We start from the raw sequence: 81046 nt of genomic DNA, 5'->3' as shown, positions 1-81046 counted from the left end.
GTCCTCCGAGCGGTCGGCGGTGGGAAGCGGGCACGTGAGGTGAGGGCTCGGCGGCGGGGAGTGGGCGCGGAAAAGGAGATGACGGGGGCCGTACGCTTGGGGCGGGTACGGGGTGAAGCGGAGGGAATCGAGCGTGGTCAAACCAGTGATCGTGACCGTCGACGACGATCCGGGCGTGTCCCGGGCCGTGGCGCGGGACCTGCGGCGCCGGTACGCCGAGTCGTACCGGGTGCTGCGCGCGGAGTCGGGGCCGCAGGCGCTGTCGGCGTTGCGGGAGCTGAAGCTGCGCGGCGACGACACGGCGGTGCTCGTCGCCGACCACCGGATGCCGGAGATGACGGGGGTGGAGTTCCTCGAACAGGCGATGGACCTGTACCCGTTCGCGCGGCGGGTGCTGCTCACCGCCTACGCCGACACCGACGCGGCGATCCGCGCGATCAACGTCGTGGACCTCGACCACTACCTGCTCAAGCCGTGGGACCCGCCGGAGGAGAAGTTCTACCCGGTGATCGACGCGCAGCTGGAGGCGTGGCGGCGGACGGACCGGCGGCGCCCGGGCGAGCTGCGCGTCGTGGGACACCGCTGGTCGGCGCGGTCCTACGAGGTGCGCGACTTCCTGGCCCGCAACCAGGTGCCCTACACGTGGCTGCTGGACACCGCGCCCGAGGCCACCGAGCTGCTCAAGGCCGCGGGCGATCCCGAGCTGCCGCTGGTGGTGACGGCCGAGGGCACGCAGCTCAGCGCGCCCACCGATGCCGAGCTGGCCGCCGTGGTGGGCCTTTCCACCTCGCCGGGCGCGGAGTTCTACGACCTGGTCGTGGTCGGCGGCGGACCGGCCGGGCTGGGCGCCGCGGTCTACGGGGCGTCCGAGGGGCTGAACACCGTGCTCATCGAGCGGCACGCGTCCGGCGGGCAGGCGGGGCAGAGCTCCCGGATCGAGAACTACCTCGGCTTCCCGGACGGGGTGTCGGGCGCGCAGCTGGCCGACCGCGCGCGGCGGCAGGCCGAGCGGTTCGGCGCCGAGCTGATCACCACCGGCGAGGTCACCGGGATCCAGGCGCACGGCCGCGCCCGGGTCGTCACCCAGGCGGACGGCTCGACCATCGCCGCGCACGCCGTCATCCTCGCCACCGGCGTCGCCTACCGCAGGCTGGACGCGCCCGGCCTGGACGACCTGGTCGGACGCGGCGTCTACTACGGCGCCGCGATGGCCGAGACGCCCGGCTGCCAGGGCGACGAGGTGTACATCGTCGGCGGCGCGAACTCCGCCGGGCAGGCGGCGGTGAACCTGTCCAAGGTCGCCAAGAGGGTGCACATCCTGATCCGGGGCGAGAACCTGGAGCGGTCGATGTCGCACTACCTGATCGAGCAGATCGCCGAGATCGGCAACATCGAGGTGCACGCGGGCACCGCCGTCACCGAGGGCCGCGGCGAGGACCGGCTCGAACGGCTGGTGCTGAGCGGCCCGGACGGCGAGCGGACCGTCCACGCGCACTGGCTGTTCGTGTTCATCGGCGCCGAGCCCGGCACCGGCTGGCTGGACGGCGTGGTCGAGCGCGACGAGCACGGCTTCGTCCTCACCGGCCCGGACCTGGTCGTCGACGGGCGGCACCCGGCCGACTGGGAGCCGAACCGGCAGCCGTACCATCTGGAGACCAGCATGCCGGGCGTGTTCGCGGCCGGCGACGTCCGGTCCGGCTCGATCAAGCGCGTCGCGTCGGCCGTCGGGGACGGCGCGATGGCCGTCGCCCTCGTCCACCGCTACCTGGAGCAGGCATGAGCACCGCCGTCGAGCCGGCCGAGCTGCGCCGGCTGTTCCTGTTCGAGGACCTGGACGACGAGAAGCTGGAGTGGCTCGCGGCCTACGGCTGCGAGCGCACCTACGCCGAGGGCGAGGTGATCTGCGCGCAGGGCGACCCGGCCGAGTTCTTCTACGTCCTGCTGGACGGGCAGGTCGCGATGAGCCACCAGGTCCGCGACCACGCCGTGGAGACGACCCGGTCCGACACGCCGGGCGTGTACGGCGGCGCGGTGCAGGCCTATATCGGCGAGCGGATCGAGCAGAAGTACGCGCACACGCTGCGCGCGCTGCGGCCGTCGCGGATGTTCGAGCTGCCCGCGCGCAAGTTCGGCAAGGCCGTCCGGTCCTGGTTCCCGATGGCCACGCACCTGCTGGAGGGCGTGTTCTTCGGCATGAACAACGTCCGGCGGCTGGTGGACCAGCGGGAGCGGCTGACCGCGCTCGGCACCATCACCGCCGGGCTGACGCACGAGCTGAACAACCCGGCCGCCGCGGCGGCGCGCGCCGCGTCCGAGCTGGGCGACCGGCTGATCGGCGCGCAGAAGCGGCTGGTCGAGCTGGCGTCGGACGGCGTGGACTGCGAGCACATCGCCCGGCTGGTGGCGCTGCACGACCGGCTGCTCGGCGGCGACCGGCAGCCCGCGCTGGACCCGATCGCGGTCAGCGACGCCGAGGACGAGCTGGGCGACTGGCTGGAGGAGCACGGCGTCGGCGACGCCTGGGACCTGGCGCCGTCGCTGGTCGCCGCCGGGATCGGGGTGGACGTCGCGGACCGCGTCGCCGAGATCGCGGGCGACCGGCTCGGCGTCGCGATGCACTGGCTGACCGAGACCATCGAGGTCGCGCAGCTCCAGTCGGAGATCTCCGAGGCGACCACGAGGATCACCGGCCTGCTCGACTCGGCCCGGCAGTACTCCCAGCTGGACCGCGCGCCCTACCAGAGCGTGGACCTGCGCACGCTGCTCGACAGCACGCTCACCATGCTCAAGCGCAAGATCCCGGTGGACGTGCGGGTGCGCACCGACTACGCCTCCGACCTGCCGGACGTCCCGGTCTACGCGGCCGAGCTGAACCAGGTGTGGACGAACCTGATCGTCAACGCGCTGGACGCGATGGACGGCTCGGGCACCCTCAGCATCCGGACGTTCCGCGAGGACGACCAGGCCGTGGTCGAGATCGGCGACACCGGTTCGGGCATCCCGGAGGAGAACCTCGACCGGATCTTCACGCCGTTCTTCACCACCAAGGCGGTCGGCCGAGGCACCGGCCTCGGCCTGGACATCTCGTGGCGGATCGTGGTTTCCCGGCACGGCGGCGACATCCAGGTCACCTCGCGTCCGGGCGACACGCGCTTCCAGGTGCGCCTGCCGCTCGTCGCGCCGACCCCGCCCGAAGGCTCCGACGTCGGCAACGACGAGGAGTAACGGACACCGGAACGCGCCCCTGCTCGCGGGGGCGCGTTCTCGCGTTTCAGCCGCCGTGCCCGAAGGCCAGGGCGTAGCCGGGACCGGAGTCGCGGTAGACGTCGCCGTGGCCCCAGCTCAGCACCTCGAACCGGACGTGGACGGCGTGCACGCGGCGTCCGGTCAGCTCGGCCATCATCTCCTCGGACAGGTCGATGATGGCCGGGATGTCGTGCTGCGCGATCGCCCAGGCGGCCGGACCGAAATCCTCCACCAGGCCCGTCACGGTGTGCCCGTGGTAGGCGATCCGGACGCGGGTGCCGAGCGGCCAGTACGGGCTGGCGACCGTCCGGTAGGACATGCGGGCGCCGCGCGCGGTCGCCTGGTCCCAGAAGGACGTCGCGGTCGCCGTCCCCGCCGGTAACCGGACCCGCTGGCGCGAGGGCGACGGCGCGGGCCGCGGCACCGGAACCGTCGGCCGGGCGGCGTCCGCGACCTGGTCCACGGTGGCTGCACGGTCGGCGCCGCCACGCGGTGGATGCGCGCCGGTCCGATCGAGTGGCCGGCGCCCCGCGCCCCGATCGGCCGCCTGGCGCTCAGTGGCCCGGTCGCGCGATGACCTGGCGGCGGCCCGGTCGCGGGGCGATCGTGCAGAGGCCGTCCGCAGGGACTGCGGGTCGGGGGATTGCAGCGCGAACGCGGCGGCGGCCCCGCCGATCAGCACGGTTCCGGTGACCGGGACGAGCAGGAGCGCCGCGATCCGGCCGCGTCCCGGCGGCGGCGCGGGAGCGGTCGGGCGGGGCGGGGTCTCGGGGAGCTCGAACTCGGCGAGGAGCGCCGCGAGGTGCTGCTCCATCGCGCGTTCGGGCAGGTCGAGCAGCTCGGCCAGCAGCGCGTTGCAGCGGCCCGCCACGATCCGCCCGAAGACCTGCGTCTCGCGTGCGGTGAGCGTGGCGCGGTTGTGCCGCAGCGTGCGGGTCCCGGCGTCCGGTTCGTCCGGCGGGACGAGGGCGGGCGGGCCCCCGGACCGCAGCACGAGCCGGGTGAGCCTGACCAGCTGGTCCGCCGCCTCCCGGGCCGGTTCGTTCACGCGTCCTCATCCTCCCGGAAGCCCGCGCAATCGCATACGGAGCGTCATCACATGCCGACAATGCGGAGTGTAGGGTCTGGATGGGGTCAACGGAAGGTATTCCGGAGGTAAGGCGGCGCAAGAGTGACCGCAGGGACCGGCCGTCCTGCCGCCGCGTCCCGCCGGTGGCAGAATCGAACCGTGAGCGACCCGGAGCAGACGCGGCAGGAGTCCGGTACGGCGGCCTGGCACGGCCGGATAGCGGACGGGCCGGACGCGCCGTCCGGGCCCGGCGCGCGGTCGGGGACCGGTGCGCCGTCCGGGTCTGGCGCGCGGTCGGGGTCCGGTGCGTGGTCGGGGTCCGGGCGGATCGAGCACGTGCGCGGTGACGCGCTGACCGGCGACACCGCGCAGACCTCGGGCATGCGGCGGCTGGAGGCGATCTCCGGCCGGACGGTCGGCTCCGAGCGGTTGTGGATGGGCCGCACGCACGTCGGCCCGGCGACCAGCTCGGGCGACCACCACCACGGCGAGGCCGAGACCGCGATCTACATCGTGTCCGGGCATCCCGTGTTCGTCTTCGCCGAGGGCGACCGCGAGGTGCGGGTCGAGACCGCGCCGGGCGACTACATCTTCGTCCCGCCGTACGTCCCGCACCGCGAGGAGAACCCGTCCGCGGACGAGGAGGCGGTCGTGGTGATCGCCCGCAGCACCCAGGAGGGCATCGTCGTCAACCTGCCCAGCCTGTGGGCCGGCATCGACCGCCCGGACGCGCCGCAGGGCTGACGGGCCCGGCCGGTCAGTAGGACTGGAGTTCCAGCAGGTTGCCGTCGGGGTCGCGCAGGTGCGCCGAGCGCAGCCCCGGACCCCACTCGGGACGGTCCGCCGGAGCCGCGACGACCGGCGCGCCGAGGGCCTCCAGCGCGGCGGTGGCGGCGTCCACGTCGTCCACCTTGAACACCAGCATCGAGCGGTCCTGGCCGGAGGTGGCGGGTTGGCCGGAGGTTCCGGCGACGGCGGCGATGGCCGCGCGCCCGAACAGCGACAGGACGGCCTCGCCGTTGAGGTCCCAGTTGGCGTAGCGGGCCTCGGGGATCACCTTCACCGGCTCGACGCCGAGCAGCTCGCGCAGGGCGGCGGTGTAGAAGCGGGCGCAGGCGTCGAAGTCGTCCACCAGCAGGCGGGGGTAGAGCAGGTCCATGGCGGTCCTCGGTTCCTAATCGTTGGTCATAGCCAATGATTGACTGGCCCCTACTATAGGGACATGGACCGACCCGCGCGCCGTACCCCGCCCCGGATGCTGGACGTCACCACCTACGTCCTGGCCCGCGCTGGACGACTCGGCCGAGCCCGGATGGCCCGCATGATGGACGGCCACGGCCTCGGCCTCTGGCACTTCGCCGTGTTGTCCGCGCTGGACGACTCGGCGGGCCCGCCCTCGCAGCGCGACCTCGGCGCGCGCCTCGGCATCGACCCCAGCGACCTGGTGGACGTCGTCGGCGTCCTGGAGGAGCGCGGCCTGCTGCGCCGCGACCGCGACCCGTCCGACCGCCGCCGCTACATCATCGCCCTCACCCCCGAGGGCCTCGCGGAACTGGACGCCGTGGCCGCCCGCGCCGCCGACCTGGACGCCGACCTGCTCGCGCCGCTCGACCCGTCCGAGCGCGCGGCCTTCACCGGCATGCTCCGCCGCGTCCTGGACCACCAGGAGGACGTGGCCGCCCCCAGCGAGCCGCAATGACAACAGGGCCCGGTTCCGGTGGCGCGCCCACCGGAACCGGGCCCCAGACGGACCGGAACGCCCGTCAGTCGAACAGGTCGGGCTGCTCGCGGGTGATCTGGTCGTACAGCGGCTGGTAGTTGATCCAGGCGACCAGGTCGTTGCCGAGCTGCTGGTGCGTGAGCTCGGCGTTCTCCTTGCTGATGTGGACGACCTGCCCGGCGGCCTTGGCGAGCAGCTGCACCTGGCAGGAGCGCTCCATGGTGATGAACCACCAGGCGGCTGCGTCCACCGAGTCGCCGACCGTCAGCAGGCCGTGGTTGCGCAGGATCACGGCCTTGTGGTCGCCGAGGGCCGCGGCGATCCGCTTGCCCTCCTCGACGTCGGTGACGACGCCGGTGTAGTCGTCGAACAGCCCGTGGTCCTCGTAGAACGCGCACACGTCCTGGGTGATCGGCTCCAGCTTCTGGCCGAGCGCCGAGATCGCGCGGCCGTAGGTGGAGTGGCTGTGCGCGGCGGCCACGACACCCGGGCGGGCCTGGTGGACCTGCGAGTGGATCGCGAACGCGGCCTCGTTCACCGGGTAGCGGCCCTCGACGACCTGGCCGGTGTGGTTCACCAGGATCAGGTCGCTGACCTTGATGTGCTTGAACGACATCCCGAACGGGTTGACCCAGAAGTGGTCGGTCAGCTCCGGGTCGCGGGCGGTGATGTGCCCGGCCACGCCCTCCTCGAAGCCGAACTTGCCGAAGATCCGCAGCGCCGCGGTGAGCCGCTCCTTGCGGTGCCGCCGCTCCTCCTCGACCGTCGCGAACGTCTCCGGCAGGCGGAAGATCAGGTCCTTCGCCGGCAGCATCTTGTCCAGGAACTCTTCCTCGGCCGACATCGGCGACTCCTCGGGGTTGGCTACACCCCCACCAAAGCGCACCCTTACCCCGCTCGCCTAGCCCGGCCGGGCCCAATGCGGGCGGACCCCGTTGTCCGTAGCGGACAATGAAGGGGTGGAGGAACCCGACCGCTACCTGCGGCTGCTGCTGGACGGCGCGTCCGACCCGTCCCTGCTGGACGCGACCGTCGCCGCCGCCCGCGCCCGCTCCGCCCAGGTCGGCGAGCTGCCCGAGGCGGAGGTCCGGCGGCACGTCCGGGCGCTGATCGAGGGCGTGCTGGCCAGCCTGGCCACCGGCACCGGCGAGGCCGACCCGGCCGCGCTGGACGCCGCCGGACGGCTCGGCTCCGACCGCGCCCGGCAGGGCGTCCCGGTCGCCGCGCTGCTGGACGGCTTCCAGGCCGGCCGCGAATACCTCGTGCGCCGCCTGACCGGGGAGGGCCGCCGCCAAGGCGTCCCGGACGGCGTCCTGCTGGACGGCCTGACCGCGATCGACGGCGTGACGACCGCCCTGGTCCACCGGATGGTGCATGCGCACCGCACCGCCGAGCTGGAGATGGCCCGGACCACCCGCGAGGGCCACGCCCAGCTGCTGCGCCGCGTCCTGCACGGCGAGCACACGCCGCGTCCGGCACCGCTCGACCCGTCGACCGCCTACCACTGCGTCGTCTCCGATGTGAGCGACCCGTCCGTGGCTTCCCGGCTGGAGCGCGCGCTTACCGAGGCGGGGCCCGGCCTGTCCGCGCTGGTGGACGGCCGGATGGTAGCCCTCGTCGCCCGCCTCCCCGCCCCCTCAGCCCTCGCTTCTCGCCCGCCCGAACCGTCCACCCTCGGTGCGCGCCGATCCGAGCCGTCTGCCCTCGGTGCGCGCCCGCGCGAATCGCCCGCCCCGGCCTCCCACCCGGGTGCGGAGGTGCCGCTGATGGTGGCCGCGCCGGCGCGGCGTCCCGCGGAGGTGGCGCCGATGTACGCGCTGGCGCGGCGCGCCCTCGCGGCAGGGACGCGCGCCGGGCTCACCGGTCTCCGGCGCCTGGACGACCTGGCCCTGCTGACCGCCACCGACGGCGAGCCCGACCTCGGCCGCCTGCTCGCCGATGGCCTGCTACAAGCCCTCGACCCCCGCGACCCGTTCCACCGCGAACTCGCCGAGACCGCCCTCGCCTACCTGGACCACGGCTCCCGCATCGAACCGACCGCCGCCGCCCTGCACGTCCACGGCAACACCGTGAAGTACCGGCTGCGCCGCCTGCGCGAACTCACCGGCCGTCCGCTGACCGCCGAGTCGGTCGCGCACACCGCGCACTGGTGGTGGGCCCTGCGCACCTGGCTGCGCCGCTGACCGCCCGCCGCTGACCGCCCGCCGCTGACCGGCCGGTGCCCGGAGTGTCGGTGGCGGATGATGGGATGGGGCGGCACGCCGGGACGCACCGGCGGCGATCGTGACAAGGGGGGAGCGACGTGGCGAACGCACCGCGGCTCGGCACCGTGATGTGGCCGATCCAGTCCTGGCCGGAGACCGGCGAGCTGTTCCGGCGCGCGGAGGAGCTCGGCTTCGACACCGCCTGGGTCTACGACCACACGGCCTGGCGGGGCCACACGCCCTGGTACGACGGCTACACCACGCTCGCCGCGGCCGCCGCGGTCACCTCGCGCGTCTGGCTCGGCACGCTGGTGACCTCGCCGAACTTCCGGCACCCCGTCCCGACCGCGCACGCGATCCGCACCATCGACGACATCAGCGGCGGCCGCTACACCGCCGGGATCGGCGCGGGCGGCACGTCCCGTACCTCCGACGGCGGCCTTCTGGGCGGCCCCGACTGGACGCCGGGCGAGCGCGCCGGCCGCCTCGCCGAGTGGGTGGAGCTGCTCGACCTCGCGCTGCGCGGCCCCGAGACCAGCTACGACGGCGAGTACTACAGCGCGCAGGAGTTCCGCGTCGGCGACGGCTGCGTCCAGCGCCCGCGCGTCCCGTTCTTCATCGCGGGCGGCGGCCCGCGCGGCATGCGCCTGGCCGCCCGCTACGGCGAGGGCTGGGTCACCACCGCCAACGGCCCGCAGTCGGACGACCCGTACGAGCTGGTCCGCATCCAGCTCGGCCAGCTGGACGAAGCGTGCGAGTCCGAGGGCCGCGACCCGGCCGCGCAGCGCCGCCTGCTGCTGACCGGCTTCACCGACGAGCCGTGGCTCGACTCGTCCGAGTCCTACGCCGACCTGTCCGGCCGCTACGCCGAACTCGGCATCACCGACATCGTCCTGCACTGGCCGCGCCCCGACTCCGACTGGGACGCCGACATGAAGACCTTCGAGACCATCGCCACCGACCACACGTCCTGAACGCGCGTGCCCCGGCCCGGACGCGCCGGGCCGGGCCGGGGGCCGTTCTCACCTGGAGGGCGGGGCCTCGTCGGTGTACCCGCACGTGAGGATCAGGTCGTAGTCCTCGGAGTCCTTGCCGGTGCTGCTGCTTTCCAGCGGGGCTCCGGTCCTCGGGTCGATCACGAGCCGGTTGGTGCCCGGGCCGACTCCCTCGCTCTCCCTTCCGATGCGGGTGAGGGCCTCGCCGCGCCGTCCCCTCCGGTCGGTGACGGTGCCGAGCGAGCGGACGTCCGGCAGATCGGCGAGCACGCGGTAGGTCGCGGCCCGCAGCCCGGCCGGCACCGGCCCGATCGACGAGGCGATGATGTACATGGCCGCCGCCCAGAGCTGGGCGGAGTCGCCCTCCACCGGACCCATGAGCCCGTCCGCGCGGGTCCAGGCCAGCAGTTGCCCGCGCAGAGTCGCCGGGTCGTGGGACAGCCTCGGAATGTCCAGCCCCCGCGGAGCCTGCCGCCACGCGCCGGGTTCGCTGACCATCGGCCAGCCGCGACCGGGCACCGGCCGCATGCTGATCAGTTCGCACACGTCGGGCTTCTTGGGCCCGTCGGCCTCCGGGCCCCCGATGCGGCCCGGGCGGGGCCCCCGACTGGGAGTGGAGCAGACCGGCACCTGTGCCGGGCTGCCCGCGGCACGCCATGCCGCGTCGTCCGCCGGGGTCAGGGGACGGGCGCCGACGTCCTGCCAGGTCGACCAGCCGGTGCCGCCGGGCGCCAGGGCGTACCAGTCCTGCGAGACGCTCCGCCGCATGACCTTGAAGCGGTGGTCCGGCCGCCCGATCGTCTCCGTCCGGCCGCGCTCGGTCGCGAACGTGTAGTAGCGCCCCTTCGCCGAGGCCGCCGCGGACTTGGTGGCCGCGGCGAGCAGGACGCGCCGGGCCTGGAACTCGGGCGGGACCGGCGCGCGTCCCGAGCCGTCGCCTGTCACCATGGCCAGCGCGCCTGCCGTGAGCGCCACTGCGGTACCCGCTGCCGCGACGGGCAGTAGCCCGGCCCCCCGCATCCGAAGTGCGCGCGTCCCCGGCCGGCGCAGTGCGCGCGTCCCCGGCCGGCGCAGTGCGCGCGTCCCCGGCCGGCGGAGCGGGGGCGGCTCGGCGGCTCCGGCCGCCTCCAGGAGGCGCGCGCGGCCGGCTGCGGCGACCTCGGCGTCGGGCTTCGGCTCGGCGAAGACCTGCTCGATCAGCGTCATCTCGTCCATCAGGCCTCCTCGGAGCGCAGGGTCTGGTCGCCCAGCGCGCGGCGGAGTCGGGCGCGGGCGCGGTTGAGGCGGGATCCGACGGTGCCGGTCGGGATCCCGAGCGCTTGGGCGATGTCCTCGTAGCCGAGGCCGCCCAGTGCGGAAAGGAATACGACGTCCCGCTCGCCCGGTGAGAGCGCGCGCATGGCCTTCACCAGGTCCGGGCGCAGCGTCTCGGCGGCGACGCGCGCGGTCACCCGCTCTTCGTGGCCGTCGATGGCGTACTCCGCGTCCATCCGGCTCATCGCCTTCAGCCGCCGCTGCTCGGTGCGGCGGTGGTGCGACACCAGGTTGGTGGCGATCCCGTACAGCCACGGCCGGACGGACGAGCCGCGCGACGGGTCGAAGTCGGCGCGGCGGCGGAAGGCGATGAGGAACGTCTCGGCCGCGAGGTCGTCGGCGGTCTCGCGGCCGAGCCGCGCCGCCAGGTAGCGGTGGATGTCGTCGAAGTAGCGGTCGTACACCAGCGCGAAGCCCTCGGGCTCGTGCACGGACGAGGCGACGAGTCCGGCGTCTCCGACCACTTCGCCCGCCTCGGGAGGTGCTGTCATCGGCGTCCCTTCAGGTCACGGTCACCCTGTTGTTGGCCGATCTCCCGGGTTTCTTCGCATCCGGGCGCGCGGGCAGGCCACCGGACGCCGGGCGCCGGTGTTCTGCCTGGTGGCGAGGGTTATTGGTACATCTGGCCGCAGACCGCGATGCGGGCGAGGTCCGCCCAGGACATGGCGGTGATGTCGCGGACGTAGGAGCGCGCCGGGGCGTCGGCGGACGCGCCGGCCAGCGGGACGCGCGCGCCGTCGGCGGCGTCCCAGCCGCCGACGCTGCCCGCGACCGCGCACTCCAGGTAGGTGGCCGGGTCGAAGTTGTACCAGCGGGCCGGGGTGGCGCGGCGGCCGGAGCCGGGCGGGCGCGGCGCGTCCACGCCGAAGCGGGCGCCCTGGCCGGGCGGCTGGTCGGCGAAGTCCTCAAGGTCGGCGAGCTGGGACAGCAGGACGCGCTCCCAGTCGGCGTGGTCGGCCGGCTCGTCGCCGGACAGGGCCAGGTCCTTGCTGCGCCAGGCGGGGTCGAACGGCGGCGGCGCGGTGAGCGCGGCGGCGGTGAACATCGCGGCGACGTCGTCCGGCTCCAGGTCGGAACGGTCCCGCAGGGGGGTGCTCACCTTCCACAGCGCGCGCAGGAACGCCGACAGCGACCACGACGCCGACCGCGCCTCCTGCCCGAGTTGCAGGAAGTGCAGGTACAGCTCGCGGTTGGTGCGCAGCATCGGCTCGTCCGGGCCGCCGACCCAGTAGTGCTGCTTGTGCGGGACGCCGCTCTCCAGCACCAGGACGCGGGCGAGCGCCGAGATGCGCGAGTCGAAGCCCGCCACCCGGAACTCGTTGCCGATGTCGTCCTGGCGCATCACGTCCCACGTGCTCATCCGGGCCCTCCACAGTCGGGTCTGGCGTGCTCCCGCCGCCTCGCCGCACATGATCCCATCTCGGCCGCACGCCGCCAGTAGCGGCCGCGTCACTTTCCGGACTCGGTTCCCGCCCCGTGCGGGACGGGGCGGGAACCGCGCCCGGCGGGTCACCCCTTGGCGCGGCGGGTCAGCCCTTGGCGCGGTGGACGACCTGCAGCTCGGTGAAGCCGTGCAGCCCCCACGGGCCGTTCTCGACGCCGACGCCGCTCCACTTGAACCCGCCGAACGGCTGGTGCGGGGCGAGCGCGAGGTGGGTGTTGACCCAGGACGTGCCGCATTCGAGCCGTCCGGCGATCTCGGCCGCGCGGTCGGCGTCGCCGCCCCAGACCGATCCGGACAGGCCGAAGTGCGTACCGTTGGCGCGCGCGATCGCCTCGTCCAGGTCGCGGTAGGCGACGACCGGCAGCGCGGGGCCGAACTGCTCCTCGTCGACGATCCGGGTGCCGTCCTGGGCGCCCGCGAGGATCGTCGGCTCGAAGAAGTAGCCGGGACGGTCCAGCGGACGCCCGCCCGCCGCCGCCTTCGCGCCGCCCGCGAGCGCGTCGGCGACCAGCTCCGACACCCGCTCGAACTGCGGCCGGTTGTTGATCGGACCGAACTGCACGCCCTCGTCGGTGCCCGCGCCGACCTTCGCCTCGCGCGCCCGCGCGGCCAGCGCCTCCACCACGTCGTCGTAGATCGCCTCGGGCGCGTAGACGCGCTTGACCGCCGAGCAGACCTGGCCGTTGTTCATGAACGCGGCGCCGAACAGCTTGTCGGCGACGGCCGCCGGGTCCACGTCGTCCAGCAGGATCGCCGGGTCGTTGCCGCCCAGCTCCAGCGTCACGCGCTTGAGGTCGGGCGCGGCGGCCGCGGCGACGCGCTTGCCGGTCGCGACCGACCCGGTGAAGCTGATCTTCCGCGGGACGGGGTGGGACGTCATCCACGCGCCCAGGTCGTCGCCGCCGCTCACCACGTTCAGCACGCCGGGCGGCAGCACGTCCCGCAGCGCCTCGCCGAGCAGCAGGCTCGACAGCGGCGTGTACGGGGACGGCTTGAGCACGACGGTGTTGCCCGCCAGCAGCGCCGGGCCGAGCTTCCACGCGGCCAGCAGCAGCGGGAAGTTCCACGGCGTGATCGCCGCGACGACGCCCAGCGGGCGGCGCACGACCTCGACGAACGCCGCGTCGTCGTCCTGGATGACCTCGCGCGGCAGCTCCAGGTCGGCGAAGTACTTCAGCCAGACCCCGGCGCCGACCGCCTCCATCGTCGCGTCCTGCAGCGGCTTGCCCTGCTCCAGCGTGATCACCGCGCCGATCTCGGCGGACCGCGCGAACAGCACGTCGGCCGCCGCGCGCAGCGCCTCGCGGCGCGCCTTCTCGTCCGCGCGCCAGGGCCCGTAGGCCGCGGCGGCAGCGGCGAAGGCCGCGTCGAGCTGGTCCCGGCTCGCGTCGGGCGCCCGCTCGGCCACCTCCCCGGTGGACGGATCGACCACCCCGAACGTCGCGGACGTCTGGGCCGCCTCGCCGCCGACCGTCATCGTGTACCCGGCCATGGAACCTCCCACCTCGGCGCCTACCGAACGACGTTCAGTATTCACCCGCGGGCGCCGCGCCACCACCCCGGCTCAGTGCCGCCTGATGAACTCTGTGCCGCCGGGTGAAGTCGTTACCGCCCGGCGAACTCAGTGCCGCCTGGCGAACCGGTGCGGGACGACCTGGGCGCGCATCCGGGCGGACGGCCCGTCGTAGCGGGCGCCGTCCACGGTGAAGCGGGTGGCGGCGGCGTAGCGCTCGGTGCCGAAGGCCGGGTGGCGCGGGACGGTGAGGTCGAACCGGACGGATTCCTCCTGGCCGGGCGCGAGCGGGCCGAGCGTGCAGTGCAGGCGTCCGGCCGCAGGGCTCGTGCAGCCGGCGTCGTCGCGCACCTTCCAACCGGCCGGGACGCGCGCGTCGAGCTCGATCCCGCTCACCGGGCGGCTGCCGTAGTTGCGGACCGTCCAGCGGAGGTGTTGCACCTCGCCGGGGATCGGACGGCGGTGGTCGGCGTGCCCGGCGAGCCCGAGATCCGCCGGGTAGACACTGCGCGGCGCGCCCGCGATGTGGGCACTTTGCAGCAGGGCCGGGCGTGGCGCGGCCGCCGGTTCGGCGTTGGCGGCGGCCGGGGCCAGGGCTCCGAACGTGAGGGCGGTGAGCGCGAGCGCGGCGAAACGGTGTGTGTTCATTTGGTGACCCTTCGTGCGTGAATTCGCACGGCACGCTAGTCCTCCCGGACCGTCCGGGCACCGACCGGGCCGCCACCGGCGCGTCGTGTCGCGCGGCTACCCGAAGCGACGCCGGGCCTGCGGGACGTGCCCGGACCAGTCGGAACGTGGCCGGAGTCGGCAGGAGACTGGCCGGTTCCGGCAGCGCGGGTGGGCTGGGCCGGACGCGCGGGACATCATCGCGCTCATGCGATCACGACTCTCCGCGGCGCTCGTCGCGGGTCTCACGATGACCCTGGCGGGCGGGACGGCGACGGCGGCGTCCGCGCGGTCCCCGATGGCGCCGGCGCCCCGGCCCGGCCTGGCGAACCCGCACCCCTGCGACGGCCAGCCGGGCTTCACGTGCGCGACGCTCCGGGTCCCGCTCGACCACCGGGACCCGGCCAAGGGCACCCTCGACCTCCAGGTCGGGATGTCCGACAACACCAACGCCCCCAAGGGCACGCTGCTGTTCCTGACCGGCGGACCCGGGCAGCCCGGCGTGCCGTTCCTCACCCGGCTCACCACGCAGCGGCTGCCGGAACTGGCGAAGAACTACCGGTTCGTGATGATCGACCAGCGCGGCACCGGGCAGTTCGGCGCGATCGACTGCCCGAAGATGCAGGCGCAGGTCGGCAGCTCCGACATCGCACCGCCCACCCGCGACGCCGTCGCCGAGTGCGCGGGCGTCGTCGGCGACAAGCGCAGCTACTACACGACCGAGGAGACCGTCGGCGACCTGGACATGTTCCGGCGCGCGCTCGGCACCCCGAAGTGGGTGGTGGACGGCGTGTCCTACGGCTCGTTCACCGCGGCGAACTACGCGGCGTTCTTCCCGGGCCACGTCAGCAAGGTCGTCCTGGACTCGGTGCTCCCGCACAAGGACCCGAACCACGAGCAGATGCTCTACACGACCGGGCAGAAGGCCGTCGGACGCGTCCTGCGCGACGCGTGCACGACCGCGCCCGCCTGCGGCTACGACCCGGCGAAGGACGTCGCCTACCTCGCCCGGCACCGCAAGGACGCCGTGCTGCTGTGGGACATGCTCGTCTCGTACGAGTTCTTCGACCCGTCCTACCGCGACCCGAACCCGCCCGCGCTGCCCGCCGGGACCGGCGACGTGATCGGCGCGATGCACGCGGCCCGGCAGGGCGACCCGGCACGGCTGGACAACCTGATGAAGCTGATGGCGCCGGGCGGTGACCCGGTCGCCTCGTTCAGCGCCGGCCTGCACGAGGCCACCATCTGCGGCGACGGCCTGTTCCCCTGGGGGACGTCCGAGACCCCGGTCGCGCAGCGGCCCGCGGCGCTGGAGTACGCGCGGCGGCACCTGCCGGTCAGCGCGACCTGGCCGTTCACCCGCGACACCGCCGCGGGCGGCGGGTTCATCCAGGAATGCCTGACCTGGCCGGTCGCCCGGCACACCGCCGAGGCGAAGACCAAGCTGCCGCCCGTCCCGATCCTGCTGGTGAATGGCGACCGCGACCTGTCCACCCCGATGGAGTGGGCCAAGGAGGAGCTGGCGAACGCGCCGCGCGGCAAGCTCGTCATCGTCAAGGGCGCGAGCCACTCCATCCAGAACCGCGAGCGCGGCACGCAGGGCCGCGAGGCCGTCTACGCCTTCCTCAACGGCTGATCCGGCGTACCGCCACGCGCCGCCGCCCGGTCACGGGGCCGCCCGACCGGACGGCGGCGCGCGTTCCCTTCAGACCTCGCCGGTTGGCGGGCTCGTCAGGTGGTGAGCATGCGATCGACGAGGGTGCGGTAAGCGCGGAGCGCCTGGCGCAGCCGCTCGGTGTCGGACGGACCGTCCTTCTCGGTGCGCCACCGCTCGTCCAGCTCGTGCTTGCGGGCGGTGAGCGCCTGCCCGATCGCGTTGACGACCTCGGCGGCCAGCTCGTCCGCCTGGCGGACGGCCTCGGACGGATCGTCCACGAACCCCGTCTGGACCTCGCGCCACCGCTCCCGGAACCGCCCGGCCTCGGCCTCCGCCAGCAACGCCCCGCCGGACACCCCGGACGCATCGGACGTGCCGGTTGCGCCGGTCGTGCCGGGCGCAGTGGGGCGATGCTCGGGGAACCGCTTCGGGACCTGCTTCGGGAACCGCGTCGCCACCTCGTCCGACCCCTTCTCCGGGGTTTCGTCCGGGCCGGTCGGCCCATCCGGGCCGCGGTGTCCGGCGACGATGGGGGCGGTGTCCTCCGGGTCGGTCTCGGGCGGCCGCCCGGCCACCCGCACGTCAGGCGCGTCGCTCGGCGCCTCGGGCTTCGGCGCGGAGGGCTTCGGTGCCGCGGAACCAGGTGGTGCGGAACCAGGTGGTGCGGAACCTGGTGCGGCGGAATCTGGTGCCGTGGGCTTCGGCGTTGCCGGGTTCGGCGGGCCGGGCTTCGGGTCCGGGGGAGTGGTGGGCACTGCGATCAGCTCCTCTGCTCGGGACCGTCGTCGCGACGCCCGGCGACCGGCTCGTCCGCGCGCCCGTCGACGCGCGTCTCAGCGGCAGCCTCGGCCGGACTCTTGGCTGGTTCCGCCGCGGAGTCCGCGGAGTCCGCGGAGTCCGCGGACTGCGCGGGGTTCGCGGCGGCCTCGGCGGAGCGCTCGCCCTCCGGGACGGCCAGCAGGTCCTCGAACAGGGCGCGGTAGTGGACCATGGCCTGGCGCAGGTCCTCGGTCGAGACCCCGTCCCGTTCGGCGCGGACGCCGATGTCGTGGCCGCGCCGGTAGTGGTCGAGGGTCCGGCCGTGCTCCACCGACAGGTGGGCGGCGCGGTCCTCGAAGTCGCGGGTGGGGTAGCCGCGCTCGGCCATCACGGCGGTGACCAGCCGGTCCGCCTGGGAGACGGCGGCGCCGGGGGCGTCCACGAACTGCTCCTGGACGTGCGTCCACTGCTCGCGGTACAGCTCGCGCTGCCGCGGGTCCAGATCGTGCAGCGGCAGCTCCTCGTGCCGCTTCTCGCGGGACATCAGCTCGCGCTCGGCGGCGGCCCGCCCGCCCTCCCGCTCGACGGCGCGGTCGTACTCGGGGCCGAAGCGGCGCCGCAGCCGCCGGGTGCGGCCCTGCCGGAGGGCCGGCAGCAGCGCGGCGGCCAGGGCGACGACGATCACGACGGCGACGACGACCATCACGGCGGTCGACATTGCGTCCTCCTGGTGCGTCTACTCCGATGGACTCCTCGGAACGGACGCGCGGCGAGGCGCGCCCGGGACGAACCGTCCGCCGATGCCCCGGCGCCGCCCGTCGAAACGGGCACCGCAACACGGACCGACCGTGAGGGGTGAATCGGTCAGACCCGGATTGGTGCCGCAAAGTCGGATCGTCCCCGCGATCCGGGGTGTTCATGGTCTGATGGGGCGGTGGCCGCGTCCCCACGGCGCGGCCGGCGAGGGGAGGTGACGCGCGGTGCGGCACGCTGCCGGACTCCTGCTCGGCGTTCTGCTCACCCCCGCGCTGCTGGCCGGGGCGGCCTGGGGCTATGCGCAGGCGGCCGAGTCCTTCGACGGCGGTGACCGGGTCATCACCGACCACACCCGCGGCTACGGCGCGTTCGCCCTGCTCGCCGCGGTCGGGCTGGCCGCCGGGGTGGTCATCGTGGCGCGCTGGGCGTCGCCGCTGGTCTCGCTCGTCCCGGCGCTGGCGCTACTCGGCCTGTCGGCGGCGTTCCTGGCCGACCCGGGCGCGGTGCTCGGCCTTCCCGCACGCGCGCACGCGCCGGGCGACCTCGACTTCGGGCTGCGGATGCTGCTCGGCTCCGGCGTGGACGCGATGCTGGGCTTCGCGCTGCTCGTCCCCACCTGGGCCCCGCGCCGCTGGGGCGGACGCGACGCCGATGAGGCTCCCGTCGAGTCCTACTCCCCGGCGGGCCGCTGACGACCGCGCCCGGGAAGCGGACGGCAAAAGGCCGTCCGGCACCGGGCGGGGAGTCCGGTGCCGGACGGCAGGGACGGGGACGCGTGTGGGGACCGCGTCACCGGGGCCGATGGAGGGTTACTTGCCGGCCTTGCCGACGAACTCGGTGGTGTAGGTCTTGGACAGGTCGATGGTGTCCTTCTTGCCCTTGACGTTCGGCGAGAACTGGGACAGCACCTCCAGGACGTTCTTCGCGCCGTCGGCCGGCATCACGCCGTCGGCGGTGAACATGCCGATGGAGTCGCCGATGGCCTTCTTGTAGAGGGCCGGGTCGCCGCCCGCGTAGTCGGCGGGCATCTTCGCGGCGATCTCGTCCGGCTTGTGGGCCTTGATCCAGCCGAGCGTCTTGACGAAGGCGTTCGCGAGCTTCTGCACGGTCTGCGGGTTCTTCTTGACGTAGGCGCAGTCCATGTACAGCGAGGCCGCCGGGTAGAGGCCGCCGAGGGCCTTCTGCGTGCCCTCCTTGGTGCGCATGTCCAGCAGCACCTTGCCCTTGCCGGACTGGGTGAGCTTCGCGATCGTCGGGTCGGTGGTCATGCCCGCGTCGATGCCGCCGTTGCCGAGGGTGGCGATGAACGTCGCGCCCGCGCCCGCCTTGACGGTGGTGTAGTCCGACGGCTGGACGCCGGCCCTGACGGCCAGCGCCCGGGTCAGGAAGTCGGTGGACGAGCCGGGGCTGGTGACGCCGAGCTTCTTGCCCTTGAACGCGGCGGGCGAGGTCAGCTGCCCGGCCTTGTCGGCGGCGACCATCTCGGCCTCGCCCGGGACGTCGGCGAACTGCACGACGCTCTCGATGCACTTGCCCTTGGTCTGCAGGTCGATGGTGTGGTCGTAGAAGCCGACCACGCCCTGCACGTCGCCGGAGATCAGCACGTTCTCGGCGATCGCGCCGGCCGGCTCGGTGAGCAGCTGGACGTTGAGGCCCTGCTCCTTGAAGTAGCCGAGCTGGTCGGTGAGCTTGGCGGGCAGGTAGATGACCTTGTCGATGCCGCCGACCATGATCTTCACCGAGCCGCCGGAGTCACCGGCCGACGAGGACGACTTGGAGCTGCGGCAGGAGGTCAGCGACAGGGCGGTCACGGCGGCCAGGGCGGCCGCGCCGACGCGGTAGGAAGTGCGCATGGGGTGGGGACTCCAGGGACGAGGAGGGAGAGAGAGGGGGACCGCTCGCCGTCGGCGAGGGCCGGTCCAGTACGTCTTCGGCGGGGAGGTCAGACCGGGTTGTGGTCGGCGGCCGACGGCGGGCGCCAGCGCAGCAGCCGTCCCTCGACCATGGTCAGCAGCCACTCGGCGAGCAGCGCCAGCACCGTGATGATGATCATTCCGGCGTAGATGCCGGCCGCGTCGAAGGTGCCCTGCGCGTGGTTGATCAGCAGGCCGAGGCCCTTGTCGGCGCCGCTGTACTCGCCGACCACCGCGCCGATGATCGCGAAGCCGAACGCCGAGTGCAGCGAGGCCAGGATCCAGGACGTCGCGGACGGCACGACCACCGTGCGCAGCACGGCCCAGCGGCCCGCGCCGAGGATCCGCGCGTTGTTGACCAGGTTGCGGTCCACCTCGCGGGCGCCCTGGAAGGCGTTGAAGAACACCGCGAAGAACACCAGCACGAACGCGGTGGCGACCTTGGACTGCATGCCGAGCCCGAACCAGATCACGAACAGCGAGGCCAGGATGATGCGCGGGATGGCGTTGGCGGCCTTGATGAACGGCGCGCACACGTCCGACAGGAAGCGGCTGCGGCCGAGCACCACGCCCAGCACGACGCCGCCGAGCGAGCCGAGGACGAAGCCGAGCACGGCCTCGCGCAGGGTGTAGGAGATCTGCTCCCAGATCGAGCCCTGCGAGGTGCCGTTGGAGAACCAGTCGACCAGGCGGTCCCAGATCGCCGAGGGCCGCGAGTAGTAGAACGGGTCGATCCAGTTGCGCGCGGCCAGCTCCCAGGAGCCGAGCCACAGCGCGACCAGCACCAGCCGGACGCCGTAGATCATGACCCGGCGGCGCAGCGCGGCGGCCTTGGCCTGGGCGACGGCCCGCGCCTCCTCCTCCGGCGTGGGCGCCGAGGCGGCGGCAGCGGCGGCAGCGGCAGCGGCAGGCTCGGTCGCGGGGGGCTTGACGTCATGCGGCACGGCCGGCTCCCCTCTCGCGGGTGATCTGGACCTCTTCGCGCAGCGACTCCCACACCTCGCGGTAGATGTCGAGGAACTCCGGGGTCAGCCGGATCTCCTCGGCGTCGCGCGGGCGCTCCAGCGGGACGTCGAAGACGGCCTTGACGGTGGCGGGCCCGGCGGTCATGACGACCACCCGGTCGGCCAGCACCAGGGCCTCCTCCAGGTCGTGGGTGACGAACACGACGGCGGCGCCGGACCCGGACCACAGCCGCAGCAGCTCGTCCTGCATCAGGCCGCGGGTCTGCACGTCCAGGGCGGAGAACGGCTCGTCCATCAGCAGGACGGACGGCTCGTTGACCAGCGTCTGCGCGAGCGCGACGCGCTTGCGCATGCCGCCGGACAGCTGGTGCGGGTAGTACTTCTCGAACCCGGCCAGGCCGACGCGGGCGACCCACTCGCGGGCCTTCTCGCGCGCCTCGCGCTTGGCGGCGCCGCGGTAGCGGGGGCCGGTGGCGACGTTGTCGAGGACCGAGCGCCAGGGGAGCACGGCGTCGTTCTGGAACATGTAGCCGACGCCGTCGGGGATGCCGGTGACGGGCTCGCCGTGCACCCGGACGGTCCCGGCGGACGCCGGCTCCAGGCCGGACACCAGGGACAGGGTGGTGGACTTGCCGCATCCGGTCGGGCCGACGACCGCGACGAACTCGCCGGGCGCGACGGTCAGGTTCAGGTCGCGCACGGCGGTGTGCAGGCCGGCGCCGGACCGGAAGCGTTTGGTGGCCCCGTGGAGTTCGATCACCGGGGGTTGCTGCTGGGACATGACCGGCAGACTAGGAAGTGACCGGGGTCACGGGAACCCTTGCCCGCGATGCCCGCGCAATTCGCATAACCGCACGTTAAGCCCGTTGCGCGGGTTCTGCACATTTTGCTCGCGAAGGGGTGGGCCGGGGGTAAGTCATCGAGTACTTTGGCGCTGCCATGTCCGATTCCCGCCCCGCTCCTTCCGGCCCCGCTCCTTCCCGTCCCGCTTCCCGCCAGGGCCGCCTGCGCCTGCGCCTCCCGTTCGCCCGCCAAGTGCTGATCCTGCAGATCGCCGTGGTGCTGGTCGTGGGCTGCGCGGGCTACGCCCTGGTGGCCTGGCGCCTGGACGGGGAGCTGCGCGACCAGTTCGGCCAGCGGGCCCTCACCCTGGCCCGCAGCGTGGCCGCCGACCCCGACGTCGGCCGGGCGGTGGTCGCGGGCGATCCCGGCCACGTGGTGCAGGACCGCGCCGAGCGGGTCCGGCGGCGGGCCGGGGCCCTGTTCGTGGTGGTCACCGACCGGCGCGGCATCCGCTACTCGCACCCGACCGAGGCGCTGCTCGGGCAGAAGGTCAGCACCGACCCGTCCGCGCCGCTGGCCGGGCGCGAGGTGGTCCGGTTCGAGCGCGGCACGCTCGGGCTGTCGGTGCGCGGCAAGGTGCCGCTGTACGATCCGGCCGGTCCCGAGCGGGCCGGACGCGTCGTCGGCGAGGTCAGCGTCGGCTTCGACGCCGGGGCGATCGACCGCGAGCTGGACGACGCGCTGAGCGGGCTGAGCGCGTTCGTCGCCGGGGCGCTGCTACTCGGCGTGCTGGCGTCGGCGGCGATCGGGGTCCGGCTGCGCCGCCAGACCCTCGGCCTGGAGCCCTACGAGCTGGTCGAGCTGGTGCACGAGCGGGAGGCGGTGCTGCACGGCGTCGGTGAGGGCGTGGTCGCGGTGGACGCCGCGGGCCGCGTCGCGGTCTGCAACGCCGAGGCGGCCCGGCTGCTGGGTACCCGTCCCGAGCACGGCGTCCCGGCCGACGAGCTGGACGTCCCGGGCCCGCTGCGGGCGGTGCTGGCCGGGCGCAGCCCCGCCACCGACCTGTTCGTCACGGCGGGGGAGCGGGTGCTGGTGGTGAACCGGCGCGAGGTGCGGCGCCGGAACCGGGACCTCGGCGCGGTGGTCACCCTGCGCGACCGCACCGACGTGGAGACCCTGGCCCGCGAGCTGGACTCGGTCCGGACGCTGTTCGACGCCCTGCGGGCCCAGCGGCACGAGTACGCCAACCGGCTGCACACCCTGTCGGGGCTGCTGCACCTAGGCCACCACGAGGAGGCCGCCGGGTACCTGGCGACGCTGGTGACCGACGCGTCCGGCGCCCCGGCCGCCGCCGAGCCGCTGCCCGCCGATCCGGTGTTCGACCCCTACCTTCAGGCGTTCCTGTCGGCGAAGACGGCGGTCGCGGCCGAGCGCGGCGTCCGCCTGGACGTGGGTCCCGGCAGCTTCGTCCCCGGCAAGATCACCGACCCGCTGGACGTCACGACCGTCGTCGGCAACCTGGTCGACAACGCCGTCGAGGCCGCGCGGCAGGGCGAGCGGCGGCCCGCGTGGGTGGAGGTCGAGCTGCTCGGCGACGGCCCGGACCTGCACGTCACCGTCGCCGACTCCGGCGCGGGCGTCCCGCCGGAGCTGCGCGGGGAGATCTTCCGCGACGGGGTGACCACCCGCGAGCCCGAAGGCGGCCGGGCCCGCGGCCTGGGCCTCGGGCTTGCCCGCCGCACTGCCCGCGCCCGCGGCGGCGACGTCACCTTCGCCGACCAGCCCGCCGGGACGGGCGACGCACCGGAGCGGACGGGGGCGGTCGTGGTCGCGCGGCTGCCCGGCGTCCTGGGGAAGGAAGCCGATCATGAGTGACCAGGACCTCCGCGTGCTCGTGGTGGACGACGACTTCCGGGTGGCGCAGGTGCACGCCGGGTTCGTCGCCTCGGTGGACGGCTTCCAGGTGTGCGGGACCGCGCACAGCGCCGCCCGCGCCCGCGAGCTGGCCGTCGAGCTCGACCCGGACCTGGTCCTGCTCGACGTCTACCTGCCCGACGCGTCCGGGCTGACCCTGCTCCCGGAGCTGGACGCCGACGTGATCATGGCGACGGCCGCCGCCGACCCGGCCTCGGTGCGCGCGGCGCTCGGCCGGGGCGCGCTGCACTACCTGGTCAAACCGTTCACCGCCGAGGCCCTGGTCGCGCGGCTGGTCGGTTATGCCCGCTACCGGCGCGCGCTCGCCGGACCGGACGAGCTGACCCAGGACGCGGTGGACGCGGCGCTGCGCGAGCTGCACGCGCCGCTCGCCGCAGCCGGTGCCGCCCGTCCGTCCGGCCGCACGCCGGTCACCGCGCAGCTGGTCGCCGAGGCGCTGCGCCGCGCGGGCGTGCCGCGCTCGGCGGCCGAGGTCGCCGAGGACGTCGGCATCTCCCGCGCCACCGCGCAGCGCTACCTGGCGAGCCTGGCCCAGCGCGGCCGCGTCCACGTGGCCCTGCGCTACGGCGCCACCGGCCGCCCTGAACACGAGTACTCCTGGTCACCCCGCTGATCAGCCCCCGTCCGCGGGGCGGGGTGGCGGCTCAACACATGGCAAAGGGTTCGGGGCGGGGCTCGTGGCTGCGCTGCCGGGCGCAGCGCGCGCGGCATGCTGGGGTGGTCGTCCCAGAGTGACGTGATGCGCCGGTCAGGCGCCGAACGCTCGTCCTGACAGGAGATCCGCGTGACGGCTCCCGCCGCCTCCGAAGCCATGCCCGCCGCGTTCCTCGGACACGGCAGCCCCATGAACGCCATCGAGGCCAACCGGTACACCGCCGCGTGGCGGGCGTTCGGCCGGGCCGTCCCGCGTCCGCGCGCGATCCTGGTGGTGTCGGCGCACTGGTTCGTGAACGCGACCGCGGTGACCGTGATGCCCCGGCCGCGCACCATCCACGACTTCTACGGCTTCCCGCAGGAGCTCTTCGACGTCCGCTACCCCGCGCCGGGCCTGCCGGAGCTGGTCGAGGAGGTCAGCGAGGCCGTCGAGCCGACCTGGGTGGGGGCCGACGCCGACAGCTGGGGCCTGGACCACGGCACCTGGTCGGTGCTCGTGCACGCCTTCCCGCACGCCGACATCCCCGTGGTGCAGCTCAGCATCGACGCCGGCAAGCCGCTGGCCTACCACTTCGAGCTCGGCGCCAAGCTCGCCGCGCTCCGCGAGACGGGCGTGCTGATCCTGGGCAGCGGCAACGTCGTGCACAACCTCGGCGGCCTGGACTGGGACCGGCCCGACAGCGGTTTCTCCTGGGCGGAGCGGTTCGACGACAGCGCTCAGCAGGTGATGCGCGACGATCCCGCCGACTGCCTGCGCCTGCAAAGCCACCAGGACTTCACTCTCGCGGTCCCGACGCCGGACCACTTCATCCCGCTGCTCTACCTGTCCGGGCTGGCGGCGGCGTCCGGTCAGGGCACCGACGTCCTCATCGACGGCTACACCTACGGCGCGATCTCCATGACCGCCTACACGCTCGGCGTGAAGTGTCCTGATGTGGCAGGCGGCGCAGGAGCCGCCGCGGAACTGCCCGACGGCGTCCCGGCCGATGCGACCAACACCTGACGCGCCGAGCCCTTCCGCGGCCGGTCAGGAGGTGGCGGGGGCGGAGATCTCCTGGTCGCCGCGGTAGAGGCGGGCGACGATCTCCTCGATGCCGGTCTCGCGCAGGGCGATGTCGCGGACCTCGTGCCGGGCGGCGAGCGCGGCGACGACGGACGCGGCATTCGCGCCGTCCGGCAGGCGCAGCGTCTGGCGCGGGCCCTCCACGGTGATGACCGGTACGCCGTCCAGGTCGATCGGCGGCGCCGGCGCGGCCAGCTCGACCACCAGCTGGCGATCGGCGCCCGCCGCGCGGCGCAGCGCGCCCAGGTCCCCGTCGAACGCGGCCCGCCCGTGGTCGATGATCATCACGCGCCGGCAGAGCCGCTCGATGTCGCCGAGGTCGTGCGTGGTGAGCAGGATCGTGGTGCCGCGCTCGGCGTTGAGCCGGGCCAGGAACCCGCGCACGGTCGCCTTGCTCACCACGTCCAGGCCGATCGTCGGCTCGTCGAGCACCAGCAGCTCGGGGTCGTGCAGCAGCGCGGCGGCCAGGTCGCCGCGCATCCGCTGGCCGAGGCTGAGCTGCCGGACCGGGGTGGCGAGGAACGGCTCCAGCTCCAGCAGCGCGGTCAGCTCGTCCAGCCGCGTCCGGTAGGCGCGCTCCTCCACCCGGTAGAGCCGCCGCACGAGGGTCAGGCTGTCGCGCAGCGGCAGGTCCCACCAGAGCGTGGTGCGCTGCCCGAACACCACGCCGATCCGGCGGGCGAGCGCGGTCCGGGCGCGGGACGGGTCGAGCCCGGCGACCCGGACCCGTCCCGAGGTGGGGGTGAGGATGCCGGTGAGCATCTTGATCGTGGTGCTCTTGCCCGCGCCGTTCGGGCCGAGGTAGCCGAGGAACTCGCCGCGCTCGACGGAGAAGGACACCCCGTCCACCGCGCGGACCACCGTGCGCTCGCGGCGCAGCCGCCGCCCGGTCCGCCGCCGCAGGGTGAAGGTCTTGGTCACGTCCGTCATCTCGATCATGCGGTTCCCTCTCAGTTCCCCGTCGAGCGGTAGTGGCGCAGGCCCCCGCGCCACGCCACCGCCGCCACCGCGCACACCACCGCGCCGACGACCGGCGAGGCGAACCTCGTCCAGCCCGGCAGGTTCAGCGGGTCGGGCCGTCCGAGCACGTAGAGCGCGGGTTCCCAGTTCACGAACGCCAGCGGGACGACGAAGGTCACCCCGCGCACGAAGTCGCGCGCGAACACCGTCATCGGGTACTGGGTCAGCGTCGCGCCGCCGTAGGTGAGCGCCTTGGTCGCGCCGTGGCTGTTCAGCAGGACGAACTGGACCGCCGCGCACAGCACCCAGACCCCGCCGAAGATCACCGTCCCGGAGGCCAGCATCAGCGGGACCATCGCGACCCGGCCGGGCGTCCAGGCCACGCCCAGGCGGGGTATGGCGAGGGCCAGGACCAGCACGGGCGGGACGATCCGTCCGAACCGGCGCGGGGTGAAGTCCTCGGTCGCGATCTGGATCAGCGGGCTCACCGGGCGGACGAGCAGCGCGTCCAGCGTCCCTTCGCGCACGTGCTCGCCGAGCCGCTCGGTCGTGCCGAGCAGGATGTCCGACACCGAGAACGCCAGCGCGGAGGTGCCATAGAGGAAGAGCACCTCGGCGGCGCTGAACCCGGCGATCCGCGGCGTCCGGCTGAACAGCACCATGATCCCCGCGACGTCCAGCCCGGCGGTGAGGGCGGTGCCGAGCGCGAGCAACGTGATCGACACCGGGTACTGCGCGGCCGCGCGGATCCACGTCCAGGCCAGCAGGCAGTAGGTCGACACGGCCCGCGTCCCGCGCGCGGCAATACCCGGTGCGGTGTCGGCGCTAGCCACCTTGGGCCTCCAGCCTGCGCTCGGCCGCGCGGGTCAGCACCCGTCCCGCGGCGAGCAGCCCCGCCGCCCACGCGGCCTGGAACCCCAGCGCCGCCGCGAGCCCGCCGCCGGTCCGGTGCCCGAGGTACACGTCGGCGGGCACCTGCACCAGCCCCGACCAGGGCAGCGCCCGCGCCACGTCGCCGATCCCGCCGGGGAACGCCACCAGCGGCACGATCATCCCGGAGAGGAACAGCGACAGCACCAGCGCCACCGCCTGGATGCCGCGCTCGTCGTGCAGCCAGAACATCGCCAGCGTGACCAGGTAGCGCAGCGCGAAGCTCAGCAGGACGGCCAGCACGACCGACACCGCGAACGCCGCCGCCGCGCCCGGCCCGGGCCAGTGCAGCGTGAACAGCAGCCCGCCGACCAGCATCGGCGGCACCCCGCGCAGCAGCAGCGTGGAGGTCGCGCGGCCGATGTCGTCGGCGAGCCACCACGCCTGCAGGTCGACCGGGCGGTGCAGGTCGATCGCCACGTCGCCGGTGCGGATGCGCTGTCCCAGCTCCATGCCGCCGAAGATCTGGACGGGCCCGATCAGCGCCTGGGTGAGGAACGAGAAGGTCACCGCGTCCGCCGCGTCGTAGCCGCCCAGCCCGGGACGGGCGTGCCAGAGCGCGAGCAGGACCGAGGCGCGCATGACCCCGAAGAAGGTGTTGGTGACGGCCTCTGCCATCGAGCCGAGGGGATAGGCGGAGTAGCGGCGCAGTGCGTACCAGGAGACCCACGGAATGACGCCCACTCGCCAAGAGCCTAGAACGGCCGCCCCGGACCTTCCATGGGTTTTCACCCCGCGCGCGACCGCGACCCGCGCGCGACCGCGACCGCGCGCGCGGCCGCGACCGCGCGCGCGACCGCGACCCGGTAGTCCACCACCATCACGGTGCGGAGGCAATCGTTTAGGTGGAGAGCCTAATCGATTGCGCCTTTCTTGATCGCAGAACACGATGGCGAGGCATCTGTGATGCGCGACTGTACGTGCGCGGCTTCGCCCGGCTACTTCCCGAGCCCGGCCGGACGGCAGCGCGACAGGTCGGCAACCGTCGCACTAACCAAGGAGTGGCCATGCGAAAGAGCATCAAAGCGTTGATCATGATCGCCTCGATCGGTGCCGCCGGCGCTGTCACGGTGCCGGCCCACGCCGACACCGTGCTTTCCCAGGTCACCACACCTTCAGGCTGCGCAGCCGTGCTCGTCCAGCAGAGCGCCCACCAGGCCTACGCGGAGTTCCGCAACTCCCGCACGTCCGAATGCGACGGCTATTTCAACCAGCACAACATCCAGAACGACGGTTGGCTGACTTGGGATTTCCCCTTGCAGCCGCATTACACGGACATATGGGTGTGGTCCAAGCCGCTCTACTTCAATGACGGCATCCACGAGGTCTCCGCCTGCGTGTATGACGTGAAGGCCAGCATCTACTCCTGCGCCAGGCCCTGACCTCGATGTCGCGTGATGTTGGCCGGGTCGCTTGGCGACCCGGCCAACGCTGCTTTCCGGTGGGCTGGTCGGGGGCCGGTCAGGCCGTTACGGGAGCGGGGGCTTGCCGGTGGAGTAGATCCAGGTCTGGAAGAAGGACGTCAGGTCCTGGCCGGAGACCTGGTTCGCCAGGGCGACGAACTGCTCGGTGTTGCCGTTGCCGTACTTGTGCTGGGTGGCCCAGGTGCGCAGCAGCGTGAAGAACTTCTCGTCGCCGATCTTCTCGCGCAGCAGCTGCAGCACGGTCGCGCCGCCGCTGTAGACGCGGTCGTTGAACATCGTGTCGCGCTGCGGGTCCGCGATCTTCACCGACCAGTACGGGTTGCCCGCCGGGTCCGGGAAGGCGTGGCTGTTGTAGACGGTGCGCACCCGGTCGTGGACGGTCGCGCCGCCGTGCTTCTCGCCCCAGTAGAAGTGCGACCAGGTCGCGAAGCTCTCGTTCAGCCAGATGTCCTTCCAGCGCGCCACCGAGACGCTGTCGCCGAACCACTGGTGCGACAGCTCGTGCGCGATGGTCGAGGTGCTCCGGACGGCCGAGTAGACCGGCTTGCTCTGCGTCTCCAGCGAGAAGCCGAGAGGCTGCCCCTGGTAGACCGCGTTGTCGGCGATCGCGCCGGTGGTCTCGAACGGGTACGGCCCGTAGAGCGAGGACCAGAGGTCGGTGGCCTCGGCGGTGGTGTCGGTGAAGAACTGCACCGCGTTCGGCTGGCTGGTCTCCAGGACGGGGTCGACCGCGACGTAGTTGGGCAGCCCGCCGGGCGTGGTCGACTGCTTGACGTCCCACTTGCCGATGTCGATGGTCGCGAGGTAGCTGGCCATCGGCTTGTGCTCGCGCCACTTGAACGTGGTGGCCTTGGTCGCGGCCAGGCGGCGGCTGAACGAGGCCGTCACGTCGCGCCTGCCCTCGGGCAGGCCGTTGGCGACGACGTCCAGGCCCTTCGGCACGGTCACCGTGTAGTCGTAGGTGGCCTTGTCGCTGGGGTGGTCGTTGACCGGGAACCAGGTGGACGCGGCGTTCGGCTCGTCGCCGATGAACGCGCCGTCCGGGGTCTGCAGGAAGCCGTAGGGCGAGCCGAACACGATCGGCGAGCCGACGATCGTCTGCGGAACTCCGCCGTAGGTCACCGAGACGCGGAACGTGGAGCCCTTCCACAACCCGCGGTGCGGGGTGATCTTCAGCTCCTGGCCGCGCCGCTTCCAGGTGGCGTGGTGTCCGTTCACCACGACCTTCGACACATCCATGCCGGACAGGTCGAGGTCGAAGGACGACAGGTTCTGGGTCGCGCGCGCGGTCATCGTGACCGTGCCGTCCAGTTGGCCGTACTGCGGATCGTAGGAGACGTTCAGTGAGTAGTGCTGGGCGTCGTAGCCGCCGTTCCCCTCCAAGGGGAAGTAGGAGTCGCCCACGCCCTCGGCGCCGGGGGTGAACCGGGCGTGGGAGGAGGCGGAGGCGGCGGGCGCGAACGCCACCGCGGTGACGGCGGCCAGCGCCAGCGGAAGCAGGCGGCCGGGAGTGCGGACGGAGCGGACGAGGCGGGAGGAGCGCCTGGCCATCGGGGGTGATCCTCTCCCTGGGGGACGGGGTGAAGATCACTTTGCCCCCGGAAGGGACGAAAGTCGATAGATGCGCCCGGATTGGGACATGGCGGAAGTCGGCCGCCACAGCGGACGCGGTGTTCAGGGGGACGCGGCGGGCGCGGGAGGCGGATCCCGGCGGAGGGGAAGGGGCGCGGGAACGGCAGAAAGCCCCTCCGGGTGTAGGACGGAGGGGCCTTCGCCGCGGGACGGCCGTGGGGGCGACCACGGCCGGTGGGCCGTCAGGTGAAGCCTGGGCCGGCGCCCCGGCGAGGGCCCGGACGGGCCGGGCCGGGGCGCGGCGTGCGGCTTAGTGGAACTGCGCCTCTTCGGTGGAGCCCTTCAGCGCGGTGGTGGAGGAGTCCGGCGAGATGGCGGTGCTGACCAGGTCGAAGTAGCCGGTGCCCGACTCGCGCTGGTGCTTGACGGCGGAGAAGCCGCGCTCGACCGAGGCGAACTCGCGCTCCTGCAGCTCGACGTAGGCGGTCATGCCCTCGCGGGCGTAGCCGTAGGCCAGGTCGAACATGCCGTGGTTGAGGGCGTGGAAGCCGGCCAGCGTGATGAACTGGAACTTGAAGCCCATGTGGCCGAGCTCGCGCTGGAACTTGGCGATGGTCGCGTCGTCCAGGTGCGCCTTCCAGTTGAAGGACGGCGAGCAGTTGTAGGCGAGCATCTGGTCGGGGTACTCGGCCTTGACCGCCTCGGCGAACTTGCGGGCCTGCTCCAGGTCCGGGGTGCCGGTCTCCATCCAGATGAGGTCGGAGTAGGGCGCGTAGGCCTTGGCGCGGGCGATGCACGGCTCGATGCCGTTGCGCACGTGGTAGAAGCCCTCGGCGGTGCGCTCACCGGTGATGAACTCGCGGTCGCGCTCGTCCACGTCCGTCGTGATCAGGGTCGCGGCCTCGGCGTCGGTCCGCGCGATGATCAGGGACGGCACGCCGGCGATGTCGGCGGCGAGGCGGGCGGTGTTGAGCGTCTTGACGTGCTGCGAGGTCGGGATGAGGACCTTGCCGCCCAGGTGGCCGCACTTCTTCTCGGAGGCCAGCTGGTCCTCCCAGTGCACGCCCGCGGCACCGGCCGCGATCATGCCCTTCATCAGCTCGAAGGCGTTCAGCACGCCGCCGAAGCCGGCCTCGGCGTCGGCGACGATCGGGGCGAGGTAGTGCACGTCGCCCGAGCCCTCGCTCCACTGCACCTGGTCGGCGCGCAGCAGCGCGTTGTTGATCCGGCGGACCACGGCCGGGACCGAGTTGGCCGGGTAGATGCTCTGGTCGGGGTAGGTCTGGCCGGCCAGGTTGGCGTCGGCGGCGACCTGCCAGCCCGACAGGTAGATGGCCTTGAGGCCGGCCTTCACCTGCTGGACGGCCTGCATGCCGGTGAGCGCGCCGAGGGAGTGGACGTAGTCCTCCTCGTGCAGCAGCTTCCACAGGCGCTCGGCGCCGAGGCGGGCGAGAGTGTGCTCCTCCTGCACCGACCCGCGCAGCTTGATGACATCCTCGGCCGTGTAGGTCCGCTCGATGCCCTTCCACCGCTCGTCGGTGCTCCACTGCCGCCGCAGCTCGTCCGCTGCGCCCTTGAGGCGACCTTCGGTCATCGTCTTGCCCTTCGATCGGCCCGGAACGGAACGGACCTGAACGAGAAGTGCCGTCCGGACCGTCCCGGGGATGTCGTCCCCTGGGTGCTTGCCATGACTATGCCCCGGGTTCGGGCGCTAAATGAACTGGTGAGTAATGAAACTTCTGCGTATTTTTCGCTAGCATGAAGCCGTGACGACCTTGCGGCCAGAAGAACCCCTTAACTTGACGAGTGACGTAGATCTCGTCACGTTCGGCCAGCGGCTCCGCCATCTGCGGCGCAGCCGCGGGATGACGCTCGCCGACCTCGGCGACCGGGTCGGCCGCGCGCCGTCCCAGCTGTCGCTGCTGGAGAACGGCCGGCGCGAGCCGAAGCTGTCGCTGCTCCAGGCGCTGGCGAACGCGCTGCAGGTGCCGGTGGAGGAGCTGCTGCGCCGGCAGCCGCCGTCCCGCCGCGCCCAGCTGGAGATCCAGCTGGAGGAGGCGCAGCGCGACCCGGTCTACCGCTCGCTCGGGCTGCCGCACCTGAAGGTCGGCAAGCGGATGCCGAACGAGATCATCGAGCACATCCTCGCGCTGTACGGGGAGCTGCGGCGCTCGCACACCAAGCCGACCGCCAGCCCGGAGGAGGCCCGCAAGGCCAACGCCGGGCTGCGCCGCCAGATGCACGAGCGCGGCAACTACTTCGGCGAGATCGAGCGGGTCGCCGCCCAGACGCTGGACGCGGTCGGCTACCGCAGCGGCGCGGTCTCCCAGGGCATGCTGATGGGCCTGGTCGGGCACTTCGGGTTCAGCCTCCAGTACGTCCGCGACCTGCCGAGATCGGTCCGGTCGATCACCGACCTGCGGAACCGGCGGATCTACTTGGAGCGCGAGCAGCTGGGCATGCACACCCCGCGCACGATCCTGCTGCAGACCCTCGGCCACATCGCGCTCGACCACGACCAGCCGCGCGACTTCGCCGACTTCCTGCGGCAGCGGGTGGAGGCCAACTACTTCGGCGCGGCGATCCTGATGCCCGAGCGGGCGGTGGTGCCGTACCTGACCGAGGCCAAGCAGGCGCGCGAGCTGTCGGTGGAGGACCTGGCGGACGTGTTCTCGGTGTCCTACGAGATGGCCGCGCACCGGTTCACCAACATGGCCACCCACCACCTGGACCTGCAGCTGCACTTCACCAAGAACGACGAGAACGGCACGATCTACAAGGCCTACGCCAACGACGGCCTGCTGTTCCCCCAGGACGAGGACGGCGCGATCGAGGGCCAGCGGATGTGCCGCGAGTGGGCCGGGCGGCACGTGTTCGGCGCGGCGGACCGGTTCTCGGTCTACTACCAGTACACCGACACCCCCAAGGGGACGTACTGGTGCCTGTCGCACATCGACCCCTCGCACGAGCGCGACTTCGCCATCACCCTCGGGGTGAGGTTCGAGGACTCGCGCTGGTTCCGCGGCCGGGAGACCACCAACCGGGTGAAGTCGTCCTGCCCGGACGGCGACTGCTGCCAGCGTCCGCCGCGCGAGCTGGCCGAACGCTGGGAGGGGATGGCCTGGCCGTCCGCCCGCGCGCACTCCCACGTGCTGTCGGTGCTGCCGCCCGGCGCGTTCCCCGGCGTGGACGAGGCGGACGTGTACGCGTTCCTTGACAAGCACGCCGCCGAATAAGCGTTCCGGAAGCGCAGAAACGCCCGTCAGAGGCCTGGTACAAGGGTCTCGACGGGCGTTTCGGCTGTGACCCCGGACACGTGTTACCCGCGGTAACTCCGCGAGGTGCTACCGTGGGTAACAGGTGATATTGGAGGAAGGGTCAATAACGATGTCCGACACCGAGGCGACGCCGTTCTCGCTGGATCTGAGCGAGGACGTCTCCGAGGTCAAGAGCTGGGTGCACGAGTTCGCCCGCGACGTCATCCGCCCCGCCGCCGAGGAGTGGGACGAGCGCGAGGAGACCCCCTGGCCGATCATCCAGGAGGCGGCCAAGGTCGGCCTGTACTCCCTGGACTTCTTCGCCACCCAGTGGCTGGAGCCGACCGGGCTCGGCATCCCGGTCGCGTTCGAGGAGCTGTTCTGGGGCGACGCGGGCATCGCGCTGTCCATCGTCGGCACCGGCCTGGCCGCCGCGTCCGTCGCGGCGACCGGCACGCCCGAGCAGATCGCCGAGTGGGTCCCGCAGATGTTCGGCACCGCCGACGACGTCAAGCTCGGCGCGTTCTGCGCCTCCGAGCCCGACGCCGGCTCCGACGTCGGCTCGATCCGGGCCCGCGCCGTCTTCGACGAGGCCAAGAACGAGTGGGTGCTGAACGGCACCAAGACCTGGGCCACCAACGGCGGCATCGCCGACGTGCACGTGGTCGTGGCCTCGGTCTACCCCGACCTCGGCAGCCGCGGCCAGGCCAGCTTCATCGTCCCGCCGAACACCCCCGGCCTGAAGCAGGGCCAGAAGTTCAAGAAGCACGGCATCCGCGCCTCGCACACCGCCGAGGTCATCCTCGACAACGTGCGCGTGCCCGCCGAGCTCATCGTGGGCGGCAAGGAGAAGTTCGACGCCCGCATCGCGCGCGTGCGCGAGGGCAAGAGCGCCAAGGGCCAGGCCGCGATGAAGACCTTCGAGACCACGCGTCCCACCGTGGGCGCGATGGCCATCGGCGTCGCCCGCGCGGGCTACGACTACGCCCTGCAGTACGCCACCGAGCGCGAGCAGTTCGGCCGCAAGATCGGCGACTTCCAGGCCATCGCGTTCAAGCTGGCCGACATGAAGTGCCAGGTCGACGCCGCCCGCCTGATGGTCTGGCGGGCCGCCTGGATGGCCCGCAACGGCAAGGAGTTCACCAGCGCCGAGGGCTCGATGGCCAAGCTCATGGCCTCCGAGGCCGCCGTCCGCGTCACCGAGGAGGCCATCCAGATCCTCGGCGGCAACGGCTACACCCGCGAGTACCCGGTCGAGCGCATGCACCGCGACAGCAAGATCTTCACGATCTTCGAGGGGACCAGCGAGATCCAGCGCCTGGTCATCGGCCGCACCGTAACCGGCCTCCCCGTCCGCTAGCGGACGATCCGGGCGGTCCACCGCCCTTCGCATGTCCCCCGGCCTGCCGCAGCGGTCCAGGGCCCCTGGAACGGGGGTCCTGGACCCGCGAGCCTGCGGAGGCGCGCTTGGCCGCCGGTCAGAACGAGCGGGTGTGGTGGCGGGAGCGGAACTCGGCGAGGAGTTCGTCGGTGATTTCGGCTCCCGCTGCTACCGCGGCGTGCACCTCGCGGAAGTAGCCCTCGTAGCCGGCGGGTGTGTACAGGCACAGGGCGCGGACGGGGGCGTCGCCCGCGTTGCGGAAGCCGTGGGCGGTGCCGCGCAGCGCGGCCAGCAGGGCCCCGGGTCCGGCCTCCACCTCGCCGTCGCCGGTGTGCAGGGTGAGCGTGCCGTCCAGGACGTAGAAGTACTCGTCGTGCCGCTCGTGGACGTGCGGGCGCGCGCCGACGGTGCCCGGTTCGAGGCGGAACTCCTCGAAGGCGAACCGCCCGCCCGTCTGCTCCCCGGTCAGCCGGAACAGGTGCGCGACCCCGGCCACGTCGATCAGTTCACCTTCGCCGGGCATGCTCAGCAGCGCCCGCTCGTTCGTGTCAGCCATGGAAGGGATCATGATCGTTCGTGATGCCGCCCGTCCACCCGGGAGCGGCGGGGGCGGCCGGCCGGCGTGCCGCGGGACGGTGCGGTCAGCCGTAGCCGATGCCCCACTCGTCACCGACCGGGCGCGCCATCGGCAGCGTGCTGGGGTCCTTGGTGGCCGGGGCCGGACGGCGGCCCGGGCGCAGGAAGTCGCCCTCCTGGCTGCCCGAGCGGAGCAGCAGGTCGCGCTCCTCGCTCTCCCAGACGAGCGGCTCGCCGGTGAGCGGCGCGACCTTGACCACCGTCAGCGAGCCCTCGACGCTGGGGGTCTCGGCGCCGCTGCGCACCTCGAACTCGTAGCTGAGCGAGGTGCGGCCGAGCTTGGCCACCCGCAGCCGCGTCTCGACCACCTCGTGCCGCCACAGCCGGCTGCGGTAGCTGGCGTTGTAGTTGACCCGCGGCATGACGGGCAGGTGGTCCAGGCCGATCCGGTGCAGGAGCGTCTGCTCGGCCGACTCGACCCACCGGATCACGGTCGAGTGGTGGTAGTGCCCGGTGACGTCGGTATCGCACAGTTCGACGCGCTGCAGCACGCTGACGCTGGACGGTTCCCCCGGCATGGTTGGTTCACCTCGTGATTCGGCAGGCGCAGTGGTTGGGCGGACACGGTGACGCGGTGGTTCGGCAGACGCTCGGGACGCGGCGAGCGGAGGGGTCACCACGAAAACTACGGCCCGCCGGGCACGCAGAGCAAGGAGTCGATCACCCAATGTTTCGTGTGTCGCGGACGCGGGTACCGGTCACCGGCCCGCCGCGCGGTTCCGGCCGGGCCGGGTGCCGTAGGGTGAGCGCACGATGACCAGCGTGAACGGGACGGCCGCCGGTGCCGCGGGACGGGGCGCGGGGCGCGACCCGGACCGCCGCCGCGCGCTGCTGGAGGCCGCCGACCGGGTGATCCAGCGGGAGGGGCCCGAGGCGTCGATGGCCGCCATCGCCGCCGAGGCCGGGATCAGCAAGCCGATCCTGTACCGCCATTTCGGCGACAAGAGCGGCCTGTACCAGGCGCTGGCCGAGCGGCACGCGCGCAAACTGATCGAGGGCGTGCGGGTGGAGTTCTCCCGCGCCGCGCCGATCCGCGACCGCACCCGCCGCACCATCGACACCTACCTGGCGATGGTGTCGGCGAACCTGAACCTGTACCGGTTCCTGATGCACCGGGCCAGCGCCGAGGACGCCGCGACGCACAGCGCGATGAGCACGATGATCCGCGAGCTGGGGCGGGCGCTGGCCGAGGTGATGGTCGCCGAGGCCGAGGTGGACGACCCGGTCCGCGCGCACGTGTGGGCGCACGCGGTCATCGGCATGGTGCAGACGGCGGGCGACTGGTGGCTCGACCACACCGCCGAGGTGTCCCGCGAGGCGGTGGTGGACAACCTGGTCGACCTCGTCCTCGGCGGGCTGCCCGCCGCGTCCGGAATGCCCGAGCTGTTCCGGGACTGACCCCGTTCCGGGACCGACTCTGTTCCGGGGCTGACCCTGTTCCCGGGCTGGCTGCTGTGGCTCAGGTCACCTTGAAGGGCCGGGGTGTCCTGCTCAGGATGGCGGCATGGAGCTTGAGCGGCTGGCCGGGCCCCTGGGCGAGGTTCTGGCGGAGCGGTTCGGGCCCGGCACGCGGGTGCGGGGGCTGCGCCGGGGAGGCGGCGGGGCGTCCCGCGTGACGTGCGGGTTCGAGGCGGTCGCGGCGGACGGCGCGGTGGTGCCGCTGATCCTGCGGCTGGGCACGCCCGGTGCGTCCGCGAGCGGGCCGCTGACGCGGGAGGCGGCGCTGATCCGGGCCGCGTCGCGCGCCGGGGTGCCCGGGCCGGAGGTGATCGCGGCGGGCGGCGAGGACGGACCGCTCGGCGTGGAGTTCGTTGTCATGGAACGGGTCGAGGGCGAGACGATCCCGCGCCGGATCCTGCGCGACCCGGCGCTCGCGGGCGTCCGGCCGGAGCTGGCCGCGCGGTGCGGGGAGATCCTGGCGGCGGTGCACCGCGTCCCGGTCGGCGAGGTGCCCGGCCTGGACGGCGGGGACCAGCTGGACGCCTGGCGCGAGGTGCTGGCCGCGTCGCCGCAGCCCTACCCGGCGCTGGAGTTCGCGCTGCGGTGGCTCGACCGGAACCGCCCGCCCGCGCGGCGGCCGGTGGTGGTGCACGGCGACTTCCGCAACGGCAACCTGATCATCGGCCCGGACGGGGTGCGGGCCGTCCTGGACTGGGAGCTGGCGCACCTCGGCGACCCGCTGGAGGACCTGGGCTGGCTGTGCGTGAAGGCGTGGCGGTTCGGGTCGGACGAGCCGGTCGGCGGGTTCGGCGGCTATGACGATCTTGTGGCGGCCTACGAGCGCGCGGGCGGCGGGCCGGTGGACCGGGACGCGCTGCGCTGGTGGGAGATGTTCGGCACGGCCCGCTGGGGGATCATCTGCGTCATGCAGGCCGGACGGCATCTGGCGGGGGCGGAGCGCTCGGTGGAGCTGGCCGCGCTCGGCCGCCGCGTCGCCGAGAACGAGTGGGACCTGCTGCAGATGCTCCCAGGAGGCTCAGCGTGATCCGGTCAGGTGGGCGTAGACGATGAGGTTGTCGCGGTAGGAGTGCTGCTCGCGGTTGTAGGAGCCGCCGCAGGTGATCAGGCGGAGGCCCGCGTACCGGACGTCCCCGTAGACCCGGCTGCGCGGGAAGTCCCACTTCGGGACCTGCTCCACGGCGTCCACGGTGAACAGCGCCGTCCGGCCGTCGGAGCGCGCGACCTTCACCGTCGCGCCCGCCTTCACCTTGTGCAGCTTGTAGAAGACGGCCGGACCGTCCTGGTCGTCGTAGTGGCCCAGCAGCACGGACGAGCCGCGCATGCCGGGCGCGGGTCCGCCCCGGTACCAGCCGACGCGTTCGGCGACCTTGAACGGCGGCACCTCGACCGTGCCGTCCTCGTTCTGCCCGACGGGCATCACCGACGCGCGGACGCCCGCGTCCGGGATCTCGATCCGCTCGGGCGTCGCGGCGCCCAGTTCCGAGCCGTCCGGGATGCTCCACAGCGCGCGCGGGCCGCCGAGGTCGCGGTAGTGCGCGGTCTCGGCGGGCAGGTGCAGGCCGTGGCCGATCGCCACCGCGCCGAGGACGGCCAGCCCCCCGGCGAACAGGTACCCGCGGTTGGCCATGAGCTGGTCGGCGGGCGGGTCAGGCGTGGGTCCGGGTGGCGCGCGCCCGCATCAGGGCGGCCCCGCCGATCCCGGCGGCTCCGGCGAGCATCCCGAGGCCGAGGCCGGTCCAGGGCACGTCCGGACCCTGCGTCCCGCCGCCGCCGGTCATCGCGCCGCCGTGCGGGCGGGTCTCGCCGTCGCGGCCCTTGCCCTGCCCGATGGTGAACGAGCCGCTCTGGGAGTAGTTGGACGTGATGCACTTGGCGGTGATCGTGTACCGGCCGTCCCTGGTCCGGATCGGCTTGGCCGACACGCTGAACCAGCCGTCGTTCACCACCCCCTTGCCGCGCACCGCGCCGGAGAGCGTGACGTACCGGTCGGTGGTCTGGCAGCCGCCGGACACGGTGACCGTCTGGCCGGGCCGCACGACGTTCGGCGACACGTCCAGGTCGTCGGCCAGGGCCGGGCCGCCGCAGCAGACGGCGCCGGCGGCGCAGCCGGCGAGGACGGCCGAACAGGCGACGGCGTTGCGCGCGGACACGATACGCACGGTTCCCCCCGAAACATGTGATGACACGGAGTGATGACACGTTCACGACGGGTCTTCCCGGGTCTGGGGGAGATCAAGGGGGGATCGACGATTTCTTTACCGAGTGCCCCGGCCGGCATGACCGGCCGGGGCACCCGCCCTTGCCCGGGCTGAGGGGCGGCTACTGGATCAGCCGCCACGCGGTGGGGGAGAGGTCCGGGGCCAGGCCGCTGCTCGGCCGCAGCGCCCGGAACAGCTCACCCTGGTAGTTGACCAGCGCGCCCTGCTGGTAGGAGCCGGCGGGCTGCCAGTTCGGCACGCCGACCGGGGAGATCCGGCTGGTGCGCCCGTCCACCGCGCGGGTGCGGGTGAGCGCGGACGCGCCGACCGCCACCGGCCCGCTGTAGGGCCGCCAGTGGACGCCGTCGGTGGAGTACTCGATCGCCAGTCCCGGGTCGCGGACGTTGGCGCTGAGCGTCCCGCCGTCGATCTTCCCGCCGGGCAGCGGGATGCGGTAGTTCACCCCGGTGCCGGGCAGCCCGACCGGACGGTAGGCCGACAGCAGCGGGAAGGTGACCTGCCCGAGGGTGTTACTGAAGACGTTCCAGGCGGCGGGCATCTGCGCGGTGGTGGGCGTGTCGCGGTTCCAGGCCCGCTCGGCCGCGCCCAGCAGCTTGGGGAACGCCTGGTACTCGCGCAGCTGCGGGGTCATACCGTTCTCGCCGAACAGCTGCGCCTCCATGCCGAGGATGTTCTTGCGGCCCTCGGGCGTCAGCTTCTGCCAGGACGGGCTGGGCGTGATCGGGTTGCCCCAGCGGTCCTCGGTCGCGTTGGCGTACACATCGAACGGCTGGTAGGTGAACGTCGACTTCTCGTCCACGAACTCGGCCCAGTAGTAGCCCGGCTCGTTCGGGTCCTTGTTGTAGGCCAGGTCCATGTACAGGTTCGTGGCGTGCGCCAGGATGACCGGCGTGCCCTGGTTGGCGAACCGGTAGGCCCAGTCCTCGCGTCCCCAGCCCCAGACGTTCTGCCAGGGCAGCGGGGTGAAGCCGGTGAGCTTGAAGTCCTTGGTCGGGTCGGTGATGTCCTCCCAGCCGGAGGTCTGCGGCGCGGCGGTGTGCGCGATGGCGTTCCACTTGGTGAAGAACAGGTTCTTCAGCGCGTCGCCGTCCTTGCCCGCGGTCTCGGGGTTGGACTTGCAGGCGGGCGAGCCGGACCACCAGGCGTCGGGCGCGCCGGGCGGCTCGTCCCCGCCGAGGCTGATGCGGTTGAGCGGGGTGCCCGCCGCCGCGTACATCTTCTTGACCTCGCCGACGACCTTGGTGAGGAACCGGTAGGTGCCGGGCAGGCACGGGTTGGCCATGTTGTCGGTGTAGCCCTGCACGCTGACGTGCTTGGACGTGTCGTTCGGGTCGAGCATCCGGTACGTCGCGTCGCCGGAGTCCTTGTAGCGGCGCTCCATCGACTGGACGGCCGCGCGCGCGTGCGCCGGGAAGTCGAACTCGGGGATGACGTCGATGTGCCGGGCGTTGGCGTAGCGCAGGATGCCCTCGAACTCGGCGGTGGAGAAGGAGCCGCTGCCCTTGCCGACGAAGTTCAGCACGTCCGGCTCGAACCCCTGGTAGGCGGGCGGGCGGCCGAGGTTGGCCTGCGTCTGGTTGCGGGCCTTGCCGGCGATGCCGTCGCCGCCGCCCAGGTCGTTCACCGAGCCCATGCCCTCGTGCAGGGCCTTGGTCTCGCCGGGGTCGAAGGCGCGGTGCGCGCCGAACCCGGTCAGCTCGGGCAGCCCCGGGATCTGCAGCCGCCAGCCCTCGTCGTCGGTGAGGTGCAGGTGCAGCTTGTTCAGCTTGGTGAACGACATCAGGTCCAGGAACTTCTGGATGGTCTGCGGGCTCTCGAAGTGGCGGCCCACGTCGATGTCCAGCCCGCGGTAGGAGAACAGCGGCGCGTCGGCGATGGCCGCGCGCGGCACCCGAACCGCGCCGCCGCCGTGCCCGGCCGCCGCGTCCTGGTAGGACTTGGCGGGGACGAGCTGGCGCAGCGTCTGGACGCCGTGCAGCACCCCGGCGGGGTCGGTCCCGACGATCTGCACGCCGGACGCCCCGGTGGTCAGCGTGTAGCCCTCGGCGTCCGGCTTGCCGTCGTGGTCGACGTCCAGCTTGGGGTCGGTGCGCAGGGTGATCGGCGCGCCCTTGGCGCGGGTCAGGTCGCCCAGCGCCGACCGCAGGTACCCGGCCTCGCCGCGCAGGTTCCCCGGCGCGCGCACGTCCGAGCCGCCGCCGATGGGGACCGTCCCGCCGGACGCGGTGGCCGACAGCGGCTGCGGCAGGATGCTCTGCTTCAGGCTCAGCGAGATCTTCGTCTGGGTGTTGTCGGCGTAGCGGCGCGCGGCGTCCTGCACCGGCCGGTTGTCGCCGCTGAACGCCTTGGTCTGCTTGGGGTCGGTGGGGTCCTGGAGCGCCCTGGCGGGCAGCCAGTGCGGCGTGCCGCCGTCGTAGGAGATGCTCCATCCGGCCGGGGCGTCGGTCTTCTGCAGCGCCCACAGCTCCATGTTGAAGTCGATCTGGCGGCGCTCGCCGGGCTTGACCGGGGTGAACGCCGAGGTCGGGCGCAGCACGTAGAAGTCGCCGCTCTGCGCCCTGTCGGCGCGCGCGACGGTGAGGCCCTGGTCGGCGAGCTGCTTGCGGCCGATGTCGCCGGTCGTTCCGGACAGCACGGCCGCGGGCTGCCGGACGGAGGTGAAGTACATCGCCCAGCCGGACGATCCGAGCCCGCATCTGCGGTCGCGGTCGTCCAGGGTGAGGCGGGCGCGGAAGTAGACGGCGTCGGTGACGGTGTGGTCCACCGGCTGGAACGTCATCCGGAGGGCGCGCGGGTCCGGGCGGCAGGCGGCGGACGCGGGCGCGGACGCGAGCACCGCCGCCCCGGCGGCCGTCATCGCGGCGACCGGGACGAGCACCGCCATCCGGGGCGGTCTTCTCAATGCAGGCTGCGGCATGGACAGGAAAGTAACCTGTTTATTTGCCGGGGCTTCGCGATCTCCGCGCGCCTGATCCGGCCACCGGGAAACCCGCAGGCCCCGCACCCCGTCCGCATCCGGCCACGCGCGGCCGGACGCCGCGGGCCCGGCGGTCCGGGTAACGGGAACCGCCGGGCCCGTGTGGGTTCGGGGGAGGGGCCGGTCAGCCGAGGGGGCGCGGGGCGCCCTTGGCGCCGGCGCCGCTGCCCCAGCTCAGGACCTGGTACTTCACGCCCTCCAGGTGGCCGGCGGAGCTGCCGGTGTCGTACTTGGAGGCGGGCTTGGAGCCGTCCAGCAGGTGCCGGAAGGTGTAGGTGTCGAGGTCGAGCATGACGCCGCGGTGCGAGGGCTCGCCCGGCCCGCGGTCGCCGACGAAGCCGGTGACGCTGCGGCCCTTGTAGCTGACCTTGACCTTGGTGTTCAGCGGCCAGCTGGGGCTCGCGAACAGGCCCGGCTGCATGGGCTTGCCGCTGGCGGGCTGGCCGGTGTCGCCGTTCTCGCCCGAGCCGTCGTCCCAGAAGTAGGACGCGGTGGTCGTCCCGGTCAGGACCGGCTTGACCGCGGGCCCGCTCTTGACCTTCGCCGCGGGCCGGTCCGCCGCCTGGGACGAGGTCTGGTTCGCGACCGCCTTCTCCTCGGAGCCGGGCCCGTGGGTGCCCCCGAGCGCGACGCCGGCGACGAGGAGGCCCGCCAGGGCGGTGCCGATGGTGGCGTTCAGGGCGTTGTCGATGGTTCGCTGCTGCATGGACGTCCTTCGCTCGTTGGTCCGGTCGCCGCGACGGAGGGCGCGGTCGACCAGGCGCGCGGCAAACGGAGGGTGCGGCGCGTGGGGAACGGGATGGGGAGGGGAGGAGGCCGGGGCGCGGCCCCGGATCAGCGGTACTCGGGGTAGCCGTAGCCCGCGATGAGGGAGGTGTCGCGGACCTTGTTCTTGACCGCGTTGCCGGTGTTGCCCTCGATGGTGTCGACGGTGCCGTCGTGGTTGTCCTTGACGACGATCCCGACGTGGTCGATGCCCTCGATGCCGCCGCCGCCCCAGGCGAAGAACGCCACGGCGCCGGGCTTCGGGGTGTGGCCGAAGCGGCCCGCCTTGGCGAACCACTTGGCGTGGTCGACGGTGTAGGCGTCGGCGCCCATGCCCTTGGCGCCGGTGGACTGGCCCAGCCAGGTCACGAACATGTCGCACCAGGACTTGCCCTTATAGATCGCGGGGTTGGAGCCCCCGGCGCGCTGGACGTTGGCCTTGCCCAGCTCGGAGCCGGCGTACCAGTCGTTGAACTTGGTGTTGCCGGAGGCGTCCTCGCGCGTCCCGATCTGGGTGCGCGCCAGGTCGATCACGGCCCTCGCGGTTCCGGCGCTCCGGCCGGCGGCCGCGGCGTCCTTGCCGCCGGAGTCCTTGGCCTTGGCGGCGGTGTGCTGGAGGGTGGCGGCCTGGGCCGGACGCTGGGTCCGGGCCTGGACGGTGTCGGCGTGGGCCGGGGCGGTCAGGGCGGCGAGGCCGAGGGCGCCGGCCAGGGTGAGCGCGCCACCGGTGGTGACGTTGGCGGCCAAGCGCTTGGTGGTGCCGAGACGGCGAGCGGTAGCGGTCATGCGAGGTGATCTCCTGATCTCTTCCAGTCCGCCTACCGGGTTAGCTGTCGGGTTCGGGCGTGGAAGCAGGCCCTACCGCCTACCGCGCATGCGGATCTGGCGGATTCACCCCGTGTTTCGGTGGGTTCCCGGCTCCGCGCGGCTCTGGAACAGCGGCGCGGACTCGGCGGCGGACGGCCCGGATCGGGCGTCCTGCTGACGGAGACGCGATGGCGCCCCCGCCTTCGTCATCCGGGGCTCACCGTCGGTCACAGGGTCACAACACGTTCAAGGCGCCCCATATTTCCCCCTGGTTCCGTAAAATCCCAGGTTGATCTGCAAAGACGTTCAAAACGCCTGCCCCGCAAGGGATGACGGGCATCCGTCCTCACGGGGCAGGCGAACCTCGGATCAGGCGAGCCTCGGGTCAGGCGAGCCTCGGGTCAGGCGAGCCTCGGGTCAGGCGAAGTTCCAGGGGCGCCCTTCGGCGTACTCGCGCAGCAGGCGGCGGGCGGTGGTGGTGACGTGCACCTCGTCCGGGCCGTCGAAGATGCGGCCCGCGCGGGCGTGCCGGTACATCTCGTCCAGCGGGGTGTCGGGGGTGAGGCCCTGCGCGCCGTGCACCTGGATCGCCCGGTCGATCACCGCGTTCAGCATCCGCGCCGCGACCACCTTGATCACGCCGATCTCGACCCGCGCCTGGTCGCCCTGGTCGATGCGGTGCGCGGCGTGCAGGGTCAGCAGCCGCGCCGACTGGATCTCGGCGTAGGAGTCGAATACGTGCTGCTGCATCAGCTGCTTGCCCGCCAGCGGCCCGCCGAACGCGGTTCGGGCGTTCAGCCGCTCGCACATCAGGTCGAAGGCGCGCTGGGCCTGGCCGAGGAAGCGCATGCAGTGGAAGATCCGGCCGGGGCCGAGCCGCTCCTGGGCGATGACGAAGCCGTGGCCGCGCTCGCCGAGCAGGTTCTCGCGCGGCACCCGGACCTCGTCGTACAGCACCTCGCAGTGCCCGCCGTCCAGGCCGAGGACGGGGGTGTCCCGGACGATCGTGTACCCCGGCGTGTCGGTCGGGACGAGGATCATGCTGAACGCGCGGTGCGGCGGCGCGTCCGGCTCGGTGCGGCACATCACCGTCGTGTAGGCGGCGCGGTCGGCGAAGGTGGTGAACCACTTGCGGCCGCGGATCACCCACTCGTCGCCTTCGAGCGTCGCGGCGGTGGTGATCTGCGTCGGGTCCGAGCTGGACACGCCCGGCTCGGTCATCGCGAAGCTGGGGTAGATCTCGGCCTGCACCAGCGGCTTGAGGAACCGCTCGCGCTGCGCCTCGTTGGCGTGCTTGTAGAGCATCAGCGAGTCCTGGAGCGTGAACGTGCCGAGCGCGGCCTGCCCGTACTCGCTGCGTCCCTGCACCTCGTTGACGTAGACGTAGTCCAGGAACGGCAGCCCGCCGCCGCCCAGCTCCTTCGGATGCCCGAGCGCCCACAGACCCTCGGCCTTGGCCTCGCGCTGCAACCGCGCCAGCACTTCGCGGGCCTCCTCGCCGCCGCGCCGCAGCACCGGCTCGGCGGGCTCCACCCGCTCGGTCATGAAGGCGTACACGGCGTCGCGGACCGGACGCACGGACGCGGGAACCTCGAAGCTCATCCGACCACCTCCTAGAATCGCATTCTGCCCCGGTGGAGGAGGACGCGCGATGCCCGCACCGCACGATGTTCCCGGACCCGGCGAGCTGGTGGCCGCCGTCCGCGAGTTCCTGGAGCGCGACGTCCTCGCCGGCCTGGACGGGCGCACCCGCTTCCACGCGCTCGTGGCGATCAACACGCTCGGCATCGTCGAACGCGAGCTGGACCACGGGCGCGAGCACGCCGACCGGCACCGCGCCCGGCTCCGCGAGCTCGGCTTCCCCGACGACGCGTCGCTCGCCGCCGCGATCCGCGAGGGCGCGTGCGATGACCGCTACGTCCAGCTCAAGGACGCCCTGACCGAGATGGTCCGCGACAAGCTGGCCGTCGCCAACCCCGGCTACACCGAAGGCTGAGGAGCCCGGGAAGCGGAACGGCCCGGCCCCCGGGAGCGAGGGCCGGGCCGGGTTCAGGGGCTCACGTGCTGGAGGTCAGCTCCAGCTCGTGGACCTTCGGGTCGCCCTCGTCGGCGGTGTAGTCCTCCGGGGTGGTGACGTCCGCGCCGTCCTTGGCGCCGGCGGCCTTGAGGACCAGCGAGGCCGCGACGGCCACGGCCAGGTTCACCGCGAGCGCCAGGATGCCGACGTACACCGTCATCTTGGTGTCGAGGCCCAGGTCGCTCAGCTTGTAGGCCGAGCCGCCGAAGTGCGCCTTGTGCTTGGCGGGGTTCGGGATCTGGGACAGCATCCACAGCCCGGACGCCATGCCCGCGACCCAGCCGGCGATCAGCCCGCCCCGGTGGAACCAGTTGGTCACCAGGCCGAGCCCCACCGCCGGGAGCGTCTGCAGGATGATGACGCCGCCGATCAGCTGCAGGTCGATGGAGAACTCGGGGTCCAGGGCGAGGATGCAGACCACCGCGCCGACCTTGACGATCAGCGAGACCAGCTTGGAGACGACCGCCTCCTCCTTGTCGGTCGCGTCCTTGCGCCAGAACTCCTTGTAGATGTTGCGGGTGAACAGGTTCGCCGCCGCGATCGACATGATCGCCGCCGGGACGAGCGCGCCGATGCCGATCGCCGCGTACGCGACGCCGGCGAACCAGTCGGGGAACATCTTGTCGAACAGCACCGGCACGACGGTGTTGGTGTCGGGCTTGCCGCCGGTCGACAGCGGCTTCACACCGGCCGCGATGGCCATGTAGCCGAGCAGCGCGATCAGGCCGAGCACGAAGCTGTAGGCGGGCAGCGCCGACATGTTCCGCTTGATCACGTTGCGGTTCTTGCTGGCCAGCACGCCGGTGACGCTGTGCGGGTAGAGGAACAGCGCCAGCGCCGAGCCGAGCGCGAGCATGGCGTAGTTCAGCTGGTTGGTGCCGTCCAGCAGGACGCCGTCGCTGGGCGCGGGGGTCTTGGCGAACTTGGCCTGCGCCGAGTCGAAGATGTGCCCCCAGCCGCCCACCTTGGACGGGATGTAGAGCACGGCCACGATGATCACGATGTAGATCAGCGCGTCCTTGACGAACGCGATCAGCGCGGGCGCGCGCAGCCCCGACTGGTAGGTGTAGGCCGCCAGGATCGCGAAGGCGATGAGGATCGGCCAGTGCCCGTTGATGCCCATCGCCTTCAGCACCGACTCGATGCCGACCAGCTGCAGCGCGATGTAGGGCATGGTCGCGACGATGCCGGTGATCGCGATGACGGCCGCCAGGCTCGGCGAGCCGAACCGGGCGCGGACGAAGTCGGCCGGGGTGACGAAGCCGTGCCGGTGCGACACCGACCAGAGCCGGATCAGCACCAGGAACACCAGCGGGTACACCACGATCGTGTACGGGACGGCGTAGAAGCCGGCCGCGCCCGCGCCGAACACCAGCGCCGGGACGGCGACGAAGGTGTAGGCGGTGTAGAGGTCGCCGCCGATCAGGAACCAGGTGATCCAGCTGCCGAAGGAGCGGCCGCCGAGGCCCCACTCGTCCAGGCTGTCCATGGTCTGCGGGCGCCGCCACCGCGCCGCCACGAAGCCCATGCCGCTGACCAGGACGAACAGTGCGGCGAAGACGACGAACTCGGTCATGTGGTCCTTCACCGGTCACCTCCCTTGCCGCGCTTGGTGGCCTGGTACACGATCGCCGTGCAGAGCACGCCGAGCGGGATGAAGGCGAACTGCATCCAGTAGAAGGCGGGGAACCCGGCGATCCGGGGCCCGTCGTGGTTGAACAGCATCGTCAGCAGGGGGACGACGACGGGGACGACGAGCAGCCAGTTGACCGGGTGCCTGTCCGAGCGACGCCGGGCGTTCCCCTCCGCGGTGGCGGACGGGGCCCCCTCCGACGGTTCGGGGGGTGGATCCTGCGGAGCCAAAGGGGTCCTCCTCGTGCACGTGTCGCTTCAGCGGCCGACGGGGCCGTCCGGATGATGAGACGGCCCCTGACCTGGGGTGGGTGCGGGCAGCCTAGTGCTGTCGCGATCACGGTCGGGTCTCGGACGCGGCACGACTCCGTGGAGCGTTCCAACATGTGAAACGCCAGGTCAGGAGGCAGGCGGCGGAGGCGGGGCTCAGCCGCCCGTGATCTCGTCGGCGATGTCCCGGGTGCCGTAGCCCTCGGGCGCCGGGACCTCGACGACCGGGTCGTCCCGGTCGTCGAACTCCACCCGCAGCGCCCGCGCCATCGTCGCGTGCATCTCGTACAGGCAGGTGACGTAGGTCAGTTCGAGGATCTGCTCGTCCGGCAGGTGCTTCTTCAGCGTCGCGAACACCTCGTCGTGCACCCGCCCGCCGTTCAGGACGAGCGCGTCGGCGTAGGCGAGGACGGCCCGCTCCAGCTCGTCGAACCGGTCCGACACCTCCCAGTAGGCGACCGCGCGCACCTTCTCGTCCGGCACGCCCAGCGCCCGCATCTGCTTGCAGTGCTGGGAGAACACGAACTGGCTGCCGCGCGCCCAGCCGGCCCGCGTCTGGCCCAGCTCGCGCAGCACCGGGTCGAGGCTGACGTCCCGGTAGACCTGGAAGCCCTTGACGCAGTGCTTGAAGATCGCCTGGTCGAGCGCGAAGGTCGTCCACCAGTCCCCGGGCGAGCCGGTCGCCGTCCCCTGCCCGTCGGTCGGGTCGGCGTCGGCGCCGAACAGCCGGTCGTAGAAGAACAGGGCGAGCTGGTCGCCGCGCTCCTGGAGCTCGGCGCGGGGGACCTGGCGGAGTCGGGGCATCGCGGTCTCCTTCGGGGTGCGAGGCAGGTCGCGGGGTGGGAGGCGGGTCGGCGGAGTCGGGAGGCGGGTCAGGCGGTGCGGTCGGCGGCGGTGCGCGGCTCGTGCCGGACGTCCTCGGGACGGTCCAGCTCGCGCAGCCAGCAGGCGAACTCGATCAGCACGCCGTCGGGGTCCCGGAAGTAGATCGACCGGACGAACACCCCGTCGTGCACCTCCCTGGCGACCCCGAACTCGCTGTCGTCGTGGTTGAGCAGCACGCCGACCTCGACGCCCTTGGCGACCAGCCGGTCCCGGTACTCCTCGATCTTCTCCGGCGGGACGTCGAAGGCGATGTGGTTCATCGAGCCGATCGCAGACAGCAGCTCCCCGCTGTCGGGCAGGCCCTTGGGCGCCGACACGCCCGGGACGGCCTCGGGCGCGTCCGGGAACCAGAAGAAGGCCAGCGCGTTGCCGCCGCCGCAGTCGAAGAAGAAGTGCTGGCCCCAGCCCATCGGCAGCTCGATCGTCTTGATCAGCGGCATGCCGAGAACGCCCTGGTAGAACTCGACGGTCCGGCGCATGTCCCGGCAGACCAGCGCCAGGTGGTTGACGCCGCGCAGCTCGAACTCGGGGTTGGTGCGCCCGCCGCCGGCGCCGCCGGTCGCGGACGAGGCCTCGGTGGAGGTCATGGCATCCTCCCGCCACGGTCGGTAAGTGATCCCTTGCGTCCATCTTGTCAGGAATGTTCGCTGCGCAGAACCCTGCTCGGTCCTTGATCCGCGAGCGGGCCGTCCGGCGCGTCCGGCGCGGGGCGTGGCGCGGGCGGTCGGTGAGCGGGTACGCTCTGCGCATGCGAACCGGATCCCGCCGCCAGTGGTGGTGGCGCCGCTGAGGCGGCGCCGGTATTCGCACGTTCGACGACCAGGCGATCGCCCTCACCGGCGGTCGCCTTTCGCGTTCCGTCGGCAGGGCTCGACAGACGAGGGGCCACCGCGGTGGAGACCGTCCAGCAGAAGCCGCTGACCAGCGAGTTCGTGACCGCCGGGGGAGTGCGGGTGCGCCGCGTCGCCACCCCGGTCGACCCCGAGCGCAAGTCCGCCGTGCTCAACGCGCTCGTCGCCGCCGTGGGGGAGCGGCGCGGCGGCGTGCTCAGCTCCGGCATGGAGTATCCGGGCCGCTACAGCCGGTGGCATATGGCCTACGTCGACCCCTGCCTGGAGCTGGTCGCGCGCGGCCGGACCGTCACCGCGCGGGCGCTGAACGACCGCGGCCGGGTGCTGCTGCCCGCCATCGCGTCCGCGCTCGCCCCGGCCGGCGAGACCCGCGCCCGCACCGGTGATCTCGTCGAGGTGTTCGTCCCGCCGACCGACGAGTTCTTCACCGAGGAGCAGCGCAGCCGCCAGCCGACCGTCTTCACCGCCCTGCGCGCCCTGGTCGACCTGTTCCGCTGCGACGACCCGCACCTCGGCCTGTACGGCGCGTTCGGCTACGACCTGTCGCTCCAGTTCGAGCCGCTGCGCACCCGCCTGGAGCGCCCGGACCACCAGCGCGACCTGGTGCTGCACCTCGCGGACGAGATGGTCGTCGTGGACCGCAAGCGCGAGACCTCCCACCGGCTGTCGTACGAGTTCACCGTGGATGGCGCGTCCACCGACGGCCTCGCCCGCGCCACCGAGCCGACGCCGGTGCGCGAGGCGGCCGAGCTGCCGCCCGAGCCCGTCCCCGGCGTGTACGCGCAGATGGTGCGGAACGCCAAGGAGAAGTTCATCCGCGGCGACCTGTTCGAGGTCACGCCCGGGCACGCGATGCACGGCCGCTGCACCAACCCGGCGGTGTTCTTCGAGCGGCTGCGCGAGACCAACCCCGCGCCGTACGAGTTCATGTTCAACCTGGGGGACGGGGAGTTCCTGGTCGGCGCGTCCCCGGAGATGTTCGTCCGGGTGAGCGGCGACCGGGTGGAGACCTGCCCGATCGCCGGGACAATCCGGCGCGGCGAGGACCCGCTGGAGGACGCCGAGCAGATCCGCACGATCCTGGCCTCGGCCAAGGACGAGTCGGAGCTGACCATGTGCACCGACGTGGACCGCAACGACAAGTCGCGGATCTGCGTGCCGGGCAGCGTGAAGGTCCTCGGCCGCCGGCAGATCGAGCTGTACTCGCGGCTGATCCACACCGTCGACCACATCGAGGGGCGGCTGCGGCCCGGCTTCGACGCCCTGGACGCCTTCCTCACCCACATGTGGGCCGTCACGGTCACCGGCGCGCCCAAGACCTGGGCGATGCAGTTCATCGAGGACCACGAGGACGCGCCGCGCCGCTGGTACGGCGGCGCGGTCGGCTGCGTCGGCTTCGACGGGTCGATGAACACCGGCCTGACGCTGCGCACCGCGCAGATCCGCGACGGGGTGGCGACCGTCCGGGCGGGCGCGACGCTGCTGTTCGACTCCGACCCCGACGAGGAGGAGCGCGAGACGCACCTGAAGGCGAGCGCGCTGCTGCGGGCGCTGGCCGCGTCCGAGGGGCCCGCCGGGCAGGCGTTCACCGCCGCCGAGGACGAGCCGGAGAAGGCGGGCGAGGGCATGAAGGTGCTGCTCGTCGACCACGAGGACTCCTTCGTCAACACCCTGGCCGACTACTTCCGGCAGCAGGGCGCCGACGTGGTGACGCTGCGGCACGGGTTCCCGGTGCGGCTGCTGGACGAGCACGCCCCCGACCTGGTGGTGCTGTCGCCCGGTCCGGGCCGTCCGGGCGACTTCGCGACCTCGGCGCTGCTGGACGAGCTGGATGCGCGCCGCCTGCCGGTCTTCGGCGTCTGCCTCGGCCTGCAGGCGATGGTCGAGCACGCGGGCGGGGAGCTGGCGCTGCTGCCCGAGCCCGCGCACGGCAAGCCGGGCCAGGTCGAGGTGACCGGCGGGGAGCTGTTCGCCGGGCTGCCGGAGGGCTTCACCGCCGCCCGCTACCACTCCCTGCACGCCACCCCCGACCGGGTGAAGGACTTCCAGGTCACGGCCGTCCTCGGGGACGTGGTGATGGCGATCGAGGACCCGCTGCGCAAGCGCTGGGCGGTGCAGTTCCACCCCGAGTCGATCCTGACCGCGCACGGCCGCGCCGGGCACCGCGTCGTCGCCAACGCGCTGCGACTCGCCCGCAATACCTGACCCAGGCTGTCAGCCTTTCCTGCCAGCGTAGGACGCATGACGACGAACACGCTGGCAGGAAAGGTCGCTCTGGTCGCGGGCGGCACGCGCGGCGCGGGCCGGGGCATCGCGACCGAGCTCGGCGCGCTGGGCGCGACGGTATACGTGACGGGCCGGACGACCCGCGCCGGACGGTCGGAGATGGACCGTCCGGAGACGATCGAGGAGACCGCCGAACGCGTCACCGCGGCGGGCGGCGAGGGCATCCCGGTCAAGGTGGACCACCTGGACCCGGCCCAGGTCGAGGCGCTGGTGAAGCGCATCGACACCGAGCAGGGGCGGCTGGACGTCCAGGTCAACGACGTGTGGGGCAGCGACCACCTCTTCGAGTTCGGCAAGAGGATGTGGGAGCAGAACCTGGACAACGGGCTGCGGCTGCTGCGGCTCGCGGTGGACACCCACGTGATCACGAGCCATTTCGCGCTGCCGCTCCTCACCCGCAACCCGGGCGGGCTGGTCGTGGAGATCACCGACGGGACGGCCGACTTCAACGCGACCTACCGGGCCGAGTGCGGCGCGTTCTACGACGTGGCGAAGTGGTCGGTGCTGCGGCTCGCCACCGCGCAGGCGCACGAGATCGGCCCGCTCGGCGGGACGGCCGTGGCGGTCACGCCCGGGTTCCTGCGGTCCGAGGCGATGCTGGAGAACTTCGGCGTCACCGAGCAGAACTGGCGCGACGGCGCGAAGAAGGAACCGTCCTTCGCGGTGTCGGAGACGCCGACGCTGGTCGGGCGGGCCGTCGCGTCCATCGCCGCCGACCCGGACAAGGCCCGCTGGAACGGCCAGTCCTTGGAGAGCGGCTTCCTGGCCAGGGAGTACGGCTTCACCGACTCGGACGGCAGCCAGCCGAACGTGTGGCCGTTCATCCGCAAGATGATCGCCGGAGAGGACCCGGGCGACCCCGAGGACTACCGATAGAGGTGACCCTGGCTCAATAGAGGTGACCCTGGCTCAGCGGTAGAGGGCGGCTGCGCGCTCGGCGGTCTCGGCCATCCGGGCGCGCAGCTCCGCCGGTTCCAGCACCTCGACCTCCGGGCCGAGGGCGAGCAGCTGGGAGAACGCCACCTCCAGCGACTCCACCGGCAGGACGGCCGTGACCCAGCCGTCCGCACCGGTCCGCTGGGCGGCCTGCTCCGCGCGGTCGGCGGCCTCCAGACCCAGGTGGAACTTCAGCGAGCGCAGCCCGGCGGGGCTGAGCCGGACGGTCACCTCGTCGTGCAGCATCCCGCGCAGGAACGCCGCCGTGCTGTCCCGCCAGAACCCGGCCAGGTCGAACGCCTCGTCCCGGGCGAAGTGCTCGTCCAGCGGCCGGACGGCGGTGATCCGGTCCACCCGGTAGGTGCGGTGGCCCCGTCCGATCCCCGCGACCAGGTACCAGCCGCCGTTCTTCAGCACCAGCCCGTACGGCTCGACGGTCCGGACGACCTCCTCGCCGCCGCGCCGGTACCGGATCTCGACCCGCTCGTCGGTCCAGACGGCGCGGGCGAGGTCGCGCAGCGGCGCGGGCGGCGTCGCGTCGCCGAACCAGCCCGGCGCGTCCAGGTGGAAGCGCTGCCCGGCGCGCAGCGGCGCGTCCTGGAGCACCGAGGGCAGCGCGGCCCGGACCTTCAGCTCTGCGGTGGCGACCGCGTCCGCCAGGCCCATGTCCCCGGCCGGGCCGCGCAGGCCCGCCAGGAACAGCGCCTCGGCCTCCTCGCGGGTCAGCCCGGTCAGCCGCGTCCGGTAGCCGCCGACCAGCCGGTACCCGCCGCCCGGCCCCCGGTCGGCGTACACCGGCACCCCGGCCGCCGACAGCGCCTCGATGTCCCGGTAGACCGTCCGCTCCGACACCTCCAGCTCGCCGGCCAGCTGGGCGGCGGTCATCTCGCCCCGCGACTGGAGCAGCAGGACCAGGGAGATCAGCCGGGACGCGCGCACGAGCCCATTCTGACAAGTTCGTGGCAGATACCGCGCCTCGCGGTGTACCCGGAGGTCGCGGCGCTGTTACGGTCCAGGCCATGCTGACCGAGGACACCCCCGTCCACGCGTTCATCGACGCCCTGCCGAAGGTGGAGCTGCACGTCCACCTGGTGGGCTCGGCGTCGGTGCCGACCGTCCTGGAGCTGTCGAACCGGCACCCCGACGGCGGCGTCCCCACCAACGAGGACGAGCTGGACGCCTTCTACACCTTCCGCAACTTCGCCGACTTCGCCCGCGTGTACCTGGCGGTGTCGGACCTGGTGCGCACCCCCGAGGACGTGGCGACGCTCGTGCTCGGCGCGGCCCGCGACCTGGCGGCGCAGAACGTGCGGTACTTCGAGCTGACGGTCACGCCCTACAGCCACCAGCGCGTCGGCATGCCGATGCCCGCGATCACCGAGGCGCTGGACGACGCGGCCCGCCGCGCCCGCACCGAGCACGGCGTCCGGCTGGCCTACATCTTCGACATCCCCGCCGAGTTCGGCGCGGACGCCGCGCGCGGCACCGCCGAGCACGCCGTCCAGCACCCGCCGGAGGCGCTGGTCGGGTTCGGCATCGGCGGCATGGAGGAGGTGCGCCCCGCGCACCGGGACGCCTTCCGCGACGCCTTCACCGCCGCCCGCGCCGCCGGGCTGCGCAGCCTCCCGCACGGCGGCGAGATGACCGGCCCCGAGACGATCTGGGAGTGCCTGGACCACTACGGCGCCGAGCGCATCGGGCACGGCATCAACTGCCTGGCCGACCCCGAGCTGGTGGCGGTGCTGCGCGACCGGCAGATCCCGCTGGAGGTCTGCCCGACCTCCAACGTCCGCACCGGCCAGGTCCCCGACCTCGCCTCGCACCCGCTGCCGCGGCTGCTGGAGGAGGGCCTGTTCGTCACGCTGAACAGCGACGACCCGCCGATGTTCGACACCACGCTGACCGGCGAGTACCGCGTCGCCGCCGACGTGTTCGGGATGGGCGTCGCCGACCTGGCCGGGCTCGCCCGCAACGCCGTCACCGCGTCCTGCCTGGACGCCGCGGACCAGAAGGTGATCCTGGACGAGATCGACGCCGTCGCCACGTCCTGACCGCGACCGCGTCCTGACCGCGGCCGCGACCGGACGGGCGGCGGGTCAGCCCCAGGCCATCCGCCGCCACGGGCTCGCCGGATCGGTGGTCAGGATGCGGTGGCCCTCCAGCGAGCGCAGGTACCAGTCGCCGAACTCGCCGTCGTCGAAGCGCAGCATCCGGCCCAGGATGTACCCGGCGGAGAACTCCTCCCAGGAGTCGTAGGTGCGGTAGGCGCGGTACCCGGCGGTCAGCGAGCAGTCCTGGGCGGCCTCACCGTCGCAGTACCCGGCGTTGAGGCCCCACCGGGCCATGTTCACCGCCCGGCCGAAGTCGTAGCCGTAGACGCTGGACACCTGGCCGTGCGGGCGCAGCAGGCCGTCCTTGCGGAACCGCTCCTCGTACCGGCGGACCTGGTCCGCGACCTCCTCCAGCGCCGCGACGGTCTTGGCGGAGATGTCGCGCTCGCCGCACCAGCGGCGGATCTCCCGCGTCCAGCCCTCGGTGTCGGGACGGCGGCAGTCCAGCACCACCTGGATCGCCGGGTCGCTGTTCTCGGCGTCCAGCAGCTTGTCGATCTGCTCCCGCCAGCTCTCCGGGTCGGTGACGTCCCAGTCGCGGGCCAGCAGCTTGCGGTTCTCCTCCGGGCCGTCCGGGTCGAACAGGGTGTTCCACGGGACGCCGTTCCCGACCGCCAGGTGCGCGCCGACCGCGAGGGCGTGCGCGAGCTTGCCCCACGCGGGCGCCTCCGGGTCGGTGATCAGCACGTCGTGGTCGCGGTCGGGGCGGCGCTCGGCCTCCGACAGCATCTCGGCGACCCGGCGGTAGGCGTCGCCGCCGTGCACCAGCCGCGCCAGCAGGTCGCGCAGGGGGCCCGCGGCGTCCCGGCCGGCGTCCCGCAGGATCAGCCGCGCCGCGCGCACCGCCGCCTGCTCGGCCCGCACGGTGTCGCCGCCCGCCTGGAACGCCGCCATCGCCGCCCACGCCCGGCGCGCCGCCTCGCCGGTGACGCCCGCCTCGGCGAGCACCTCGGCGGCGGTCGCGGCCAGCTCCGCACCCGCCGGTCCCGGCGGCAGGGACGCGGCGGCCTGCTCGGCCGCCATCAGGATCTCCAGCGCCCGGTCGGTGCGGCCCTGCACCGCCAGCGCGCGTGCTTGATGAGCCCGCGCCAGCACCGCCATCGGCAGCTCGCGCCGCTCCTCCAGCACGGCCGCCGCCTCCGCGTAGGCCGCGGCCGCCTCGTCAGTGCGACCCGTCCGGTCGTACCGCCGCGCCCGCTCCAGCAACGCCCGTGGGTCGATCATGACGGTCAGCGTATCGGCAGCGCCCGCACCTCCACGCGCGTGTCGTGGAACACCGGGCCCGCGCCGAGGTCGGTCGCACGCTCGGCCACGACCGCGTTGGCGTTCGCGCCGCCCGACAGCCTGGGCCAGTGGCCCTTGGTCGTCGCCGCGACACCCGGCCTGACCTCGTCGGTCACCGCCACGACCCCCTCGAACGCGCCGCGCTCGTTGGAGATCCGCACCCGGTCGCCGTCGTGCAGGCCGCGCGCGGACGCCTCGTCCGGATGCAGCCGCACGACCGGCCCGCCGTCCGCGCGGCGCCGCAGCTCGGCGTTCTCGCCGAACATGCTGTTGAGGAAGAAGTGCGAGGCCGCCGAGATCAGGATCAGCGGGTAGCGCTCGGCGCGCTCCGCGTCCGCGCCCTCGGCGGACGGCACGTACCCCGCCAGCGGATCGTGCCCCAGCGCCGCCGCGGTCTCCGACCGGAACTCCAGCCGCCCGGACGGGGTGGGGAAGCCGTCGGCGTACGGGACGAACGGGTCGGGCACCGCCAGCCGCACGAACCCTTCCTTCTTCAGCCGGTCGAGCGTGATCCCCGCGAGGTAGGGGTGCCCGCCGGACAGCGCCTGCTCGGCCAGCTCCTCATCGGAGTCGAACAGCGCGGGCTCGGTCAGGCCCATCCGGGTCGCGATCCGCCGGAACGTCTCGGTGGTCGGCAGGCACTCGCCCGGCGGCGCGACGGCCGGCTCGTTCCATGCCACGTAGAGGTGCCCGTAGCCGTCGTGCAGGTCGGCGTGCTCGTGCTGCATGGTCGCCGGCAGGACGATGTCGGCGTAGGCGGCGGTGTCGGTGGGGAACTGCTCCAGGACGACGGTGAACAGGTCCTCGCGCGCCAGGCCCTGCCGCACCCGGTTCTGGTCCGGGGTGCTGGCCACCGGGTTGGCGGCGATCACGAACAGCGCCTTGACGGGCGGGTCGTCCAGGTCGAGCAGGCCCTCGGCCAGCCGCGACATCGACAGCCGCCGCACCGGGCCGGGCCGCAGGTCGTCGCGGTGCAGCGCCCGCTTGTTCAGCGGGATGTGCCCGGAGGTGGAGTAGGTCAGGCCGCCGCCGCGCAGCTTCCAGTCGCCGGTGAGGCCCGGCAGGCACGCGAGCGTCCGCAGGGCCGTCCCGCCGCCGCCGTGCCGCTGCAACCCCTGGGTGGCGCGGATCGCGGTCGGACGCGTCCGGGCGATGCGCTCGCCCAGCGCGACGATCCGCTCCGCCGGGACCCCGGTGATCGTCGCGGCGACGCCGGGCGGGAACGCGGCGATCCGCTCGCGGAACTCCTCCCAGCCGAGCGTGTGCGCGCGCAGGTACTCCTCGTCCTGCGCGCCCAGCCCGACGATCACGTGCATGAGGGCCAGCGCCAGCGCCGCGTCGGTGCCCGGCAGCGGCGCCAGGTGCTCGTCGGCCTGCTTGGCGGTGCGGGTCGCCACCGGGTCGATCGCGACCACGTGGGCGCCCTCGCGCCGCGCGGCCTGCACGAACTTCCACATGTGGTGCCCGCTGGTGAGGGTGTTGGTGCCCCACAGGATGATCAGCCTGCTGTGCGCCAGGTCCTCCGGGTCGATCCCGCCCGGCGACCCGACGGCCAGCTCCAGCCCGGCGTTGCCGGCGGCCGAGCACAGGTCGGCCCGGTGCGCCGACGCGCCGAGCACGTTGAACAGCCGCTGCCCGGCCTGGCCCTCCAGCCCCTGGACGTAGCCGAGCGTGCCCATGCCCCAGTACGGCCAGACGGCCTCGCCGCCGAACTCCTCGATCACGCCGCCGACCCGGGTCGCGATCTCGTCCAGCGCCTCGTCCCAGGAGATCCGCTCGAAGCGCCCCTCGCCCTTGGCCCCGACGCGCCGCATCGGGTGCAGGATCCGGTCGTCCTGCCCGGCCCGCTCCAGCCACCGGTTCACCTTGGTGCACAGGGCACCCCGCGTGTAGGGGTGCGCCGGGTTCCCGCGCAGCCCGACCGCCTGCCCGTCGCGGACGGTCACCACCCACGAGCATCCGTCCGGGCAGTCCAGCGGGCAGGCTCCCAGCACCTTCAGCTCCGACATCGGCGACCGACCCCTCCTGAACACGGAGTTCCCCACCAGTCTGGGGCATCGGCGCCAGGACCGACACCATGCGACGCACGTGACATCCGCCCCGGCCCGGGTGTGATCGTGCCCACAGGGGGCGGGCCGTCCTGCGGGTTCGTCCGGACCGGCGGCGGATTGGGGCTGGGCAGCGGCGGGGCGATGGGGGAGGGTGCGGGCATGCCGGAGATCAGGATTTCGCGCGAACTGCCCGCCTACCTCGCCGTGCCCGAGGGCGAGGGGCCGTGGCCTGCGGTGGTCATCTTGTTCGAGTCGTTCGGCGACAACGCGGACATGCGCGCCCAGGCCGACCGGTTCGCGGCGCGCGGCTACCTGGCGGTGCTGCCGGACCTCTACGGCGGGCGGCACTGGGTCCGCTGCGTCCGCAAGACCTTCCGGGACCTGCTGGCGCGGCGCGGACCCACCTTCGCGCACATCGAGGCGGCCCGGAGGTGGGCGGCCGAGCGGGACGACTGCACCGGCCGGGTCGGGGTCGTGGGGTTCTGCATGGGCGGCGGGTTCGCGCTGGTCGCGGCGGCGAAGCTGGACTTCCAGGCGGCCGCGGTCAACTACGGGATCGTGCCGCGGCACGCCGAGCGGGTGCTGGAGGGCGCGTGCCCGATCGTGGCGACCTACGGCGGCGAGGACCGGACGCTGCCGGGCGCGGCGGCCAAGCTGGAGCGGGCGCTGAACCTGCTGGACGTCCCGCACGACGTGAAGGAGTACGCCGGCGCCGGGCACAGCTTCCTCACCGAGTCGGACGAGATGCTCCCGCGGCCGCTGTACGCGGTCGGGCGGGTCACCTTCGGCATCGGGAAGGGCAAGGAGCGGGCGCCGGAGGCGTGGGAGCGGATCCTCGGGTTCCTGGACGGACGCCTCGAAAACGGATCTACAACGTAAAGGGCGGGTGCACGTTCAGCCGCCGGAGACGGCAGGCAGGACGTGCAGCTCGGCTCCGTCGTCGAGCGGTGTGGCCGTCCCGGCGAGGTCGCGGATGTTGTCGGAGCCGACGAAGACGTTGACATGCGGGCGCAGCGCCCCGGTCTCGTCGCGGACGCGGCGCCCGACGGCGGGCAGGGCCCCGGCGAGCGCGGCCAGCGCGTCGCCGACCGTGGCGCCTGGCGGGAGGTCCAGCGGGACGGCGGCGGGCGCGCCCGCGATGTCGCGCAGCGCGCCCGGCAGCCGGACGGTCACCTTCACCGCGTCACCGCGCGCACGCACAGGACGTCCGGGAGGTGCCGGGCGACCTCGGTCCAGCTCTCGCCGTCGTCGCGGGAGGCGTAGACCCAGCCGTCGCGGGTGCCGAAGTAGATCCCGGCCGGGTCGAGGGTGTCGGCGCACATCGCGTCGCGCAGCACCGAGGCGTAGCAGGGGCTTTCGGGCAGGCCCTTGTCGAAGGCCCGCCAGGTCGCGCCCGCGTCGTCGGAGCGGTGCACCAGGTAGCGGTGCCCGGCGGGCGAGCGGTCGATGTCGGCGTTGAGCGGCAGGACGTAGAGGGTGTCCGGCCGGTGCGGGTGGACGACCAGGGGGAAGCCGAAGTCGGCCGGCAGGCCGGCGTCGACGCGGGTCCAGGCGGCCCCGGCGTCGTCGCTGCGGTAGACGCCGCCGTGGTGCTGCAGGAACATCCGCTCCGGACGGCTCGGGTGCAGGTCGACCTTGTGCACGCACTGCCCGAACTCGGGCGGCGGGTCCGGCAGGAACGCGGCGGTGATGCCGTGGTTGCGGGCCGTCCAGGTCGTCCCGCCGTCCGTCGTGCGGTAGACGCCGCCGGCGGAGATCGCGACGGTCACGGTCGCCGGGTCGGCCGGGTCGGGCAGGACGGTGTGCAGGCACATCCCGCCCGCGCCCGGCTGCCAGGACGGCCGGTGCGGATGGTTCCACAGGCCCTCGACCAGGCTGAACGTCAGGCCGCCGTCCTCGGAGCGGAACAGCGCTGCGGGCTCGACGCCGGCGTAGACCACGTCCGGTTCGGTGGGGGAGTACCGGAGCTGCCAGATGTCGCGCAGCGCGGCGCCGGTGTCCTCGGGGAAGGCGACCGGGGCGGTGCCGGCGTCGCGGGCGGGCTCGGTCCAGGTGCGTCCGAGGTCGTCGGAGACGGCGAGGGACACGCCCCAGAACGGGTTGTGGACGGCGGCGAGCAGGCGCCCGGTGCGCGGGTCGGCCGCTACGGCGGTCACCGGCATGGTGGCGAACCGCAGCGGGTCGGCGTCCCAGCCGCCGTCCGCGCGGGGCCGCGCGACGACCATGCCCTTGCGGGTCCCGATGACGAGTGCGAGGTCGGCCATGGGCCCTCCCGTGCGTGTCCTCCGTGGCTGGTGCCCCTTGGTGGATGCTCGCATGCGGAGCGTCACGGCGCACCCAAAACAGCCGAACAGGTGTGCGAAGAATCCGGGATTCCGGCGGACGTGCGGAAGCCGCATTACCCCGCAGGTCATCGTCTTGGTGACATTCCTGTCGGTAGCGTTCGAGGCGTGATGACGACCACCGCGCACCCCGAGACCCTGTCCTCCTCCTACGGCGACGTCCGGCCGATCGGCGAGCAGTTGCGCGCCTGGCGGCAGCGGCGCCGGCTGAGCCAGCTGGAGCTGGCGTCGGAGGCGGACGTGTCGACCCGGCACCTGAGCTTCGTCGAGACCGGCCGCTCGGCGCCCAGCCGCGAGATGGTGCTGCGGCTGGCCGAGCACCTGGACGTCCCGCTGCGCGACCGGAACCTGCTGCTGGTGGCGGCCGGGTTCGCGCCGGTGTACGCCGAGACGCCGATGGAGGAGCCGCGCATGGACGCGGTGCGCGGCGCGCTGCGGCAGGTGCTGGACGGCCACCAGCCCTACCCGGCGGTGGTGGTGGACCGCTTCTGGAACCTGGTGGACGCCAACGACGCAGCGTCGATCTTCACCGACCTCGCGCCGCCGCACCTGCTGGAGCCGCCGCTGAACGTGCTGCGCCTCAGCATGCACCCCGACGGCATCGCCAAGTACATCCTCAACCTCGGCGAATGGCGCGCGCACATGGTCGACCGGGTGCGGCGCCACGTCGCGCTCACCGCCGATCCGGCGCTGGAGCGGCTCTATAAGGAACTGCGCGATTTCCCCGGATCGGATCCGCTGGAAGAGGCGGCCGTTCCGTCCACCGGACACGATGTCTTCGTCCCGCTTCGCATCCGGGTGGACGGCACGGACCTGTCGTTCTTCAGCACCATCGCGACCTTCGGCACGCCGGTCGATATCACCGTCGCCGAATTGGCCATCGAGTCGTTCTACCCGGCCGACGCCGCCACCTCCGACTACCTGCGGTCCCGCGCCGGCTGGTGAGGGTCAGGTCGCCTCGGGTTCGTTGACGGGGACCGTCGCCGCGGGCTCCGGCTCCGGCTCCGAGGCGGCCTCGCGGGGTGCGGCGTGGCCGGCGACGGGGCAGCTGGCGGGCGGGGTGCGGTCGCGGGCGCGGCGGGCGAGCCGCTCGCGCTGCTCGGTTTCCAGGAGGTCGTGGTGGATGCGCTCGGGCGGGACGCCGAGCCGCTCCAGCGCGGCGGTGGTGGTGCGGATCATGGCGGGCGGGCCCGCGACGTAGGCCTCGTGCTCGGACCAGTCGCGGAACCGGTCGAGGACCTCGGCGGCCGTGCCGTGCAGCGTCTTGGCCCCGACCGGTCCGTCGCGGCGCGGGTCGTCCGACAGGACCGGGACGACGCGCAGCCGCGGGCAGGACGATTCGAGCAGCCGCAGTTCGGCCAGGTCGTACAGGTCGCGTTCGGTGCGGGCGGCGAACAGCAGGTGCACCTCGCGGTGCCCTCCGGCGGACGCGGCCTGCTCGGCGATCGCCTTGAGCGGCGCGAGCCCGGTGCCGCCCGCCACCAGCAGCAGGTCGCGCCCGGAGTCGGCCGGCCGCGCCTCCACGGGCCGCGCCTTGCCGGACGGCGTGCCGGTGGGCCGGGGCTGGGCGGGAGGTGTCAGCGTGGACGGTGTTTGCGTGGACGGTGTCTCGGTGGGGAGTGTCATGGCGCCGAGCGCCGGGCCGAGCAGTACGGTGTCGCCGGCGGTGGTGTGCCGGACGAGCGTGCCGCTGACCCAGCCGCCGGGGACGGCCCGGACGTGCAGCCGGAGCATGCCGTCGGCGCGCGGCGCGTTGGCGATCGAGTACGGCCGCCAGACGCGCGGCCAGCGCGCGGTCTGGACGGTGATGTACTGCCCGGCCGCGAACCGCAGCGGCTGGCTCGGCCGCAGGGTCAGCACGGCGATGTCGGGAGCGCGGCGCTCGTGCTCCACGACCTCGGCGACCCACCAGGGCGGGGCGTCGGACGCGTCGCGCTCGGCCGCGGCGATCATGATCTCGGCGGCCGCGCCGAACGCGCCGGTCCAGGCCGCCTCGGTCTCGGCCGTCCAGGCGTCGCCGGAGAAGCGGCGCAGCGTGGCGAGCAGCGCCGCGCCGACGGCGGGGTAGTGCTCGGGCCGGACGCCGAACTTGCGGTGGTCGCGCCCGAGCTGGCTCAGGTAGTGGGCGAGGGAGTCGGGGCTGTCCAGGCTCCACACCAGCGTGGTGAGCGCGTGGAACAGCCGGTCGCGTTGCAGGTCCATCGCGGGCGGGAACAGTGTGCGCAGGCGCGGATTCTCGGCGAATAGCCGGCCATAGAAATAGGCGGTGGCGCGTTCGCCGTCCGGTTCGATGTGCGTGAAGCTCTCTTTGACGATCCGGGGTTCCAGGGACATTTGCCAGACTCGCCCCCCAGGTGCATTTTTTTGCCGGTCACCGATGTTCCCCGGCGCTTCGGGCGCCCTCGGCGTTGTCCGACTCTCCGAGATTCTCGCACCGGAGGGCGGGTTTTCTCAACCGTTTCGCGCCAACTGCCGTGCATTATGTCGAAGCGTAATCGCGCCGTCATTGCCAGTCATCGCCGATAATGGTTTTCGGAGATGAATACTGATCGGTATTCATCCGCTGGGGGCGGGTACTTCACAGCGGTATCCGCAAGCCGTCAAGGGATTCGGAGATTTCCCGGCGGCCGCCGCCCGCGCGGATAAGTCCGCACTATCGGTGCGTGATTCTCTACCCGAACCGCAGGTTGCGGATTATTTGCCCAACGCGCCCCGTAACCACCATCGCGGCCGACCGCCCCGCCCGCACGCCGACCGGCCCGTCCGCCGAGCCGCCGCCGGGACGTCCCGGGACGTGGGGACCGTGCGGCACGGCGGCCGAGACGGGAAGGCGGATCCGCGGCTGGACCGGTGTATGGGGCGTTGGCCTGCGGAAACCAGGCGGATGAGGCAAGCTGGCGCGGTAGCCGGGCCTACTGGGGGTGGACGGCCGACTACGGGCATGCAGCATCATGGCCCAGCGAAAGCGGAATATCGCCGCACTCCGGGATGGCGCAGACGTCCCGGAGGCAGGGAGGGAAACCGCGCATGGTGGACACGACAGGGCATGCCGCCGGGGACGAACCGTCCGGCGGACGGCGCGCAGGCGACCAGCGGCCAGGCGACCAGCGGCCCGCAGACCAGCGGCCAGGCGACCAGCGGCCCGCAGACCAGCGGCCCGCAGACCAGCGGTCCGCGGAACGGCGGTCTGCCGAGCAGCGCCCGGGGGAGCGGGGGCCGCGGCCACCGCTGATCGGGATCACGACGTACCTGGAACCGGCGCGCTGGGGCGTGTGGGTGCGCGAGGCGGCGGTGCTGCCGGCCGGGTACGTCCGGTCGGTGGAGCGGGCGGGCGGCGTGCCGGTGCTGCTGCCGCCCACCGGCAGCCTGCGCGGTGTCGCGGCGCTGGTGGACGGCCTGGACGGGATCGTGTTCGCCGGCGGCGCGGACGTCGACCCCGAGCTGTACGGCGCGGACCGGCACGCCGAGACCGGCGCGCCGCAGCCGGGCCGCGACCGGTTCGAGCTGGCGCTGGTGCGCGCCGCGATCGACGCCGACCTGCCGTTCCTGGCGATCTGCCGGGGCATGCAACTGCTCAACGTCGCCCGCGGCGGCGGGCTGGTCCAGCACCTGCCGGACGCGGTCGGGCACCGCGGGCACGCGCCCGACATCGGCGTGATCGGCCGGCACCGCGTCCGGATCAGCCCGACCAGCACGGTCGGGAAGATCCTCGGCGATGTCGCGGACGTCCCGACCTACCACCACCAGGCCGCCGACCGGCTCGGCAAGGGCCTGGCCGCGGTCGCCTGGGCCGACGACCAGGTGGTGGAGGCGGTCGAGCTGCAGGGCCACCGGTTCGGCCTGGCCGTCCAGTGGCATCCGGAGGAGGGCGACGACCGGCGGCTGTTCGAGGCCCTGGTCGCCGAGGCGACCGGCCGCTGAGCACGATCGCGCCGGGCGGCCCGGAAGCGGTTGGGCCCCGGGTCGGCGGGGAAGGCGTTGAGGACCGTCGTCGATCCGGGAGGGTGCCGCGTGCCGCTCGATCCGTCCACCGAACGCTTCCTCGCCGGCCTGCGCGGGCCGGGTGAGGACCCCTGGACGATCGAGGAGATGCGGCGGCTGAGCGATCTGCGGTTCCCGGTCGAGCGCCGGGAGCTGCCGCACGTGGCGGACCTGGCCGTCCCCGGCGCGGACGGCGCGGTCCCGGTCCGCCTCTACCGTCCCGCGCCGCGCGCCCGGGGTCCGCTGCCGGCGCTGGTCTACCTGCACGGCGGCGGCTGGGTGCTGGGCGGCATCGAGAGCGTGGACCAGGCCTGCCGCGACCTGGCGGCCGAGATCGGCTGCGCGGTGCTGAGCGTGGGGTACCGGCTGGCGCCCGAGCACCCGTTCCCGGCTGCGGTCGAGGACGCCTGGACGGTCGTCGAGGCCCTGTCCCGCGATCCGGAGCGGTTCGACGCCGATCCGGGCGCTATCGCGGTCGCCGGGGACAGCGCGGGCGGCAACCTGGCCGCCGTCGTCGCGCTGCTGGCCCGCGACCGCGGGGTCCGCCTCGTCCACCAGCTGCTGGTGTACCCGGTGACCGACACCTCCACCGACACCGCGAGCTGGGACGCCTACGGCGAGGGGTACGGCCTGGATGCCGCGACCCTGCGCCGGTTCGCCGCGCTGTACCGCGCCGGGGCCGACCCGGCCGATCCGCGGCTGGCGCCGCTGCGCGCGCCCGACCTGTCCGGGCTGGCCCCCGCGACGGTGATCACCGCCGACCACGACATCCTGCGCGACGAGGGCGAGGCGTACGCGCGCCGCCTGGAGCTGGCGGGCGTCCAGGTGTCGCACCGCCGCTACCCGGGCACGATCCACTCCTTCTTCCTGCTGCCGGAGATCTTCCCGGCCGGGCTGGAGGCCCGGGCGTTCGCGGTGCGGCGGCTGCGCTCGGCCTTCGCGGCGGTGCCCCGCTGACGGGCGGCCGTGGGACGATCGGCCGTGCGTGATCGGGAGGCCGGACGGCCGCACGAAGGGCACTCGTGGGAGGACTGCGCGGATGACGACCAACGCGACCGGGGAAGCGCGCTATGACTGCTATGAGCGGCTGAAACTGGACTGGGCCGCGCCGCGCGTGCTGCGCGTGACGCTCAGCGCGCCGGGACGCCTGAACGCCGTGGACGCCACCGGGCATGGCGAGCTGGCCGAGATCTGGCGGGACGCCGACACCGACCCGGCGGTCCGCGCGATCCTGATCCGCGGCGAGGGGACGGCCTTCTCGGCGGGCGGCGACCTGTCCATGATCGAGGAGATGATGGACGACCACGCCGCCCGCGTCCGCATCATGCGCGAGGCCCGCGACATCGTGATGAACGTGGTGAACTGCGGCAAGCCGGTGGTCAGCGCGGTGCAGGGACCGGCGGTCGGCGCGGGGCTGGCGGTCGCGCTGCTGGCCGACATCTCGGTGGTGGGCCGCACCGCGAAGATCATCGACGGGCACACCCGGCTCGGCGTCGCGGCGGGCGACCACGCGGCGCTGGTGTGGCCGCTGCTGTGCGGGATGGCGAAGGCCAAGTACTACCTGCTGCTCAACGACACCCTTTCCGGCGAGGAAGCCGAACGTATCGGCCTGGTCAGCCTGTGCGTGGACGACGCGGACGTGCACGAGCGCGCCCTCTCGATCGCCACGCGCCTCGCCGAGGGCGCGCCGGAGGCGCTCGCGTCCACCAAGCACGCCCTCAACAGCTGGCTGCGGCTGGCGCAACCGACCTTCGACGCGTCGCTGGCGATGGAGTTCCTCGGGTTCGCCGGGCCCGACGTCCGCGAAGGCGTGGCCGCATTGCGCGAGAAGCGCCCGCCGAAGTTCGACTGAGCCGGTTCGACCGGTTCAGGCGTTCGACCGGTTCAGGCGTTCGGCCGGGTCAGGGGAGCAGGCCGAGGCGCCGGGCCTCGTTCACCGCCTGGAGCCGGTCGCGGTAGCCGAGCTTGTCGTAGACGTGCTCCAGGTGCTTGCCGACCGTCCGGACGCTGATGCGGCGCAGCGTCGCGATCTGCCGGGCGGTCAGGCCGTCGGCGAGCAGGGTCAGGACGTCCAGCTCGCGCTCGGTCAGGCCGGCGCGCCGCCGCGCCTCCTCGCGGACGCCGTCCAGGACCGGCCCCGCCGGGCAGGCCAGGTCGAGGACGGTCAGGACGGGCCGCAGCGACCGGACGAGGTCCAGCGCCGCGTCCGGGAAGTCCGATCCTGAGCGGATGAGGTACCAGCCCGCGCCGCGCACCGGCGTGCGCGGTCCGACCGACAGCGCCATGTGGTGCATCAGGCCCATCGGCCGGTAGAACCCCAGGTAGGCGGGGTGGTTGCGCCAATCGCGGGCGGCGATGAGGTCGCTCATCCGCAACGGGTCGGGGTCGTCGGGGCGGTGCTGGTAGTGCCGGATGGTGGGGATGTCGGGCAGCACCGAGGCCAGCCGACGCTCGTCATCGGGGGCCGCCGGGGGATCGCTGCGGATCTCGGCCGTCCCGGCGGCGAGGTCGACGGCCGCCCAGCCGACCACGTCCGCGCCGATGGCCTCACCCAGGCATGCGGCCACCGCGGCCAGGCACGCGGCCCGGTCGGGGAGCCCGGCGCACTGGTAGCTCAGCTCGCGCGGGTCGAATTTCGGCGTCATCGGGAGCTCCGGCGGGAGCGGGACGTCCGGAGGGGTCAATACGTATTGTTCCCCATGCCGCCGGGAGCAGCGGGTGTCTAGCGTGAGTGGGGCGGGGGCGAAGCGAGGCCGGAATCCCGTGCCGGGGGTTGCGGGGCTCCCGGCACGGGACTCCGGCCTCGGTTCCGCCGCACGCCGCGCGGCCGGCGCGCTAGGAGAAGCGCCTGGCCAGCGCGGCCAGGCCGGTGGCGTAGATGCCGACGGTGAGGGTCTTGGCCATGGCCTCCTCGTCGCCGGCGTCGGCAGAGAAGTCGGCGGACCACTCCACGAACGCCTCGCCGGTGACGGTCACCGGGACGACCCGCAGCGTCGCGCGGCAGCGCCGCACCGGCAGCGGGCACTCCAGCACCTCGTACCGGTAGGTGCGGGCCTGGTCGTCCAGGGCGGTGAGCCTCTCGCGGAACACCGTGTCGCCCGGACCGATGATGCGCCGGACGCAGCCGACCCGGTCGGACGGTCCGCCGTCCTCGATGAGGCCGGTGTCCACGCCCGGCATCCACTCGGCGAGGTTGCCGAAGTCGCGCAGGTAGGCCCACACGCGGTCGGCGGACGCGGGCAGGACGGCGCTGGCGTAGGCGGGCGGCTGCGCGGGCGGCAGCAGGGCCGGGTCGTCCGGCCCCTGGTCCGGTGGCGCGGGCATCGCGCCCGCCGGGTTCGCGGTCGCGCCTGCGCGGCCGGGGTTCGTGCCTGCGCGGTCGGGGTTCGTACCCGCGCGGGTGGGCTTCGTGCCTGCGGGGGTGGAGGGGACGCTGGGCGTGGCGGGCATGGCGGCTCCTGGGGCGGGGCGGGTCGCGGGTGGATCCGGCGGAGTGGATCACCACGGCCCATGCTCCACCGGGGGTGTGATCCAGGCAACAATCGCGGCATCATCGGACGCGTCGCCGAAGCGGTTTCGGCGCCGACGACCGGGAGGACGCCGTGCTGCTCGCCGACCTGGCCCATCGGGGCGCGACGCTGTGGCCGGAACGCACCGCCATCACCGGGAACGGGCACCACCGCACCTACCGTGAGCTGCATGAACGCGCGGAAGCCTGGCGGCGGCTGCTCGCCGGGTCAGGCGTGCGGGCCGGCGACCGGATCGCGCTGCTGTCGGTGAACGTCCCGGACGTGCTGGAAGCGGCGTTCGGAGCGTCCCTTATCGGCGCGGCGGTCGTCCCGCTGAACGTGCGGCTGAGCGCGGAGGAGATCCGCTTCCAGGTGCGGGACGCCGGGGCGCGGCACGCGGTCGTTCACCCCGCGCTGGAACCGCTCGCCCGGTCCGCAGGCCTGCACGCCCTCACCTGCTGGACGATCGGCCCGGAGACCGAAACAGCGCTCAGCCGGGCACCCGCATCGGACCTGCCCCGTCCGGACCCGGACGCGCCGGTGATGCAGCTGTACACCTCCGGGACGACCGGACGCCCGAAAGGGTGCCTGCTGTCGAACCGGGCGTGGGTCGTGGCGTCCTCCAACGTCGTCCAGGCGCTCGGCCTCACCGGCGACGACCGGCTGCTGGGCGCGCTGCCGCTGTTCCACGTCGCCGGATACGGCGCGGCGCTGGCGCAGCTGGCGGTCGGCGGGACGGTCGTGCTGCCGCCCGGCGCGGCGCCCGAGCAGGTCTGGCCGGTCATCGCCGAGCACGGCGTCACCGTCGCGATCTTCCCGACCGGCACCGGCCGCGCCCTGCGCCACGAGGCGGCCGCGCCCGCAACCCTGCGCCTGCTGTTCGGCATCGCCGCCACCGAACGCCCCCGCACGCTGGAGGCGCTGCGCGAGCTGGGCATCGACTACCGCGGCATCTACGGTTCGACCGAGGCCGGGAACTTCGTGTCGATTTCCACGCTCGCCGACGAGCTCGCCCGCCCCGGCACGGTAGGGCGCCCGCTCCCGCCCTTCGACATCAGTGTGGACGCCCCGCCCGGCGAGGTCGGCGAGCTGCTGGTGCGCGGCGCGACGCTGATGAGCGGCTATGCGGGCCTGCCGGAGGCGACCGCCGAGGCGCTGCGCGGCGGTTGGCTGCACACCGGCGACCTGCTGCGCCTGGACGTCGACGGCTACCTCTACTTCGTGGACCGCGCCAAGGACATGGTGAAGTCCGGCGGCGAGAACGTCTACAGCGCTGAGGTCGAGCGCGTCCTCGCAGGCCATCCGGCCGTGCTGGACGTCGCGGTCGTCGGCGTCCCCGACCGGCGCTGGGGCGAGGCGGTGAAGGCGCTGGTGGTCGCGCGCGGCGAACTCACGCCCGCCGAGCTGGACGCGCACTGCCGCGGCCGCCTGGGCGGGTTCAAGCGGCCCCGCTGGTACGAGCTGGTCGAGGCGATCCCGCGCAACCACTCCGGCAAGATCCTCAAACGGGAGCTGCGCGCCGCGCACGACCCCGCCAAGGCCGTCCGGATTTCCGAGGACGACCGGATTTCCGGGGACGGCGCAAAGCCCGCCGGCGGCCAGGGCGGCGGCGGTAGCGTGCCGGCATGAACCGGCGGGCGTTCCTGGTGGCCGCCGCCCTGGCGGCCGGCGGTGAGAGCGCGCTCGCGGGCTGCGGCGGGTCGGGCCGGCGGACGGCCCTGCGGCTGGTGACCGGCGAGAAGGGCGGGCCGTACCAGGCCCTTGGGGACCGGTTCGCGGCCGAGCTGCGGCGCGGCGGGTTCGCGGTGACCGTGGTGCCGACCAACGCCAGCGTCCAGAACCTGGAGATGCTCGCCGGCGGACGCGCCGACGTCGGGTTCGCGCTGGCCGACAGCGCCGACCAGGCCGTCCGCGTGGAGCACCGGCAGGTCGCCGCGCTCGCGCGCATGTACATGAACTTCGTGCACATCATCGTCCGCGCCGACTCGCCCGTCACCAGGGTCGCCGATCTCGCCGGACGGCCCGTCTCGCTCGGCGCGGACGGCTCGGGCACCGCCGTCACCGCCGAGCGGATCCTGGCCGTCGCGGGCCTGTCCCGCCCCGCGCACGCCGTCAAGTACGGGCTGGACCGGTCGATCAAGGCGCTGCTGGCCGGCGAGCTGGCGGCGGCGTTCTGGTCGGGCGGCGTCCCGACTCCGGCGCTGACCGCCCTGGCGCAGCGCGTCCGGATCCGGCTCGTCCCGCTGGACGAGGACCTGGTCACCAAGCTGCGCCGGACCTACGGCCCGGTCTACGACCCGGCGGCCATCCCGGTCACCGCCTACGGCGCGTCCGAACCGACCGACACCGTCAGCACCGCCAGCTACCTGATGTGCCGCGTGGCGCTGCCTCGCGACGTCGCGTACCGCGTGACCGAGCGGCTGTTCACCAGCCGCGACCGCCTGGCCGCCCCCGAAGCCCCCGGCGGACGCCTGGACCGCCGCTTCGCCATCGGCACCGGCGCCGTCCCCCTGCACCCCGGCGCCTCCCGCTACTACAAGTCCGTCTTCGGCTAGCCCCCGGGAGCCTGCCAGGGTTGGAAACGGGTCTCCACCACCAGGCCGCGGGGGTGGTTGGGGAGAAGGGTGAGCCGCGCACCGCAGGAGGCGGCCTCGGCGGCGGCGATCGACAGCCCCAGGCCGCTGCCGGGAAGGTCGGCGTGGTCAGGAGCGCGCCAGTAGCGCTCCAGGGCTTTCGCGCGGTCCTCCTCGCTCAGGCCCGGCCCGGTATCGGCGATGCGCAGCACGAGGTCGTCCGCGTCCAGGGTCACCGTGACCGAGCCGCCGGACGGGACGAACTTGTGCGCGTTGTCCAGAACGATCTCGGCGATGCGCGCCGCCGAGCCCGGGACGGCCCGGACGCGCAGGAGCGGTGGCAGCCGCACCGAGAACCCGACCTCCAGAGCGTCGAACACCTCCCGCCAGGCCTCCAGCATCGGTGCCAGCTCGGCGACGATGTCCAGCTCGCTCGCGATCGGCGCCCTGCCCTCGGCCCGGGCGAGTCTCAGCAGGTCGGTCACGATCCTGGCCAGCCGGTTCAGCTCGTCGGCGGTCTCCTCGAACTCCGGCCCGCCCGCCGGCGCCAGGTAGGGGCGCAGGTTCTCCAGCCGGAACATCAGCGCGGCGAGCGGGTTGCGCAGCTCGTGCGAGACGTCGAAGGCGAAGTCGCGGTACCGGGCCATCGCGGCGGCGACCGCCTCGACCATGTCGTTGAACCGCTGCTCCAGCCGGCGCAGCTCCGGCGGGCCGAGGCGCGCGGTGGTCCGCGTCCCGAGCTTGCCCTCGGCGATGCACTGCGTCGCGTCGTCCAGCTCGGTGACCGGCCGCAGGATCCACCAGGCCAGGACGCGCGCGACCAGCACCGCGAAGGCCAGCACGACGAGCCCGGCCAGCAGCAGCGCCGCCCACACCCAGGCGATGTCGGTGCGGGCGTGCGCGGTCGGCGCGAGCAGCAGGACGGCGCCGGAGATCTGCGCGTCCCGCCCGGACGGCTCGGCGATCAGCACGTGCTGCGGCCCGAACGGCGTGAGCGAGGGCAGGGCGTCGGTGGTGCGGCCCGACAGCGCCAGCTCGATCGCCCGGTGGTCCGGGACGAGCCCGCCGCCGGCCCTGGCGACCATGACGCCGTCGCGGTCGCCGATCCACACCGACGCGCCGTACAGCGCGGCGTACCGGGAGATCTCCGGCTGCAGCGACTCGCGGTCGCCGGTGCGCGCGGCGAGGTCGGCCAGCTCGGCGAACCGGGTCGCGTCGGCGCGCCGGTCCAGCAGCAGGCGGCCGGTCCGGTGCGAGGCGTAGGCGCCGCCGAGCGGCACCGCCAGCCCGGCGATGACCAGGACGACCAGGGTGGTGAAGACCGCGACGAGCCGGGTCCTCACGGCGGGCCGTCCCCGAGCCGGTAGCCGGTGCCGACCAGCGTGACGACCAGCCAGCTCCGGTCGGTCTTGCCGCGGATGTTGCGGACGTGCACGTTCAGCGCCCGCGACGCCGACATCGAGGTGTCGCCCCACAGCGCCAGCAGGATCTCCTCCCGCGCGCACACCTCGCCCGGACGGCTCGCCAGCACCGCGAGCACGTCGAACTCGCGGCGAGACAGCGGCACGTCCCGGCCCGCGACCGTCACCCGCCGGGCGGGCACGTCCACCACCACGTCCCCGGCGGTGACCCGCTGCCCCCGCGCCGGCCGCGCGCCGCGCCGCACGACCGCCTGCATCCGCGCGAGCAGCTCGTCCGGGCGGACGGGCTTGACCAGATAGTCGTCCGCGCCGCGGTGCAGCCCCTTCAGCACGTCGCCCGCGCGCGCCGTGACGACGATCAGCGGGACGGTGGAGACCCGCCGCACCTGCTCCAGCGCCTTCAGCCCGTCGCAGTCGGGCAGGCCGAGGTCGAGCAGCACGAAGTCCGCGTCGGCCGCCATCCGGACGCCGTCGGCGGCGGTCCGCGCGTGCCGCACCTCGTACCCGCCGCGCCGCAGGTGCGTGGACAGGGCGGCGGTGAGGCGCAGGTCGTCCTCGACCAGCAGTACCCGCATGGCCGTCAGGCTAGAGGGCCGGACGGGCCGGGCACAGCGCCGTGCCCGCCCGGGTCTCGGCCGTCCGGGGACCGGCCGCCCGGGGCCCGGTGCGGGCGCGGCGTTCGGGGGCGCGGACGATCCGCACCTCGGCGCGGGCCGTCGGCTCCTCCAGGCTGAGGTCGGTGAGCGGCGGGGACGGGGGGAACGGGAGGAGCTCGTCGTCGGGCTCCGGCATGGGGATCACCTCGGCAGGTGAGGCCCCCGCCCGGGGCGGGCGGGGGCGGGGACGGCGCGGACGGGATGTCCGCGCGGCACGGCTACACGCGCGCGGCGGCGGGCTCGGGGGTGTGCTCCCGGCGGGACAGCGCCGAGTCCCGGGTCTCGCGCATGCGGATGTAGACCAGCAGGGACACCGCCGCGCACGCGGCGACGTACCAGAAGAAGCCGGACTCGGCGCCTCCCTTCTTGAACCACAGCGCCACGTACTCGGCGGTCCCGCCGAACAGCGCGTTGGAGATCGCGTAGGGCAGCGCGACCCCGAGCGCCCGCACGTGGGTGGGGAACAGCTCGGCCTTCACCACCGCGTTGATGGAGGTGTAGCCGGTGACGATGACCAGGCCGGTGAGCATGAGCGCGAACGCGCTCCAGAACCCGGACGCGTGGCCGAGCGCGGTCATCAGCGGGACGGTCCCGACCGTCCCGGCGATGCCGAACGCCATGAGCAGCGGCCGCCGTCCGATGCGGTCCGACAGCGCCCCGGCCAGCGGCTGGAGCAGCGCGAACACCAGCAGCGCGAAGAAGCTCACCAGCGACGCGGTGCTCTTGGGCAGCCCGGCGGTGTTGGACAGGTACTTGGTCAGGTAGGTGGTGTAGGTGTAGTAGGCGAGCGTCCCGCCCATCGTCAGCGCGATCACCAGGACGGCCTCGCGGCGGTGCCGGAGCAGCTCGCGGACGCTCCCGCGCTCGGCCGCCGGAGCGTCCTGCGCGCCGGTCTGCTCGGCGAACGCCTCGGTCTCCAGCAGCCGGCGCCGCAGGTAGAAGATGACGGCCGCGCTGAGCGCGCCGACCACGAACGGGATGCGCCAGCCGTAGGACTTCAGCGCGTCCTCGCTCATCGTCCGCTGCAGGACGATCTGCAGCCCGAGCCCGAGCAACTGCCCCGCCGTCATCGACACGTACTGGAAGCTGGAGGCGAACCCGCGCCTGCCGGGCGGTGTCGCCTCGGTGAGGTAGGTCGAGCTGGCCGCGTACTCGCCGCCGACCGACAGCCCTTGCATGAGCCGCGCGACCAGCAGCACCACCGCGCCGAAGTACCCGACCGAGGAGTAGGTCGGGGCGACGGCGATGAGCAGCGCGCTGCCCGACATCAGCGTGACGGTGAGCGTGAGCGCGGCCTTGCGGCCCCGCCGGTCGGCGAACCGGCCGAGCAGCCAGCCGCCGACCGGGCGCATGAAGAACCCGACGGCGAAGATGCCCGCGGTGTTCAGCAGCTGCGCGGTGGCGTTGCCCTTGGGGAAGAACGCCGAGGCGAAGTAGGTGGCGAAGCTGGCGTAGACGAACCAGTCGTACCACTCGACCAGGTTGCCGACCGAGCCGCCGAACACCGCCCGCCACGGGACGCGTGCCGGGCGGTTCCCGGGGCTGGGACGGCTTTCGGGGGTAGGACGGTTCTCGGGGGTGGAGCCGTTCTCGGGGGTGGGAGCGGACACCGTGTGACCTCCTGCGATTCACGGCGTCGGGGGAAACGCCGGTGCTCGGAGCCTCGCGGTGTCCGCGGCCCGGGTCCAGGCTTGGGCGCCCAGACCTAATCCGCCGTTAACACGCCGGAAAGATCGTCCGCCCAGGCCGGAGGGTGCGGACGGCTCGTCCTGGACGGGTCGGTAGGAGCGCGCGGGACGGGTCGGTAGGAGCGGGGGAGGGGTCAGTAGGAGCGGGGGAGGCCGAGTTCGTGCTGGGCGATGTGCGCCAGGACGAGCTCCTCGGCGACCGGGATGTTCTTGGCGATGCGCGCGTCGCGGAACATCCGCGCGATCGGGTACTCCAGGGAGTAGGCCATGCCGCCGAAGGTCTGGAACGCGCGGTCGGCCGCCTGCCACGCCGCGTCCGCCGCGGTGAGCTTGGCGATGTTGGCCTCCGAGCCGCACGGGCGGCCCGCGTCCCAGAGCCAGGCGGCCTTGTAGGTCATCAGCCGGGCCAGCTCGACCTGCGCCTTGATCCGCGCGAGCGGGAACGCGACCGCCTGGTTGGCCCCGATCGGGCGGCCGAACGGGGCGCGGTCGCGGGCGTAGTCGCACGCGGTGTCCAGCACCAGCTCGCCGAACCCGACTCCGCTGGCGGCGGCCAGGATCCGCTCGGGGTTGAGGATGTCCCATAGGACGGCGAAGCCCTCGTCCGGCGTGCCGAGCACGTGGTGGGCGGGGACGCGCACCTCGTCCAGGAACACCATGCTGGACGCGACGGTGTTGGTGCCGAGCTTGGGGATCGGCTGGTAGGTGAGCGTGCCGTCCGCGAGGGCCTGCTTGAGGTCCACCAGCAGGACGGTGAAGCCGTTGGTGCGCGGTCGCGCCTCCGCGGCCGGGATCGTCCGGGTGACCAGCACCAGGAAGTCGGCGCGCTCGACGCCGGAGATCCAGATCTTCTGCCCGGACACCACGTAGTGGTCGCCGTCGCGCCTGGCCTGGGTGGTGATGGCGATCGCGTTGCTGCCCGCGTCCGGCTCGGTGATCGCGAAGCAGGTCTCCAGCTCGCCCGCGGCGATGCGGGGCAGGAACGCGCGGCGCTGCGCCCCGGTGCCGTGCCGGGCGATGGTCAGGCCGCCGAACGCCGGGGTGAGCAGGTACATGAACGAGGCGGCGCCGCCCGCGCCGCCCGCGGCCAGGGTCTCCAGCGCGACGGCCAGCTCCAGCAGGCCCTGTCCGGCGCCGCCGTACTCCTCGGGGATCGCCAGGCTGTGCCAGCCGCCGGCGACCAGCTCCCGCCAGATCTCCTCGGGCCACCGCTTCTCGGCGTCGCAGCGGTCCCAGTACGCCTGGTCGTACTTCCGGGCGATCGCCCGGACGCCCTCCCGCACGGCCGCAGCGCCTTCAGGCAGGTCGAAGTCCACTCGCGCCTCCATCCGACGTCGTCTGCGCCGCCACCGTAGCGCATGGCGTAAGTGGTCACTGACGTCGGGGAGGGGGCGGGCCTAGGCGCGCAGGGTCTTGGCGACGGTGAGCAGGACGGCCGCGTCCTCGGACGCCTCCAGCGAGTGCACCGCGTCCGGGACGACCAGCAGGTCGCCGGTGATGCCGTCCCAGGCGTCGCCGCCGGCGACCAGCCGGACGCGCCCGTGCAGGACGTGCACGGTCGCGTCGCCCGGACCCTCGTGGTCGTCGAGGCGGGTGCCCGCGCGCAGGGCGATGAGGGTCTGCCGGAGCGGGTGCTCGTGGCCGCCGTGCACCGTCTCGGCGGACCGTCCGCTGGACGCCTCGCGGGCCCGGCCGAGGTGCTCGCGGACCAGCGCGGTGAGCGAAAGCTTGTTCATCATTCCCCTGGAGGACGTGGCGGGCCTGCTACACCACAGGTTTTCCCCGCCGCGGTCACGCCCGCGCAGGGGCCGTGCCACGCCCGGGTCATGCCCCGGGAAAGTTCCGCCTTCAATGCCGATATTTCAGGCTTATGGCCCTTGCTGAACCGTCCCACCGGGAGCCGTGAGCGTACCCTTGAAATCAGCCTGTCTTTCCGGCTAGAGAGGCCTTGCCATGGAACCGCACCTTCTTGCTACCGCCTCCCACGTCGGCGCGGGCCTCGGCGTGTGGCTGGGCCCCGTGGTCGGCGCCGCCGCCGTCGCCACCATGCTGTTCCTCGTCGGGCGCGGCCTGCTCGGCACCATCAACGCCGGCCGCCACCGCACCGTCCACCGCGAGGACGACTCCCACCTGGACTCGCTCGAACACGGCGGCTTCTACCGCTACGAGCCGGGCATGTACTCCCATTCCGATGTGGAGCCCGAGCCCGCGCACGCGCCTTCCAAAACGCAGCCCTGAAAAGCCGGTCCCATAAGGGATTAATGGCGTCCGTCAGCCGGTCAGGATCGACTGGATGGACTTGGTGACCAGTTCGGCGGCGTCCCGGGCGTCCAGGCGTCCCTGCCGGACCTGGCCGGACGCGCCGTGCATCACGAAGTGCATCACGTTGACCAGCCAGTCGGCGGGCATGTCGGTGCGGAAGGCGCCCTCGTCCTGACCCCGCCGGACCAGGTCGGCCATCCGCGCCGCCGGTGAGTCGTGCATCTCCAGGATGCGCTCGGGTGACAGCACTTCCTCGGCCGCGCCCAGCAGCGCCGCCGACTCGGCCACCACCTCCCAGCTGGAGGCCAGCAGCCGCGCCATCGCCTCCCCGGCGTCGCCGGTCAGGTCGACCGCCGACAGCGTCCGCTCGCCCGCCGCCAGCGCGTCGGCCAGCGCCGCCTCGACCAGGTCGGCGCGGGTGCGGAAGTGCCCGTACAGCGTCATCCGGCCCACGCCCGCCGCCTTGGCGATGTCGTCGACCTTGGCGTTGGGGTCCGAGCTGAGCAGGGCGCGGGCGGCGGACACGATCCGGGCGATGCTGCGCTCGGCGTCGGCGCGGCGCCTGCCGCCGCCGGTGGATGCGGTCATGGAGATCATCATAGCTCGTACGTGTGAGTACGGGTTATAGTCCGGACCAGGAATTCGTACATCCAAGTACGAGTTATGGTCCGGCATGGAGAATCCGATGACCCGAAACGCAGAAACACAGCTCGACCGGAGGGCCGAGCAGCCGCCGGTCGCGGCACCGCATCCGGCGCGCTGGCGCATCCTGGGCTTCCTCGGCGTTGCGCAGCTCATGCTGATCCTGGACGTCACCGTCGTGGCGATCGCGCTGCCGCACATCGAGACCGACCTCGGCCTGAGCCGCCAGGCCCTCACCTGGACGGTCAGCGCCTACACCCTCGCGTTCGGCGGGCTGATGCTGCTCGGCGGGCGGCTCACCGACCTGCTCGGCGCCAAGCGCGTGGTGCTGGCCGGGCTCGTCCTGTTCACCGCGGCCTCGCTGGTCACCGGGCTGGCCGATGGGGCGGGCGTGCTGCTGGTCGGACGCGTCGCGCAAGGAGTCGGCGCGGCGATGCTGTCACCGTCGGCGCTGTCGCTGGTGGTGGCGCTGTTCGACGGCGAGGAGCGGAACAAGGCGCTGGGCGTCTGGTCGGCGCTCGGCGGCGGCGGTGCGGCGCTCGGCGTCCTGCTCGGCGGGCTGCTGACCGCCGGACCGGGCTGGCCGTGGGTGTTCTTCGTCAACGTGCCGATCGGCCTGGTGATCGCGGTCGTGCTGGCCGTGCTGCTGCCCGGCGGTCCCGTCCCGGCGGCCCGGCCGCGCATCGACCTGCTCGGCGCCGTGCTGGTGACCGCGTCCACCGCGGCGCTGATCTACGCGCTCATCGGCGCGGGCGAGCACGGCTGGCTGTCGGCGTTCACCGGCGGCCTGGTCGCGGCGGCCGCGGCCGGGTACGCGCTGTTCGTGCTGTGGCAGCGCAGGGCGTCCTCGCCGCTGATGGACGTCCGGCTGCTCGTGCGGCGCCCGGTGGCGACCGGCGTGCTGCTGATCTGGCTCGCGACCGCGCTGATGATCGCGATGTTCTTCCTGGGCACCTTCTACTTCCAGCACGCGCGCGGGTACGGCGCGCTGCGCACCGGCCTGCTGTTCCTGCCGGTGGCGCTCGCGACGATGGCCGGAGCCAACCTGACCGGCCGCGTGATCGGACGCCTCGGCGCGCGCGTCCCGGCCGTCGCGGGCCTGCTGGTCTCGGCGCTCGGGCTGGCCGTCCCGGCCGTGTCGATGACCCCGGTCACCGTCACGGCCGGCGTGGCGGTCGCGGCTGCGGGCGTGGGCGCGCTGTTCGTCGTCGCGTCCGCGACCGCGCTCGGCCGGGTCGCGCCGCACGAGGCCGGGATCGCCTCGGGCATCGTCAGCACCTTCCACGAGTTCGGCGCGTCCTTCGGCGCGGCCGTGGTCTCCAGCGTCGCCGCCGCCAGCCTGGCCGGCACGACCCTGGACGGCTTCACCCGAGGCTTCACCGCCGCCGCGGCCACCGCGGCGGCCGGTGCGCTGGCCACCGCGTTCCTGACCCCTCGCCGGGACTGACCGGTGCCGCACGGCGGTGCCGGACCGCGGCCCTGCCCGGCGCCCGCCTCACGGGACGAGGCGGACGGGCAGGCTGCGGTGCCCGTTGGAGATGAACGACGCGAGGGGGCGCAGGTCGTCCGGCGGGACGGCCAGCGCCATGCCGGGGAAGCGCTCGAACAGCGCCGGGAGCGCGACGGCCGCCTCCAGCCGCGCGAGCGGCGCGCCGAGGCAGTAGTGGACGCCGTGGCCGAAGGCCATGTGCTCCTTGTCGGCGCGGGTGAGGTCGAAGGTGTCGGCGTCGTCGCCGTGCAGGCCCGGGTCGCGTCCGGCGGCGGCGTAGCAGGCGAGGATCGCGTCGCCCTTGCGGAACGCGGTCCCGCCGTCCAGCTCGATGTCCTCGACGGCGAAGCGCAGCGGCAGGTTCGCGATCGGCGGCTCGGCGCGCAGCGTCTCCTCGATCACGTCGTCCCAGGTGGCGCGGCCCGTCCGGACGTGCTCGCGCTGGTCCGGACGGGTGAGCAGGGCGTGGATCGCGTTGTCGAGGAGGTTGACGGTCGTCTCGTGCCCGGCGCTGACGAACAGGACGAGCGTGTCGACCAGCTCGTCCTCCGACAGCGTCGAGCCGCCGTCCCGCGCGGCGATCAGCGCGCTGGTCATGTCGTCGGCGGGATGCGCCCGCTTCTCCTCGATGAGCGCGCGCAGCACCGCCTGCAGGCGCGGGTAGGCGGCCGCGGTCTCGGCCGGGGTGGCCGTGGTGCGGAAGAACGCGTCGACGCACTCGCGGATCTCCACGCGCGCCTTGGTGTCCGCGATGCCGAACAGCTCGCAGATCACGCTGATCGGCAGCGGGTAGGCGAGCCGCTCGCGCAGGTCCACCGGCGCGCCGGGCGGGGTCGCGGCGAGTTCCTCCAGCAGGCCGTCCACGATCGCCTCCACCCGGGGGCGCAGCGCCGCGGTCCGGCGGACGGTGAACGCGCTGGAGATGAGCCGCCGCAACCGGCGGTGGTCGTCGCCGTAGGCGGTGAGCATGTTCCGGACGGCGACCCAGACGAACAGCTGCCATTCCGGGCCGACCTCGCCGTTGATCAGCGGCGGCCAGTGCAGGTAGCCGTCCTTGGACACCCGGTCGTCGGTCAGCAGCCGCCGCAGCAGCGCGGGGTCGCTGACCGCCCACGCCGGGACGCCGCCCGGCAGCAGCGCCGGCGTCGCGGGGCCGCGGGCGCGGATCCGGGCCGCGTCGCCCTGCACGTCGGTGCCCGTGGGGTCGATGACGAACGGGTCGCGGTCTTCGGGAAGGCCCATCGGACGCTCCAGAGGTCGGCCTGAACGTGGCGGTGCGCCTTCACGATCCGTCCGGCGACGACCACGCGCAAGGCCGGTGCCTCCGGCGGCCCGGCGCATACGCTCGTCTCGTGGACGCCGCCGACGCCAGCCCGAGCCCGCACATCGACGTGGACGAGGCGGGCCGGACCCTCGCCGACCCGACCGCCTACGCCGACGAATCCCGCTTCCACCGGGCGGCGGGGCTGCTGCGCCGCGACGACCCGGTCCGCTGGGTCGAGCCCGAGGGCTACGCGCCGTTCTGGGCGGTCACCCGGCACGCCGACGTGCTGGAGGTCGAGCGCCGCAACGACGTGTTCCTCAACGCGCCGCGCCTGGTCCTGGGGACGGCCGAGTACGACGCGATGCGCGCCGCGGGCGGCGGGACGCGCACGATCGCCCACATGGACGAGCCGGAGCACCGGGCCGTCCGCAAGATCGGCGCCGACTGGTTCCGGCCCCGCGCGATGCGCGCGCTCGAACCGCGCGTCCGGGAACTGGCGCGCCGCTATGTCGACCAGATGGCCGCGCTGGACGGCGAATGCGACTTCGTCGAGCACGTCGCCGTCCGGTTCCCGCTGTACGTGATTTTGTCGCTGCTGGGCCTGCCCGAGTCCGACTTCGACCGGATGCTGGCGCTGACCCGCGAGCTGTTCGGCGCCGACGACGCCGAACGCAGCCGGGGCACCGGCGCCGCGCAGCGCCGGGCCGTCCGCGACGACCTGTTCGCCCTGTTCGCCGACCTCACCCGGGCCCGCCGCGCGCACCCCACCGACGACCTCGCCTCGGCCATCGCCAACGCCCGCATCAACGGCGAACCCCTGACCGACCGCGAGACCGCGTCCTACTACGTCATCATCGCCACGGCCGGGCACGACACCACCTCCGCGACGATCTCCGGCGGCCTGCACGCCCTGCTCACCCACCCCGACCAGCTCCGCCGCCTCCAGGACGACCCGGGCCTGATGCCGACCGCCGTGGAGGAGATGGTCCGCTGGGTGACGCCCGTCAAGGCCTTCATGCGCACCGCCGCCGCCGACGTCGAGCTGTGCGGCCGGACGATCCGCACCGGCCAGGCCGTCCTGCTGTCCTACCCCAGCGCCAACCGCGACGAGGACGTCTTCACCGACCCGTTCCGCTTCGACGTGGCCCGCGACCCCAACAAACACCTCGGCTTCGGTTCCGGCGTCCACTACTGCCTGGGCGCCGCGCTGGCCCGCCTAGAAGTCCGCGCCTTCTTCGACGAACTCCTGCCACGCCTCGTCCACCTGGAACCAGCCGGCCCCGCAGTCGCCACAGCGACCACCTTCGTCGGCGCCCTCAAACACCTCCCCCTCCGCTACACCCTGACCCCGCAGCGCTAACCGCGCCGCCCCCCGGGCGGCCCTCCGGCACGCGTGAACGGACACGGCCCGCTGCTCGGCTACCTCACCTCGATCGAGATCGAAGACGGCTACCCGCTGCCGCTGCGCGACGGCATCACCGCCGCGCTCCCCGAACCCGAAGCCCGCGCGCGTGCGCTGCAAAGCACGGTCGCCGAGTACGGCAACCTCGTCCACATCCTGCACCGCGACGAGCGCAGCACCCTCGAAGCCCGGTACCACGACGACGGCGCCTTCATCTGGTTCCGGCTAGCCCAAAATCAACGTCCTGACGCCCCGGCTGTGCCGCAAGCCGCCATCCCGGCACGCAGCATCCCCGACCCGCCTGAACCAGACCCCGACGAGCCGTTCCCGCCGGCCTTGACGGCACTGAACCGCCATCAGCACGCCTCCGGCCTCGGCGATGTCGATTT

The 81046-nt window shown here is 73.2% G+C and carries 77 protein-coding genes and 1 riboswitch (1 of these 78 only partly in view); of the genes, 31 read left to right on the top strand and 46 right to left on the bottom strand.

What is annotated here, in order from left to right:
* Positions 1 to 133: 133 nt before the first annotated feature.
* Both FHU30_RS38165 and FHU30_RS38160 read left to right on the top strand, forming a co-directional pair.
* On the top strand, positions 134 to 1780 hold the full coding sequence (locus tag FHU30_RS38165; protein WP_253882445.1) for an NAD(P)/FAD-dependent oxidoreductase: 1647 nt from the start codon (positions 134 to 136) through the stop codon (positions 1778 to 1780).
* On the top strand, positions 1777 to 3225 hold the full coding sequence (locus FHU30_RS38160) for an ATP-binding protein (protein ID WP_253882444.1): 1449 nt from the start codon (positions 1777 to 1779) through the stop codon (positions 3223 to 3225). Before FHU30_RS38165 ends, FHU30_RS38160 begins: the two co-directional genes overlap by 4 nt.
* A 46-nt stretch (positions 3226 to 3271) precedes the next feature.
* On the opposite strand, the gene FHU30_RS38155 is transcribed toward FHU30_RS38160, so the two are convergent.
* Entirely contained in the window at positions 3272 to 4294 is a 1023-nt protein-coding gene (locus tag FHU30_RS38155; RefSeq protein WP_253882443.1) for a hypothetical protein, read from the bottom strand.
* Between the two features lie 180 nt (positions 4295 to 4474).
* On the opposite strand from FHU30_RS38155, the gene FHU30_RS47415 reads away from it, so the two are divergent.
* Positions 4475 to 5059, top strand: coding sequence for a cupin domain-containing protein (locus tag FHU30_RS47415; protein WP_253882442.1), 585 nt, complete (start codon positions 4475 to 4477; stop codon positions 5057 to 5059).
* 13 nt (positions 5060 to 5072) lie between these two features.
* Here the strand turns inward: FHU30_RS47415 and FHU30_RS38145 are convergent, their stop codons facing one another.
* Entirely contained in the window at positions 5073 to 5474 is a 402-nt protein-coding gene (locus FHU30_RS38145; protein WP_253882441.1) for a VOC family protein, read from the bottom strand.
* Positions 5475 to 5537: 63 nt separating this feature from the next.
* Between FHU30_RS38145 and FHU30_RS38140 the strand changes: the two genes are divergently transcribed.
* Positions 5538 to 6014 (top strand): MarR family winged helix-turn-helix transcriptional regulator, encoded by a 477-nt coding sequence (locus tag FHU30_RS38140; RefSeq protein ID WP_253882440.1) that lies wholly within the window; start codon positions 5538 to 5540, stop codon positions 6012 to 6014.
* Between the two features lie 64 nt (positions 6015 to 6078).
* Here FHU30_RS38140 and FHU30_RS38135 read toward each other — a convergent pair whose 3' ends face one another.
* Entirely contained in the window at positions 6079 to 6879 is an 801-nt protein-coding gene (locus tag FHU30_RS38135) for a class II aldolase/adducin family protein (RefSeq protein WP_253882438.1), read from the bottom strand.
* Positions 6880 to 6994: 115 nt separating this feature from the next.
* Here FHU30_RS38135 and FHU30_RS38130 point away from each other — a divergent pair, with 115 nt between their 5' ends.
* Positions 6995 to 8218, top strand: a complete 1224-nt coding sequence (locus FHU30_RS38130) for an RsbRD N-terminal domain-containing protein (RefSeq protein ID WP_253882436.1) — start codon at positions 6995 to 6997, stop codon at positions 8216 to 8218.
* A gap of 119 nt (positions 8219 to 8337) precedes the next feature.
* Positions 8338 to 9213 carry an LLM class flavin-dependent oxidoreductase gene (locus FHU30_RS38125; protein WP_253882435.1) on the top strand — a complete coding sequence of 292 codons (876 nt, stop codon included), beginning with the start codon at positions 8338 to 8340 and terminating at the stop codon, positions 9211 to 9213.
* Positions 9214 to 9261: 48 nt separating this feature from the next.
* Here the strand turns inward: FHU30_RS38125 and FHU30_RS38120 are convergent, their stop codons facing one another.
* The 5 genes from FHU30_RS38120 to FHU30_RS38100 all read right to left on the bottom strand — a co-directional run bounded on the left by FHU30_RS38120 (position 9262) and on the right by FHU30_RS38100 (position 14153).
* Complete coding sequence (locus tag FHU30_RS38120; RefSeq protein WP_253882433.1) at positions 9262 to 10449, bottom strand: hypothetical protein; 1188 nt, start codon at positions 10447 to 10449, stop codon at positions 9262 to 9264.
* Positions 10449 to 11039, bottom strand: coding sequence for an RNA polymerase sigma factor (locus FHU30_RS38115; RefSeq protein WP_253882432.1), 591 nt, complete (start codon positions 11037 to 11039; stop codon positions 10449 to 10451). Before FHU30_RS38115 ends, FHU30_RS38120 begins: the two co-directional genes overlap by 1 nt.
* 119 nt (positions 11040 to 11158) lie before the next feature.
* Entirely contained in the window at positions 11159 to 11908 is a 750-nt protein-coding gene (locus FHU30_RS38110; protein WP_253882431.1) for a hypothetical protein, read from the bottom strand.
* Between the two features lie 169 nt (positions 11909 to 12077).
* On the bottom strand, positions 12078 to 13484 hold the full coding sequence (locus FHU30_RS38105; protein ID WP_253882430.1) for an aldehyde dehydrogenase family protein: 1407 nt from the start codon (positions 13482 to 13484) through the stop codon (positions 12078 to 12080).
* Positions 13485 to 13613: 129 nt separating this feature from the next.
* The gene (locus FHU30_RS38100) at positions 13614 to 14153 is read right to left on the bottom strand and encodes an NEW3 domain-containing protein (RefSeq protein WP_253882429.1); all 540 of its coding nucleotides are present in this window, start codon (positions 14151 to 14153) and stop codon (positions 13614 to 13616) included.
* A gap of 226 nt (positions 14154 to 14379) precedes the next feature.
* Between FHU30_RS38100 and FHU30_RS38095 the strand changes: the two genes are divergently transcribed.
* Complete coding sequence (locus FHU30_RS38095) at positions 14380 to 15807, top strand: alpha/beta fold hydrolase (RefSeq protein WP_253882428.1); 1428 nt, start codon at positions 14380 to 14382, stop codon at positions 15805 to 15807.
* Between the two features lie 95 nt (positions 15808 to 15902).
* Here FHU30_RS38095 and FHU30_RS38090 read toward each other — a convergent pair whose 3' ends face one another.
* Together FHU30_RS38090 and FHU30_RS38085 are read right to left on the bottom strand one after the other, a co-directional pair.
* The gene (locus tag FHU30_RS38090; protein WP_253882427.1) at positions 15903 to 16409 is read right to left on the bottom strand and encodes a hypothetical protein; all 507 of its coding nucleotides are present in this window, start codon (positions 16407 to 16409) and stop codon (positions 15903 to 15905) included.
* A gap of 179 nt (positions 16410 to 16588) precedes the next feature.
* Positions 16589 to 17305, bottom strand: a complete 717-nt coding sequence (locus FHU30_RS38085; RefSeq protein ID WP_253882426.1) for a hypothetical protein — start codon at positions 17303 to 17305, stop codon at positions 16589 to 16591.
* Between the two features lie 262 nt (positions 17306 to 17567).
* On the opposite strand from FHU30_RS38085, the gene FHU30_RS38080 reads away from it, so the two are divergent.
* Positions 17568 to 18035: a hypothetical protein gene (locus FHU30_RS38080; protein ID WP_253882425.1), complete on the top strand. Its 468-nt coding sequence runs from the start codon at positions 17568 to 17570 to the stop codon at positions 18033 to 18035.
* A 117-nt stretch (positions 18036 to 18152) separates the two neighbouring features.
* Here the strand turns inward: FHU30_RS38080 and FHU30_RS38075 are convergent, their stop codons facing one another.
* From FHU30_RS38075 to FHU30_RS38065, 3 genes are all read right to left on the bottom strand, one after another.
* On the bottom strand, positions 18153 to 19196 hold the full coding sequence (locus FHU30_RS38075; RefSeq protein WP_253882424.1) for an ABC transporter substrate-binding protein: 1044 nt from the start codon (positions 19194 to 19196) through the stop codon (positions 18153 to 18155).
* An 89-nt stretch (positions 19197 to 19285) separates the two neighbouring features.
* A complete protein-coding gene (locus FHU30_RS38070) occupies positions 19286 to 20200 on the bottom strand; it encodes an ABC transporter permease (protein ID WP_253882423.1) in 915 nt (304 codons plus the stop codon).
* Positions 20190 to 21002, bottom strand: coding sequence for an ABC transporter ATP-binding protein (locus FHU30_RS38065; protein ID WP_253882422.1), 813 nt, complete (start codon positions 21000 to 21002; stop codon positions 20190 to 20192). The genes FHU30_RS38070 and FHU30_RS38065 overlap by 11 nt, the downstream gene beginning before the upstream one ends.
* A gap of 158 nt (positions 21003 to 21160) precedes the next feature.
* On the opposite strand from FHU30_RS38065, the gene FHU30_RS38060 reads away from it, so the two are divergent.
* The 3 genes from FHU30_RS38060 to ygiD all read left to right on the top strand — a co-directional run bounded on the left by FHU30_RS38060 (position 21161) and on the right by ygiD (position 24596).
* Positions 21161 to 22879, top strand: coding sequence for a sensor histidine kinase (locus FHU30_RS38060; RefSeq protein ID WP_253882421.1), 1719 nt, complete (start codon positions 21161 to 21163; stop codon positions 22877 to 22879).
* Positions 22872 to 23552 carry a response regulator gene (locus FHU30_RS38055; RefSeq protein ID WP_253882420.1) on the top strand — a complete coding sequence of 227 codons (681 nt, stop codon included), beginning with the start codon at positions 22872 to 22874 and terminating at the stop codon, positions 23550 to 23552. Before FHU30_RS38060 ends, FHU30_RS38055 begins: the two co-directional genes overlap by 8 nt.
* A 171-nt stretch (positions 23553 to 23723) precedes the next feature.
* Complete coding sequence (ygiD, locus tag FHU30_RS38050; protein ID WP_253882419.1) at positions 23724 to 24596, top strand: 4,5-DOPA-extradiol-dioxygenase; 873 nt, start codon at positions 23724 to 23726, stop codon at positions 24594 to 24596.
* A 24-nt stretch (positions 24597 to 24620) separates the two neighbouring features.
* Here ygiD and FHU30_RS38045 read toward each other — a convergent pair whose 3' ends face one another.
* The 3 genes from FHU30_RS38045 to FHU30_RS38035 are packed head-to-tail and all read right to left on the bottom strand — an operon-like array spanning position 24621 to position 27230.
* Positions 24621 to 25595 carry an ABC transporter ATP-binding protein gene (locus FHU30_RS38045; RefSeq protein WP_253882418.1) on the bottom strand — a complete coding sequence of 325 codons (975 nt, stop codon included), beginning with the start codon at positions 25593 to 25595 and terminating at the stop codon, positions 24621 to 24623.
* A gap of 11 nt (positions 25596 to 25606) precedes the next feature.
* Entirely contained in the window at positions 25607 to 26449 is an 843-nt protein-coding gene (locus tag FHU30_RS38040; RefSeq protein WP_253882417.1) for an ABC transporter permease, read from the bottom strand.
* Positions 26442 to 27230: an ABC transporter permease gene (locus FHU30_RS38035; RefSeq protein ID WP_253882416.1), complete on the bottom strand. Its 789-nt coding sequence runs from the start codon at positions 27228 to 27230 to the stop codon at positions 26442 to 26444. The genes FHU30_RS38040 and FHU30_RS38035 overlap by 8 nt, the downstream gene beginning before the upstream one ends.
* A gap of 323 nt (positions 27231 to 27553) precedes the next feature.
* Between FHU30_RS38035 and FHU30_RS38030 the strand changes: the two genes are divergently transcribed.
* Entirely contained in the window at positions 27554 to 27928 is a 375-nt protein-coding gene (locus FHU30_RS38030; RefSeq protein WP_253882415.1) for a hypothetical protein, read from the top strand.
* Between the two features lie 87 nt (positions 27929 to 28015).
* Here the strand turns inward: FHU30_RS38030 and FHU30_RS38025 are convergent, their stop codons facing one another.
* Together FHU30_RS38025 and aceA are read right to left on the bottom strand one after the other, a co-directional pair.
* A complete protein-coding gene (locus FHU30_RS38025) occupies positions 28016 to 29521 on the bottom strand; it encodes a M1 family metallopeptidase (RefSeq protein WP_253882414.1) in 1506 nt (501 codons plus the stop codon).
* A 331-nt stretch (positions 29522 to 29852) separates the two neighbouring features.
* Positions 29853 to 31136 carry an isocitrate lyase gene (gene aceA / locus FHU30_RS38020; protein WP_253882413.1) on the bottom strand — a complete coding sequence of 428 codons (1284 nt, stop codon included), beginning with the start codon at positions 31134 to 31136 and terminating at the stop codon, positions 29853 to 29855.
* A gap of 205 nt (positions 31137 to 31341) precedes the next feature.
* Here aceA and FHU30_RS38015 point away from each other — a divergent pair, with 205 nt between their 5' ends.
* Together FHU30_RS38015 and FHU30_RS38010 are read left to right on the top strand one after the other, a co-directional pair.
* On the top strand, positions 31342 to 32778 hold the full coding sequence (locus FHU30_RS38015; RefSeq protein WP_253882412.1) for a helix-turn-helix domain-containing protein: 1437 nt from the start codon (positions 31342 to 31344) through the stop codon (positions 32776 to 32778).
* Between the two features lie 151 nt (positions 32779 to 32929).
* A complete protein-coding gene (locus FHU30_RS38010) occupies positions 32930 to 34159 on the top strand; it encodes an acyl-CoA dehydrogenase family protein (protein ID WP_253882411.1) in 1230 nt (409 codons plus the stop codon).
* A 118-nt stretch (positions 34160 to 34277) separates the two neighbouring features.
* On the opposite strand, the gene FHU30_RS38005 is transcribed toward FHU30_RS38010, so the two are convergent.
* Together FHU30_RS38005 and FHU30_RS38000 are read right to left on the bottom strand one after the other, a co-directional pair.
* Positions 34278 to 34736: a cupin domain-containing protein gene (locus FHU30_RS38005; RefSeq protein WP_253882410.1), complete on the bottom strand. Its 459-nt coding sequence runs from the start codon at positions 34734 to 34736 to the stop codon at positions 34278 to 34280.
* 85 nt (positions 34737 to 34821) lie between these two features.
* Positions 34822 to 35334, bottom strand: coding sequence for an acyl-CoA thioesterase (locus FHU30_RS38000; RefSeq protein WP_253882409.1), 513 nt, complete (start codon positions 35332 to 35334; stop codon positions 34822 to 34824).
* A gap of 235 nt (positions 35335 to 35569) precedes the next feature.
* Between FHU30_RS38000 and FHU30_RS37995 the strand changes: the two genes are divergently transcribed.
* Positions 35570 to 36214: a TetR family transcriptional regulator gene (locus FHU30_RS37995; RefSeq protein ID WP_253882408.1), complete on the top strand. Its 645-nt coding sequence runs from the start codon at positions 35570 to 35572 to the stop codon at positions 36212 to 36214.
* Positions 36215 to 36320: 106 nt separating this feature from the next.
* Positions 36321 to 37301 (top strand): phosphotransferase family protein, encoded by a 981-nt coding sequence (locus FHU30_RS37990; protein WP_253882407.1) that lies wholly within the window; start codon positions 36321 to 36323, stop codon positions 37299 to 37301.
* On the opposite strand, the gene FHU30_RS37985 is transcribed toward FHU30_RS37990, so the two are convergent.
* The 6 genes from FHU30_RS37985 to FHU30_RS37960 all read right to left on the bottom strand — a co-directional run bounded on the left by FHU30_RS37985 (position 37293) and on the right by FHU30_RS37960 (position 44647).
* Positions 37293 to 37904: a class F sortase gene (locus FHU30_RS37985; protein WP_253882406.1), complete on the bottom strand. Its 612-nt coding sequence runs from the start codon at positions 37902 to 37904 to the stop codon at positions 37293 to 37295. The two genes, FHU30_RS37990 and FHU30_RS37985, sit on opposite strands and share 9 nt — an antisense overlap.
* A gap of 19 nt (positions 37905 to 37923) precedes the next feature.
* Entirely contained in the window at positions 37924 to 38427 is a 504-nt protein-coding gene (locus FHU30_RS37980) for a hypothetical protein (protein ID WP_253882405.1), read from the bottom strand.
* Positions 38428 to 38596: 169 nt separating this feature from the next.
* Complete coding sequence (locus FHU30_RS37975) at positions 38597 to 41413, bottom strand: family 20 glycosylhydrolase (RefSeq protein ID WP_253882404.1); 2817 nt, start codon at positions 41411 to 41413, stop codon at positions 38597 to 38599.
* A 184-nt stretch (positions 41414 to 41597) separates the two neighbouring features.
* Entirely contained in the window at positions 41598 to 42179 is a 582-nt protein-coding gene (locus FHU30_RS37970; protein WP_253882403.1) for an RlpA-like double-psi beta-barrel domain-containing protein, read from the bottom strand.
* 128 nt (positions 42180 to 42307) lie between these two features.
* Complete coding sequence (locus FHU30_RS37965) at positions 42308 to 43024, bottom strand: CHAP domain-containing protein (RefSeq protein WP_253882402.1); 717 nt, start codon at positions 43022 to 43024, stop codon at positions 42308 to 42310.
* Between the two features lie 14 nt (positions 43025 to 43038).
* Positions 43039 to 43203: riboswitch (cyclic di-AMP (ydaO/yuaA leader) on the bottom strand.
* A 259-nt stretch (positions 43204 to 43462) separates the two neighbouring features.
* Positions 43463 to 44647: an acyl-CoA dehydrogenase family protein gene (locus tag FHU30_RS37960; protein ID WP_253882401.1), complete on the bottom strand. Its 1185-nt coding sequence runs from the start codon at positions 44645 to 44647 to the stop codon at positions 43463 to 43465.
* Between the two features lie 49 nt (positions 44648 to 44696).
* Here FHU30_RS37960 and FHU30_RS37955 point away from each other — a divergent pair, with 49 nt between their 5' ends.
* On the top strand, positions 44697 to 45041 hold the full coding sequence (locus FHU30_RS37955; protein WP_253882400.1) for a DUF6285 domain-containing protein: 345 nt from the start codon (positions 44697 to 44699) through the stop codon (positions 45039 to 45041).
* A 61-nt stretch (positions 45042 to 45102) separates the two neighbouring features.
* Here FHU30_RS37955 and mctP read toward each other — a convergent pair whose 3' ends face one another.
* From mctP to FHU30_RS37935, 4 genes are all read right to left on the bottom strand, one after another.
* Entirely contained in the window at positions 45103 to 46710 is a 1608-nt protein-coding gene (mctP, locus tag FHU30_RS37950; protein ID WP_308211472.1) for a monocarboxylate uptake permease MctP, read from the bottom strand.
* Positions 46707 to 46985, bottom strand: coding sequence for a DUF3311 domain-containing protein (locus FHU30_RS37945; RefSeq protein ID WP_253882399.1), 279 nt, complete (start codon positions 46983 to 46985; stop codon positions 46707 to 46709). The genes mctP and FHU30_RS37945 overlap by 4 nt, the downstream gene beginning before the upstream one ends.
* Before the next feature lie 195 nt (positions 46986 to 47180).
* Complete coding sequence (locus tag FHU30_RS37940) at positions 47181 to 47828, bottom strand: carboxymuconolactone decarboxylase family protein (protein WP_253882398.1); 648 nt, start codon at positions 47826 to 47828, stop codon at positions 47181 to 47183.
* 68 nt (positions 47829 to 47896) lie between these two features.
* The gene (locus FHU30_RS37935; protein ID WP_253882397.1) at positions 47897 to 48496 is read right to left on the bottom strand and encodes a VOC family protein; all 600 of its coding nucleotides are present in this window, start codon (positions 48494 to 48496) and stop codon (positions 47897 to 47899) included.
* 306 nt (positions 48497 to 48802) lie between these two features.
* On the opposite strand from FHU30_RS37935, the gene FHU30_RS37930 reads away from it, so the two are divergent.
* Positions 48803 to 50965: an anthranilate synthase component I gene (locus FHU30_RS37930; protein WP_253882396.1), complete on the top strand. Its 2163-nt coding sequence runs from the start codon at positions 48803 to 48805 to the stop codon at positions 50963 to 50965.
* A gap of 36 nt (positions 50966 to 51001) precedes the next feature.
* Entirely contained in the window at positions 51002 to 51922 is a 921-nt protein-coding gene (locus FHU30_RS37925) for an SDR family oxidoreductase (RefSeq protein WP_253882395.1), read from the top strand.
* A gap of 33 nt (positions 51923 to 51955) precedes the next feature.
* On the opposite strand, the gene FHU30_RS37920 is transcribed toward FHU30_RS37925, so the two are convergent.
* Positions 51956 to 52921, bottom strand: coding sequence for a helix-turn-helix transcriptional regulator (locus tag FHU30_RS37920; RefSeq protein WP_253882394.1), 966 nt, complete (start codon positions 52919 to 52921; stop codon positions 51956 to 51958).
* Between the two features lie 80 nt (positions 52922 to 53001).
* On the opposite strand from FHU30_RS37920, the gene add reads away from it, so the two are divergent.
* The gene (add, locus tag FHU30_RS37915) at positions 53002 to 54033 is read left to right on the top strand and encodes an adenosine deaminase (protein ID WP_253882393.1); all 1032 of its coding nucleotides are present in this window, start codon (positions 53002 to 53004) and stop codon (positions 54031 to 54033) included.
* 45 nt (positions 54034 to 54078) lie between these two features.
* Here add and FHU30_RS37910 read toward each other — a convergent pair whose 3' ends face one another.
* The gene (locus FHU30_RS37910) at positions 54079 to 55317 is read right to left on the bottom strand and encodes a DUF1266 domain-containing protein (protein ID WP_253882392.1); all 1239 of its coding nucleotides are present in this window, start codon (positions 55315 to 55317) and stop codon (positions 54079 to 54081) included.
* Between the two features lie 5 nt (positions 55318 to 55322).
* Complete coding sequence (locus tag FHU30_RS37905; RefSeq protein WP_253882391.1) at positions 55323 to 57386, bottom strand: molybdopterin-containing oxidoreductase family protein; 2064 nt, start codon at positions 57384 to 57386, stop codon at positions 55323 to 55325.
* A gap of 108 nt (positions 57387 to 57494) precedes the next feature.
* On the opposite strand from FHU30_RS37905, the gene FHU30_RS37900 reads away from it, so the two are divergent.
* A complete protein-coding gene (locus tag FHU30_RS37900) occupies positions 57495 to 58307 on the top strand; it encodes a dienelactone hydrolase family protein (protein ID WP_253882390.1) in 813 nt (270 codons plus the stop codon).
* Positions 58308 to 58322: 15 nt separating this feature from the next.
* Here the strand turns inward: FHU30_RS37900 and FHU30_RS37895 are convergent, their stop codons facing one another.
* A complete protein-coding gene (locus tag FHU30_RS37895; RefSeq protein WP_253882389.1) occupies positions 58323 to 58607 on the bottom strand; it encodes a ubiquitin-like small modifier protein 1 in 285 nt (94 codons plus the stop codon).
* Positions 58604 to 59692, bottom strand: coding sequence for a WD40/YVTN/BNR-like repeat-containing protein (locus tag FHU30_RS37890; protein ID WP_253882388.1), 1089 nt, complete (start codon positions 59690 to 59692; stop codon positions 58604 to 58606). Before FHU30_RS37890 ends, FHU30_RS37895 begins: the two co-directional genes overlap by 4 nt.
* Positions 59693 to 59881: 189 nt before the next feature.
* Here FHU30_RS37890 and FHU30_RS37885 point away from each other — a divergent pair, with 189 nt between their 5' ends.
* A complete protein-coding gene (locus tag FHU30_RS37885) occupies positions 59882 to 60715 on the top strand; it encodes a helix-turn-helix domain-containing protein (RefSeq protein WP_253882451.1) in 834 nt (277 codons plus the stop codon).
* A gap of 3 nt (positions 60716 to 60718) precedes the next feature.
* Here the strand turns inward: FHU30_RS37885 and FHU30_RS37880 are convergent, their stop codons facing one another.
* Positions 60719 to 62104, bottom strand: a complete 1386-nt coding sequence (locus FHU30_RS37880; protein WP_253882387.1) for a globin domain-containing protein — start codon at positions 62102 to 62104, stop codon at positions 60719 to 60721.
* A 693-nt stretch (positions 62105 to 62797) separates the two neighbouring features.
* Between FHU30_RS37880 and FHU30_RS37875 the strand changes: the two genes are divergently transcribed.
* The 3 genes from FHU30_RS37875 to FHU30_RS37865 all read left to right on the top strand — a co-directional run bounded on the left by FHU30_RS37875 (position 62798) and on the right by FHU30_RS37865 (position 65603).
* Positions 62798 to 63691: a gamma-glutamyl-gamma-aminobutyrate hydrolase family protein gene (locus tag FHU30_RS37875; RefSeq protein ID WP_308211471.1), complete on the top strand. Its 894-nt coding sequence runs from the start codon at positions 62798 to 62800 to the stop codon at positions 63689 to 63691.
* A 90-nt stretch (positions 63692 to 63781) separates the two neighbouring features.
* A complete protein-coding gene (locus FHU30_RS37870) occupies positions 63782 to 64708 on the top strand; it encodes an alpha/beta hydrolase (RefSeq protein ID WP_253882386.1) in 927 nt (308 codons plus the stop codon).
* An 82-nt stretch (positions 64709 to 64790) separates the two neighbouring features.
* A complete protein-coding gene (locus FHU30_RS37865; protein ID WP_253882385.1) occupies positions 64791 to 65603 on the top strand; it encodes an enoyl-CoA hydratase/isomerase family protein in 813 nt (270 codons plus the stop codon).
* Between the two features lie 49 nt (positions 65604 to 65652).
* Here FHU30_RS37865 and FHU30_RS37860 read toward each other — a convergent pair whose 3' ends face one another.
* Both FHU30_RS37860 and FHU30_RS37855 read right to left on the bottom strand, forming a co-directional pair.
* Complete coding sequence (locus tag FHU30_RS37860; protein WP_253882384.1) at positions 65653 to 66396, bottom strand: response regulator transcription factor; 744 nt, start codon at positions 66394 to 66396, stop codon at positions 65653 to 65655.
* Between the two features lie 190 nt (positions 66397 to 66586).
* Positions 66587 to 67201 carry an SRPBCC family protein gene (locus FHU30_RS37855; protein WP_253882383.1) on the bottom strand — a complete coding sequence of 205 codons (615 nt, stop codon included), beginning with the start codon at positions 67199 to 67201 and terminating at the stop codon, positions 66587 to 66589.
* A 152-nt stretch (positions 67202 to 67353) separates the two neighbouring features.
* On the opposite strand from FHU30_RS37855, the gene FHU30_RS37850 reads away from it, so the two are divergent.
* Both FHU30_RS37850 and FHU30_RS37845 read left to right on the top strand, forming a co-directional pair.
* Positions 67354 to 68889, top strand: coding sequence for a class I adenylate-forming enzyme family protein (locus tag FHU30_RS37850; protein ID WP_253882382.1), 1536 nt, complete (start codon positions 67354 to 67356; stop codon positions 68887 to 68889).
* Positions 68886 to 69815, top strand: coding sequence for a TAXI family TRAP transporter solute-binding subunit (locus FHU30_RS37845; RefSeq protein WP_253882381.1), 930 nt, complete (start codon positions 68886 to 68888; stop codon positions 69813 to 69815). The genes FHU30_RS37850 and FHU30_RS37845 overlap by 4 nt, the downstream gene beginning before the upstream one ends.
* Here the strand turns inward: FHU30_RS37845 and FHU30_RS37840 are convergent.
* The 6 genes from FHU30_RS37840 to FHU30_RS37815 form a co-directional block, all read right to left on the bottom strand.
* The gene (locus tag FHU30_RS37840) at positions 69812 to 71176 is read right to left on the bottom strand and encodes a sensor histidine kinase (protein ID WP_253882380.1); all 1365 of its coding nucleotides are present in this window, start codon (positions 71174 to 71176) and stop codon (positions 69812 to 69814) included. The genes FHU30_RS37845 and FHU30_RS37840 overlap by 4 nt on opposite strands.
* The gene (locus tag FHU30_RS37835; RefSeq protein ID WP_253882379.1) at positions 71173 to 71829 is read right to left on the bottom strand and encodes a response regulator transcription factor; all 657 of its coding nucleotides are present in this window, start codon (positions 71827 to 71829) and stop codon (positions 71173 to 71175) included. Before FHU30_RS37835 ends, FHU30_RS37840 begins: the two co-directional genes overlap by 4 nt.
* A 10-nt stretch (positions 71830 to 71839) precedes the next feature.
* A complete protein-coding gene (locus tag FHU30_RS37830) occupies positions 71840 to 72046 on the bottom strand; it encodes a hypothetical protein (RefSeq protein WP_253882378.1) in 207 nt (68 codons plus the stop codon).
* 82 nt (positions 72047 to 72128) lie between these two features.
* The gene (locus FHU30_RS37825) at positions 72129 to 73520 is read right to left on the bottom strand and encodes an MFS transporter (protein ID WP_253882377.1); all 1392 of its coding nucleotides are present in this window, start codon (positions 73518 to 73520) and stop codon (positions 72129 to 72131) included.
* 212 nt (positions 73521 to 73732) lie between these two features.
* Complete coding sequence (locus tag FHU30_RS37820; protein ID WP_253882376.1) at positions 73733 to 74914, bottom strand: acyl-CoA dehydrogenase family protein; 1182 nt, start codon at positions 74912 to 74914, stop codon at positions 73733 to 73735.
* A gap of 81 nt (positions 74915 to 74995) precedes the next feature.
* Positions 74996 to 75337 (bottom strand): cupin domain-containing protein, encoded by a 342-nt coding sequence (locus FHU30_RS37815; protein WP_443612900.1) that lies wholly within the window; start codon positions 75335 to 75337, stop codon positions 74996 to 74998.
* Positions 75338 to 75551: 214 nt separating this feature from the next.
* On the opposite strand from FHU30_RS37815, the gene FHU30_RS37810 reads away from it, so the two are divergent.
* Positions 75552 to 75836 carry a hypothetical protein gene (locus FHU30_RS37810; RefSeq protein ID WP_253882375.1) on the top strand — a complete coding sequence of 95 codons (285 nt, stop codon included), beginning with the start codon at positions 75552 to 75554 and terminating at the stop codon, positions 75834 to 75836.
* Positions 75837 to 75869: 33 nt separating this feature from the next.
* On the opposite strand, the gene FHU30_RS37805 is transcribed toward FHU30_RS37810, so the two are convergent.
* A complete protein-coding gene (locus FHU30_RS37805) occupies positions 75870 to 76448 on the bottom strand; it encodes a TetR/AcrR family transcriptional regulator (protein ID WP_253882374.1) in 579 nt (192 codons plus the stop codon).
* 97 nt (positions 76449 to 76545) lie between these two features.
* On the opposite strand from FHU30_RS37805, the gene FHU30_RS37800 reads away from it, so the two are divergent.
* Positions 76546 to 77949 (top strand): MFS transporter, encoded by a 1404-nt coding sequence (locus tag FHU30_RS37800; protein ID WP_253882373.1) that lies wholly within the window; start codon positions 76546 to 76548, stop codon positions 77947 to 77949.
* A 48-nt stretch (positions 77950 to 77997) separates the two neighbouring features.
* Here FHU30_RS37800 and FHU30_RS37795 read toward each other — a convergent pair whose 3' ends face one another.
* Positions 77998 to 79233, bottom strand: a complete 1236-nt coding sequence (locus FHU30_RS37795) for a cytochrome P450 family protein (protein ID WP_253882372.1) — start codon at positions 79231 to 79233, stop codon at positions 77998 to 78000.
* A 110-nt stretch (positions 79234 to 79343) separates the two neighbouring features.
* Between FHU30_RS37795 and FHU30_RS37790 the strand changes: the two genes are divergently transcribed.
* Together FHU30_RS37790 and FHU30_RS37785 are read left to right on the top strand one after the other, a co-directional pair.
* Entirely contained in the window at positions 79344 to 80615 is a 1272-nt protein-coding gene (locus tag FHU30_RS37790; protein WP_253882371.1) for a cytochrome P450, read from the top strand.
* A gap of 33 nt (positions 80616 to 80648) precedes the next feature.
* Positions 80649 to 81046, top strand: the 5' portion of a protein-coding gene (locus FHU30_RS37785; protein ID WP_253882370.1) for a hypothetical protein. Its footprint extends 421 nt past the window's final position; only the first 398 of its 819 coding nucleotides appear in the window; its start codon is at positions 80649 to 80651; the stop codon falls past the right edge of the window.

The sequence above is a fragment of the Actinomadura rupiterrae genome, from assembly GCF_024172125.1.
Taxonomy (GTDB): Bacteria; Actinomycetota; Actinomycetes; order Streptosporangiales; family Streptosporangiaceae; genus Spirillospora; species Spirillospora rupiterrae.
This window is presented reverse-complemented; position numbering and strand designations above follow the sequence as displayed.

Excerpts from the sequence above, each read along its gene's own strand:
- FHU30_RS38160 (WP_253882444.1), top strand. The coding sequence starts at position 1,777 with ATGAGCACCGCCGTCGAGCCGGCCGAGCTGCGCCGGCTGTTCCTGTTC.
- FHU30_RS38145 (WP_253882441.1), bottom strand. The coding sequence starts at position 5,474 with ATGGACCTGCTCTACCCCCGCCTGCTGGTGGACGACTTCGACGCCTGC.
- FHU30_RS38140 (WP_253882440.1), top strand. The coding sequence starts at position 5,538 with ATGGACCGACCCGCGCGCCGTACCCCGCCCCGGATGCTGGACGTCACC.
- FHU30_RS38135 (WP_253882438.1), bottom strand. The coding sequence starts at position 6,879 with ATGTCGGCCGAGGAAGAGTTCCTGGACAAGATGCTGCCGGCGAAGGAC.
- FHU30_RS38120 (WP_253882433.1), bottom strand. The coding sequence starts at position 10,449 with ATGGACGAGATGACGCTGATCGAGCAGGTCTTCGCCGAGCCGAAGCCC.
- FHU30_RS38115 (WP_253882432.1), bottom strand. The coding sequence starts at position 11,039 with ATGACAGCACCTCCCGAGGCGGGCGAAGTGGTCGGAGACGCCGGACTC.
- FHU30_RS38110 (WP_253882431.1), bottom strand. The coding sequence starts at position 11,908 with ATGAGCACGTGGGACGTGATGCGCCAGGACGACATCGGCAACGAGTTC.
- FHU30_RS38105 (WP_253882430.1), bottom strand. The coding sequence starts at position 13,484 with ATGGCCGGGTACACGATGACGGTCGGCGGCGAGGCGGCCCAGACGTCC.
- FHU30_RS38100 (WP_253882429.1), bottom strand. The coding sequence starts at position 14,153 with ATGAACACACACCGTTTCGCCGCGCTCGCGCTCACCGCCCTCACGTTC.
- FHU30_RS38095 (WP_253882428.1), top strand. The coding sequence starts at position 14,380 with ATGCGATCACGACTCTCCGCGGCGCTCGTCGCGGGTCTCACGATGACC.
- FHU30_RS38085 (WP_253882426.1), bottom strand. The coding sequence starts at position 17,305 with ATGTCGACCGCCGTGATGGTCGTCGTCGCCGTCGTGATCGTCGTCGCC.
- FHU30_RS38075 (WP_253882424.1), bottom strand. The coding sequence starts at position 19,196 with ATGCGCACTTCCTACCGCGTCGGCGCGGCCGCCCTGGCCGCCGTGACC.
- FHU30_RS38065 (WP_253882422.1), bottom strand. The coding sequence starts at position 21,002 with ATGTCCCAGCAGCAACCCCCGGTGATCGAACTCCACGGGGCCACCAAA.
- FHU30_RS38060 (WP_253882421.1), top strand. The coding sequence starts at position 21,161 with ATGTCCGATTCCCGCCCCGCTCCTTCCGGCCCCGCTCCTTCCCGTCCC.
- FHU30_RS38055 (WP_253882420.1), top strand. The coding sequence starts at position 22,872 with ATGAGTGACCAGGACCTCCGCGTGCTCGTGGTGGACGACGACTTCCGG.
- FHU30_RS38045 (WP_253882418.1), bottom strand. The coding sequence starts at position 25,595 with ATGATCGAGATGACGGACGTGACCAAGACCTTCACCCTGCGGCGGCGG.
- FHU30_RS38030 (WP_253882415.1), top strand. The coding sequence starts at position 27,554 with ATGCGAAAGAGCATCAAAGCGTTGATCATGATCGCCTCGATCGGTGCC.
- FHU30_RS38025 (WP_253882414.1), bottom strand. The coding sequence starts at position 29,521 with ATGGCCAGGCGCTCCTCCCGCCTCGTCCGCTCCGTCCGCACTCCCGGC.
- aceA (WP_253882413.1), bottom strand. The coding sequence starts at position 31,136 with ATGACCGAAGGTCGCCTCAAGGGCGCAGCGGACGAGCTGCGGCGGCAG.
- FHU30_RS38010 (WP_253882411.1), top strand. The coding sequence starts at position 32,930 with ATGTCCGACACCGAGGCGACGCCGTTCTCGCTGGATCTGAGCGAGGAC.
- FHU30_RS38005 (WP_253882410.1), bottom strand. The coding sequence starts at position 34,736 with ATGGCTGACACGAACGAGCGGGCGCTGCTGAGCATGCCCGGCGAAGGT.
- FHU30_RS38000 (WP_253882409.1), bottom strand. The coding sequence starts at position 35,334 with ATGCCGGGGGAACCGTCCAGCGTCAGCGTGCTGCAGCGCGTCGAACTG.
- FHU30_RS37995 (WP_253882408.1), top strand. The coding sequence starts at position 35,570 with ATGACCAGCGTGAACGGGACGGCCGCCGGTGCCGCGGGACGGGGCGCG.
- FHU30_RS37990 (WP_253882407.1), top strand. The coding sequence starts at position 36,321 with ATGGAGCTTGAGCGGCTGGCCGGGCCCCTGGGCGAGGTTCTGGCGGAG.
- FHU30_RS37985 (WP_253882406.1), bottom strand. The coding sequence starts at position 37,904 with ATGGCCAACCGCGGGTACCTGTTCGCCGGGGGGCTGGCCGTCCTCGGC.
- FHU30_RS37975 (WP_253882404.1), bottom strand. The coding sequence starts at position 41,413 with ATGCCGCAGCCTGCATTGAGAAGACCGCCCCGGATGGCGGTGCTCGTC.
- FHU30_RS37970 (WP_253882403.1), bottom strand. The coding sequence starts at position 42,179 with ATGCAGCAGCGAACCATCGACAACGCCCTGAACGCCACCATCGGCACC.
- FHU30_RS37965 (WP_253882402.1), bottom strand. The coding sequence starts at position 43,024 with ATGACCGCTACCGCTCGCCGTCTCGGCACCACCAAGCGCTTGGCCGCC.
- FHU30_RS37960 (WP_253882401.1), bottom strand. The coding sequence starts at position 44,647 with ATGAGCTTCGAGGTTCCCGCGTCCGTGCGTCCGGTCCGCGACGCCGTG.
- FHU30_RS37955 (WP_253882400.1), top strand. The coding sequence starts at position 44,697 with ATGCCCGCACCGCACGATGTTCCCGGACCCGGCGAGCTGGTGGCCGCC.
- FHU30_RS37940 (WP_253882398.1), bottom strand. The coding sequence starts at position 47,828 with ATGCCCCGACTCCGCCAGGTCCCCCGCGCCGAGCTCCAGGAGCGCGGC.
- FHU30_RS37935 (WP_253882397.1), bottom strand. The coding sequence starts at position 48,496 with ATGACCTCCACCGAGGCCTCGTCCGCGACCGGCGGCGCCGGCGGCGGG.
- FHU30_RS37925 (WP_253882395.1), top strand. The coding sequence starts at position 51,002 with ATGACGACGAACACGCTGGCAGGAAAGGTCGCTCTGGTCGCGGGCGGC.
- add (WP_253882393.1), top strand. The coding sequence starts at position 53,002 with ATGCTGACCGAGGACACCCCCGTCCACGCGTTCATCGACGCCCTGCCG.
- FHU30_RS37910 (WP_253882392.1), bottom strand. The coding sequence starts at position 55,317 with ATGATCGACCCACGGGCGTTGCTGGAGCGGGCGCGGCGGTACGACCGG.
- FHU30_RS37905 (WP_253882391.1), bottom strand. The coding sequence starts at position 57,386 with ATGTCGGAGCTGAAGGTGCTGGGAGCCTGCCCGCTGGACTGCCCGGAC.
- FHU30_RS37890 (WP_253882388.1), bottom strand. The coding sequence starts at position 59,692 with ATGGCCGACCTCGCACTCGTCATCGGGACCCGCAAGGGCATGGTCGTC.
- FHU30_RS37885 (WP_253882451.1), top strand. The coding sequence starts at position 59,882 with ATGACGACCACCGCGCACCCCGAGACCCTGTCCTCCTCCTACGGCGAC.
- FHU30_RS37880 (WP_253882387.1), bottom strand. The coding sequence starts at position 62,104 with ATGTCCCTGGAACCCCGGATCGTCAAAGAGAGCTTCACGCACATCGAA.
- FHU30_RS37875 (WP_308211471.1), top strand. The coding sequence starts at position 62,798 with ATGGTGGACACGACAGGGCATGCCGCCGGGGACGAACCGTCCGGCGGA.
- FHU30_RS37865 (WP_253882385.1), top strand. The coding sequence starts at position 64,791 with ATGACGACCAACGCGACCGGGGAAGCGCGCTATGACTGCTATGAGCGG.
- FHU30_RS37860 (WP_253882384.1), bottom strand. The coding sequence starts at position 66,396 with ATGACGCCGAAATTCGACCCGCGCGAGCTGAGCTACCAGTGCGCCGGG.
- FHU30_RS37855 (WP_253882383.1), bottom strand. The coding sequence starts at position 67,201 with ATGCCCGCCACGCCCAGCGTCCCCTCCACCCCCGCAGGCACGAAGCCC.
- FHU30_RS37845 (WP_253882381.1), top strand. The coding sequence starts at position 68,886 with ATGAACCGGCGGGCGTTCCTGGTGGCCGCCGCCCTGGCGGCCGGCGGT.
- FHU30_RS37835 (WP_253882379.1), bottom strand. The coding sequence starts at position 71,829 with ATGCGGGTACTGCTGGTCGAGGACGACCTGCGCCTCACCGCCGCCCTG.
- FHU30_RS37830 (WP_253882378.1), bottom strand. The coding sequence starts at position 72,046 with ATGCCGGAGCCCGACGACGAGCTCCTCCCGTTCCCCCCGTCCCCGCCG.
- FHU30_RS37815 (WP_443612900.1), bottom strand. The coding sequence starts at position 75,337 with ATGATGAACAAGCTTTCGCTCACCGCGCTGGTCCGCGAGCACCTCGGC.
- FHU30_RS37810 (WP_253882375.1), top strand. The coding sequence starts at position 75,552 with ATGGAACCGCACCTTCTTGCTACCGCCTCCCACGTCGGCGCGGGCCTC.
- FHU30_RS37805 (WP_253882374.1), bottom strand. The coding sequence starts at position 76,448 with ATGACCGCATCCACCGGCGGCGGCAGGCGCCGCGCCGACGCCGAGCGC.
- FHU30_RS37800 (WP_253882373.1), top strand. The coding sequence starts at position 76,546 with ATGACCCGAAACGCAGAAACACAGCTCGACCGGAGGGCCGAGCAGCCG.
- FHU30_RS37795 (WP_253882372.1), bottom strand. The coding sequence starts at position 79,233 with ATGGGCCTTCCCGAAGACCGCGACCCGTTCGTCATCGACCCCACGGGC.